The sequence below is a fragment of the Labrenzia sp. PO1 genome (assembly GCF_012273635.1).
Classification (GTDB): domain Bacteria; phylum Pseudomonadota; class Alphaproteobacteria; order Rhizobiales; family Stappiaceae; genus Roseibium; species Roseibium algicola.
Map to the genome: position 1 here is coordinate 280665 of NZ_JAAXCR010000001.1, position 113661 is coordinate 394325.

Annotated in this window: 109 protein-coding genes and 1 riboswitch (2 of these 110 running past the window's edge); of the genes, 67 read left to right on the forward strand and 42 right to left on the reverse strand. The window is 59.0% G+C overall.

Annotation, left to right across the window (positions count from 1 at the left end; all coding sequences use genetic code 11):
* The 4 genes from HCG46_RS01375 to HCG46_RS01390 all read left to right on the forward strand — a co-directional run.
* Positions 1-311, forward strand: partial view of a TAXI family TRAP transporter solute-binding subunit gene (locus HCG46_RS01375; RefSeq protein WP_168684227.1) — the end only. 664 nt of this gene lie to the left of the window's left edge; only the last 311 of its 975 coding nucleotides appear in the window; its start codon lies off the left edge, out of view; the stop codon is at positions 309-311.
* A gap of 186 nt (positions 312-497) precedes the next feature.
* Positions 498-986: a LysM peptidoglycan-binding domain-containing protein gene (locus HCG46_RS01380; RefSeq protein WP_077292519.1), complete on the forward strand. Its 489-nt coding sequence runs from the start codon at positions 498-500 to the stop codon at positions 984-986.
* A 244-nt stretch (positions 987-1230) separates the two neighbouring features.
* A complete protein-coding gene (locus HCG46_RS01385; protein ID WP_168684229.1) occupies positions 1231-2208 on the forward strand; it encodes an AAA family ATPase in 978 nt (325 codons plus the stop codon).
* Between the two features lie 5 nt (positions 2209-2213).
* Positions 2214-3098, forward strand: coding sequence for an SIR2 family protein (locus HCG46_RS01390; RefSeq protein WP_168684231.1), 885 nt, complete (start codon positions 2214-2216; stop codon positions 3096-3098).
* A gap of 99 nt (positions 3099-3197) precedes the next feature.
* Here HCG46_RS01390 and rpsD read toward each other — a convergent pair whose 3' ends face one another.
* Positions 3198-3815 carry a 30S ribosomal protein S4 gene (gene rpsD / locus HCG46_RS01395; RefSeq protein ID WP_023000837.1) on the reverse strand — a complete coding sequence of 206 codons (618 nt, stop codon included), beginning with the start codon at positions 3813-3815 and terminating at the stop codon, positions 3198-3200.
* Positions 3816-4306: 491 nt separating this feature from the next.
* On the opposite strand from rpsD, the gene HCG46_RS01400 reads away from it, so the two are divergent.
* The gene (locus HCG46_RS01400; RefSeq protein WP_023000836.1) at positions 4307-6103 is read left to right on the forward strand and encodes an EAL domain-containing protein; all 1797 of its coding nucleotides are present in this window, start codon (positions 4307-4309) and stop codon (positions 6101-6103) included.
* 183 nt (positions 6104-6286) lie between these two features.
* On the opposite strand, the gene murI is transcribed toward HCG46_RS01400, so the two are convergent.
* Complete coding sequence (gene murI / locus HCG46_RS01405) at positions 6287-7081, reverse strand: glutamate racemase (protein WP_152506181.1); 795 nt, start codon at positions 7079-7081, stop codon at positions 6287-6289.
* A 9-nt stretch (positions 7082-7090) separates the two neighbouring features.
* Positions 7091-7903, reverse strand: coding sequence for an RNA methyltransferase (locus HCG46_RS01410; protein ID WP_023000834.1), 813 nt, complete (start codon positions 7901-7903; stop codon positions 7091-7093).
* A 177-nt stretch (positions 7904-8080) separates the two neighbouring features.
* On the opposite strand from HCG46_RS01410, the gene HCG46_RS01415 reads away from it, so the two are divergent.
* The 3 genes from HCG46_RS01415 to HCG46_RS01425 all read left to right on the forward strand — a co-directional run bounded on the left by HCG46_RS01415 (position 8081) and on the right by HCG46_RS01425 (position 11780).
* Positions 8081-8527 carry a DUF2267 domain-containing protein gene (locus tag HCG46_RS01415; RefSeq protein ID WP_168684233.1) on the forward strand — a complete coding sequence of 149 codons (447 nt, stop codon included), beginning with the start codon at positions 8081-8083 and terminating at the stop codon, positions 8525-8527.
* Between the two features lie 264 nt (positions 8528-8791).
* Positions 8792-11017, forward strand: a complete 2226-nt coding sequence (locus tag HCG46_RS01420) for an NADP-dependent isocitrate dehydrogenase (protein WP_353621803.1) — start codon at positions 8792-8794, stop codon at positions 11015-11017.
* A 76-nt stretch (positions 11018-11093) separates the two neighbouring features.
* Positions 11094-11780 carry a hypothetical protein gene (locus HCG46_RS01425; protein WP_023000829.1) on the forward strand — a complete coding sequence of 229 codons (687 nt, stop codon included), beginning with the start codon at positions 11094-11096 and terminating at the stop codon, positions 11778-11780.
* Positions 11781-11966: 186 nt separating this feature from the next.
* Here the strand turns inward: HCG46_RS01425 and HCG46_RS01430 are convergent, their stop codons facing one another.
* Complete coding sequence (locus HCG46_RS01430) at positions 11967-12788, reverse strand: alpha/beta hydrolase (RefSeq protein ID WP_031269231.1); 822 nt, start codon at positions 12786-12788, stop codon at positions 11967-11969.
* 248 nt (positions 12789-13036) lie between these two features.
* Between HCG46_RS01430 and HCG46_RS01435 the strand changes: the two genes are divergently transcribed.
* Together HCG46_RS01435 and HCG46_RS01440 are read left to right on the forward strand one after the other, a co-directional pair.
* Positions 13037-13537, forward strand: a complete 501-nt coding sequence (locus HCG46_RS01435) for a MarR family transcriptional regulator (RefSeq protein ID WP_023000827.1) — start codon at positions 13037-13039, stop codon at positions 13535-13537.
* Positions 13534-14250: an HAD family hydrolase gene (locus HCG46_RS01440; RefSeq protein ID WP_168684237.1), complete on the forward strand. Its 717-nt coding sequence runs from the start codon at positions 13534-13536 to the stop codon at positions 14248-14250. Before HCG46_RS01435 ends, HCG46_RS01440 begins: the two co-directional genes overlap by 4 nt.
* A 6-nt stretch (positions 14251-14256) precedes the next feature.
* Here the strand turns inward: HCG46_RS01440 and HCG46_RS01445 are convergent, their stop codons facing one another.
* Positions 14257-15204, reverse strand: a complete 948-nt coding sequence (locus HCG46_RS01445; protein WP_023000825.1) for an AraC family transcriptional regulator — start codon at positions 15202-15204, stop codon at positions 14257-14259.
* 183 nt (positions 15205-15387) lie between these two features.
* Here HCG46_RS01445 and HCG46_RS01450 point away from each other — a divergent pair, with 183 nt between their 5' ends.
* Both HCG46_RS01450 and HCG46_RS01455 read left to right on the forward strand, forming a co-directional pair.
* Complete coding sequence (locus HCG46_RS01450; protein WP_023000824.1) at positions 15388-15759, forward strand: hypothetical protein; 372 nt, start codon at positions 15388-15390, stop codon at positions 15757-15759.
* Between the two features lie 182 nt (positions 15760-15941).
* Positions 15942-16427 (forward strand): YHS domain-containing (seleno)protein, encoded by a 486-nt coding sequence (locus HCG46_RS01455; RefSeq protein WP_075283922.1) that lies wholly within the window; start codon positions 15942-15944, stop codon positions 16425-16427.
* Between the two features lie 90 nt (positions 16428-16517).
* Here the strand turns inward: HCG46_RS01455 and HCG46_RS01460 are convergent, their stop codons facing one another.
* On the reverse strand, positions 16518-17195 hold the full coding sequence (locus tag HCG46_RS01460; RefSeq protein ID WP_023000822.1) for an energy-coupling factor ABC transporter permease: 678 nt from the start codon (positions 17193-17195) through the stop codon (positions 16518-16520).
* Between the two features lie 53 nt (positions 17196-17248).
* A riboswitch (cobalamin riboswitch) is annotated at positions 17249-17460 on the reverse strand.
* Between the two features lie 324 nt (positions 17461-17784).
* Between HCG46_RS01460 and HCG46_RS01465 the strand changes: the two genes are divergently transcribed.
* Positions 17785-18018, forward strand: a complete 234-nt coding sequence (locus HCG46_RS01465) for a hypothetical protein (RefSeq protein ID WP_023000821.1) — start codon at positions 17785-17787, stop codon at positions 18016-18018.
* 50 nt (positions 18019-18068) lie between these two features.
* Positions 18069-18593, forward strand: a complete 525-nt coding sequence (aroQ, locus tag HCG46_RS01470; protein WP_168684239.1) for a gamma subclass chorismate mutase AroQ — start codon at positions 18069-18071, stop codon at positions 18591-18593.
* A gap of 35 nt (positions 18594-18628) precedes the next feature.
* On the opposite strand, the gene HCG46_RS01475 is transcribed toward aroQ, so the two are convergent.
* Positions 18629-20731 (reverse strand): EAL domain-containing protein, encoded by a 2103-nt coding sequence (locus tag HCG46_RS01475; protein WP_168684241.1) that lies wholly within the window; start codon positions 20729-20731, stop codon positions 18629-18631.
* Between the two features lie 490 nt (positions 20732-21221).
* On the opposite strand from HCG46_RS01475, the gene HCG46_RS01480 reads away from it, so the two are divergent.
* Together HCG46_RS01480 and HCG46_RS01485 are read left to right on the forward strand one after the other, a co-directional pair.
* Positions 21222-21377: a hypothetical protein gene (locus tag HCG46_RS01480; RefSeq protein ID WP_168684243.1), complete on the forward strand. Its 156-nt coding sequence runs from the start codon at positions 21222-21224 to the stop codon at positions 21375-21377.
* 94 nt (positions 21378-21471) lie between these two features.
* Positions 21472-22272, forward strand: a complete 801-nt coding sequence (locus HCG46_RS01485) for a class I SAM-dependent methyltransferase (protein ID WP_168684245.1) — start codon at positions 21472-21474, stop codon at positions 22270-22272.
* Between the two features lie 9 nt (positions 22273-22281).
* Here HCG46_RS01485 and HCG46_RS01490 read toward each other — a convergent pair whose 3' ends face one another.
* Positions 22282-23703 (reverse strand): MFS transporter, encoded by a 1422-nt coding sequence (locus HCG46_RS01490; protein WP_168684247.1) that lies wholly within the window; start codon positions 23701-23703, stop codon positions 22282-22284.
* Positions 23704-23834: 131 nt separating this feature from the next.
* Between HCG46_RS01490 and HCG46_RS01495 the strand changes: the two genes are divergently transcribed.
* The 6 genes from HCG46_RS01495 to HCG46_RS01520 all read left to right on the forward strand — a co-directional run bounded on the left by HCG46_RS01495 (position 23835) and on the right by HCG46_RS01520 (position 28486).
* Entirely contained in the window at positions 23835-24275 is a 441-nt protein-coding gene (locus HCG46_RS01495; protein ID WP_055655131.1) for an Rrf2 family transcriptional regulator, read from the forward strand.
* A 223-nt stretch (positions 24276-24498) separates the two neighbouring features.
* Entirely contained in the window at positions 24499-25716 is a 1218-nt protein-coding gene (locus HCG46_RS01500; RefSeq protein ID WP_023000814.1) for an NADP-dependent isocitrate dehydrogenase, read from the forward strand.
* Between the two features lie 142 nt (positions 25717-25858).
* Positions 25859-26467: an ABC transporter ATP-binding protein gene (locus HCG46_RS01505; protein ID WP_168684249.1), complete on the forward strand. Its 609-nt coding sequence runs from the start codon at positions 25859-25861 to the stop codon at positions 26465-26467.
* Between the two features lie 78 nt (positions 26468-26545).
* A complete protein-coding gene (locus tag HCG46_RS01510; RefSeq protein ID WP_353621804.1) occupies positions 26546-27271 on the forward strand; it encodes an ABC transporter permease in 726 nt (241 codons plus the stop codon).
* Positions 27268-27900, forward strand: a complete 633-nt coding sequence (locus tag HCG46_RS01515; RefSeq protein WP_168684251.1) for a glutathione S-transferase family protein — start codon at positions 27268-27270, stop codon at positions 27898-27900. Before HCG46_RS01510 ends, HCG46_RS01515 begins: the two co-directional genes overlap by 4 nt.
* Positions 27901-28048: 148 nt before the next feature.
* The gene (locus HCG46_RS01520; protein WP_168684253.1) at positions 28049-28486 is read left to right on the forward strand and encodes a hypothetical protein; all 438 of its coding nucleotides are present in this window, start codon (positions 28049-28051) and stop codon (positions 28484-28486) included.
* Between the two features lie 17 nt (positions 28487-28503).
* Here the strand turns inward: HCG46_RS01520 and HCG46_RS01525 are convergent, their stop codons facing one another.
* A complete protein-coding gene (locus HCG46_RS01525; RefSeq protein ID WP_208993906.1) occupies positions 28504-29835 on the reverse strand; it encodes a cyclic nucleotide-gated ion channel in 1332 nt (443 codons plus the stop codon).
* A gap of 191 nt (positions 29836-30026) precedes the next feature.
* Between HCG46_RS01525 and HCG46_RS28495 the strand changes: the two genes are divergently transcribed.
* Positions 30027-30152, forward strand: coding sequence for a hypothetical protein (locus HCG46_RS28495; protein ID WP_023000808.1), 126 nt, complete (start codon positions 30027-30029; stop codon positions 30150-30152).
* 541 nt (positions 30153-30693) lie between these two features.
* Here the strand turns inward: HCG46_RS28495 and alaS are convergent.
* On the reverse strand, positions 30694-33351 hold the full coding sequence (gene alaS, locus HCG46_RS01530) for an alanine--tRNA ligase (protein WP_055655143.1): 2658 nt from the start codon (positions 33349-33351) through the stop codon (positions 30694-30696).
* 353 nt (positions 33352-33704) lie between these two features.
* Positions 33705-34775 carry a recombinase RecA gene (gene recA, locus HCG46_RS01535; protein WP_031269221.1) on the reverse strand — a complete coding sequence of 357 codons (1071 nt, stop codon included), beginning with the start codon at positions 34773-34775 and terminating at the stop codon, positions 33705-33707.
* Between the two features lie 339 nt (positions 34776-35114).
* Here recA and HCG46_RS01540 point away from each other — a divergent pair, with 339 nt between their 5' ends.
* Positions 35115-36038 carry a PfkB family carbohydrate kinase gene (locus tag HCG46_RS01540; protein WP_209009266.1) on the forward strand — a complete coding sequence of 308 codons (924 nt, stop codon included), beginning with the start codon at positions 35115-35117 and terminating at the stop codon, positions 36036-36038.
* A gap of 105 nt (positions 36039-36143) precedes the next feature.
* Positions 36144-37076, forward strand: coding sequence for a pseudouridine-5'-phosphate glycosidase (locus tag HCG46_RS01545; protein WP_055656658.1), 933 nt, complete (start codon positions 36144-36146; stop codon positions 37074-37076).
* 84 nt (positions 37077-37160) lie between these two features.
* Here HCG46_RS01545 and HCG46_RS01550 read toward each other — a convergent pair whose 3' ends face one another.
* Positions 37161-39587: a DUF3772 domain-containing protein gene (locus HCG46_RS01550; RefSeq protein WP_168684255.1), complete on the reverse strand. Its 2427-nt coding sequence runs from the start codon at positions 39585-39587 to the stop codon at positions 37161-37163.
* 349 nt (positions 39588-39936) lie between these two features.
* Here HCG46_RS01550 and HCG46_RS01555 point away from each other — a divergent pair, with 349 nt between their 5' ends.
* The 4 genes from HCG46_RS01555 to HCG46_RS01570 all read left to right on the forward strand — a co-directional run bounded on the left by HCG46_RS01555 (position 39937) and on the right by HCG46_RS01570 (position 44299).
* Complete coding sequence (locus HCG46_RS01555) at positions 39937-41142, forward strand: cell surface protein (RefSeq protein WP_168684257.1); 1206 nt, start codon at positions 39937-39939, stop codon at positions 41140-41142.
* 62 nt (positions 41143-41204) lie between these two features.
* Positions 41205-42131 carry a DUF6384 family protein gene (locus HCG46_RS01560; protein ID WP_023000799.1) on the forward strand — a complete coding sequence of 309 codons (927 nt, stop codon included), beginning with the start codon at positions 41205-41207 and terminating at the stop codon, positions 42129-42131.
* A 37-nt stretch (positions 42132-42168) separates the two neighbouring features.
* A complete protein-coding gene (locus HCG46_RS01565; RefSeq protein ID WP_023000798.1) occupies positions 42169-43635 on the forward strand; it encodes a hypothetical protein in 1467 nt (488 codons plus the stop codon).
* Between the two features lie 169 nt (positions 43636-43804).
* Complete coding sequence (locus tag HCG46_RS01570) at positions 43805-44299, forward strand: hypothetical protein (RefSeq protein WP_023000797.1); 495 nt, start codon at positions 43805-43807, stop codon at positions 44297-44299.
* A gap of 145 nt (positions 44300-44444) precedes the next feature.
* Here HCG46_RS01570 and HCG46_RS01575 read toward each other — a convergent pair whose 3' ends face one another.
* Complete coding sequence (locus HCG46_RS01575; protein WP_168684259.1) at positions 44445-44873, reverse strand: VOC family protein; 429 nt, start codon at positions 44871-44873, stop codon at positions 44445-44447.
* 140 nt (positions 44874-45013) lie between these two features.
* Between HCG46_RS01575 and HCG46_RS01580 the strand changes: the two genes are divergently transcribed.
* Positions 45014-45622: a TetR/AcrR family transcriptional regulator gene (locus HCG46_RS01580; protein WP_168684261.1), complete on the forward strand. Its 609-nt coding sequence runs from the start codon at positions 45014-45016 to the stop codon at positions 45620-45622.
* An 87-nt stretch (positions 45623-45709) separates the two neighbouring features.
* A complete protein-coding gene (locus tag HCG46_RS01585) occupies positions 45710-46105 on the forward strand; it encodes a VOC family protein (RefSeq protein WP_031269217.1) in 396 nt (131 codons plus the stop codon).
* Here the strand turns inward: HCG46_RS01585 and HCG46_RS01590 are convergent.
* The gene (locus HCG46_RS01590) at positions 46057-46719 is read right to left on the reverse strand and encodes a helix-turn-helix domain-containing protein (RefSeq protein ID WP_168684263.1); all 663 of its coding nucleotides are present in this window, start codon (positions 46717-46719) and stop codon (positions 46057-46059) included. The genes HCG46_RS01585 and HCG46_RS01590 overlap by 49 nt on opposite strands.
* A gap of 172 nt (positions 46720-46891) precedes the next feature.
* Here HCG46_RS01590 and HCG46_RS01595 point away from each other — a divergent pair, with 172 nt between their 5' ends.
* The 6 genes from HCG46_RS01595 to HCG46_RS01620 all read left to right on the forward strand — a co-directional run bounded on the left by HCG46_RS01595 (position 46892) and on the right by HCG46_RS01620 (position 53788).
* On the forward strand, positions 46892-47776 hold the full coding sequence (locus HCG46_RS01595) for a LysR family transcriptional regulator (RefSeq protein ID WP_031269215.1): 885 nt from the start codon (positions 46892-46894) through the stop codon (positions 47774-47776).
* A gap of 175 nt (positions 47777-47951) precedes the next feature.
* Entirely contained in the window at positions 47952-48380 is a 429-nt protein-coding gene (locus HCG46_RS01600; RefSeq protein ID WP_286185211.1) for a formate dehydrogenase subunit gamma, read from the forward strand.
* Positions 48377-49894 (forward strand): NADH-quinone oxidoreductase subunit NuoF, encoded by a 1518-nt coding sequence (locus tag HCG46_RS01605; protein ID WP_168684268.1) that lies wholly within the window; start codon positions 48377-48379, stop codon positions 49892-49894. Before HCG46_RS01600 ends, HCG46_RS01605 begins: the two co-directional genes overlap by 4 nt.
* A gap of 32 nt (positions 49895-49926) precedes the next feature.
* Entirely contained in the window at positions 49927-52770 is a 2844-nt protein-coding gene (gene fdhF, locus HCG46_RS01610) for a formate dehydrogenase subunit alpha (RefSeq protein ID WP_209009370.1), read from the forward strand.
* Positions 52771-52776: 6 nt separating this feature from the next.
* Positions 52777-53595: a formate dehydrogenase accessory sulfurtransferase FdhD gene (gene fdhD / locus HCG46_RS01615; RefSeq protein WP_168684270.1), complete on the forward strand. Its 819-nt coding sequence runs from the start codon at positions 52777-52779 to the stop codon at positions 53593-53595.
* On the forward strand, positions 53585-53788 hold the full coding sequence (locus HCG46_RS01620; RefSeq protein ID WP_075284757.1) for a formate dehydrogenase subunit delta: 204 nt from the start codon (positions 53585-53587) through the stop codon (positions 53786-53788). The genes fdhD and HCG46_RS01620 overlap by 11 nt, the downstream gene beginning before the upstream one ends.
* A 217-nt stretch (positions 53789-54005) precedes the next feature.
* Here the strand turns inward: HCG46_RS01620 and HCG46_RS01625 are convergent, their stop codons facing one another.
* From HCG46_RS01625 to HCG46_RS01655, 7 genes are all read right to left on the reverse strand, one after another.
* A complete protein-coding gene (locus HCG46_RS01625; RefSeq protein ID WP_168684272.1) occupies positions 54006-54683 on the reverse strand; it encodes a hypothetical protein in 678 nt (225 codons plus the stop codon).
* Positions 54680-56422, reverse strand: a complete 1743-nt coding sequence (locus tag HCG46_RS01630; protein WP_168684274.1) for an ABC transporter ATP-binding protein — start codon at positions 56420-56422, stop codon at positions 54680-54682. The genes HCG46_RS01625 and HCG46_RS01630 overlap by 4 nt, the downstream gene beginning before the upstream one ends.
* Before the next feature lie 139 nt (positions 56423-56561).
* A complete protein-coding gene (peaD, locus tag HCG46_RS01635) occupies positions 56562-57653 on the reverse strand; it encodes a quinohemoprotein amine dehydrogenase subunit beta (protein WP_168684277.1) in 1092 nt (363 codons plus the stop codon).
* A gap of 36 nt (positions 57654-57689) precedes the next feature.
* The gene (gene qhpC, locus HCG46_RS01640; protein WP_006932572.1) at positions 57690-58022 is read right to left on the reverse strand and encodes a quinohemoprotein amine dehydrogenase subunit gamma; all 333 of its coding nucleotides are present in this window, start codon (positions 58020-58022) and stop codon (positions 57690-57692) included.
* Positions 58019-59455: a quinohemoprotein amine dehydrogenase maturation protein gene (gene peaB / locus HCG46_RS01645; protein WP_023000783.1), complete on the reverse strand. Its 1437-nt coding sequence runs from the start codon at positions 59453-59455 to the stop codon at positions 58019-58021. Before peaB ends, qhpC begins: the two co-directional genes overlap by 4 nt.
* Before the next feature lie 17 nt (positions 59456-59472).
* Complete coding sequence (gene peaA / locus HCG46_RS01650) at positions 59473-61038, reverse strand: quinohemoprotein amine dehydrogenase subunit alpha (RefSeq protein WP_205838347.1); 1566 nt, start codon at positions 61036-61038, stop codon at positions 59473-59475.
* Positions 61035-62381, reverse strand: coding sequence for a lycopene cyclase family protein (locus HCG46_RS01655; RefSeq protein ID WP_209009268.1), 1347 nt, complete (start codon positions 62379-62381; stop codon positions 61035-61037). Before HCG46_RS01655 ends, peaA begins: the two co-directional genes overlap by 4 nt.
* A gap of 242 nt (positions 62382-62623) precedes the next feature.
* On the opposite strand from HCG46_RS01655, the gene HCG46_RS01660 reads away from it, so the two are divergent.
* Complete coding sequence (locus HCG46_RS01660) at positions 62624-63649, forward strand: AraC family transcriptional regulator (RefSeq protein ID WP_062488315.1); 1026 nt, start codon at positions 62624-62626, stop codon at positions 63647-63649.
* Between the two features lie 49 nt (positions 63650-63698).
* Here HCG46_RS01660 and HCG46_RS01665 read toward each other — a convergent pair whose 3' ends face one another.
* Together HCG46_RS01665 and HCG46_RS01670 are read right to left on the reverse strand one after the other, a co-directional pair.
* Positions 63699-64739, reverse strand: coding sequence for a glutathione S-transferase C-terminal domain-containing protein (locus tag HCG46_RS01665; protein WP_168684281.1), 1041 nt, complete (start codon positions 64737-64739; stop codon positions 63699-63701).
* A gap of 75 nt (positions 64740-64814) precedes the next feature.
* A complete protein-coding gene (locus HCG46_RS01670) occupies positions 64815-65381 on the reverse strand; it encodes a hemerythrin domain-containing protein (RefSeq protein WP_055655176.1) in 567 nt (188 codons plus the stop codon).
* A gap of 149 nt (positions 65382-65530) precedes the next feature.
* Here HCG46_RS01670 and HCG46_RS01675 point away from each other — a divergent pair, with 149 nt between their 5' ends.
* Positions 65531-66451, forward strand: a complete 921-nt coding sequence (locus tag HCG46_RS01675; protein WP_168684283.1) for a LysR family transcriptional regulator — start codon at positions 65531-65533, stop codon at positions 66449-66451.
* A gap of 40 nt (positions 66452-66491) precedes the next feature.
* On the opposite strand, the gene HCG46_RS01680 is transcribed toward HCG46_RS01675, so the two are convergent.
* From HCG46_RS01680 to HCG46_RS01710, 7 genes are all read right to left on the reverse strand, one after another.
* Positions 66492-67268 carry an SDR family oxidoreductase gene (locus HCG46_RS01680; RefSeq protein WP_168684285.1) on the reverse strand — a complete coding sequence of 259 codons (777 nt, stop codon included), beginning with the start codon at positions 67266-67268 and terminating at the stop codon, positions 66492-66494.
* Positions 67265-68251 carry a D-erythronate dehydrogenase gene (gene denD, locus HCG46_RS01685; protein ID WP_168684288.1) on the reverse strand — a complete coding sequence of 329 codons (987 nt, stop codon included), beginning with the start codon at positions 68249-68251 and terminating at the stop codon, positions 67265-67267. The genes HCG46_RS01680 and denD overlap by 4 nt, the downstream gene beginning before the upstream one ends.
* Positions 68252-68455: 204 nt before the next feature.
* The gene (locus tag HCG46_RS01690; protein ID WP_168684290.1) at positions 68456-69382 is read right to left on the reverse strand and encodes an SRPBCC family protein; all 927 of its coding nucleotides are present in this window, start codon (positions 69380-69382) and stop codon (positions 68456-68458) included.
* On the reverse strand, positions 69379-69720 hold the full coding sequence (locus HCG46_RS01695) for a metalloregulator ArsR/SmtB family transcription factor (RefSeq protein ID WP_023000773.1): 342 nt from the start codon (positions 69718-69720) through the stop codon (positions 69379-69381). The genes HCG46_RS01690 and HCG46_RS01695 overlap by 4 nt, the downstream gene beginning before the upstream one ends.
* 375 nt (positions 69721-70095) lie before the next feature.
* Entirely contained in the window at positions 70096-71847 is a 1752-nt protein-coding gene (locus HCG46_RS01700) for an ATP-binding protein (RefSeq protein ID WP_168684292.1), read from the reverse strand.
* 446 nt (positions 71848-72293) lie between these two features.
* Positions 72294-73064 carry a glutaredoxin gene (locus tag HCG46_RS01705; RefSeq protein WP_286185194.1) on the reverse strand — a complete coding sequence of 257 codons (771 nt, stop codon included), beginning with the start codon at positions 73062-73064 and terminating at the stop codon, positions 72294-72296.
* 148 nt (positions 73065-73212) lie between these two features.
* Positions 73213-74604 carry a PLP-dependent aminotransferase family protein gene (locus HCG46_RS01710; protein WP_168684294.1) on the reverse strand — a complete coding sequence of 464 codons (1392 nt, stop codon included), beginning with the start codon at positions 74602-74604 and terminating at the stop codon, positions 73213-73215.
* 260 nt (positions 74605-74864) lie between these two features.
* Between HCG46_RS01710 and HCG46_RS01715 the strand changes: the two genes are divergently transcribed.
* From HCG46_RS01715 to HCG46_RS01745, 7 genes are all read left to right on the forward strand, one after another.
* Positions 74865-75725, forward strand: a complete 861-nt coding sequence (locus HCG46_RS01715; RefSeq protein ID WP_168684297.1) for a DMT family transporter — start codon at positions 74865-74867, stop codon at positions 75723-75725.
* Between the two features lie 154 nt (positions 75726-75879).
* A complete protein-coding gene (gene lysM, locus HCG46_RS01720; protein WP_023000769.1) occupies positions 75880-76314 on the forward strand; it encodes a peptidoglycan-binding protein LysM in 435 nt (144 codons plus the stop codon).
* Between the two features lie 327 nt (positions 76315-76641).
* Positions 76642-77580: an ABC transporter permease gene (locus tag HCG46_RS01725; protein ID WP_168684300.1), complete on the forward strand. Its 939-nt coding sequence runs from the start codon at positions 76642-76644 to the stop codon at positions 77578-77580.
* Complete coding sequence (locus HCG46_RS01730; RefSeq protein WP_168684303.1) at positions 77581-78459, forward strand: ABC transporter permease; 879 nt, start codon at positions 77581-77583, stop codon at positions 78457-78459.
* Positions 78460-78464: 5 nt separating this feature from the next.
* On the forward strand, positions 78465-80006 hold the full coding sequence (locus tag HCG46_RS01735; RefSeq protein WP_209009270.1) for an ABC transporter substrate-binding protein: 1542 nt from the start codon (positions 78465-78467) through the stop codon (positions 80004-80006).
* A gap of 56 nt (positions 80007-80062) precedes the next feature.
* Complete coding sequence (locus tag HCG46_RS01740) at positions 80063-80674, forward strand: hypothetical protein (RefSeq protein WP_168684306.1); 612 nt, start codon at positions 80063-80065, stop codon at positions 80672-80674.
* A complete protein-coding gene (locus HCG46_RS01745) occupies positions 80671-81294 on the forward strand; it encodes a hypothetical protein (RefSeq protein WP_168684309.1) in 624 nt (207 codons plus the stop codon). The genes HCG46_RS01740 and HCG46_RS01745 overlap by 4 nt, the downstream gene beginning before the upstream one ends.
* Positions 81295-81751: 457 nt before the next feature.
* Here the strand turns inward: HCG46_RS01745 and gstA are convergent, their stop codons facing one another.
* The 4 genes from gstA to HCG46_RS01765 all read right to left on the reverse strand — a co-directional run bounded on the left by gstA (position 81752) and on the right by HCG46_RS01765 (position 85410).
* On the reverse strand, positions 81752-82357 hold the full coding sequence (gene gstA, locus HCG46_RS01750) for a glutathione transferase GstA (RefSeq protein WP_168684311.1): 606 nt from the start codon (positions 82355-82357) through the stop codon (positions 81752-81754).
* Positions 82354-82758, reverse strand: coding sequence for a hypothetical protein (locus HCG46_RS01755; RefSeq protein ID WP_168684314.1), 405 nt, complete (start codon positions 82756-82758; stop codon positions 82354-82356). Before HCG46_RS01755 ends, gstA begins: the two co-directional genes overlap by 4 nt.
* Before the next feature lie 87 nt (positions 82759-82845).
* Positions 82846-84066, reverse strand: a complete 1221-nt coding sequence (locus HCG46_RS01760) for an NAD(P)/FAD-dependent oxidoreductase (protein WP_168684317.1) — start codon at positions 84064-84066, stop codon at positions 82846-82848.
* Positions 84067-84327: 261 nt separating this feature from the next.
* Positions 84328-85410, reverse strand: a complete 1083-nt coding sequence (locus HCG46_RS01765) for a methyltransferase domain-containing protein (RefSeq protein WP_168684318.1) — start codon at positions 85408-85410, stop codon at positions 84328-84330.
* Between the two features lie 174 nt (positions 85411-85584).
* On the opposite strand from HCG46_RS01765, the gene HCG46_RS01770 reads away from it, so the two are divergent.
* Positions 85585-86562: a helix-turn-helix domain-containing protein gene (locus tag HCG46_RS01770; RefSeq protein WP_208992397.1), complete on the forward strand. Its 978-nt coding sequence runs from the start codon at positions 85585-85587 to the stop codon at positions 86560-86562.
* A gap of 74 nt (positions 86563-86636) precedes the next feature.
* Here the strand turns inward: HCG46_RS01770 and HCG46_RS01775 are convergent, their stop codons facing one another.
* Positions 86637-87023 carry a hypothetical protein gene (locus tag HCG46_RS01775; RefSeq protein ID WP_168684321.1) on the reverse strand — a complete coding sequence of 129 codons (387 nt, stop codon included), beginning with the start codon at positions 87021-87023 and terminating at the stop codon, positions 86637-86639.
* A gap of 124 nt (positions 87024-87147) precedes the next feature.
* Here HCG46_RS01775 and HCG46_RS01780 point away from each other — a divergent pair, with 124 nt between their 5' ends.
* Positions 87148-87630 (forward strand): hypothetical protein, encoded by a 483-nt coding sequence (locus HCG46_RS01780; protein WP_055655204.1) that lies wholly within the window; start codon positions 87148-87150, stop codon positions 87628-87630.
* Between the two features lie 16 nt (positions 87631-87646).
* Positions 87647-88948 carry a hypothetical protein gene (locus HCG46_RS01785; RefSeq protein ID WP_139314232.1) on the forward strand — a complete coding sequence of 434 codons (1302 nt, stop codon included), beginning with the start codon at positions 87647-87649 and terminating at the stop codon, positions 88946-88948.
* A gap of 44 nt (positions 88949-88992) precedes the next feature.
* Here HCG46_RS01785 and HCG46_RS01790 read toward each other — a convergent pair whose 3' ends face one another.
* Entirely contained in the window at positions 88993-89889 is an 897-nt protein-coding gene (locus tag HCG46_RS01790) for a LysR family transcriptional regulator (RefSeq protein WP_075283777.1), read from the reverse strand.
* Positions 89890-90000: 111 nt separating this feature from the next.
* Between HCG46_RS01790 and HCG46_RS01795 the strand changes: the two genes are divergently transcribed.
* The 3 genes from HCG46_RS01795 (at position 90001) to HCG46_RS01805 (ending at position 93188) form a co-directional block, all read left to right on the forward strand.
* Complete coding sequence (locus tag HCG46_RS01795) at positions 90001-91200, forward strand: MFS transporter (protein WP_209009272.1); 1200 nt, start codon at positions 90001-90003, stop codon at positions 91198-91200.
* A gap of 16 nt (positions 91201-91216) precedes the next feature.
* On the forward strand, positions 91217-92305 hold the full coding sequence (locus HCG46_RS01800; RefSeq protein WP_168684323.1) for an alpha/beta hydrolase: 1089 nt from the start codon (positions 91217-91219) through the stop codon (positions 92303-92305).
* 319 nt (positions 92306-92624) lie between these two features.
* A complete protein-coding gene (locus tag HCG46_RS01805; protein ID WP_209009274.1) occupies positions 92625-93188 on the forward strand; it encodes a hypothetical protein in 564 nt (187 codons plus the stop codon).
* Positions 93189-93230: 42 nt separating this feature from the next.
* Here the strand turns inward: HCG46_RS01805 and HCG46_RS01810 are convergent, their stop codons facing one another.
* Positions 93231-93800 carry a TetR/AcrR family transcriptional regulator gene (locus HCG46_RS01810; RefSeq protein WP_168684326.1) on the reverse strand — a complete coding sequence of 190 codons (570 nt, stop codon included), beginning with the start codon at positions 93798-93800 and terminating at the stop codon, positions 93231-93233.
* Between the two features lie 331 nt (positions 93801-94131).
* Here HCG46_RS01810 and HCG46_RS01815 point away from each other — a divergent pair, with 331 nt between their 5' ends.
* The 4 genes from HCG46_RS01815 (at position 94132) to HCG46_RS01830 (ending at position 97896) form a co-directional block, all read left to right on the forward strand.
* Positions 94132-95142, forward strand: coding sequence for an AraC family transcriptional regulator (locus HCG46_RS01815; RefSeq protein WP_152506129.1), 1011 nt, complete (start codon positions 94132-94134; stop codon positions 95140-95142).
* 291 nt (positions 95143-95433) lie between these two features.
* The gene (locus HCG46_RS01820; RefSeq protein ID WP_168684329.1) at positions 95434-96309 is read left to right on the forward strand and encodes a HAMP domain-containing sensor histidine kinase; all 876 of its coding nucleotides are present in this window, start codon (positions 95434-95436) and stop codon (positions 96307-96309) included.
* A 195-nt stretch (positions 96310-96504) separates the two neighbouring features.
* Positions 96505-97362, forward strand: coding sequence for a cysteine hydrolase (locus HCG46_RS01825; protein ID WP_023000749.1), 858 nt, complete (start codon positions 96505-96507; stop codon positions 97360-97362).
* 54 nt (positions 97363-97416) lie between these two features.
* Positions 97417-97896: a YHS domain-containing (seleno)protein gene (locus HCG46_RS01830; protein ID WP_168684331.1), complete on the forward strand. Its 480-nt coding sequence runs from the start codon at positions 97417-97419 to the stop codon at positions 97894-97896.
* A 69-nt stretch (positions 97897-97965) separates the two neighbouring features.
* Here HCG46_RS01830 and HCG46_RS01835 read toward each other — a convergent pair whose 3' ends face one another.
* Both HCG46_RS01835 and HCG46_RS01840 read right to left on the reverse strand, forming a co-directional pair.
* A complete protein-coding gene (locus HCG46_RS01835; protein WP_075283783.1) occupies positions 97966-98769 on the reverse strand; it encodes an SDR family NAD(P)-dependent oxidoreductase in 804 nt (267 codons plus the stop codon).
* Positions 98766-100295: an AMP-binding protein gene (locus HCG46_RS01840; protein WP_168684333.1), complete on the reverse strand. Its 1530-nt coding sequence runs from the start codon at positions 100293-100295 to the stop codon at positions 98766-98768. The genes HCG46_RS01835 and HCG46_RS01840 overlap by 4 nt, the downstream gene beginning before the upstream one ends.
* Positions 100296-100660: 365 nt before the next feature.
* On the opposite strand from HCG46_RS01840, the gene HCG46_RS01845 reads away from it, so the two are divergent.
* Both HCG46_RS01845 and HCG46_RS01850 read left to right on the forward strand, forming a co-directional pair.
* Positions 100661-101206 carry a helix-turn-helix transcriptional regulator gene (locus HCG46_RS01845; RefSeq protein ID WP_023000745.1) on the forward strand — a complete coding sequence of 182 codons (546 nt, stop codon included), beginning with the start codon at positions 100661-100663 and terminating at the stop codon, positions 101204-101206.
* 36 nt (positions 101207-101242) lie between these two features.
* Positions 101243-102283 (forward strand): PLP-dependent cysteine synthase family protein, encoded by a 1041-nt coding sequence (locus tag HCG46_RS01850; protein WP_168684335.1) that lies wholly within the window; start codon positions 101243-101245, stop codon positions 102281-102283.
* A gap of 60 nt (positions 102284-102343) precedes the next feature.
* Here the strand turns inward: HCG46_RS01850 and HCG46_RS01855 are convergent, their stop codons facing one another.
* A complete protein-coding gene (locus tag HCG46_RS01855) occupies positions 102344-103840 on the reverse strand; it encodes a sensor domain-containing diguanylate cyclase (RefSeq protein WP_168684349.1) in 1497 nt (498 codons plus the stop codon).
* A gap of 227 nt (positions 103841-104067) precedes the next feature.
* On the opposite strand from HCG46_RS01855, the gene HCG46_RS01860 reads away from it, so the two are divergent.
* On the forward strand, positions 104068-104769 hold the full coding sequence (locus tag HCG46_RS01860; protein WP_168684352.1) for a DUF1287 domain-containing protein: 702 nt from the start codon (positions 104068-104070) through the stop codon (positions 104767-104769).
* A 33-nt stretch (positions 104770-104802) separates the two neighbouring features.
* Here the strand turns inward: HCG46_RS01860 and HCG46_RS01865 are convergent, their stop codons facing one another.
* The gene (locus HCG46_RS01865) at positions 104803-105528 is read right to left on the reverse strand and encodes a serine protease (RefSeq protein WP_168684354.1); all 726 of its coding nucleotides are present in this window, start codon (positions 105526-105528) and stop codon (positions 104803-104805) included.
* A 113-nt stretch (positions 105529-105641) separates the two neighbouring features.
* The gene (locus tag HCG46_RS01870; protein WP_168684356.1) at positions 105642-106589 is read right to left on the reverse strand and encodes a LysR family transcriptional regulator; all 948 of its coding nucleotides are present in this window, start codon (positions 106587-106589) and stop codon (positions 105642-105644) included.
* A 113-nt stretch (positions 106590-106702) separates the two neighbouring features.
* Here HCG46_RS01870 and HCG46_RS01875 point away from each other — a divergent pair, with 113 nt between their 5' ends.
* The 8 genes from HCG46_RS01875 to HCG46_RS01910 all read left to right on the forward strand — a co-directional run.
* The gene (locus HCG46_RS01875) at positions 106703-107863 is read left to right on the forward strand and encodes an acyl-CoA dehydrogenase family protein (protein ID WP_168684358.1); all 1161 of its coding nucleotides are present in this window, start codon (positions 106703-106705) and stop codon (positions 107861-107863) included.
* The gene (locus tag HCG46_RS01880) at positions 107863-108960 is read left to right on the forward strand and encodes a CaiB/BaiF CoA-transferase family protein (RefSeq protein ID WP_168684360.1); all 1098 of its coding nucleotides are present in this window, start codon (positions 107863-107865) and stop codon (positions 108958-108960) included. The genes HCG46_RS01875 and HCG46_RS01880 overlap by 1 nt, the downstream gene beginning before the upstream one ends.
* Before the next feature lie 2 nt (positions 108961-108962).
* Positions 108963-109799 (forward strand): MaoC family dehydratase N-terminal domain-containing protein, encoded by an 837-nt coding sequence (locus HCG46_RS01885; protein ID WP_168684362.1) that lies wholly within the window; start codon positions 108963-108965, stop codon positions 109797-109799.
* The gene (locus HCG46_RS01890; RefSeq protein ID WP_168684364.1) at positions 109793-110593 is read left to right on the forward strand and encodes a CoA ester lyase; all 801 of its coding nucleotides are present in this window, start codon (positions 109793-109795) and stop codon (positions 110591-110593) included. Before HCG46_RS01885 ends, HCG46_RS01890 begins: the two co-directional genes overlap by 7 nt.
* On the forward strand, positions 110590-111300 hold the full coding sequence (locus HCG46_RS01895) for an alpha/beta fold hydrolase (protein WP_205838348.1): 711 nt from the start codon (positions 110590-110592) through the stop codon (positions 111298-111300). The genes HCG46_RS01890 and HCG46_RS01895 overlap by 4 nt, the downstream gene beginning before the upstream one ends.
* Positions 111301-111381: 81 nt before the next feature.
* Entirely contained in the window at positions 111382-111993 is a 612-nt protein-coding gene (locus HCG46_RS01900) for a CDP-alcohol phosphatidyltransferase family protein (protein WP_168684366.1), read from the forward strand.
* Complete coding sequence (locus HCG46_RS01905) at positions 111990-112916, forward strand: phosphatidate cytidylyltransferase (RefSeq protein WP_023000733.1); 927 nt, start codon at positions 111990-111992, stop codon at positions 112914-112916. The genes HCG46_RS01900 and HCG46_RS01905 overlap by 4 nt, the downstream gene beginning before the upstream one ends.
* A gap of 277 nt (positions 112917-113193) precedes the next feature.
* Positions 113194-113661, forward strand: partial view of a lysophospholipid acyltransferase family protein gene (locus tag HCG46_RS01910; RefSeq protein ID WP_023000732.1) — the 5' portion only. The gene runs 162 nt beyond the window's last position; only the first 468 of its 630 coding nucleotides appear in the window; it begins with the start codon at positions 113194-113196; its stop codon lies beyond the right edge, outside the window.

Genomic DNA, 113661 nt, shown 5'->3' on the forward strand with positions numbered 1-113661 from the left:
GTGAAGAAGTGGACAAGTTCCTCGGCAAGTTCCGCCAGCGGGCTGAAATTCCGGCAGGTCTCTACGAGAACCAGGTGAATGACGGTCCGGTCATGTCCAACGACACGGCTGTCGGGATCGGTGTGCGTGCGGACCTTGACGAAGAACTCGTCTACCGGATCACCAAGGCCTTCTGGGAAAACCTTGGCAGCATCACAACCGATGCCCCCTGGGCCAAGGCCTTGTCGCCAGACTATGCCGCACAGACACTCGGCACGGCCACGTTCCACCCGGGGGCTGCCCGTTACTACAAGGAAATCGGGGTTCAATAACCGGCGTTGGCCCTGACCGACGAAAAGCGGCCCGGCAAATCCACCAAGACCGGGGGTCTCCAGCCGTGAGCGCAGACCCCCGGTAAAGTTGCATCTATCGGTTTTCCGCCAAAACGTTGTACCTTTATCGAAGTCGGCTGGGGGCAGCGGAAGATACCTGAGACTTTTTACGCGGAAGGTATTGATATGACTGTAACTCTGGATATTCAGCAACCACAGCCGTTTGATCTGGTGGGATCAAGAATACTGATCGCGGGCAATGCGACCGCATTCGAAGGAACCTTGAGCATTCGGGTTTCCGAAGGACACGACGAATATGCCTCCTTCACCCAGGTAGGCTCACTCGGCCTCAAGCAGTTTCAGGGATTTATCGATATCCCGGACACCAACCAGTTTCAGCTCAATCGCCTGTTCCTGACCCTGGCTGACGACACCGGCAACGAAAATGGCCCGTCCGTCGTCATCCCTGTCCTGTTCGGCCCCAGGATCCTGGCGGGATACGGTGGCTGGCAGCCCTACACGGTGAAGTCGGGTGACACCCTGACCAAGATCGCGCAAGACCAGTATGGCACCGGCGACTATCAGCCGATCTTCGATGCCAACCAGCACATCCTGAGCAGTCCAAACGTTATTTTCCCGGGTCAGGTTCTTCGAATACCGCGCAACGACATCTGACGCCCGGATATCAGAAACAATCGCTTCAATTGAAGTACACACAACCGGTCTTTACCGTTAAGTCGTTTTCAGTCGAAATGGGTGACAAATCGAACAAAAAAATTAATTTGCGTGGGCGAAAATTAATGATCACACAAACAAACTACCCTATTGTACAGTAAGCAGGCTAAGGTAAGAATATAATTTCCTGTAAAAGATAAATATAGAAAACCATAGCTTTTCACTTCGACTACCGGAGAAAAAAATGAAGTCTATCGTATTTTTCAACAACAAAGGCGGAGTGGGAAAGACAACACTATTATGCAATGTAGCCGCTTTTCTTTCCCAGGAAATGGGGAAAAAGATTTGTATTGTGGACTGTGACCCACAGTGCAATGCCTCACAATATTTGTTTCATGACAATTACTTAGAACCATCTCTTAATGACACATCAAAAAACATAGAATCGCTTTTTGTTGGTCTTATGGCGGGTGAAGGTCACACAAAAACTGTTCCTATTATGAGATCTGCATCTTTTAGCGTTGATGTGGTCTGTGGAAGTCCTGGCCTTTCTATGGCAGAAGATTTTCTGGCTGAAGAATGGGCCAGTTTAAACACGCTACGCGGACTTTCCAGTACACTAGTTTTTCGAAAAATGCTGGAAACTCTCACTAACTACGATTATGTCTTATTCGACGTAAGCCCTTCACTTGGCGCAATAAATAGAACAGTTTTGCTGAGCTGCGATTACTTTGTAAGCCCTATGTCTATTGATATTTTCTCGCTAAAAGCGTTCGAGAATATAAGTAAATGGATGAGTAAATGGCGAGCTCATTGGGAGTATTCGGTAAACAGCCCGTTACTCGACCAGAACAATCCCCAGGTAAAAACCGCAAAATCTGCAAAAGGCGCCAGTTTCATTGGATACGTATCTCAACAGTATACTGCAAAACGAGATGCAAGCGGCGAAAGACGACCGGTAAAATCATTCGATGAAATACTAAAACAGATCGACGACCAGATAAATATTCACTTTACCGGAGATCTACGCCCGCCATTACCTTTTGAAATTGGAAAAATACCAAATCTTCACAGCCTTGCCCCAATGTCACAATCACGTCGCAAACCAATTTTTTCGCTGACAGGTAGCGATGGGGTTGTCGGAGCTCATTTTGCAAAAGTGAAGGAAGCTCGAGAGATTTTTAAAGAAGTTTCCATTGGCATTTCATCAAGGGTTTCGTAGATTCGATGCTTACAGACGAATGGCCGCCCCAATTAGTGCGAGATATTGCTCGCCGAAGAGTTGTACTAGTCATTGGTTCGGGAGTTTCTCGGCATGCCACTGGTGTCGATGGATTTACGAAGCCCCCAATATGGAAAACGTTTCTCAAGGAGGCTGCTGAGAAAATCGGGCGCGGACCAGATACAGAACATATTTTCAAAGCAATTAGTGATGGCGACTTACTTCACGCGTGTGAATGGCTAAAAGCCCGTTTTGATGAAGATTGGGCAGCATATTTGCGATCCCAATTCGTGGATCCCAAATACTCTCCCGGCGCGCTACATGAATTGATTGCTCTGTTAGATGCCCGAGTAGTTTTCTCATTAAATTTCGACGATATTTACGAAAATAAATCAAGAGAAATAAATGAGACCTCTCAATTCGTTAAAAACTATAACGATGTTGACGTCTGTGAATTTCTGAGAGGAAATGCAAGATATATCATTAAAGTTCATGGCAATTTATCCTCTCCTGCGACATTGATTTTCACACAAGAAGAGTATTCAAAGGCAAGAATTAGCCACAGCTTGTTTTATTCAGCCTTCGATGCAGCACTTATGACACATACTTTTCTATTTATTGGCTGCGGTTACGGCGATCCGGATGTCAATCTGCTTTTAGAAAATCAAGCCTTTAGCTCGACACCTGGATCAGTTAATCCGCATTATTTCTTAACGTCTTCAGATTTGCCCAACGATTTGAAACAATCCTTGCGAAAAAATAGAAATCTAAAAACCCTAACCTACAAAAAAATCGATGAAAACCATTCTGGCCTAGTAGACGCGATGAATACCCTACTCAGCCTCGTGGGCGACGCTCGTACTGCATTGACAGAAGACAACAACTGGTAGACCTCTGTTTATCCCATAGCGACACGCACCCGATCGATTTTTCCAAAAGAAAAGGCCCGCCAGAGGCGGGCCTTTCCGTCAAACCGTATTCGGCGCTGATTAGCGCGAATAGAACTCGACCACCAGGTTCGGTTCCATCTGTACCGGGTACGGTACGTCAGAGAAGCCCGGAACGCGGGAGTAGGTCGCGGTCATCTTGTTGTGGTCGACGTCGATATAATCCGGAACATCACGCTCTGCGGACTGGGTTGCTTCCAGAACCAGGGCGAGCTGCTTGGACTTTTCACGAACTTCGATCACGTCACCCGGACGGATCTGGTAGCTCGAGATGTTGACGCGCTTGCCGTTCACCTTCACGTGGCCGTGGTTGATGAACTGACGTGCTGCGAAAACGGTCGGGACGAACTTCGCACGGTAGACTATGGCGTCCAGACGGCGCTCCAGCAGGCCGATCAGGTTTTCGGAAGTGTCACCCTTCATACGGGACGCTTCAGCATAAACCTTGCGGAACTGCTTTTCGGAAATGTTGCCGTAGTAGCCTTTCAGCTTCTGCTTTGCGCGGAGCTGAACACCGAAGTCGGACAGCTTGCCCTTGCGGCGCTGGCCGTGCTGACCCGGGCCGTATTCACGCTTGTTGGCCGGGCTCTTCGGACGACCCCAGATGTTTTCGCCCATCCGGCGGTCAATTTTGTACTTAACGCTATGGCGCTTCGACATCGCGGTTTCCTTTGAATTCGCGTTGTTATTTAAAAGGAAACGCGCCCTCCTTTATCGTCACAACCCGTCTTGCGACGGAAAGGTCAGATCGACAGGGACCCGGCTAGACGGCGCCGGCCGGATGCCCACGGGTGCGTAGATCCGGAAGACATTGTCTGCCGGACCGCGCGGAGATACAGGCAGAGCCTTGAAATGTCAATCCGTGCACCCGGTCCGCTTCGGAAAAGACCCGCCGAACCCGGCCAATTCTGCTTATTTTGTCGGACAAGCAGGCATATTTAACGGTTCAGATGGAATTCATTGCCATAATTTATGACGTAGCGTCCACAAAATGGGGAAAACAATGCATACATTTAGAGATTTTTAATTGCAGCTTTTCACTATGCAATCGCCGTTGCAACCATAGCGAATAATATCAGTGCAACGGACTGTTCCGAGACCCCATCAAACAACGGAAGCTTATCGGCCGGACCTCGGCAATAGGATCTAGAATGTCAGCGAATCGTCAACCAGTTCTTCAGACAGTTCCGGAAGCGCCCGGCTTGCTCTGTCGTACGCCGAAGGACACGCTGGCGAAACTGGATTATGCCCTTCAGCCGGTCGTCGATATCGGCACCGGTGTTGTTTACGGCTATGAGGCCCAGATCCGGAACTGCGATCTTGTCGGTGCGCAATCTCCTGACGAACTGATCGATTTTGCCCACGCCGAAGGATATCTGCCCCAGTTGGAGGCCCATCTTCTGGCAAAGGCGATGAACCGCTTCGGCAGGTTGAAGATCGCCCAGGGCACCAAACTCTATTTCAAGCTGGATGGACGCGACCTCGGCCAGGACAACGATCCGCGCATGCGGCTGGCAGGACTTGTGGCGGAAGCCGGCTTGCAGGTGAACCAGATCTGTCTGGAATTTTCCGAGCGGCACCAGCAGACCTTCACCGACGTTACCCACCACGCCGTCAACGATCTGCGCCAGTTGGGCTTCCTGATCGCGCTTGACGACTTCGGCCGAGGCTCTTCCGAGCTGCGTCTGCTGCACGACATGTCGCCCGACTACGTCAAGATCGACCGTTTCTTCCTGAACGGCATCGATTGCGACGCCAGGCGCAAGCTGTTTGTCACCACGGTGGCCAACCTGGCGCACGTGCTGGGCGCAAGGGTGATTGCCGAAGGTGTTGAAACGGAGAGCGAGTTCAAGGCCTGCCGGGAAGCCGGCTGCGACCTGATCCAGGGCTACTTCGTCGCCAAGCCGTTCCAGGAAGCTTCTTCCGCCAAGCTCTTTTATGACCATGTGCGCGCGCCGGGTGTCGGCCGCAAGCGCCGGGAGGAGCTGGACCGGATCCGCAACGAGCTGATCAAGGTACCGACCATCCAGTCGAACGCTTCCATGAACGACCTGCTCGACATGGTGGTCCATAACCAGGAGGCCAGTGTGGTTCCGGTAGTGGATGCCAACAACGAGCCGCGCGGCCTGATCCACGAACGCGACCTGAAAGCCTATCTTTACGCAGGCGCACCGGACGACGACGATGCCAAGGCAGCCCTCGATTTCCCGCTGCGCTCTTTTGTGCGCGCCTGCCCGATCGCCGACATTGATTCCAATGCGGACATGCTGCTGGTGACCTTTGCCTCCTCTATCAATTCGGATGGCATCATCATCACCGAGAACTTCCGCTATGCCGGTTTCCTGTCTGCCACGTCTCTTCTGAAGATCATTCACGAAAAGCGTCTTCAGGAAGCGCAGGACCAGAACCCGCTGACCCGCCTGCCCGGCAATGGGGCCATTTCCAGGTTCATCGCCGAAAGCGGGCGCAAGGGCACGTACGACCGGCATATGTGTTATTTCGACTTCGATAACTTCAAGCCGTTCAACGACACCTATGGCTATCGCCAGGGTGACCGGGCGATCATTCTGTTCAGCGAACTGCTGCAGCGTCATATTTCAGGATCAGGCACGTTTTACGGCCATATCGGCGGCGACGATTTCTTCGCCGGTTTCCAGAATGTCGACCAGACCGATGTTGCTGCGCGCATGCTGGCGCTGAAACGTGCATTCCGCCTGGATGTCGAAAGCTTCTATGAACCCGAGCACCGGGAACGCGGCTTCATCGAAGCCCAGGACCGCTTCGGCACGACGCGGCAGTTCCCGCTGCTGCAGTGTTCCATATCGATCCTCAGCCTGCCCAAGGGCCTGACGCTGCATCCCGATACGCTCAACCACGAGATCATGGAACTGAAGCGCGCAGCCAAGCGCTCCGACGACGGCCTGGCCGTCAAATGCCTGGCTGCGTGAGGCCAAGCCACACTTCTACACTTCTCAGGGAACACGTTGCACGTCCTCACCTGACCGGCGGGACACGGCTCTGAGCGCACCTCTCATAGGAGGGCACGTTCGGGATGATGCCTTGTGCTGCTGTGTGGCTCGATCCGGGCGACCGATGGCCAGGGAAAAAGGCCCGTGCGACTACGCTGCCAATCAGTCCAGTACCAGGCCAAACCCGGCCAGCAGCCGTGACACCCCCGCATCCTTCGTGCCCGAGGTGAAGATCGCCCGATCTGGCAGATGGCGGGAAGGTTCACTTGCAGCCCCCTCCCCCAGAACTCGGACCAACTGGCGGGCGATGGCTTCCGCCGGATCCAGCCAGTCGACCGGCCAGGGAGCAATCCTGCGGAAACGGTTGGCAAGAAACGGATAGTGGGTGCAGGCCAGCACGACGATGTCGGTCCGCTTGCCGTCCTGTTCCAGGAAACAGTCAGAGATTTCCGGCAGAAGGTCTGCGTCGGAGACGGTGTCGCCACGCAGATGTTTTTCGGCCAGTTCCGCCAGCTTGTCCGATCCGACAAGCCGGACATGGCACTGGCTGGCAAAACTCTCGATCAGGCTTCGTGTATAGGTTCTGCGCACCGTGCCCGGCGTTGCCAGAACCGAGATCAGCCCGGAGGAGGTGCGCTCCGCCGCCGGCTTGATTGCCGGAACAGTGCCGACAAAAGGCACGTCTGGATGTCTCTCTCGCAAGGCGTCCCCTGCGAGCGTGAAGGCTGTATTGCAGGCAATCACCACCGCCTTGGGGCCGTGTTCGGCAATCAGATCGTCAAAAAGGGATACGATCCGTTCTTTCAATTCCGCTTCCGGCCAGCGGCCGATGGGAAAGGCCGCATCGTCGGCGACATAAAGGAGCGGCTCATAAGGCAGCAGATATCGCGCTTCGCGCAGCACCGTGAGCCCGCCAAGACCTGAATCGAAAAAGAGTACCGGCCCCGAACCCTGCAAGATCTGCCTCTATTCTTCGCTGCCTGAACCTGATCTGTCCTTGCGCGGTCGCGTTTCCCGTTTTTCCAGCGAGGCCACGACACCGCGCAGCGCGCGCACTTCCTGGTCGGTCAACTCCGCCTTCTGGAAGATGTTGCGCAGCGTGCGCACCATATGCGGCCGCCGCTCCGGCGGACGGAAGAAGGTAGCCTTGTCGAGTGCCCCTTCCAGGTGCTCGAAGAAGCGCAGCACTTCGTCCTTCTTCGCCGGTGGATGCACTTCTTCCGACAGGATAAAGGGCAATGCGCCGGACGTCGCGGTCTTGCGCCATTCATAGGCACACACCAGCACTGCCTGCGCAATGTTCAGCGAGGCAAAATCCGGATCTACAGGCAGCGTGACGATCTCGTCGGCGAGAGCCACTTCCTCGTTGTTGAGACCCCAGCGCTCTCGGCCGAACAGATAACCGGTCGCGGCACCCTGTTCTCCAAGTTCGACGGATTTTTTGGCAGCTTCATCCGGCCCCCGCACAGGCTTGGGCACTTCGCGCGAGCGGGCCGTGGTGGCGAAGACAAATTGCAGATCGGCAATAGCCGCCTCGACACTGTCGAAAACCTGCACCTTGTCGATAACGTGATCCGCCCGGCTTGCCGCAGCTCTTGCCTTTTCACTCGGCCAGCCGTCGCGCGGATTGACGATCCGCAGATCCACCAGACCAAAATTCGCCATCGCCCTTGCCGCCGTGCCGATGTTCTCGCCAAGCTGCGGCTCGCAAAGGATCACTGCCGGCGGCTTGGCGGTCACGGCGCGGGCTTCGTCTCTGATGTGTGCATTCTTGCTCATGAAGCGGGGATTTAGCGGAAGGAACGCCCGATGAAAAGACTTAAAGGAAAGCCCACAGCTCCACAGAATTGTGCATTCGGACGCCAATCGCCCCTCTTGCAAAGGTTCGTGCGAAAACCTCCCGCTTTTCGGCGGAAAGGATGTAAAACCAAAAAGGCACAACGAGAGTGAACATGAATGCCCATGCCGCAAACCTATTTCCGCGCATCGGTGGAGTTTGATGCCTTCATCCATGATGTTCGTGACACCTGCATGCTGCAGACCCATCATCAGGCCTATCACACGCTGCGCGCCGTGCTGCATACCTTCCGCGACCATCTGACGACGGAACAGGCCCTTGCTTTCGCCAATATTCTTCCGGCCGTGACCCGGGCGATCTTCGTCGAGGACTGGCATCCGTCCGGCCTGTTGCCACCTGCCTTCCCAGACCGGGAAACACTGATCCGCGAAGTCAAGTCGGTCCGCAGGCATCACAACCTGGCACCGGACAGCGCAATCGAAGATATCGCGGCGGCCCTGCGCCGGTCTTCAATCGACGAGCGGGAGCTCGATCGGGTGCTGACAGGCTTCCCCGAAGGCGCCGCCGCGTTCTGGCGGCCTGAACACGTCTCTGCCCGGGAATGAAACACGCATCTGCCTAAACCATCCAGAGGACGAGAAAGACCCGATCATACAGATCTTTATACATGCCCCTTGATGTGAACCGGTCAGCTTTCAGCGTCCTCACAATGGACTTTTCCAATCCGTTTGCTAGAACTCCCCTCAAGTTGCCGCCCTACTCCTTCCGAAGGGCTTTCAATTGATTGCGTACAATTGTATACGCAATTCGAAATTCATCGGAGGGCCACCTGAGCGCCCTCCCCGTCCACAGTTCGAACGCTAGGAAATGTGACTGTCATGGCCGACATTATCTACACCAAGGTCGACGAAGCACCGGAACTGGCCAGCGCCTCGTTCCTGCCGATCATCCGCTCCTTCACCAAGGCAGCCGGTTTGACCGTCGGTACCAAGGATATCTCCCTCGCAGGCCGTATCCTGGCGAACTTCCCCGAGTATCTGACGGACGCACAGAAACAGTCCGACGATCTTGCGGTCCTCGGCGATATGGTCAAGCAGCCGGACGCCAATGTCATCAAGCTGCCGAACATCTCGGCATCGCAGCCCCAGCTCAACGCCGCCATCAAGGAACTCCAGGCCCAGGGTTACAAGCTGCCTGAGTATCCGTCCGAGCCGAAGACGGATGAGGAAAAGACCGTCAAGGCCAAGTATGACGCGATCAAGGGTTCTGCCGTGAACCCGGTGCTGCGCGAAGGCAACTCCGACCGCCGCGCGCCGAAAGCAGTCAAGGAATACGCCAAGAAGAACCCGCACCGCATGGGTGAATGGCTGCCGTCTTCCAAGACCCACGTCGCCACCATGGGTGAAAACGACTTCTTCTCCAACGAAAAGTCGGTGACCGTTTCTGCCGGATCCGCAGGCAAGGCCAAGATCGAATTCGTCGGCAAGGACGGAACCGCAACGGTTCTCAAGGGCGACTTTGCCCTGGACGAAGGCGACGTCGTCGACGGCACCTACATGAGCGCCAAGGCGCTGTTCGCGTTCCTGGAAAAGGAAATCCAGGACGCCAAGGACATGGGTATCCTGTTCTCGCTGCACATGAAGGCAACCATGATGAAGGTCTCCGACCCGATCATCTTCGGTTACTGTGTGCGGGCGTTCCTGAAGGACGTCTTCGACAAGCACGCCGCAACCTTTGCCGAGCTCGGCGTCAATCCGGACCTCGGCATCGGTGATCTGGAAGCCAAGGTCGCCACGCTGCCGGCCGACAAGGCCGCCGAGATCAATTCCGACATCAAGGCTGCTCTCGACAACGGCCCGGCCATGTACATGGTGAACTCCGACAAGGGCATCACCAACCTGCATGTCTCTTCCGACGTCATCATCGACGCCTCCATGCCGGCCCTGATCCGCGCAGGTGGCAAGGGCTGGGGTCCGGACGGCAAGGAAGGCGACGCCAAGTGCGTGATCCCGGACAGCTCCTATGCCGGCGTCTACTCCGCCGTGATCGACTTCTGCCGCGAAAACGGCGCGCTCGATCCGGCCAAGATGGGCACCGTGCCGAACGTCGGACTGATGGCCCAGAAGGCCGAGGAATACGGCTCGCATCCGCAGACCTTCAAGGCTCCGGCTGACGGCACCATCCGCATCGTCGACGCTGCCGGCAACACCCTGATCGAACATGCCGTCGAAGAAGGCGACATCTGGCGCGCTTGCCGCACCAAGGACGCCCCGATCCGCGACTGGGTCAAGCTCGGCGTCACCCGCGCTCGCCTGTCCGGCATGCCGGGCGTCTTCTGGCTGGACAAGACCCGCGCTCATGACGCGGAACTGATCAAGAAGGTGGAAGCCTATCTGCCGGAACACGACACTTCCGGTCTCGACCTGCAGATCATGGCTCCGTCCGATGCGGCGAAATATTCCACCGAGCGTATCGCCCGCGGCGAAGACACGATCTCCATCACCGGCAACGTGCTGCGTGACTACCTGACCGACCTATACCCGATCCTGGAAGTCGGCACCTCGGCAAAGATGCTGTCCATCGTTCCGCTGATGAACGGTGGCGGTCTTTTCGAAACCGGCGCAGGCGGTTCCGCTCCCAAGCACGTTCAGCAGCTGATGGAAGAGAACTACCTGCGCTGGGACAGCCTGGGCGAGTTCTGTGCCCTCGGTGCATCGCTGGAACACCTGGCCAACGTCAAGGGCAACGACAAGGCACAGGTTCTGGCGGACGCGCTTGACAAGGCCGTCGAGAAGCTGCTCGACAATGACAAGTCCCCGTCCCGCAAGGTCGGTGGCCTGGACAACCGCGGCAGCCACTTCTACGTCGCGCTTTACTGGGCACAAGCACTGGCAGCACAGGACAAGGACGCCGAGCTGAAGGCGCATTTCGCACCGATCGCCGAAGCGCTCTCTGCCAAGGAAGATGCGATTGTTGCCGAGCTCAACGGCGTTCAGGGTTCACCCGCCGACACTGGTGGCTACTACCATGCCCCGCAGGAAAAGGTGAACGCCGTCATGCGTCCGAGCGCAACGCTCAACGCCATTATCGGTTGATTTGCAAATACACCCTTGGGTAGAAGTAGGGCGGCTCCGGCCGCCCTCTTTTTTTGCGCCAGGGAGCTCATTTCAAATGGTCCTTCAAAACGAGAACCATCAGCCGGTTGTCCGGAATGGAGCCGGGGAAGAGTTCACCCTCTTCTCGGCAACAAACGACCCTCAATCAGCCAAATGGTGGCCGGACACGAGTTTTCTGGTGCATGCGCTCAGCGATGGCGATTTTTCGACCCTGCGCGGTGCCATACAGCTCATGGATGATGAGCACGAACCAGTCTTTCTGACCGGGCCCGGCAGCGTCACGAACGAACTTTATGCCCGCCTGGAACACCTCGGCTACATGAGGACAACGGAAAAGCCCCTGCCCGAAGACATGCAGGGGCACCTGATCGAGCGCGGGCTGACCGACTACGGCAAGGAACATATCGCCGACTTTGTAATTGCCCAGCGCATCCAGATGGAAGAGCTGGATGGCAACAGGGAAACGCTGGAAGACTTCTGCACGAAATTCGACAATCTGCGGGAGCATCACACGGGTTTCCCGCTCGAGGCGCTGCACACGTTCCGGATGTTCTTTTCTGATCCACGCTACGATTTCGATCTGGACCAGTCTTCGAACTATCTTTTCCGCCTCTACAAGATGTTCGGCATTGTGGAGATCTCCGACGAAGGTGTCGCACGCGCAAGCCGTTTCGGCTCCATGAATGTGCCGTTTCTCTTCGATCTGCTTCTGAACGAGCGTGGGGCAACAGTCAGACACTAGCCCCGAAAAGCGTTATTGCCTGGGTGTAGGTGATCCCCGGGGCTCATGACGATCGGTTGCTTTAGTTGACCTTCCCGAGCCGCAGATCCGGGTCCGGTTATTTGTTGCGCTTCGTGCGGGGAGACGATTTGAGGCTGGCAACGAAAAAGGGCGGCTCACCGAGCCGCCCGTTTTTTCCGACACCGCTTATCCGCGAATGAATGCCAGAACGTCGTTGTTGAACTCCTCGGCCTGCAATTGTGCAAGACCGTGGCCACCGCCTTCATAGATCTTCAAGGTGGCATCGTCGACGATTTCCGCCGCCCGGTGGGCAGAAGCCTTGATGGGCACGATCTGGTCGTCGTCGCCATGCACGATCAGCGTCGGCACCTTGATGGCCTTCAGGTCACCGGTGTAGTCGACTTCCGAGAACTCTCGGATACAGTCGTACTGACCCTTGATGCCACCGGCCATGCCCTGCAGCCAGAAGCTTTCCTGCAGACCCTGATTGGTGTCGACCCCATCGCGGTTGAAACCATAGAATGGCACCGTCAGATCCCTGAAGAACTGCGACCGGTTGTAGGCGGTCCCCTGGCGGATACCGTCGAACACTTCCATCGGCGTGCCGTCCGGATTGTCTGCCGTTTTCAGCATCAGCGGCGGCACAGCACCGACGAGAACGACTTTGGCGACCCGGTCATTGCCATGCCGGCCGACATAATGGGCAACCTCGCCACCACCGGTGGAATGACCGATCAGGATCACGTTCTTCAAATCCAGATGCTCGATCAGTTCGGCAAGATCGTCCGCGTAGCGGTCCATGTTGTTGCCGTCCCATGGCTGACTGGAGCGGCCGTGGCCGCGGCGGTCATGGGCAATCACCCGAAAACCGTTCTGGCCGAAAAACAGCATTTGCGCGTCCCAGGCATCAGCCGACAGCGGCCAGCCGTGGGAGAAGACGATCGGCTGCCCCTGCCCCCAGTCCTTGTAGAAAAGCTCTGCGCCATCGGATGTCGTGAAAGTCGTCATTTTCAGATTCTCCTGTTCAAGCAGTTGTTTTGCGGCACCGAACTTCGGTGCCATCACCAGACCGAGCCCAAGGACACCGCCGCCAATCAGCGCCTGGCGACGGTTGACCTGCGGCCCAACGATCTTGTTTCCCATCGGACGATCTCCATTTAACTCGTGCACGATTTAATCGTGTGCGATGTATATGTATCGGCAAGTTCGCTCTGTCAACGCTTGCCAAGAAAAAAAATGCTGCTTAGGAACGTTTCATGTCAGAACGCACTGAAAACAAAGGCGCCTCGAAGCCCTTGAAGAACACCGGCCCGGACGCCTTGGGCGGAGATCTCGACGATTTTCTCTGTTTTGCCGTCTATGAGGCCAATCTGGCCTTCAATCACCTTTACCGGTCTTTGCTGGAAGAGCTCGGCCTCACCTATCCGCAGTATCTGGTGATGACCCTGCTTTGGCGCAGAAACGAGAGAACGGTCAAGGATATCGGCGACGCGCTCAGCCTGGAATACAACACGCTGACACCGATGATTAAGCGCCTTGAAGCAATGGAGCTTGTCTCCCGCGTCCGCGATCTGGAAGACCAGCGCGTCGTCAATGTCTGCCTGACAGCCAAGGGTAACGCGCTTCGGGAAAAGGCGGCTGCCGTGCCGCAATGTGTTGCCGAGGCATCCGGTCTTTCGGAACAGGCTTTCGAGGATTTGAAATCCGCACTCGACACATTGCGGTCCAACCTGAAATCCACGGGAGACCGGACTTGAACAACCTCACAGGCAACATCACCGCCATCCTGTTTGACAAGGACGGCACCCTGCTGGATTTCGACGCGACATGGGCACCGGCCTATCGCGAAACCTCGCTCCATGCAGCCAGAGGCGACCGCGCCCTGGCCGACAGGCTCCTGGAACAGACCGGCATGGATCTGGTGACCGGAAAATCCGCGGCCGGGTCTCTGCTTGCAGCCGGCAACTCTGCGGAAATTGCGGCTGCCTGGATTGCCTGCGGTGCTGATTTTCAGGAAGGCCCGCTGACCACAGACCTCGACCGGGTGTTCATCGGCTGCATGCATGATGCTGCGCCCCTTACTGGCATTCCGGAAGCTGTGGAGACCTTGAGCGGAACCGGGTTCACTTTGGGTGTTGCCAGCAGCGACAGCGAAGCGGCCATAAGGGCCTTTCTCGCCGGCACCGGGCTTGCGCCCCGTTTTGCCTTCGTCACGGGTTACGACACGGGTTTTGGCCCGAAGCCGGAACCGGGCATGGTTCGCGGCTTTGCCGAGGCAACAGGTCTTGCAGTGGACCGGATCGCCGTTGTCGGTGACAACACGCATGATCTGGAAATGGCCCGTTCGGCGGGCGCCGGACTTTGTATCGGTGTCCTGACGGGCACAAGCGCGCGCCACGACCTGGAAACCCTGGCGGATGCCGTTCTGGAGAGCGTTGCCGATCTGCCGGCTTATCTGGCCGCCAACTGATTCAAATCAGGCCGGCACCGCCGCGCCTTGCCGTCGCACCTGTCCGGGCGTCTGGTTGAATTGACGCTTGAAGGCCCGGTTAAACGCGGCTTCCGAGCTGTAGCCGATGTTTTCGGCAATATCGATCAGGGGCAGATCCGTCTCCCGAATGTCGCGCCGTGCCCGTTCCATGCGCCAGTGGGTGACATAGGCCAGCGGCGTCATGCCGACGAGGTTCGTAAACCTGTCCGCAAAAACCGTCCGGGACATGCCGGCTTCCCGGGCAAGGCTCTCCACCGTCCAGGGCTTTTCCGGCGCCAGATGGATCTTGGACATGCTGCGCCCGAGCTTCGGGTTGAGCACCGCCGCCAGGCATCCGGCCCTGTCCCCCTCCCTGTCGACGAACGTTCGCACCACCTGGATGAAGATGATCTCCGTCAACCGGTGGATGATCGCCTCGGACCCCGGCTGCCCGGCGCGCACCTCGCTGGCAACAAAACGCATCACTGCTTCCAGCCAGAAGGCGTTCATCGTCTGTGTGTTGGGCAGATGAATGACCGATGGCAAGGCATCGAGCAGCGGATGGACCGAGCCTTCCTCGAATTCGAAATGGCCACAGAACAGTTTGCAGGCCAGTTCCTCGTCCGGCCCCCCGTAATAGAGCGCACCTTCCCCCGTATAACCGGATTGCCGCACGACCTCGTCCACTTCGGCGGCGGGACGGCCCGGTTCATCGCTCAGGATATGAGCGGCCCCGTGCGGAATGACGGCCAGGTCACCGGTCGCAAGGCGGATCGGCTTGTCAACACCGTCTACCGCGAGCCAGCAGCCACCACGCATTGCCATGTGAAACCTCGCGACATTGCCGAATGCCGGCACCCGCACAGCCCAGGGCGGCGAAAAACAGGTATGGAAATAGACGGATCCCCGTAGCTTCAAGGCATCCAGGATCTGGGTCAGGGCGTCATGTTTCATGAAAGGCCGGTTCCGGTTGAAGTCTCATTCCCGCATTTTTGCCTCAACACCGCAAAGCGCAAGGCTCCCGGACGATCGGTCAATTTTCAGGGACTTTCGTGCATGGATAGAACCGAAGTCGACCAACATCTTTGGGCTCGTGGGCAATCCGCCCGCAGGAAACCAACCTGGAGCACCTGAAAGATGTCTGTTCGCTTCGTCACCAAGACCATGCACGCCTATCTCGATTATCCCGTCGCGATCGGCCTTATTGCCCTGCCCGTATTCCTTGATCTCGGCCAATCCAACCCGATCGCCTTCTGGCTATCCTTCCTGACAGGCTTTGCGGCCCTGGCCCTGACGATCCTGACGGATCACCAGACCGGCATCATCCGCATTCTGCCGTATTCGGTCCATCTGGCGGTCGATTTTGCCGTCGGCATCGTGTTCCTGGCAGCTCCCTTCGCACTTGGCTTTACCGGCCTCGACTTCGCCTATTACCTGGTCAACGCTATTGCCGTCCTGACAGTGGTCAGCCTTGCCAAACCGCAGGAAACGGTTGCGCAGGCCGCTTGACAGCCCCCGTCCACGCACAATGACACCGGCCCTCACGCCGGTGTCTTTTTTTGAACTGCAATCCGGACGATCTGCAAATCCTCGGGAACTTGCGAACATGGAGACGCCTGAGCTTCGGACGCAAGGTAGAGGCACCGGAGCAAATCCGGCCTTCAACCTTCATACCCTTTCAGGAGTAGAACATGTCCTTGATGAAATCCGCCATTGCCGCAACGCTGCTGTCTCTTGCCGCTCTCTCTGCCCCGGCAATGGCCGCGGACGAATACAACACCTCCAGTGGCCTGACGGCCGCCGGCAGCCCGCTCGGTCTTCATGGTGTCGATCCCGTGGCCTTTGTCAGCCTGGGCAACCGGATTGACGGAACCGCGCAATATACGGCCGTCCACGACGGTGTTGCCTATTACTTCGCATCCCAGGAAGCCATGGATGCCTTCACCGCGCATCCGGATCAGTACCTGCCGCAAAACGGCGGCTTCTGCACCTTCGGTGTTTCAGTCGGCAAGAAGTTCGACGGCGATCCGCAGTTCGCAGCTGTTGTGGACGGCAAGCTTTATCTGTTCCTGAACGAGGCCATCTTCCGCGAGTTCCAGAAAGACCAGTCCGGCACGATCACCAAGGCGGAAGCCAACTGGAAGAAGATCCGCTCTACCGAGGCAACGAAGCTCTGATTGTTCGTTGTCAAGGCGTGGGAACGACAAACAAAAAGGGCGGCCCCAGGGCCGCCCTTCGTGACTTGATTTCGGCAAAAGCCCGAAGACTTAAGCCGCGTTGTGCAGCCGATTTTCGAAAGCAAGGTTCCGGGTCAGCGGCGCCAGGGTCTTGGCAGCGGCCAGAACAGCCAGGTCAGCCAGCGGCTCGCCCAGGATCACCAGCATGTAGGCAAAGCCGAAGGAACCGACGGAAGCCATGTTCTCGGCACCGAAGCCCTGGCCGTAGAATGCCCAGAAAGCAACCCAGCCAACGATACCGGCCTGGAACGTGGTGGAAAGAGCCAGTGCCTGAACGTAGGAAACGTCAACATAGGCGGTCTTTTCCGGAATGATGCGGTTTGCCAGCATGCTGACAGCCCACAGCGGCACAAGCAGCGTGGTGACGTTGATGCCGTACTGCGGCAGGTCGAAAGGAGCAACCAGCGTCCCCTGGAGCAGAAGGCCTGCAGCAAGACCGATTGCTGCCGGACCAGCGCCGAACATCAGGAACAGGGTGGAGCCCAGGATAAAGTGAACTTCGGAAACACCAACCGGGTAATGCGGCAGGATTTCGAAGAAGCAGAATACGGCAACCGTCGTGATGACGGAGCGGACGGCAAGGCTGAGAACGCCGCTTTTGCGGATCGTGTCGAGAGCCATTTTGCCCAGAAGGCCGAAGGAAGCAGCCGCGGTGCCGTAGCTGAGTACGATTTTGGCACCGTCGACGATGCCCGGTTCGATATGCATGTCATTTCTCCTTTGCGCACCCTCCGTGCGCGAGCAGATGGTGTGAACCGGCCCCGATGGGACCGCTGGATGGCAGGTTTCCTGGCTCGCGAGTCTCTGCGCTGCCCGCCTTCCCGGATCGCTCCAGTGGCTTGAAGGGCTTTGCTCGTCGCATACAGTTGCGGGGGCAGCCACGGTATTGGTCCCTGTTGGGTACGCCTCACCGTGTTCCCATTTCATCCGCCCTTACGCTTGTTCGGGCGAAACCATCGCATCGTCTAGATTTGCAAGGATTGGCGATATTCTGCAAGCGAATTTTCGCCATATTCGGTCTGAATGCGACATTGCACCGAAATTTTGCCGCCTGAAGACCGCCACCGAAATCAGCCGGGTCAGCATCACCGACAAGCTTCAGATCTCAAAATACTTCTTCAGGGAATTGCGTCAGCCACCTGAAAAACATGACATTTGAAGAATCCAATCAAAGATGAAAATCAAAACCATTATTTATTAAATTTTTCTGTATTTAGGGTAATTGTGATTTTTACTTGCGGAAACCCTAACGAAAGATAACCTCACTCGCATACAAAGCACATCATGAGAGTTTGCAATGCCCTTTACCAAATTGGGAACGCTTATCGCTGGTGTCGTCTTTTTCCTTGGCTGCATTCAGCTGGCACTTCTGGCCGGCGTTACTCTTGGTGCAGTCACTGAACCAAGACCGGGTTTTTTCCTTGGCAATCTGACACGCGAACAGGCGCTCGACAGCGGACTATTGAAGATCATGGCCGCCGTCGCATTCGGCGTGATCACCGAGATCAGCCGCTCGGTTGAAAAGAAGTAGACTACAACCAAAGACTTGCCGCAGGCGGTGACCTGTGAAAGTCTTCGGCCATGTTGAAATCGATTCCCCTGACCGCTTTTGCGGTATCTCTCCTTGCTGCCACCGTCACTCCTGGCTGGGCGGCACCTGACAAGCTGTTCGGCGCCATCAACGAACGTCTGTCGTTCATGCAGTCGGTTGCAGCCTGGAAAGCGGATAACGACAAACCTGTCGAGGATCTGCCGAGGGAAAAGGTGGTGCTGGATGCTGCCCGCGAAAAGGCAGTCGAAAACGGCCTGTCGGCTGACAATGTCACCTTGTTTTTCCAGGCGCAGATAGATGCGGCCAAGGACATTCAAACCTGCTGGATCGAACGCTGGGAGAGCGGCGAAGCTCGTCCGCAGAACGTACCCGACCTGATCAAGGATGTCCGTCCGGAGCTGTTGCGCCTCGGCAACGAGATCCTGACGCTACTCGCAGAAAGCCCCGTCGAATCCTCTGACCAGCAGGCCTTCACGGAGGCGCTGACCGTGGAATGCCTGTCCGACGGTTCAAAGAGCGCTCTGTTTGAAGGTCTGGTCGACGTACACGACTAGACACATACGGCCATCAGGACATCCCTTATCGGAGTTCAGGAGGCTGCCTGCCTCCAGGGCTCGGCCGCATTCGCCTCTTCTTCCCGCTTCATGACCATTCGCGAGAACTCGCCGAACGGCACCGCCGGGCTCCACAAGTAGCCCTGGCCGAGAGTCCCGCCCCACAGATTGATGTAATCCATCTGCAACTGGGTCTCGACCCCTTCGGAAACTGTGTTGAGATTGAGCTGCCTCGCCAGCATCAGGATCAGCTCGACGATGGTCCGGCGATCCTCGCAATTGGCAATGTCCATGATGAAGGACCGGTCGATCTTCAGCGTGTCGAACGGCATGCTCGCGAGACTGTGCAGCGAGGAATAGCCGGTGCCGAAGTCGTCGATTGCAAATTTGACGCCTTCTTTCTTGATCGGCAGGATCTGATCCAGAAGGTTCTGCGAATAGTCGACAAGGCTCGATTCCGTCACTTCCAGTTCCAGCTTCTCCGTCGAGAACCCGCTCTCGCCAATGATCCCGAGCATTCTGCCGGTAAATCCCTTTGCCTGCAGCTGCGCGGGCGCAACGTTCACGGCGACAGATACATCGACATTCTGCCGGTGCAGGGATTTCATGTCGGAGAGCGCGGATGCCAGCACGAATTCTCCGATCGGAACGATCAGACCGCATTCTTCTGCCACGGGAATGAACTTGTAGGGCGGTACGGATCCGAGTTCGGCATCGTTCCAGCGCAGCAGCGCTTCTGAACCGACAATCTTGCCGGACGAAATGTCGACCTTCGGCTGGTAATGAACGGATAGCGTGCGGTCTCTCAGCGCGCTTTGCAGCCTGTGCCGGATCTGTTCGCGCTCGGTCATCCGTTCGCGAATGATATCGTTGTAGGCGATCGACTGAGCCCTGCCGGCACCCTTTGCTTCATACATGGCCATGTTGGCGTTTCGCAGAACTTCCTCGGCCGTTGTACCGTGCTCCGGGTATCTCGCGATCCCCGCGCTGACGGTCAGCGAAAGGGAAAGCCGGCCAATTCTGTAGGCCCCACCCAGCCGCTCGACCATCGTTCTGGACAACTTGGCAAGCGTCTGCAGATCATCGACGCCGGGTAAAAGTACGACGAATTCGTCGCCTGAAAACCGGGCAACGCAGGGGGGTTTTGACGTCAGTGGCTTGGCCAGCTCGTCGACCAGGACGGCCAACCGGTTGCCGACCAGCCGCAACAGCTTGTCGCCTACGGCATGTCCGTGCATGTCGTTGATCAGTTTGAAGCGGTCCAGTCCGATGTAAAGAACGCTGCCCGTTTCCTTGGGTCGCAGATCGATTAGCGTCATCGCGACATTGTCCAGCTTGGCCCTGTTGGGCAAACCGGTAATGCGATCGGTGTAGGCGAGTTCCTCGATCCGCAGAATATTCTCGCGCAGCTTGACCATCATTCCGCGGAACGCGGTTTGCAGGTCACCCACCTCGCCCGGTGCATCAGTTTCCAGATTGCAGTCGAGGTAACCGGCTGCAGCCTCATTGGCTGCCTGCGTCACGCGGCTGACACCTGCCGTTGCCCGGTACATCAGCGCAGCAATCACCGGAACGAAGGCAAGAAGAAGAACCGCCAGGATCAACACCACCTGAACAATCTTTTCCCTCAGAACGCCCGCAAGCTCGTGCTTCGAAATGCGCACCAGCACGGACCCCACCACTTCCCCACTGCGGGAAACCGGCAGGATGTATTCGATCATGTCGGCGGTTTCCGAATACTGAGCCTTGCCCGACTGCGCGACATTCAGGGCGCCTTCGTTGAACTGCACGGCGCTCGAGGGTTCTGCGGAGGTAAAATCGCTGGCGAACTCCTGACCGAAGCGGCTATAGGCCTTGGCTGCGATAATGTATTTGTCACCCGCAATCGCATTCAAAAGCCGCTCGACTTCACCATAGTTCTTGTTGGCGATTTCGCGCGCCGCGATATTGGTGACAAACAGCGCCTTGTCGTGAGCAGTCCGAGCAAGGCGTTCCTCGATCTTGTCCGTCTGGGTCAGATAATCGATGCCGATCAGAACCAGCGAAAAAGCCAGCAATCCGAACACGCCATAAAGCGTTGCCCGCACAAAGACGCGCTTGAACAGCGCGTTTCCTCTTGATCGAACGGTTTCGAGCACGAAACAAGCCCTTTCGGTCCATTGCGTTGCCCGGGTCGAACTGCGACCCGATACCAGCAGTGTTTCGGCAGCCGCCTCAACAAATTCTGAACCTGAAAGAGGAAACACGGCCCTATTCAGGAACTATTGAACCTACGAGCATCTATTTCTTTCACACCGGCCAAATTGCTCGTCAAAATTTCCTAGGCACTACTGAATTCACGAGAAACACTGTCCGCGTAGAATTACCAAGCCGGACCGGCATCTACGGAAGATTTGAATCGATCACACTCTCAACTTGGCCCGATTTCTGCACCGAAAGGTGCGATTTTCAACCAACACCCCAAATCGACGCGCGTCTGAGTAGCTTCCGAACATACTGTTCTTGGCGTTGTCGGTTCGTGGGCAATTTTCGTGGTTTGTTGTCGAGCAAGGCAACTATAAATAGTTTTTACTTTACCGGGACCGGATTCGGCATATTGGCACGGGAGCAGTGCAGGCGCGGCCCTACGTGGACACCCGGATTGCAGAAGCCCAGCTGCCGCGCGGTGAACCTGGTGCGGCCTTCAATCGCCTGATCGAAGTGCGCCAGTTCGCCCGCAGTTCTGGATCTGACCTGCAGCTCTCGAATGTCCTGCCCCATCTGAGCGGTTTTCTCGCGGTTTAGGTCCGGCGCTAGATAGATTGCCGTTGTCCAAATTCACTTTCAAAGGCACTATTTTCGTATCTGGAATATCAGTCCTGGGCGGGAGGCCAAGGACATGTCCGGCAATGCGAAACACGATTCCTGGAGTGCAGGTCGCAGTTACGATCACTACATGGGCAGATGGAGCCGATTGATCGCAAGAGAGTTCGTGTCCTGGCTCAACGCGCCTGCTGATGCAGACTGGGCGGACATAGGGTGCGGCACCGGAGCCTTGACCGAAACCATACTCGATATGGCCAAGCCAAATTCGGTTGTCGGTCTCGATCTTTCGGAAGGCTTCGTGATGCATGCGCGGGAAGCGATCACCGACGAGAGAGCCCGCTTTGAAGTCGGGTCTGCACAGGACCTGCCGCTTCCCGACAACTCCGTTGACGTATCAACGTCCGCGCTCGCGCTCAACTTCGTTCCGGACAAGCTGCAGGCGCTGGCCGAGTTGCGTCGCATTACCCGCCCTGGCGGAACAATATCCTTCTATGTCTGGGACTACCCGGGAGGTGGCATGGGCTTCATTGACGCCTTCTGGAAAGCAGCCGCTTCAATCGACCCCGCAGCCGAAGAACTTGATGAGGCGCTTCGGTTTCCCTTTTGCACTCCGGACGGGCTCCGCCAACTTTGCACTGAAGCCCGGTTGCCGGGTGCCAGTGTTCACACCCTTGAAGTCGACACCGTGTTTCCCGGGTTTGAGGAATTCTGGCATCCCTTCACGCTCGGCGCCGGGCCCGCACCCGGCTATTGCATGAACCTGCCACGGGAAAAACGGGATGAGCTGAAAGCAAAGCTCCAGGGTCAACTCGATACCGGCGGAGAAATCCGCTTGCCCGCACGCGCCTTTGCTGTCCGCTACCAGCAGCCGTGACCACGCAGTTCATCCAGAGCGGAATTTACAGGCAAGACCAACGGCAAGCACAGCAAGCGCGAAACACGAACTCGCCGGATAGAGCAACGCTGCAGCCGCAGCATCCCGGTACAGAGCCTCACTACGACCAGCCGCCAGAACCTGGAAGAAGATCTGGCCCTGCACCGCGATGCCAAGCGCCATGCCGATCTGCTGGAAGACCTGGAGAACGCCGGACCCCGCTCCGGCATCCGGTCCGGAAACCCGCGACAACACGAGCTGGAACAATGCTGGAATCATCGTTCCGGTACCAAGACCGACAATCAGGAATGGCACCACCAGCAGGCTTGCCGATAGTCCATCGGAAACAAGCAGGCGCACCGCCACCAGACCGCAGAAGACCGCCAGCATGGCAAGGCTGATCCTTGCCGCCTGAAAGCGGGCTCCGAAGCGGCCTGTCATCGCGGATGCAAGGATGACACCAACAGGATGCGGCGCCAGGATGAGCCCGGCTGTCATGGGCGATAATCCAAGGCCCGCCTGCAGGAAGAGCGCCATCATGAAGAACATGCCTGCAAGACCGGAAAAGAACAGCGCGACAAACGCGACGCCCGCAACAAAAACGCGGTCTCCAGTAAGAAGCACCGGCAGAAGCTGCGCCTGGCCGAGGCGCGCCTTCTGAACCTGCAGCCGGTAGAACAGGACAGCCAGAACTGCGCTTAGCCCCATCAAGGCAAAACACCAGACCGGCCAGCCGAATTGCCTGCCTTCCACAAGCGGAAACACCAGCGACAGCACCGCAAGGGCAAAAAGAAACGTTCCGGACCAGTCCGGCATCACCCGGCTCTCGTTTTCGATATGTGGCAGAAAGCGAAGAGCACCGGCAAGGGAGACCACCCCGACAGGCAGATTGATCAGGAAGATCGGCCGCCAGCCCAGCCCGAAGATATCGGCCGCCACAATTGCCCCGCCCACCAGCGGCCCCGCCACGGCCCCAAGTGCGCTGATGGAGCCGAACAGGCCGATGGCCTTGCCTTTTTCCTCTGCCGGAAAGATCACGTGAACAATGGCAAGTACCTGCGGCACCATCATCGCAGCGCAAAGCCCCTGCAGGGCACGGGCGGTAATCAGGGTGCTTATATCGGGGGCCAGGCCGCATGCCAGGGAACTGGCGGTAAACCCGGCGACACCCCAGCGGAAGACCCGACCCCTGCCGACCACGTCTCCAAACCGGCCGAAAGGCAGCAAACCGGCGGCAAAGGCCAGCACATAGACAACCAGAACCCATTCCAACTGGGTGTCCGTGGCACCAAGTCCTTGGCGGATGGACGGCAGCGCCAGATTGACGACCGACACATCGAGAATATTCATGAACATGGCGAGGTAGAGCGCGGCGAGCGCCGCCCAGCGATTGCGCCTCTCCCTGGTCGCACCGTCAAACAAAAGGGACATTCAGAACTCCTGGCAAGGCGTGAACTCGATTTTGTTACTTATAAAGTTACATATTCACACACGTCAATCTCATGTGCCTTGAATTGTCACGTAATCGAATCCGGCATAAGGTTTTCCAAACGGAGATTTCCATGCGAACCGACAGCCGATTGCCGCGCGTGCTTCACGTGCTCCTGCATCTGGACCAGACAGAAGACCCGGTGACGTCCGACCAGATCGGGAAGATGCTCAACACCAACCCTTCCCTGGTCCGGCGCACCATGGCGGGGCTGCGGGAAGCGGGTTTCGTCGGGGCCACCAAGGGTCATGGCGGCGGTTGGGTGCTGGCCAAGAGCCTGGACAGCATCTCGCTGGCCGAGGTCTATGCCGCCCTTGGCTCACCACAGCTTTTTGCCGTCGGTCAATCCGCCGACGCCCCCACCTGCCTTCTGGAACAGGCGGCCAACCGGGCAACTTCAGCCGCTCTGGAGGCGGCACGCGAAACATTTCAGGAGAAGCTTGGGCAGGTCACGGTGGCCGATCTGGTACGGCCGCATGCGCAGGAAATCCGGGAGCATCAGGAAAAACTTTAGGTCCGAATTTTAGCCGCAAACCTTGGGCAATCTTCGGAACACCTGTGAAGACCTCCATTCAAGAACCTTCTTCGAGGCATGGTCCGGAGCAAACTGAACAGCCCCCTTGCCTCGCGGCGCAACATTGTATACAAGCGCACACAATAGAAATCAGGTACAACTCGCACCATTCAGATTTCCGTTTCACCTTCCCATTTTCCAGACCCGCGAGGCAATGCGTCCCATGGCAAAGATCAAAGTCGACAATCCGGTCGTCGAGCTCGACGGCGACGAGATGACCCGGATCATCTGGGCCTTTATCAAGGACAAGCTGATCCACCCCTATCTCGACATCGACCTGCTCTACTTCGATCTGTCGATCCAGAAACGCGACGAGACCGACGACCAGATCACGGTCGATGCGGCCAACGCCATCAAGGAACATGGCGTCGGCGTCAAATGCGCCACCATCACACCGGATGAAGCGCGGGTTGAGGAATTCGGCCTGAAGCGTATGTACCGTTCGCCCAACGGCACGATCCGCAACATCCTTGGCGGCGTTATCTTCCGTGAGCCGATCATCATGCAGAACGTGCCGCGCCTCGTGCCGGGCTGGACCCAGCCGATCATCGTCGGCCGCCATGCCTTTGGCGACCAGTATCGCGCCACCGACTTCCGCTTCCCCGGCAAGGGCAAGCTGACAATCACCTTCACCGGCGAAGACGGCCAGGTGATCGAACACGAAGTCTATGACGCACCGTCCGCCGGCGTCGCGATGGCGATGTACAATCTCGACGACTCGATCCGCGATTTTGCCCGCGCTTCGCTGAACTACGCGCTCAACAGGAAGGTGCCCTGCTACCTCTCCACCAAGAACACGATCCTGAAAGCCTATGATGGCCGCTTCAAGGACCTGTTCCAGGAGATCTACGAAGCCGAATTCAAGGACCAGTACGCCGAAGCCGGCATCTGGTACGAACACCGGCTGATCGACGACATGGTCGCCTCCGCTCTGAAATGGTCGGGCGGATACGTCTGGGCCTGCAAGAACTACGACGGTGACGTCCAGTCCGACACGGTTGCCCAGGGGTTCGGCTCGCTCGGCCTGATGACGTCCGTCCTGATGACACCGGACGGCAAGACCGTGGAAGCGGAAGCCGCCCACGGCACGGTCACACGCCACTATCGCCAGCACCAGAAGGGCGAGAGCACCTCGACCAACTCCATCGCCTCGATCTTCGCCTGGACCCGCGGGCTCGCGCACAGGGCCAAGCTCGACAACAATCAGGAGCTTGCCCGTTTCGCCCAGACGCTGGAAAAGGTCTGTATCGACACGGTGGAAGCCGGCCACATGACGAAGGACCTTGCCCTGCTCGTCGGCCCGGATCAGGCCTGGCTCACCACCACCGGCTTCCTGGACAAGATCGACGAGAACCTGGCCAAGGCCATGGCCGCACACTAAGGCATTGCCTGTGAAGGCCGAAGGAGCAACACCGCGGACATTGTCCGCGGTGTTTTGCTTTTCGGCCCAACAACAACCTGCCGATTGTCCCTCTTCCCGGCCCGCGCTAGGCTCACCTGGCCGGTAGCCAGAGGAGAGCACGGTGTTGACGATCCGCGAATTGAAGACGCCTCTGATCGGCCCCCTGAACCTTGCCTTGCAGGCGGGTGAAGCCGTTGCGATTTCAGGACCCTCCGGCGCAGGCAAATCCCTGTTTCTCAGAGCAATTGCCGATCTCGATGAAAGCGCCGGCCATGTTGCCCTGGATGGCACGGAGCGCGAATCCATACCGGCTCCTGAATGGCGCCGAAAGGTGGCTTACGTGCCTGCCGAAAGCGGCTGGTGGGCGGACCGAGTTCAGGATCATTTTGCCGAAACTTCCGACCTTCCCAACCTGCTGCACCAGGTTGGTCTTGCCGATGCGCTTGCCTGGGAGGTCTCCCGGCTTTCCACCGGTGAGCGCCAACGCCTTGCCCTTGTGCGCGCTCTCCAGACAGCACCGCAGGTTCTTCTCCTGGATGAACCCACCTCCGCGTTGGACCCGCCTTCCGTTGACCTGGTCGAAACTCTCCTGAAACACCAGCTTGCTGCCAATCGCGCTCTTCTGATCGTCACGCACGACCCCGGCCAGCCCGAACGGCTCGGGGCACGACGGCTTGTCATGGAAAAAGGCCAGCTGACGGTAGGTGCTGGCCAGGGAGCGCCCGCGTGACCGGTTATCTCGCCCTCACCTATTGGGACCTCGTGGCTGCCTCGGTGTTCCTGCTATTGAACGCGGTTTTTTTCGATCGTGCTTGATCTCGGCCTCACCCGCACGCTCATCATCTCGGCCTTGAGAATGAGCGTGCAGCTGATCCTGGTTGGGCTTGTCCTCAAGGCAATCTTCTTTGCCGGATCCCTGTTGTGGACATTGCTGGCTGCTGCCGTGATGCTGGCTTTTGCAGGGCGCGAAATCTGGGCGCGGCAAGACCGTCGCCTGGCTGGCCTCTGGGGCCCGGGGCTGGGCGTTGCCGTCATGCTGGTCGCAGGCACCCTCGTCACGATCTACGCCCTGGCAGGGCTCATCCGCCCCGATCCGGTCTGGATGCCGCAATATGCACTGCCGCTTTTCGGCATGGTGCTCGGCAACACCATGACCGGGGTCAGCCTCGGCCTTGATACGCTTCACACGTCGCTTGCCCGCGGGCGGCGCGATGTGGAAGCCCAGTTGCTGCTGGGCCGCACCCGCTGGGAAGCGACACGCCCCTTCTCCCGTCAGGCACTGCGGTCAGGTTTCACGCCGATCATCAACGCCATGGCGGCAACAGGCGTCGTGTCATTGCCCGGAATGATGACAGGGCAGATCCTGTCCGGGGTCGATCCGCGCGAAGCAGTCAAATACCAGCTCATGATCATGTTTCTGCTTGGCGGTGCTACCGGCCTCGGTGTCCTTGGCGCTACCTTCGCCAGTGTGTGGCGCCTGACCGACAACCGTGACAGGCTGCGTCTCGACCGTTTGAACGGAGGGTCTCGATGATTGAACTTTATGGCGCGGACTATTCGGTCTATGTGCGCTCGGCCCGAATGGCACTTATCGAAAAGGGGATCGCCTACGAGCTAGTCCCGATCGATGTGTTTACTCCGGGCGGACCGCCGGAAAGCTATCTTGAGCTGCAGCCTTTCGGCAAGATCCCCACACTGAAGCATGGCGACTTCACCCTGTTCGAAACAGCGGCCATCCTGCGCTACATCGACGAAGCCTTCGACGGCCCTCCGCTTCAGCCAGCCTCTCCGCAACCGCGGGCGCGCATGGCTCAGCTTCTCTCCATCCTCGACAATTACGCCTACAAGACCCTCGTCTGGGACATCTTCGTCGAACGGGTGTCAAAGCCCTCTGGCGGCGCCCCCGCGGATGAAGTCAAGATCGCCTCGGCGCTCGGCCGGGCAAGAACGATCGTTAAAACACTGGAAGCGCTTGTGACGGAAGGTTCGTTCCTGATGGGGGATCAGCTCACCCTCGCCGACTGCCATGCCGTCCCGATGCTTGCTCTCTTCGAGCTGTCAGAAGAAGGCCGGCTGCTGCTGCGTTCGGCGCCGAAGCTGTCTTCATGGCTACAGATGTTCAAGGAACGCGACAGTTTCAGAAAAACCGGATTGTCTGGTTGAGCGCGATTACGCGTCAGGCCTTTATCTTTTCCGCAGGTCAGATCCATTGCAAACATGTTAGTCTTTTGCCGTTCCACGACGCCCGTTGTTCCATTTATCTTCAGGCGGGCGCAACATTGAATCATTTTATGAAGAAGGGGATTTTTTGATGAAGTTTCAAAAGCTTGTAATTGTTTTCTTGAGCAGCCTTTTGCTGATGTGTGCCGGTTTGGCAGCATCGGCACAGACCGTCCACGAGCCCTCCCGCGGCACTGCCGAGCGCAAGGACATACTCGATGCAATGCGTCCGATGATGGAGGCAAGGGTGGGACCGCCGGTCGAGTTCGTGGTCAACTGGATGCGTTCAGGCCATGGCTGGGCTTTCGTCCAGGTCTCGCCGCAGCGCCCAGGTGGTGGCGCCATTGACCTGTCCCGCACGACTTTCGCCTCGCAGGCGGACTATATGGATGGCCTCGTCACCTTCGCCTTGCTGCGTTACCAGTTCAACCGATGGAACCTGGTCGACTTTGTCGTCGGCCCGACAGATGTCTTCTGGCAGGGCGATCCGCTCTACGCCCAGGTACCCCGCGGCCTGACACCCTACTGAACGCCTTTCTGACTGGCCTACTTTGCCGGATCCTTCTGCGTTCCGGCAACTTCCTCCATCATGTCATCTTCAGAGTCGGCTTCGTCCTTGGAATCGTCCCCCTGGAAAAGCTCCGGCTCCTGGTCAGTGTTCTCTGAAGATGCAAACACGCCCGACTGCTGAAGTTCCTCTTCCGCCAGCTCGCCCAGCACGCGTTTTCCGGCCGCCACACGGTCGCGCGCTTCATCCATGATCTTCTTGGCCAGCCCTTCATCCCTGTCCATCAGGTGTTTGAGGGCTTCCGCCTCCAGCACCAGAAGCTGGCAATCCTTGTAAGCGACCACCTTCGCGGTTCTGGGTGTCTGATTGATCAGTGCCAATTCGCCAAAGAAACTGCCTTCTCCGAGATAGACCGTGTCGTGCTGCAGCCGGATTTCGACTTCTCCGTCGGCGATGAAATACATCTTGTCCGCAACATCGCCCTGCTCGGCAATCGTGCCGCCCTTGCGCACGCGAAGCGACTGCAGCAGCTTCGCAACTTCGGCAATCTCCGTCGCCTTCAGGTCTTCGAACAGGGGTACGCGTGCCACCATCGACCAGGTGACGACAAAATCCCGGCTATGGATTTCCCGGGCAAAGGCCGAAGCAATGATGCCGACCGGCAAGGCTATCAGCCCGTAGCCCATCAGCATGACGATACCCCCAACCGTCTTGCCGAGATTGGTGACCGGCACGACATCGCCATAACCGACGGTCGTCACAGTGGTAATCGCCCAATAGATGCCGTGCAGAATGCTGCGGAACTTTTCCGGCTGGTCGTCATGCTCGATCAGATACATCAAGGTGGCAGCCATCAGGATGACACCGCAGATGATCATGCTCGATCCGAGCAGCGCCCTACGCTCGTTGCCGACGGCGGAAATCAACGAACGCAACGCCGGTGAATACCGGGCCAGCTTCAGGAAGCGCAGCAGCCTCAGGATGACGACCATCGTGACCGCCTGATTGGGCAGGAAAACCACGAACAACAGCGGCAGGGCCCCGATCAGATCGATGATCGCGTCCGGCTGCATCGCATAGCGCAGCCTGGAAAACACCGGCCCGTAACGGCGCAGCGGCGGATGGAGATCGGCCACGTAAAGACGCATGACGTATTCGGCCAGAAAGACAAGTCCGCTGCCCAACTGGATCAGACGCAGATGCGTGCTCAGGATGTCGCGGATTTCCGGCACGGTTTCCAGCACCGCAAGCGCGATGTTGATCAGAATGAGGACGATCAGGAAATTCCGCAGCACGCGCGCGCCGATGCGGCGTTTGCCCGTGTCCTCAAGCACCTCATAGAGCGCCCGTTTGAATTCGTGGCCGGACACCGAGCCCCCCGTTTCTGATTTTGCTCGCGTTTTCATGAATAGCCGAAAGACAGGCTACGACAAAGCTCTCCACGCGGACAGCCCTCACCATGCCGCACGAAGCTGTGCATAGGGGTGAGCGGAACGTGATTGGGCAATTTTGTCGCAGGCCCCATCTCCATGGATAGCCAACCGAACGGAAGGAGGACACCATGACCATAGACACCGACAAGGTTCGCGCCGCAGAAACCACGCCTCACCACATCGTGCTGAAAATGTTGCTGGTCTCGACGTTCTTCGCAGCCGCCGCCCTGGCAGTGACTGCTTTGCTGAACTGAACCAACCGGCAGGCCGCCGGAGGCAGACCTGACCAGGTCACCTCAAACGACGCCCCATCCATCGTCATCCCGGCCAAGCACAGCGCGAGCCGGGACCGGAGAACGACAAGCCTTGCAGGAATGAAAGAGGCCATGCCGAGAGCAATAGGGCTTCCCGATCCCGGATCTTCGCTTCACTGCGTTCGGGATGACCAAGGAGGGGTTTGTTTGAACTCGGTAGCGAGGAAGAGACCTGATGCCTTCAGGCGAGCGGGAAAGCCAGTAAGGCCGCCTTCCCCACAAAACAACCAATGTCCCCTCCGTCGTCATCCCGGCCAAGCGAAGCGCGAGCCGGGACCGGGGAGCGACAAACCTTGCAGGACCTCAAGAGGCCATGCCGAGAGCAATAGGGCTCCCCGATCCCGGATCTTCGTTTCACTGCGTCCGGGATGACCAAGGAGGGATATGCGTAATTTCACCCGGGAAGTGACCGAGCGCCTTAAACGAGCTAGGGCGGCCCTGAAGGGACCGCCCTTTTCAATTTTGATTGCCTGTAGAACCGTCAGAGCCCCGTGAGGTGTGCCTCGATTGCGGCAACGGCTGCGTCGGCCTTGGACCCATCCGGTCCACCGGCCTGCGCCATATCAGGTCGACCGCCACCACCGCGGCCACCGAGCGCTTCCGACCCGATCCGCACCAGATCCACGGCGCTGACCTTGTCGGTCAGATCCTGCGTGACGGCAGTCACGATGGCGGCCTTGTCGTCTTCGGCAACGCTGATCAGAACGACCACGCCGGACCCGAGCTGGGTCTTGGCCTCGTCGGCCATGCCTTTCAGATCCTTCGGGTTGATCCCCTCGACGATACGCGCCATCAGCTTGAACGCGCCGGCGTCCTTCACCGGCGTGCCGCCTTCCGCGCCACCGCCCATGGCAAGCTTCTTCTTGGCATCCGCCAGTTCGCGCTCCAGCTTCTTGCGATCTTCAACCAGCTGGGCCACGCGAGCCGGAACATCATCGGCGCTGATCTTCAGCAGGCTGGCCAGTTCGCGCATGCGCTTGTCCTGGGCATCCAGATATTCACGGGCTTCTGCGCCGGTCAGCGCCTCGATCCGGCGAACACCGGCAGCAACCGCACCTTCGGAAACCAGTGTCACCAGACCGATATCGCCGGTACGCTTCACATGTGTTCCGCCGCACAGTTCAAGCGAATAAGGCTTGCCCTGCTTGGGGCCATGGAGAGCGGTCCCCATGGAAACGACGCGAACCTCATCACCATATTTTTCGCCGAACAGAGCCATGGCGCCAGCTTCAATTGCGTCGTCGACCGCCATCAGGCGGGTATCGACGGGCGCGTTCTGCAGCACGATCTCGTTGGCGAAGCTCTCGACCGTTGCCAGTTCCTCATCGCTCACCGGCTTGGGATGCGAGAAGTCGAACCGCAGGCGCTCCGGCGTTACCAGCGAGCCCTTCTGAGCGACGTGATTGCCAAGGACCTCGCGCAAGGCCTCATGCACAAGGTGCGTCGCCGAGTGGTTGGAACGGATCGACTTGCGGCGGGAATGGTCGACCTTCAGCTCCAGGGCAAGGCCCGGAACCAGCTCGCCTTCTTCCACGGTGACCGAATGAACGAAGAGCCCTTCGGCCTTCTTCTGCGTATTGGTCACGGCAACCTTGACGCCATTGGCCAGCATCCAGCCGGTGTCGCCCACCTGGCCGCCGCTTTCGCCGTAAAACGGCGTCTGGTTGAGAACCACGAAACCGCTTTCACCTGCGGAAAGTTTGGCAACTTCCTTGTCGTCAGCAGCAAGACCGGCAACGACGCCTTCGGCCGTCTCGGTCTCATAGCCGAGGAAGTCCGTGGCACCGTGCTTTTCCTTCAGTGCGAACCAGACTGCTTCCGTCGCAGCGCTGCCTGACCCAGACCAGGCCGCACGGGCTTCCGCTTTCTGGCGCTCCATTGCAGCATCGAAGCCATCCGTATCAACGGAAATGTCGCGCGTTCTGAGCGCGTCCTGGGTCAGATCCAGCGGGAAGCCGTAGGTATCATAGAGCTTGAACGCGGTTTCCCCATCCAGACGCCCCCCAGCCTCAAGGCCTTCGGTTGCGGTGTCGAGCAGGCCGAGGCCACGCTCCAGCGTCTTGCGGAAACGCGTTTCTTCCAGCTTCAGCGTTTCGGTGATCAGATCTTCAGCGCGGCTTAGCTCCGGATAGGCACGGCCCATTTCACGCACCAGCGCCGGAACCAGCTTGTGCATCAGCGGTTCGCTCGCCCCAAGAAGATGGGCGTGGCGCATGCCGCGGCGCATGATCCGGCGCAATACATAACCGCGGCCTTCGTTGGACGGTAGTACGCCATCGGCAATCAGGAAGCTCGTGGACCGCAGATGGTCGGCAATCACGCGGTGGCTGCCGGTGGCGTCGCCTTCTGCTTCCACACCCGTGGCGTTGACGGACGCCGCAATCAGCGCCTTGAAGAGGTCGATGTCGTAGTTGTTGTGAACGCCCTGCATGACAGCGGCGATACGCTCGATGCCCATGCCGGTGTCGATGGACGGACGCGGCAGGTCGAGACGCTTTTCCGGCGTCTGTTCGTACTGCATGAAGACGAGGTTCCAGATCTCGATGAACCGGTCGCCATCTTCTTCCGCAGAGCCCGGAGGGCCGCCCCAGATGTGGTCGCCATGGTCGTAGAAGATTTCAGAACAGGGGCCGCACGGGCCGGTATCGCCCATGGACCAGAAATTGTCTGACGTCGCGATGCGGATGATCCGGTCTTCGCTGAGACCTGCGATCTTCTTCCAAAGATCGAACGCCTGATCGTCTTCGGCAAAGACTGTTACCAGCAGCTTGTCCTTCGGCAGGCCGAATTCCTTGTTGACGAGGTTCCAGGCCAGTTCGATCGCCTGGTCCTTGAAATAGTCACCAAAGGAGAAGTTACCCAGCATCTCGAAGAAGGTGTGGTGGCGCGCAGTGTAACCGACATTATCCAGGTCGTTGTGCTTGCCGCCGGCGCGAACGCATTTCTGCGCCGTGACCGCACGGGAATAGTCGCGCTTTTCCAGGCCGGTGAACACGTTCTTGAACTGGTTCATGCCCGCGTTCGCAAACATCAGCGTCGGATCGTTACGCGGCACCAGCGGCCCGGACTCGACCACTTCGTGGCCGTTTGTCTTGAAATAGTCCAGAAAGGCAGAGCGGATTTCATTTACGCCGGTCATTCGGATCTCGCATCGGTCACAGCCCCGCATATGAGGGCCTGTTGAAAATCTTGAAGGCGCTGGATCTGGGTCGCCGATCCCCGCCGGAACAGCCTTTTAACTTTCACCTCCAACCCTGTCCAGCGGTTGCACGGGCCCGACCTAACGGAAAGCTGCCGGGAAACAGGCGATTTCCGGAATGAAGGCTGCCCGCACGCGCAGGACAATCGCTCCGACAGGGTCTGACCTCTTCCAATTTCGCTCCGTTGCGGGTCCCGAAAAGCAAAAGGCCCCCTTCCGGAGTGCGGAAGGAGGCCCTTGGAAGACCGGACAAACGTCCGGAGCTCTTGCAGAAGGAGACCGGAAACTGAGGATCAGTCCTCTGCTTCCTCCGATGCAGCGTCCGGATCAATGATCGCATCGGCGATCAGGCCGGCGTTCTGGCGGATCGCCAGTTCGATTTCATCGGCAATTTCCGGATTGTCCTTCAGAAACTGCTTTGCGTTTTCCCGGCCCTGGCCAAGACGCTGGCTGTTGTAGGAGAACCAGGCACCTGACTTTTCAACGATGTTGCCTTTGACACCAAGGTCGATCAGCTCACCCGTCTTGGACACGCCCTCACCATAGACGATGTCGAATTCCACCTGACGGAAAGGAGGCGCAAGCTTGTTCTTGACGACTTTCACGCGGGTCTGGTTGCCGACCACTTCGTCCCGGTCCTTGATCGCACCGATACGGCGGATATCCAGACGGACGGAGGCATAGAACTTGAGCGCGTTACCGCCGGTCGTGGTTTCCGGAGAACCAAACATCACGCCGATCTTCATGCGGATCTGGTTGATGAAGATCACCATGCACTTCGACTTGGAAATCGACGCGGTCAGTTTGCGCAGCGCCTGGCTCATCAAACGGGCCTGCATGCCCGGCAGGCTGTCGCCCATCTCGCCTTCGAGTTCTGCCTTCGGCGTCAGAGCGGCGACCGAGTCGATGACCAGAACATCAATGGCGCCGGAGCGCACCAGCGTGTCGGCAATTTCCAGCGCCTGTTCACCGGCGTCCGGCTGGGAGATCAGCAGATTGTCGATATCGACGCCAAGCTTGCGCGCATAGATCGGATCCAGCGCGTGCTCCGCATCGACAAAGGCGCAGATACCACCGGTCTTCTGGGCTTCGGCAACCGCATGCAGGGCAAGCGTGGTTTTACCCGAAGACTCCGGTCCGTAGATCTCGACGATACGGCCGCGCGGCAGACCGCCGATCCCGAGCGCGATATCAAGTCCGAGCGACCCGGTCGAGACGGCTTGCACCTCAACCACCTGGCCCTGGCCCATCTTCATGATGGAGCCTTTGCCGAAGGCGCGTTCGATTTGGCTGAGCGCTGCGTCCAGCGCTTTTGTCTTATCCATCTGGCTGCTTTCTACGAGACGAAGTGTACTTTGCGACATGGCTTACGCTCCTTATTCCACGATGGACGCGCCGTTTCAATGAGAGCCTTTGTACACATTTTGTTCTCATTTGACAAGTCGGCAAAACCGATTGGTATTAAAATGAAAATGGCTGTTTGTTTCCAATATGTTCTCACTTATCGATTTTAGAACTTACCTAGCGTAATCTATTGATCGGAACATCCCGTGATTCCGCGATCGGGCAGAATCACCGTCGCTTGCCTGCCGCCAGTTGCCGCCCCCCGCTTAATCTGCTAGCCCGCCCCTTCAACGGTTGCCCGCACCGGCGCATCGAACGCTTCTGTTCTGATCCCGGCTTTTCATGAGACAGTCCAGAACGTGACTTCAGCCATCTCCTCCCCCGTCATCGCAATCGGTGCGATCCATTACGATACGATCGCCCATGCCAGCGAGCCGATCCGCCCCGAGACCTCGACCCCATCGAGGCTGAACGCAAAGCCGGGCGGCGTTGCCACGAACATTGCCCGTGCGCTGGTTCGGCTCGGGGTTGGAACACGCCTCGTGGGAGCGGTTGGAGAAGACGGCGCTGCCGACATGCTTTCCCGCCAGCTCAGCCAGGAAGGGCTCGAGCTGCATGTGAAGGCCCGGAAAGGTTTCGCAACGGGCCAGTACCTTGCGTTACATAATCCGGCAGGCGATCTAGCGGCCGCCTGCGTTGACGACCGTGTTCTGTCCGAAGCCCCCGAGGATCTCTTCGACGGTATCGTTGCGGATCTTGCAGCAAATGCGACGGACGATACGATCTGGTTTCTGGATGCCAACCTGCCCGCTGCAATGCTGGTCCGGCTGACGGGGCGTGCCTTGCCCGGGCGTCTTGTTGCCAATGCCGTTTCAGATGCCAAGGCAGTCCGGCTGCGTGGGGTTCTCGGCAAACTGGATTGCCTGATGCTGAACCGCGGCGAAGCGGTCACGCTTACCGGGCTTTCCCGCGGCACGTCTTCCGAAGATCTGGCGGTGGCCTTGTCGCAGACCGGTCTCAAGAGTTTTGTCCTGACCAGCGCAGCATCTGATGTGCTGGTGCTCGAAAGCGGGAAACTTCACCGGTTCGCACCGCTTCAAACAGATATCGTCGATGTCACCGGAGCAGGCGATGCATTAAGCGCCGGAACGGTCGCGGCGCTCGCCAGAGGCTATGGCCTGAAGCAAGCAGTCCCTATAGGCCTTGCAGCTGCAGCCCTGACCCTGCGCAGCACCGGCGCCCTCGCGGAAGAGCTCTCCTGGGACGCCCTCGCCAACTTTTGACCATATGGACAAATTCCAATCTTGGCGCTGCTCCGCCTTGCGCCTATAAGACCCGCAGAATTGACCCGGCCCGAGCTGCCGGACGAAAACAGAAAGGCACACGCCGTGACCACTCCGACAACGCCCTCCGCCATCAGGGATCTGATCGTTTACAGCGATGAAGTGCGCGAGGCACTTGCGAACGGCAAGCCGGTCGTTGCGCTGGAATCGACCATCATCACTCATGGCATGCCTTTTCCGAAGAACGTTGAGACCGCCCGTGAGGTGGAAGCCGATATTCGCGCGGAAGGCGCCGTTCCGGCCACCATCGCGCTGATGGACGGCAAGATCATGGTGGGCCTTTCCGATGAGGATCTCGACCGCCTGGCACAGGCCAAGGACGTGATGAAGTGTTCACGTGCCGACCTGACCTTCGCACTTTCCACCGGATGCTACGGCGCGACAACCGTCGCCGCCACGATGATGGCGGCGCATGCCGCTGGTCTGAAGGTCTTTGCCACGGGCGGCATCGGCGGCGTTCACAAGGGTGCGGAAGAAAGCTTCGACATTTCCGCCGACCTCGATGAGCTTGGCCGCACGCCGGTCTGTGTAGTGTCCGCCGGTGCCAAGGCATTGCTCGACATTCCCAAGACCCTCGAAGTTCTGGAAACCAAGGGCGTTCCCGTCATTGCTTTCGGCACGGAAGAACTGCCGGCATTCTGGTCGCGGGCCAGTGGTCTCAAGGCCCCCTACTCCCTGAATTCGGCCGCCGAAATCGGTTCGCTCCTGAAGATGCGGTCCCGTTTTCCCGATCATGGCGGTGTCCTGATCGCCAACCCGGTACCGGAAGCCGACCAGATCCCGCGGGATGAAATGACCGGCTACATCGATGCAGCTATTGCGGATGCCACTGCGAAGGGTGTTCGCGGCAAGGACGTGACCCCGTTCGTTCTCGGCGCCATCCTGGAGTTGACCGGCGGCCGCAGCCTCGACACCAACATCGCGCTGGTGCGTAACAATGCCCGCCTGGCCGCGCGTATTGCCGCTGAACTGGTCTGACGGCACATTTACGCGAGAAACCAACTGGACCCAAAAAATTAGCCGGGCTTTCACTTCAAACGGATTGAAAGCCCGGCCGACTTGTCAGGACGGTTTGTCTTCCACCGGTTGAGGCACTTCCGGCGCCTGACGGCGCTCAAGTGCCGCCGCCAACCGGTCGATATCCTTGAAATGCAGGTCCCGCTGCGGGAACGGTATCTCGATACCCGCCTTGCCAAGCTCGTTGTAGACCGTGAAGTAAAGGTCCGACTTGGTAATCATCACATTGCCGATGTCTTTCAGGAAACATCTCAGTTCGAAATTCAGAGAGCTGTCGCCCAGCCCGATGAAAAGAACCTGCGGCGTCGGATAACGCGCGATCGTGCTGTGCCCGCGTGCTGCATCGAACAGGATCGATTTCACCTTTTCAAGATCACTGCCATAGGCAACGCCAACCGGCAGGATAAGCCGGCCCGACTTGCTGGTCAGCGTCATGTTCTTGACCGTGCCGGCAATCAGCTCCGAATTCGGAATGATGACGTCATGGCGGTCGAAGGTTTCGATGCGCGTTGAACGGACAGAGATCTTGCGGACATATCCGGATTGCCCGGATACTTCTATCCAGTCCCCTTCCTTGATCGGCCGTTCGATGAGCAGGATGATGCCGGAAACGAAGTTGGAAACGATGGTCTGAAGACCAAAACCGATACCGACCGAAAGGGCACCGGCCACGACCGCAAGACTGGACAGGTTCAATCCGGCGGTGGAAATCGCAATCAAAGCCGCCAGCGTGAGCCCGACATAGCCTGTGCCGGTGACGACGGCGTTCTGCGCACCGCTGTCCATCCGCGTCTGCGGCAGTACGGTCGCCTTCAGCAGGTTCTGCAGCCAGCGCGTCACGACAACGCCAATGCCGAAAATGGCAACCAGGACGATGAAGGAGTCCAGCGAAAGGTGAATGTCGCCCAGTTGCACGCCGTTCGTGAGCAGATACCAGACCTCGACGATATCCGTTCCGCGTGCGCCCCAGGTCATGGCGATCAGGGGCGCGAAAATCAGTGTCAGAACACAGATCAACCCAAAGGCAACGAGGACCGGAGCAGGTTCGTCTTCCCGCTTGCCGATAGCCGTTTTCACGACAACGAGCACGAGATGGTAAAGCATGAAGCCGAAACCGAGCTCCGCAACCGTCATGATTACCGGCAGGATCGCCACCCGGGCAAGCTGGACATAACCCACCAGCGTCACGCAGACGGCAAGAACGGCGGATGTCTTCATGAGCAGCGACAAGAACAGCAGAAAGCCGGATTCCTGGGGCTTTACTGATGCCTCCTCGGGTTCTTCCGCTGTCTGCTCGCTCTCCACCGCATTGCTTTCAACGGACTTGTTGGATCTGATGACGCTGGCCAGAGACCAAAGCAGTACCGCCGCCATCGCAATGGGGGGAGCCGAAAGCACCGAAATCGCTGCCGTACCGAAGGCGTTATCGAGTTCGAATGCCTCGACCGCCACTTCAAGGGCCATGAAGACGCCCAGCCCCTGGCAGAGACGCAACCCGAGTTTTGCTTCCCGGTCCCCCAGCTCCAGGAGACGCCAGCGATCCTGTCCGGGGGCAAAAATCGTGTGCCCCAGCCAGTTCGCTATGATCATCACGAGAGCCATTACCGGCACAGCGATAACCGCCGTGCGAACCGAGTTCGGATAGATATCGAGAATGGGAAAGATGGAGACCAGGGCGACGGCACCAATGGTCGGAAGCACGATAAAGCTGGCATTGTAGAGCACCGCCAGCATCAACGCCTTTGCACCGGTGGCCGGCTTTTCGCAATAGAGCTTCAGAGCACGCGAAATCGGATGCTGCAGAACCGTCAGGAACAATATCCCGAAAATTGCCAGACCGAGGGAAAGCGGCACTGTCTCATGCAGTTTCTTCGAGACGCTCGGACGGGCCAACTCGTTCTGCACACCACGTTCGAACCGCTTTATGAATTCCCCGATCTCCTGAAAGCCCGCGGCCCAGGTCGACGGCGCAAGCGGCGAAGGATACCTGTCCAACAGTGTCGAAAATTGCCGCGCACGAAGCTGCCTGTCGACCTGGCGAATGTAGAAGATAGCCTGATTGTTGATTTCGCCGGCCACACGGACCGGTGCATTTGCGGCCGCCAGCGCATTGGTAAGCTCAAGACGTCTTGCAGCAACTTCTTCAGCTTCCTTCTGCCCGTCTGCAGGCGGTGCACCGAGGCTGTTCAGCTGGGCTTCCAGGGCGCTCGCCCGAATGTTCCCGCGATCTATGATCTCCGCGCTGGCGTCCCGAACCTCAACGAGCTGAGACCGGAGCTGATCGAGGGTCTTGGGAGAAATGCTTCTTTCTTCCAGCGCCGTTGCCGCCCGGCTGAACAATTCGGCCGACCGCGCTAGGGGCTCCGGCGGAACCTGCCCGGCTTCCTGGGCAAACAGCGTTCCGGCCGGCATGCCGCCGGCAAAAGTGATGGATAAGGCAAGAACCAGCAGGATACACTTGAGAAACTTCATGAAGACGCCATCACTTTTGGGACAAGGCCCGGTTCCGGTCCGCAGACTGACCACGTTGCCTAGGAAGCCAGGTGGGCTTCAAGGCATATGCATCCATCCGCGGTCCGATTCGAACAATCAGCTTATTTGCGAATTTCGGCAGATCTTTCACCATGGAAACACATTTGTCGCAAAACGGGCCTAAGGAAAGCCTCTGGCAGGTTTCAAGGCTGCCCGGCTTTGGCCCGAAATGCGTGCCAAGCCGTTGACAGAGCGGCGTAAGCCTGCCCTAACATGCGAAATTATGACGTTAACAGGACGTTGCGGCAAAATACCTGAAAACAAGCCGCGTCCTTCAAGGAGGTCAGACATGACAGACGCGGCAACCCCTGAAACCCCACAGACTGCAACGGCTCCGGCAGGAAGCATTTCCCCGCTTCAGTACCTCGACCGTGCGCTGTCGACCCTCCGCGACATCGGCATCACGCCGGAAAGCGAGCAGGATGCTCCGATCAACGCCCTTCTGGAACAGATCACCGATCTTTCTCCCGACAAGGTGCTGATCATCACCCGGACCCTGGCCCAGGCTTCCAATTTCAACGAGGTTGTTCGCTCGCAGGTTCAGCAGATGGATATCGGCGAACGCTACGAGCAGATCACCGAGGCGTTCAATTCCATCCGCGATGACGCGAAGGCACTGGTCGATCAGCTTGCCGACGGCAAGATCTCCTTCACCGAGAACCTGTCCAACAAGTGGCGCGACTTCCGCCGCGGGACCATTTCCGATCGTTTCGATGATATCCGGGGTACCTACAAGGACGTTGCAAAGGCAACCAAGGACCAGATCGAGCGGGAACAGACCATTCTGGAAGCCTATCGCGATTTCCGCGGTGCCCTGAAACAGGCGGAAGTCACCGCGCTGGAACTGCTGAATATCGCAAACGGCAAACTGGACGCTGCCAAGGGTGCCCTTGAAGTTGCCTCCGGCGAAGTCGAAGCATACACCGGTGACGACCCGGCGCAGAAGGCTCGCCTTGAACTGGCACGCGACGAGAAGCTGCGTGAAATGCAGGACGAGGAAAAGCGGTATCAGATCGCCAAGGACCTCTCCGACAACCTGACGATCGGCTACAACACGTCAGAGGTCATCATGGCGCGTCTGGTCCAGACGACCAACGCCAAGGAGCGCGTATACGCCCAGTCGGTCAGTTTCTTCTCCACCAACGAATCCGTTCTCACCGCACTCAACGCCTCGTTCACCGGCCTCCAGGGCCTGCACGAAAGCACCGAGACGCTGAACGCCATGAAGGACGGCATCAACAAGAGCCTGGAAACGCTGGCGGACATCGGCGACGAAGTGCAGAAAAAGGCGCTCGAAGCCGGCTATGGACCGACCGTTGCCGCAGCCTCGGTGAAAAAGCTTGTCGACTCCGTCGTCAATTTCCAGGTGCAGTCGCGCGAAATCATCGACGAAATGCGCGAGATGTCGACCAAGAATTCCGAGGAAATCCGCAACGCCGTGGAAGACGGCAAGCGGCGGCTTGCCAAGCTGACCGCCCAGGGCAAGGCCCTTTGATCTGACGATAATCCGGCAGGCCGGACCCTCCGGCCCGCCCTATTTCAAGAAGACATGCATTCATGGCAAGCAAATCCGACGCCCCGCTTGACGATCTGATGATGGCGATGGACGTGGTCGACACGCTGCGTCATGAAGAAGGTCAGGTGGCCCGCGAGCTGAAGACCGATGAACGCGATGCCGCCATGGTCGAGCGGCTGCGTCAGGTCTATGCGTCCCAGGGCATCGATGTTCCGGACCATATCCTGAAGGCGGGTGTCGAGGACCTGAAGCGCGACCGCTTCGTCTATTCTCCACCTTCCGCAGGCTTCCAGCGCACGCTGGCGATGATCTACATCTCGCGCAGCACCTGGTCAAAATGGCTGGCGGCGGTCGTTGCTGTCGTCATCGTTTGCATTGCGGCCTGGTACTTCATCGTCAAGCTGCCGGCACAACGTGCGGAAGCGGACCTGCTGGCAAGGCTTCAGGCCCTGCCCGCGACCTATACCGAATTGGTCGGGCGGATCGATTCCCTGACCGAAAATACCGAAATCGAAGCCAACGCCGCACGTCTGGCCACCGACGGCAACCTTGCCCTTTCGGACGGCAACAACGAGGCAGCCTTCAAGGCGGAGGCCGACTTGCGCGATCTTGCCGGACGGTTGCAGGAAGTGTTCGAGGTCCGGATCATTTCCCGCGAAGGCGTGCCGACCGGCGTTTCCCGCATTCCCGAATCCAATCCAGACACCGAGAACTACTACATCGTGGTCGAAGCCGTGGACGCGGACGGCAAGATCCTGGAACGCAGGATCGTGTCGGAGGAAAGCAGCGAGGCCGAACTCGTCGACAAATGGGGCCAGCGCGTTTCGGAAACCATCTACAACGCCGTTCGCCGCGACAAGATGGAAGACGGCATCGTGCAAAAAGGTGTCCTGGGGCAGAAGCGGCGCGGAGAGCTGGATATCAAATGGCGCAGCGGCGTTCAGGACGGAGCAATTACGAAATGGTAGCGGTTAGGATTGCACCGCCTCACCGGGAGGCACCGGCATGCTGACGGGACGCCAGACCCTGGGCACCATCGAGCAGTCACTTGCCGATTTGCGCCGTGAAGAAGCCGAGCTGAGCAAGCGGATCGAGCGTTCGACCCGCGCCCTGACGGACCTGCAGGAACGCCAGAGCGAAGCCTACCGGGACCTTGCCCGGTTCCGACTGGATACCGACAGTGCCGGCGCACTCAACACACGCCTCGACAGCGCCGCACGGGAAGCCCGCAAGCTTCTGGACAAGCGCAATGCGGACTACAAGGTCCTGACCGACCAGTTGCGTCAGTGCGAAAGCGACCGCAGCCAGTTGCAGAAGAAGCGCGTCGAGCTCGATAGCGCCCGTGATGCCGCCGAAAACCAGATGGACGAGTTGATGGAGGCTGTCGACGGCCGTCTGGAAGGCGATGCCGGTTATCAGGCACAGCGCGAGAAGACAGAAGCCGCTCTTGCGACTGCGGAGGCAGCCGCCTCCAAGGCGGCTACATCCGAAAAGGACCGAAAGGAAAAAGGCAAGGCCTATGAGGCCGATCCGCTGTTCATGTATCTGTGGCAACGCGGTTTCGGAACACCGGCGTACGCGCACCGCGGTCTTGTGCGCTCGCTCGACCGATGGGTGGCCGGCCTTGTCGGTTTCAACGACGCCCGCGCCAATTTTGCGATGCTGACCAGCATTCCGGACCGCATGGCGCGCCATGCGGAGCGCTGTGCCGAAATCGCACTGGAAGAACAGGACAAGCTCGCGGAGTTCAGCCGCAATGCAATGACCGACGCTGCCGGAACGGATCTTGTCGGCACCATCGAAACCCTGAGCGCGGACATCGACCGTATCGACGGAGAACTCGACAATCTGGACAGGCGGATCGAAACGCTGTCCTCGGCCCTCGCCGAATTTTCCAGCGGGGAAGACACCGACTTCCAGAAGGCGGAGGAACATCTGTCCGTTTCTCTGCAGGCGGATGACCTCAAGGATTTGTGGCGCGCCGCGCTCGACACTCCCTCGCCCGAGGACGAGAAAATCGTTCAGCGGATCGAGGATCTGAAGGAGCGCATCGACCAGGTTACACGCGAGATCCGTCAGGACAGGGAACTGCAACGCGATATTGGTCGACGCCGCGCGGAACTTGCAGACGTCATCAAGCGTTTCCGTTCCAGCGGCTATGGCAGCTGGGAGTCCACCTTCTCTGACGAGAAACTGACGACCGTCCTGTTGGGCGAGTTGGTCAAGGGTGCGATTACCGGTGCCGAATACTGGGCCCGCGCGGAGCGTTCGCACAAACGCCGCAAACCGAAGGGACGCCAGGTCGCGTTCCCCAACGGTTCGGGTCTTCCCAAGTCCATGGGAGGCTTCGGTGGCGGCTTTGGCGGAAGTTCCGGCAAACGGTCCGGCAGCAGTGGCGGCTTCGGCGGTGGTGGTTTCAAAGGCGGTGGAAGTTTTGGTGGTGGCGGTTTCAAGACAGGCGATACATTCTGACCTTCACCGATTGAAATCCCTGCCCCCGTGAGGCCACAAGGCTTCGTTAGGAGTGTTATGTCAGTTTACTGGCAGAAGATGGTGGCGGTCACATGCAGTTTTCTTGTGCTTTGTGAAGACGTGTTCTAGACCGGCTCTTAAGTTGACCATTTTAACCTTGGGACTGCCCATGCGACGTATCGTTTTATCCGCTTTTTGCGCTCTTGCTCTTGCCGCCTGCCAGTCCGGGTCCTCTCAGCGCCCCACACAGCCGGATCAGCCAAGGCTGGACGTGCCGGCCGGCGCGCAATCGGTAAATATCGCAGCCGATCCGGCAAGCGTGCGGTCCGCACTGGTCTCCAGTGCCCAGGAACGCGGCACCGTCGTACTGCAGGACCAGCCGAACATGGTGGTTCTGGAACGGCCGATGACCGGCGCGAACCCAGCGCTCGATTCCGAATTCGGCCCGTCCGACAACGGCCAGCGCGTGATCCGCATCCGGGTTCGCTTCACCGGAACGCCTTGCCAGACGCTGGCTGTTCAGGATCTTGCCGTGATCAACAACGTGCGCACGGCACTTGAGCAGAGCTTCGTTCTGCCGGGCAACCCGAACACGATGCAGAGCCTTCAAGGTCTGAAGTCGCGCGCCGAACAGGGTAGCTCCTGTCCGCCGGTTTCCTCCTGACGCATCAACAGTCAGTCTTGAAAATGACGAGGCGTGGCCGGGTTTCCGGCCACGCCTCTTTCATGCCGGCCTACTCCGAAGCGGATCACAGCAGTGGGAGACTTCCCTCACTCCGGACGCATTCACCGGCATGACTGTCGACGCGTCAGGCAGGCACAGCTTCAGCGGCGAACTGCTTCAGGAACTCTTCGCTGGGCGGGATCGGCTTGATCACGTCGATCAGCACTCCGTTCGGATCACACGTGATGAAATGGCGCTGGCCAAAGGCCTCGTCCCGCAGCACCTGCAGAATGGGCAACCTGTTCGCCTGGGCGGCCTCATAAACCGCATCGACATCCTCGACCTCAAAATTGATCAGAAGCCCTCCTGCGCCCCGGCCACGACCGGCTTCCGGAATGGTTTCGTGATTCTGGTCGAGGATCGCGAGATTGACGCTTTCGTCCTCCTCCGACTGCAGGTGCACGTACCAGTCAGCTTCAAACATCGGCTTGAAGCGGAAATGTTCCGAATAGAACCGGGCAGTCTCCGCGACCTTGTCGGTCATGAGGACCGGATAATACTGGGTGCATTTCATCGTTTTTCTCCTGTTCCTCGCCAATTTCGGATGTGGATTGCCTGTTCCATCCGGCCTCCGGCTGTTTCCGAGACTTTCCAATCGCAACAAAAAGACATACAGTCTGTATGTATTTTTCAACTAACATACAGGCTGCATGTATGCAAGGCAAAAACTCCGAGAAGTCAGGTGAACGCCGTACACAGGCGGAAAGGCGCGCGGAAACGCGCAAGGCCCTGCTGGATGCGGCAAGGGCGCTGATCGTTGAAAAAGGCTATGCGGAAACCGGAACACCTGAGATCGTCAAGGTGGCTGATGTCACCCGCGGCGCGCTCTATCATCACTTCGCTGACAAGGCTGACCTGATGCGGGCGCTGGTCCACCAGGAATCGGAAGCGATTGCGGCGGAGATCAACAGCCAGACGAACACGGGCCAGACACCGCTCGATGCCTTCATGTCCGGCGCCAGCGCCTATTTCTCGGCCATGTCCGTTGCGGGCCGCGCAAGGATCATGCTGCTGGAAGGACCGACGGTGCTCGGCCTGTCGGAAATGGCGGAGATCGATCGCCAGACCGGCGGTGCCACGCTACTGGAAGGCCTGCGGCATGCAGCCAATCACGGTACACTGAAAGATATTCCCCTGGAGCCTTTGGCGGACCTGCTCTCTTCCGCGTTCGACCGCGCGGCGCTGGCAATTGCAAATGGCGGCGACAGGAAAGCGTATGAAGCGGCGACCCGCAAGCTATTGGCCGGCATCCTGACAGACTGACAATCGGCTCTGATGTCGTGATCCTTCAAGACGGCCTTGCACCAACCTTCTATGGCTGGCGCCAAACCAACCGACCGGGAGACCCAAGTGATTCTGAGATACACCATCCTCTACGTCGAGAATGTCGCCGCCGCTCTCGACTTCTACGAGAAGGCCTTCGGACTGGAACGTCTGTTTCTTCATGAATCCGGAGACTACGGCGAACTCGCAACGGGCGAGACAAAGCTCGCGTTCTCATCCAAAGCACTGATGAACCAGCTCGGAAAGACACCGGGCACCCCCGAACCGAAGTCACCTGTGTTCGAACTGGCGTTCGAGACGGATGACGTTGCAGCCTCCCTTGCCCGTGCAGTCGCCGCCGGTGCAAACAAGTTGCAGGATGCACGCGAGGAACCCTGGGGGCAGATCACATCCTATGTGAGCGATCCTTTCGGCTACCTCGTGGAGATCTGCTCGCCGATCCAGTTGCCCAGTGCTGGTTGAGACAACAGCGACAGGCTATCGGGGTCCCGGCGCAATTGCGCCGGTGACCGTCCGAACCAGCGCCGCAGGTCGCGCGTCATATGGGCCTGATCGCTGAAGCCGCACACAGCGGCGATCTCCACCAGCGGCACTTCCGTCGCCAGCAGTCCTGCAGCCCTGCGCGCTCGCGCGAGCAAGCGCCAGTATTCCGGTGGTGGCAGGCCTTGCTCCCGAAACCGCCTCTGCAACGTTCTCACCGACACGCCCGCCTGTTTCGATGCCCGCTCGACGGTCGACTGTGGCAACGTCAGGGCAACGATCACGTCATCCAGGTCATTGGTCTCGTCAAGTGCGTTTCCGAGGATGTCTTCCACTCGTTCGCAGTCGCGTTCAATGGCCTGAAGAACCTCGTCCTCAACGACGCCACCCGGGCGCAACCGGAACCCCGTGATATGCGTCCCGGCCGCGAGTTCGGCGATGCGCGGCTGGAAATCGAGGTCCGTCAGCAGAACCTTTTCCCGCTTGCCCTGCTCACGCACCACCAGCACATCCCGGCAACCATCCGGAAAGATCAGCGCATTTTCCGCTGTGTCGATCCGGTGATGCCATTTTTCAAATCTGACCGTGCCACTCATGGCCAACCTTTAGCAGGTGGCGGCAGCGCAAGCGAGATTGTTCAACCTGGCGTGGGCAGCTGCAAGTATATATCGATCGAAAATTCTGATTGAAAACGCCACTTTCAATTCTCCTGATCAAATGTCATGAAGCATGGACCTACCCATTACTGACCGGTTCGGAGCCTTTGTGATGATCGAAAAACTGGAGATGTTTCTCGCCGTGGCCCGGGAAGAACATTTCGGCCGTGCGGCCGAAAGCCTCGGCATCGCCCAGCCGACACTCTCGACCGGCATCAAGCAGCTTGAGGATCAGCTTGGTGTTCAGCTGTTTTTCAGAGGCTCCCGGTTCGGCGGTCTGACACCGGAAGGCCAGCGTGCCCTGGTCTGGGCTCGTCAGATCGTGGGGGATGCCCGCCAGTTGCGCGAGGAGATGCGGTTCTCCCGCGACGGCCTGACGGGACAGTTGCGCATAGCCGTCATCCCGACCGCCCTCACCTGGGCAGCCAAACTGACGACATGGTTCGGTAACAAGCACCCGAACGTGCGTTTCACCATCTTGTCGCGAAATTCGATGGAAATCCTGTCGATGCTGGAGAACCTCGATATCGATGCCGGCATTTCCTACCTCGACAACGAACCGACCGGCAGGGTCAGCACCGAACCGCTCTACAATGAAAGCTATATGCTGGTATGCAATGAAGCTTCGTCCTTCGCGGGCAGAAAGTCAGTCAAATGGAAGGAGCTGGCCGAGGAACGGATCTGCCTTCTGACGCCCGACATGCAGAACCGGCGGATCATCAACCGTCATTTCGGTGAAGCCGGAATCATGCCGGAAGCCCGGATCGAGTCCAATTCCACGGTCGTGCTGGTGGCAAATGTGCTGGACGGTGGCTGGATAACCGTCCTGCCAGCGGATCTCGCAGAATTTCTGACAGCCGGAAAACCCTTGAAGACGATCCCTCTTGTCGGCGTTCATACCGGTCACACTGTCGGCCTCGTGGCCCCCTATCGCGAACCGCACACCCCGGTTTTGCGGGCTCTTCTGTCCGAAGCAAGGCGTATTTCCGAGGTCTGACCGGAAGTTAGCCGAAACGGTCAAATGATGTTCGATCATGATTTCCAATCGATCAACGGAAAATCATTATTGATATCAAATCAAACTTAATGGTGTGATGCGCCTCGAAATATACGGGAGGACGCGCATGCCGTATGCGACGGGAGAACCCACGGCCGAACAGATCTCGGCCGTGATGGAAGATTTTATTACCTTGGAAGGTCCACTTCTGCCCATGCTGCACGGCTTGCAGGCGGAGTTCGGCTATGTGCCCCAGGCAGCGGTCGAGCTGATTGCAGAGGCGCTCAATCTGTCCAAGGCGGAAGTTCACGGCGTCATCTCCTTCTACCATGATTTCCGCAAGGCCCCCGCCGGGCGCCACATCGTCAAGATCTGCCGGGCAGAGGCCTGCCAGGCCGTCGGCGGCGAAGCCCTTGGCGAGGCGGTTCTGGCGAAGCTCGGCCTGGACTGGCACGGCACAACCCGCAACGGTGCCGTCACTCTCGAACCTGTCTACTGCCTCGGCCTGTGTGCCTGCGCCCCTGCCGCGATGGTCGACGGCAAGGTCATCGGCCGTGTCACCGAAGATCGCATGACGCGTATCCTCCAGGAGGCCGGAGCATGAAGATCTTCGTTCCCCTCGACAGCGCTGCCAAGGCACTGGGTGCCGATGAAGTTGCCGCAGCAATTCAGATCGAAGCCGGCAACCGTGGTCTCGATGTCACCGTGGTGCGCAATGGCAGCCGTGGCATGGTCTGGCTTGAACCGCTTGTCGAAATCGAAATCGACGGCACCCGCAAGGCTTTTGGCGCCGTCACAGCCGAAGACGTTCCTTCTCTTCTGGATGGCACGCTGGAAAGTCTCGGCACGGTGGAAGACATCCCCTTTTTCGCCCGCCAGACCCGGCTGACCTTTGCCCGTTGCGGACTGATCGATCCGCTCAGCCTCGCCGAATACGAAGCCCATGGCGGACTTGTCGGCCTGAAACGCGCTCTTGCTCTCAGTGAAGAAGAGATCGTTGCGGAAGTCACCAACTCCGGCCTGCGCGGCCGTGGTGGCGCAGGGTTTCCCACGGGCATCAAGTGGGACACCGTCCGCAAGGCAGTTTCGGCACGCAAATACATTGTCTGCAATGCGGACGAAGGTGACAGCGGCACCTTCGCCGACCGCATGCTCATGGAAGGCGATCCCTTCACGCTGATCGAAGGCATGATCATCGCGGGCCTTGCCACAGGGGCTACAAAGGGCTTCGTCTATATTCGCTCCGAGTATCCGGACGCCATCGCAGTCATGGAAGCCGCTGTCAGGATCGGTCTCAAGGCCGGCCTGCTCGGCACGAACGTGCTCGGATCCGGCAAGGCTTTCGACCTGGAAATTCGCACTGGTGCAGGCGCATACGTGTGCGGTGAGGAAACGTCCCTCCTCAACAGCCTGGAAGGCAAGCGCGGCATCGTGCGGGCCAAACCGCCGCTGCCGGCGCTTGAAGGCCTCTTCGGCAAGCCGACCGTCGTCAACAACGTGCTCTCGCTGGCAACTGTTCCGGTCATTATGGAAAAAGGCGCGGAGTTCTATGCCGGGTTCGGCCTCGGCCGCTCCAAGGGCACCATGCCGATCCAGATCGCAGGCAATGTCCGCCACGGCGGTCTTTTCGAGACCGCTTTCGGCATGCCTCTGGGTGAGCTGATCAACGATATTGCCGGTGGCACCGCCAGTGGCCGGCCGGTCAAGGCTGTCCAGGTTGGGGGCCCCCTCGGGGCGTATATGCCCGTCTCCAAGTTCAACACGCCGTTCGGTTATGAAGAATTCGACGGCCAGGGTGGCCTCATCGGACATGCCGGCATTGTCGTCTTCGATGACAGGGCGGACATGCTGAAGATGGCCCGCTTCGCCATGGAATTCTGCGCTGTGGAAAGTTGTGGCAAATGCACACCGTGCCGGATCGGCGCCGTGCGCGGTGTCGAGACAATCGACCGGATCGATGCTGGCGATGCAGGGGCTGTCCACCTCCTGACGGATCTCTGCGACACGATGAAAGACGGCTCGCTCTGCGCGCTCGGTGGGTTCACGCCCTATCCGGTCATGAGCGCCCTTACCCACTTCCCTGAAGATTTTGCCCGCCAGAAGGAGGCCGCCGAATGACGGATCTCGCCAACATCCATGACGATCGCGACATGGGCACTCCGGCAAAGGAAGGCGCTCCGGTCACGCTGACCATCGATGGCTTCGAGGTCACGGTGCCGGAAGGCACCTCGGTGATGCGCGCGGCCTCTGAAATCGGTCTTCAGGTTCCCAAGCTTTGCGCCACGGACAGCATTGACGCCTTCGGTTCCTGCCGCCTCTGCGTGGTCGAAATCGAGGGCCGGCGCGGCACACCCGCCTCCTGCACCACACCGGTTGCGCCGGGCATGGTCGTTCACACCCAGTCCTCCAGGGTCAAGCAGATCCGCAAGGGCGTGATGGAGCTCTACATCTCCGACCATCCGCTGGACTGCCTGACTTGCGCTGCCAATGGCGATTGCGAGCTGCAGGACATGGCCGGCATGGTCGGTCTGCGTGATGTCCGTTACGAGCCGGGCCGCAACCACTTCGAACAGCGTACCTCTGTTGGGCCGAACCCGGAGTATATCCCGAAGGACGTTTCCAACCCCTATTTCGCTTATGACCCGGCCAAATGCATCGTCTGCTCGCGTTGTGTGCGGGCCTGTGAAGAGGTTCAGGGCACCTTTGCCCTGACCATCGAAGGCCGTGGTTTTGAAAGCCGTGTTTCGCCGGGGGCGGCGTTCGACGATTTCCTGTCTTCCGACTGCGTGTCCTGTGGCGCCTGCGTGCAGGCCTGCCCAACCGGCACGCTTCAGGAAAAATCCGTCATCGAACTGGGAACGCCGGAACGTTCCGTCGTCACTACTTGCGCCTATTGCGGAGTCGGCTGTTCGTTCAAGGCTGAACTCAACGGCGACGAACTGGTGCGCATGGTGCCTTACAAGCACGGCAAGGCCAATCGCGGCCATTCCTGCGTCAAGGGCCGCTTCGCCTATGGCTATGCGACCCACAAGGACCGGATCCTCAACCCGATGATCCGCGATAGCATCGATCAACCCTGGCAGGAAGTTTCCTGGGACGAGGCCCTCAGCTTCGCCGCCAACCGCCTGCGCGGCCTGCAGGAAAAGCACGGCCGCAAGTCCATCGGCGTGATCACCTCCAGCCGCTGCACCAACGAGGAAACCTTCCTGGTGCAGAAGCTGACCCGGGCGGTCTTCGGCAACAACAACACCGACACCTGTGCCCGTGTCTGCCACTCGCCGACCGGCTACGGCCTCGGCCAGACCTTTGGGACCTCTGCAGGGACGCAGGATTTCGATTCCGTCGAACATACCGACGTCGTCATCGTGATTGGCGCCAACCCGACCGACGGTCACCCGGTCTTTGCCTCCCGCCTGAAGAAGCGTCTGCGCGCCGGTGCCAAGCTGATCGTTATCGACCCGCGCCGCATCAATCTGGTGAAATCGGCTCACATCGAGGCGTCCCACCATCTGCAGCTGCGCCCCGGCACAAACGTTGCCGTGGTAACCGCCCTCGCCCATGTCATCGTTACCGAAGGTCTTTTCGACGAAGACTATATTCGCGATCGTTGCGACTGGGACGAGTTCCTGACCTATGCCGACTTCGTTCGCGATCCGCGCCACAGCCCGGAAACCAGCGAAGGCCTGACCGGCGTTCCGGCGGAAGAACTGCGCAAGGCGGCTCGCCTGTTCGCGACCGGCGGCAATGGCGCGATCTACTACGGCCTCGGCGTGACGGAACACAGCCAGGGTTCGACCACGGTCATGGGCATCGCCAACCTTGCAATGCTCACGGGCAATGTCGGGCGAAAGGGTGTCGGCGTGAACCCGCTGCGCGGCCAGAACAACGTCCAGGGCTCCTGCGACATGGGCTCCTTCCCGCATGAACTTCCGGGTTACCGCCATGTGAAGAACGAGGACGTCCGCGCGATCTTCCAGGACATCTGGGGCGTGGAGATCGATGCCGAGCCGGGCTTGCGCATCCCCAACATGCTGGATGCCGCTGTCGATGGCAGTTTCAAGGGGCTCTATTGCCAGGGCGAGGACATTCTCCAATCGGACCCCGACACCAAGCATGTGGCGGCCGGCCTTGCAGCCATGGAATGCGTCATTGTTCACGACCTCTTCCTGAACGAGACCGCCAACTACGCCCATGTCTTCCTGCCCGGTTCCACGTTCCTGGAAAAGGACGGTACCTTTACCAACGCCGAACGCCGCATCAACCGCGTGCGCAAGGTGATGGCGCCGCGCAACGGCTATTCCGACTGGGAGATCACCCAGATGCTCGCCAACGCCATGGGTGCCGGATGGACCTATAGCCATCCGTCCGAAATCATGGCTGAAATCGCTGCAACCACGCCCTCCTTCGCCGGCGTGACCTACGATCTGCTGGAGGAAAAAGGGTCGGTGCAATGGCCCTGCAACGAAGCCTCGCCGGATGGCACGCCGCTCATGCATGTCGATGGTTTCGTGCGCGGCAAGGGCCGGTTCATTGTCACCGAATATGTGGCGACGGACGAGAAATCCGGGCCGCGCTTCCCGCTGCTTCTGACCACCGGCCGTATCCTGTCCCAGTACAATGTCGGTGCTCAGACCCGGCGAACCGACAACGTTATCTGGCACGATCAGGATCTTCTGGAAATCCACCCGCATGACGCGGAAAACCGCGGACTGAAGGAAGGCGACTGGGTGAAGCTGGCATCGCGTTCCGGAGAAACCACCTTGCGGGCCCATCTCACCGACAGGGTCAGCCCCGGCGTCGTCTACACCACCTTCCACCATCCGGACACCCAGGCGAATGTCATCACGACCGACTTCTCCGACTGGGCCACAAATTGTCCGGAATACAAGGTGACGGCGGTTCAGGTCAGCCTGTCCAACGGACCGACCAACTGGCAGGAAGACTATGCCGCCCAGGCAGCTATGTCCCGGCGGATCCTGCCGGCTGCGGAGTAACTGGTGATGGATCGTCCGCTCTCCCGCTCCATGCCCGGCCGTGCCGTCCACGCGGACGGCCAGGTGGCGGTCGCGAGAAGCCTGCCGGAGGAAAGCCCTGTTGCGCTCGTCTTTGATGGCACCACGCAGGCGGTGATGATGGCAACGCCTGGCGATATTGCCGACTTCGCCGTCGGTTTTGCCCTGAGCGAAGGCATCATCAGCTCGATCACCGAAATCGAAGCCTTCGAGGAGGTCTCTCATGACCGCGGCATAGAGGCTCGACTTTGGTTACGCGCAGACCGCTCGAAACGGCTTCTTGCCCGCCGCCGAGCCATGGCCGGTCCGGTTGGTTGCGGCTTGTGTGGCATCGAAAGTCTGGATCAGGCTCTGCGGCCTTTGCCGACGGTCGACGCAACAACAGTCCTGTCCCGCCTGGATGTGGCCAGAGCGACCGATGCGCTCAGCCGGCTGCAGCCGCTTCGGGACCAGACGCGCGCCACCCACGCCGCCGGTTTCCTCCAACCGGGCAAGGGCGTGGTCGTGGCGCGCGAGGACGTTGGCCGCCACAATGCGCTCGACAAGCTGATCGGCGCCCTTGCCCAAGCCGGGACCGACCCCGCAACCGGCGCTTTCGTCCTCACCAGCAGGCTGTCGGTGGAACTGGTGCAGAAATGCGCCTTTGCCGGTTGCCCGGCCCTGATTGCCGCCTCGGCCCCGACGTCGACCGCACTCCGCCTCGCCGACGAGGCCGGCATAACGGTCGCCGCATTTTCAAGGGACGGCGGGTTTGATCTTTACGCGCATCCAGAGCGCGTCTTATCCGGAGTTGCAGATGTCGCCTGAAAAGATGGTCTATATGGCCAACCAGATCGCCACCTTCTTCAAGACCCAGCCAGGCATTGACCAGGCGGAGAAGGTCGCGAACCATCTGAAGGACTTCTGGGAGCCGCGCATGCGCGACCAGTTGAGAGCCCATGTGGAAGCCGGCGGTGCCGGTCTCGACTCGGTCGTCCTGGAAAGCGTGCGCAGGCTCTGACGGGAGGGTTTCCCTCTTCTTTGCCACGATACTGAAATTCGGAAAATCTGCCGCTGCGAATATGCGGCCCATCCTTCGAGACGGACCTGACGGTCCTCCTCAGGATGAGGTCGAAAGGGAGATTTCGGCCTCGCAACAAATACAACCTCATCCTGAGGAAGCGTGAAGCGCTGTCTCGAAGGATGGGCCACAAACTCCGGCCTCTTTTCAAATAAGACTACCCGCCGGCAGATACCCCGGCCGCTCCGCTGCCCGCAAGCGCCCCATCCCCGCGCCGTTCCCGCCCCCAGTAACGGACAAAGGTCTCCAGCCCGACCAGGTCATTCCTTTCAGACCCCTGAACCGATCTCGCCAGCAATCCGGCGAGATGCGCTGCCGCCGCGCTGGCGCCGCGAATATCCTCGCGCCCGGCAGCCATTGGACAGGCACCGAAGGTGGCCTGCGGCAGATCCAACTTTGACAGCTCCGCAGGGCCACAGCGGGCATCGCCCTGAACGGACAGAACGCCGTCATACGCAGCCGGATAGGCGTTCCCACCGCGCGCCGGAGCAGAACCGACAATCAGACTACCCGCCTGCTGTAGCCGGGCCAATGCCACCGACATCTCGATGGAAGATCGCGCCATGCCGAAGGCACACAGGACAATGTCGGGTGGATCTTCGGCAAGCCAGCTCAAGGCAGCGCAGATGGCGTCAAGCGTGGTCGAAAGCTGCCCCGGAAACACAACGGCGTTGAGAAGCAAAACATCTTCCGCATGAGTGCACACGGTCTGCGCCATCGCCTCCGCATGCCCTGAGGCAAGTTCAGCGGCATCCGGCCTGCAGAACCATTCCTGTCCCACCAGGCCCGGCCAGTCCCCCGGCAAGGCGCCGTCTATCAGCCCGACCCTGATCAAACCCCGACCTCTCTTGCTTGCAGCACCAGCTCACTGTCAAAGGTCCCATACCGTTCCGCGTCCCCATGCGTGACGACAAGGCGGGTACGATCACCAAATCGGGTGTCAATCCGGGTCATGATCCGTGACACCCGGTCCGCATCAACCTCCGAAAGGCTTTCATCGAGGATCAGCACCTGGAACGGCTGCAACAGGGCACGGGCAAGACACAGCCGCTGACGTTCTCCGCCGGAAAGGTCCAGCCCTCCCTCGCCAAGAGCCGTTTCAAGTCCCTTGCCAGAAAACCGGTCCTCCAGCTCCACGAATTGCAGAACGGCATGCATGTCTTCCTCGGCTGCCTCAGAAGACCCGAGACAGAGATTGTCCGCCACCGTTCCGGAAAAGACATGCCCCTTTTGCGGCACGAGGGCGACAACCGTGCGGAGATCTTGAAGAGAGAGATGACGTAAGTCCGTACCATCCAGAAGGATCGTTCCTGCCTTCGGGTCGTCATGGCGTTGAAGCAGCGACAGAAGCGACGTCTTGCCGACGCCGGACGGACCGCACAGCCGGATTTTCTGTCCTTTTGGGACGACGAGGCTAACATTCTCAAACAGCGGCACGCCGCCATCCGGTGCATAGGCAACACCTGCCAGCACCAATTCTCCACCACCGGCAGTCAGTGGCACAGGTGATACCGGGTCCTGGACATCCGGTACGGCACTCATGATCCGGTCGAGCCGGTCGAGCGCCGCCTTCATGCGCGCCTGCCCGTGCCAGAGGGAAATGAGCGACTGCATCGGCCCGATCAGGAAGGCGAGATAGGCAGTAAAGGCGATCAGGGACCCGAGCGGCATGGTACCGTCGATCACCGCGAGCCCGCCAACCAGAAAAACCGCACCACGCAGGATCGCCGTCAGCACCATCGGCACCGCCCGTGTCACCTCGTTCCACATCTGCGCAGACATCAATGCTGCGACAAGGCCCTGTTGCCGTGTTTCGATCCGTTTTGCCGCAGCTCCGGTCGCATTCAGCGCCCGCAGTGCGGAAAGCCCGGTAATCGTCTCCGCAAGCCCGGATGCGAGCACACCGCGCGCTTGCCGTACCTCAGTTGCCTTCGCTTGGGTGACGGGTCGTGCACGGGCGAAAAACAACAGTTCGACCGGTGCCAGTGCCAGTGCAAGAAGAGCCAGCTTGGGCGCCAGCACAAACAACATGACCAGGCCGCCCACCAGTCTCAGAAGGCTGCCACCGCCGTTCACCAGCACGCCAAACGTGAATTGCTGTACTTCCCCGGCATCGCCATCAAGGCGGCTCATGAGTTCGCCGATGGATTGTTTGGCCTGCCAGCGGGGCGACTGGGCAAGGATCCTGTCGACGGCCGAACGGCGCAGGTCCTTCAGCAGCCTTGCCGAAAACCTCAGGTGCAGCAAGGAATTCAGTGCGCCCAGCGCCAGTGCTGCCAGGCCAACCCCAAAAAGGATGGCCACAAAAACCACAAGCGCGTGCTTGTCGCCGGCCATCAGGCCCCGGTCGATGACAAGCTTGGTCAGGTAAGGCGGCACAAGCGCCGCACCTGCCGCCACAAGGGATAACAGGAACAGCATTGCCAGCGGCCAGCGGTATGGCGCGACCAGCGGCACCAGCCACGCCGCCTCACGGGTGCCGAAGACCCGGTTGAACACCCCACGCAGCACCGAAGGCCGGGACGACTTGGTCCCGGCCCGGTCTGCTCCGCTCAAGGAAACTGCCTGTTTCATCCGTGTTCCTTGTTTGCAACCTCCCCCATTGTCGTCCCCGCGAAATCGAGGACCCGGTAATCACCGGCAATAAGATTGGAGCACTTTAGTTGCCACCGGGAATACTAGGTCCCGATGGCCTGGTAGGTTCGGTACTCCCCTAGCTTCCGGTGCTGATCACCTGCATCGTACCGGCGGCCATGTCGCCGCCCGAAGGCAGGAGGATTTCGCCGATACGTTCCAGGGTTTCCGCATCGTAGACGCCAATGTCGTCATTGGTGCCGCCGACATAGATCTCCTTGCCGTCGGACGAGATGTTCACACAGTAATAGGTGTGTGGCAGGTCGACCCGCTTGATCAGCTCTTTCTTCTCGACATCATGCTTGGAAAGCTGGGTGTAGACACCGTAAAGCTTGCTCTTGTCGTTGGGGTCACGCACGGCGGAGAACATGATCACTTCCAGGCTGGCGAAATCCTGGATATCGCTTTCCCCAGTCGTCAGGTCGACCGACTGGTACCCCCAGACGAAATCGGCAATCTCGCTCATCGACTCGTCGGTGAACTTGGCGGCCGAATAAAGCAGCATGAACTCGTCTGCCTGTGTACCGATAGGCCAGAAGGCAAGGACGTCCGGCGGAGAATAGGTCGGCCGGTCCCAGGTGGCATTCTTGATCTTGATGGAGATTTCGCCGGTCTTCGGGTCAATCGCATAGATCTCGTGCCCGGCGGCATAGAGCATGCCATCACGCCCGGTTGCCATCACCGTCATGCGGCGCGGGCTCGGGAACGTGCGGGCCGGTTTGGCGTCAAGACCGGCTGCTGTTTCATAGACCGCGATTTCCGGTTCAAGAACCTCGTATCGGTCGGCAAGCAGCCGAACCGGATTGCGCACCGTGTAGACCTCCTTGCCATCCTTGGAGACGGCCAGCGAGGCAATCGACTTGCGCCGGATGTCGCTTTCTGACTGATGCGCGGAAAACACCGTCTCGCAGGTGGAAAGGTCAATACCGAACACATCCTCCCAGCGATTGCCGAGGATATAGGCGATCTTGTTGTCCGGCGAGACAACGATGACACCGGGGATCAGGTTGAAGTCGAGCTTGCAGTCGGTCTCTATCGTCCGTGCCTTGGCGTCGATCACGTAAAGCCGGTCGGGCTTTGCGGCCGTGACAATCAGATCCTTGGCGAGGGCCGGCAGAGCGGTAAGGCTCAAGGCCAGGGCTGCGCTTACCGCAGCAATAAGGTTTCGCATCGGGTTTCTCCGAATATCTTGAAGGGCGTCTGCCGGTCAGGTTTCGCTGTCGGACGGGAAAACCGTTCCGAGCGAGCGCCAGTCCTTTCCGGCATTGTCGGCATCGGCGTTCCAGTCCCGATAGGAATTGATCGTGTCCGGCACCTGGGCCGGCCACCAGCAAGGGTCCGAGCAGCCGTAAAGATCGGCCTCCATCGGTTGGCACAGGGCGGCGACACCGCCGAACGGGTCGACTTCCCAGCCGGGATCGAGGGTCGATGTGCAGCCCACGACCACGGTCTGCATGGCCCGCACTTCGTCCATCTTGTCGGTTTCGACCGCAGTGACGACGCGGTCGGCTTTCTGGTTCAGGGGTTTCAAGTGTCTCATTTGCCGAATGCCCTCCGAGGCATGATGTGATCCGAAAAGAATGCCGGAGCGCCGGCGATCAACTCGCCATAGACGCCGATGCCGAAATCCACCCAGTCGCGCATGAGGTCGCAATAGTGGTAGGTCGGCTTCATCGGATCGGAGAAATGGGCGTAACTCTCGTGGTAACAGCCACCCGCGCAGATGTTGCGGATGCGGCAGGTGGAGCAGCCCTTGTCGGTGCGGTCCGCCCGGTCCTCGATGAAACGGGCAAGCTTCTGCTTTTCAATTCCGCCGTCGACCGTGCCATAGGTCTCCATGTCGGACCCGGTGAACCGATGGCAGAGATTGAGACCGCCCTCATGATCAACCGCCAGCATGCCGAGCCCTGCCCCGCAAGGCAGTGCCTTTGACCGGCCTTCGTAAAGGTCGTTCATGAGCTGGTGCATGTTCGAAAAGCCGATGTTGCGGCCAAGAAGCGCTTCATCCCGGTAGTGCCGTCCAAGACGTTTCATCTCGTCGAACACTGTCTGAAGCTCGTCGCCGGTCAGGTTGAACGGCGCGATGGGACCGGAGGTCACCGGCGAGAAGCCGACTTCATGAAAGCCGATTTCGTTTTTCAGGTGATCCCAGATCTCGTAGACGGCAGTCACGCCATGGGTCAGCGTCACTCGCCCGCCGACCGGGCGGGAGGTGTAGCGTTCCAGCAGCATCCTGGTCTTGGAGGCAACGACGTTGTAGGTGCCCTTGCCGCCGACGGTCTTGCGGTTCTTGTCGTGAAGCGCCTTCGGCCCGTCCATCGAAACGGTCAGACCGAACCGGTGGGCATTGAGCCAGTCGACGATCTCCTCGGTCAGAAGCGTCGCGTTAGTCGTCAGGGTAAAGTCGACACGCTTGCCGAGATTGCCGAAGCGGTCTTCCGCATAGGCAACGACTTCCTTGATCAGGGCCAGGTTGCTGAGCGGTTCGCCGCCGAAGAAGACAACATTGTAGCTGTCCCGGTCGGGGCTTTCCGCCAGCAATAGCTCGATCGAGCGCTTCGCCGTTTCGAACGCCATGCGCCGGCCCTTGGACGGCGTATCCAGATCCTCCTTGTAGCAATAGGTGCAGGAAAGATTGCAGCCCGTGTTGACGTTGAGAACGATCGTCGTCAGCGGGAAGTTCTGGATGTGGATAGGCGGCCGTTCCGCCCGGGGCGGGCGGCCGTCGGTGATAATGTCGAGATCGAGAAACGAACGGATCCGCTCTGTCACCTCGAGCGGATCGACCCGGCCGCTGAACCGTTCCCGGACATCGGCTTCGGAAACCCTGGTCCGGTCTCTGAAGAGGTCGATCACGTCATTGTCGAGCCGGTCGATCTCGAACAGAGATGTCGTCGGCACGTGGAAGAGCAGATGGCGTCCGTCCACTTCGACCCGGTGCGCATTCTGCGGCTGAAAAAAGAGATATCCCATGATTACAAACTCCTGTTTCAGCGGATCGGGGGATCGTTCCAGCGCTGCACCGTGACGATGAGCTGACCTTCGCCGGTCGCCTCGCCGCTGGTTGCCAGCACCTTCAGATTGCCCGCATTGTTGGTGGAGAACGGACGCTCGGTATTCGGACCTGCAACGCCAGGCATGAAGATGCCGAGCGTTTCATCCATCACACCTGCATATTCCGTATCTTTCAGGTGCTCGGCCTCTTCGTTGAAAGGCGCAACCGACCAGGATGCCGGCACGGAGCCGATGCGGATATCGTCGTCGGTCCCCGGCTGACCGTCCGGACCATTCCAGTAACCGACCGCATCGAAGCGGGCGGGAACCTTGCCGGCAGACCCGCCACCGCCGCCGACACGGGCAACGGCAAAGGCCGGCTCCACCTTGAGGCTGTCGACATGGCTATAGACCGCCAGCGCCTCATCCGTAGTGGCGTCTCCGGACGCAACCGTGATCAGGCCATCGGTATCCGCCGCGGGAGAGACTTCAATTGCGGATCCATAGGCGTTGGCAGCGCCGCCGGTGGCTTCAAGCGCACCGCTGAGGGCAACATCGCCAAGCCCTGTGCCGACGATCTGGACCGTAGCGCTGCTGCCGGCCGGAACCGTGGACGGAACGACGCCGACGATCGCAGGAGCACCGCCAGCCCTGGCCGCCCTGAACGCACCACCGAGGCTGTCTTCGGCATGCAGGAACTGGCGGCCGCTCAGGCTGCTGCCGTCTTCGGAGATCGCCAGGATCTGCCGGTACTTCGTTCCGCCGATGTCCAGGTTGGCGCGCCATTCGTAGCCGGTATAGACGTTCAGCTTGCCCTCAAGGGTCAACTCCTCGCCGCCGACGGTCATCAGCGTACCGGAAACCGTATAGGGCTGGCTGTCACCGGAAACCTCAAGCGTGCCGTAGGCCTCGCCCTTCTCCGGCAGGCTGGTTGCGAACACCCAACTTCCAGCGGCCTCAGGCTTCTGTGCCTCGAGCCACGTGTTCCAGGCGTCGGACTCGAGCGGATAGCGCTCGGCCAATAGCGGCACCACTTCCTCGCGGGCCAGTTTCAGCCATTCACGATCACGCCCGAGCGCCTGATATTCCAGTGTTGGCCATTGACCGACATGGAAATCGATATGGAGCGCCCATTCCTCCTGGGAGCGCCGCTGAAGCTTGAAACGAGCGGCTGAATGGCAACGGGAGCACATTTCGCCGAGCGGGGCCTCGACCTCTTCCATATGTGCAGGTTCACGTTCCAGAACGTAACGCAGCCCTTCGGTCTCGCTGGGGGCAAGACCTTGCGTGTCCGACAGGTAGTGCACCAGCTCGCTCTGCACGGCAGGCTCTATTTCCATGCCATGGAAGAGACGCATGCGCACGATGGTCATCAACCAGCCTTCGGGCGTCTTTCGCTGACCGCTGATGCGGCTGAGCGCACCGTTGTCGTCGGCCATGTGACAGCCGCTGCAATTTTCTTCCAGAAGCGTGGCACCGTCCTGCGCCCCCGCCGGAAGAGGCATCAGAAGCATGAGCCCGGCAAGGCCGGCCAGATGCCCCTTTCGCATTCGTTTGATCATGCTGTTTCCCTCGTTTTGGTCTGCTGTTGTTTTGTGCGGCTCAGCGAGCCATGCAGTAGTCCGCGACTCTCAAGCCAGCCGAAGGCGGCCTTGAGCGCGGGAGACGGTGCGCCTGGCGGCGGCTGCGCCAAGGCGGAAGACGGAAAGAAAGGCTTCAGGTCGCCCACCGGAATGCCCGCGACATAAGCAACGCCGCCGGGATCCTGCGGCGTCACCAGCACGTCGCGCTCGACCAGGCGGTTACTTTCGACGACAACGCGCTTGTGCAGGCTGGTTTCGAACACAGTCGGATGGGACGGTTCGTCATCCGGCCATGAGACCCGTTCCGCCCAGAAAGGATTGCCGGAAAGGCCTGTTTCCAACCGGTAGAAATCGCGCCCTGTTCGCGCCTGACGCCAGAAGGTTTCCACGACGCGGTCCCGGTAGAACCGGGTGGCAAGACGGCTTCCTTTCTCCACGTTCTCAAGAATGGTCAGCACGCTCGGCACCGCAGAAAGCGCGGACGACAGGGCCCAGAACAGGCCGTGACCGGACAAGGGATCGATAGCAACCGCGGCATCGCCAACCGGGATGACCGGCAGCTTCAACCGGGGAGCTGCCAGAACAAGACCGGCCGAGCGGGCAATCAATGGATCCTGGAAGACGAGGTCAGAGAAGCGGCCAGCAAGTTGGTCCTGGGAAAGGAAACGGGCCATTCGGTCCCGCAAGGCTGCTTGTCCGGCTCCAGCGAGATCATCCGCGCCAACGGAAATCTGCAGCCAGCGGCCAAAACCCGGATCTTCCGCCACCCAGAGCCAGCCTTCAGGGGAGGCCTCCACATGGGTGCCGGCGGCGCCTGCAGCTTGCGTGGCCAGTCCTGCAATTGCCAGGGTCTGTGGTCCCTTGAGGCGCTGGGCGGTAGAAGTCTGCCGTCCGCGTGCGTCGATCAACAGGCGTGCGCGAACCTCCTCACCAGTCGTAAGCTTCAACACGACGCCCTGCTGTTCGTCGGATTTCAGGATCCGGCCAAGGCGCGCCTGCCGGGTCTGTGCGCCTGCCTCAATGGCTGCACGCCTCAAGGCCTCGTCGAAGACATGGCGTCGAACCAGCCGCTCGCCATTGGCCGTTCCGGTGAGGCCAGCCCATGTCACGTGTCGGGGTAAGGGGTCGCTGGCAGCACCCAGCGTGTTGCCAAGTCCCTTGGCAATAAGAAGCTGCGCCACCCGCTCCCCGAGGCCTTCCAGCCTGGGCCGGCAGGTTGCCGGGTCGATCAGGAGCACGCTGAGCCCGGCACAGGCCAGCTCACGCGCTGTGAATGCACCGGCGGGTCCACCGCCGGCCACTGCCACATCGATGCAGGTCACCAAATCTGTTCCCTCGTCCGGACGCCCAAGTTTTCAAGGTGCTGAACCGGATCTCTCTGTACCTGCCATTAGAGAGAGGGCTTTTTCGTACTTCTCGACAATTTCGGCCAATCTTTGCCGGCCTATTGAAATCCCGAACTGGTCAATTGCAACAACTCCGGAACTCTGCTGTAGTTGAAGCTTCCACTTGCCGTTTACTGCGGCAGGTGGGCCAAGCGGGACTTTCGGGAGAGGCGGGGGTCATGCCAACAGGTGCCACGATCATCGCAGGCGCCTTGAGCGGTCTGCAGTCAATGCTGATCGACAAGGGGCTGGAGCCGGCAGCTCTGGGACGCCAGAGCGGCGTGCCTGTCGACGCGTGGCAGGACGCACACTTCGAAATCCCGCTTTATGCGTTTGTCGAGATCTACGAGCACGGCGCCGCCATGCTTGGCCAACCCGGCATCGGCTGGCAATCTGGCCCCAGGCTCAACCTTCACGACCTCGGCGAACTGGGCGAAGCCCTTCTGACTGCGTCCACCGTCGGTTCTGCGTTGCGCACGTTCGAACGCTTCATCAAATTCATCCAGAGCGAGACGGATCTGCAGCTGACCGTCGAAGACGGCGTTGCCACCCTCACCTATCGTATCCTCAATCCGGATATCTGGCCGCGCAGGCAGGATGCGGAATTCACACTTTCCGTCCTGACAGAGCTCATCCGGCGTGGTGCCGGACCCAACTGGCAACCGGACCTCATCTGCTTCGAACACACGGCGGCGCGCCCGCTGTCGATCTGGGCCGAAACCGCGGGCAGCTTCTGCCTGTTCGACTGTGAAACGAACGCGCTCAGTTTTCCAGAAAAGGTCCTGTCCGCCTCAATGCCACGCGACAGTGGCGGTGGCCATCGCAACGCCCTTGCCAGCTTGAGCGAGGCACTAGCCAACAAGGCCCGCACCAAGTCTTTGACCGCACGCACACGCACAGCCATCTACGAAGGGCTCGGCGCCGGGACGTCCGACCAGGAAGCCGTTGCCCGGCGCCTTGGCTTGTCGCGCCGCAGTCTGCACAGGCACCTGGGTGAGGAAGGCTTGCGCTTTTCCACGCTTCTGGACGACTGCCGCTACCGCATAGCCCGCCATGCCCTTGTCGACACCAGCCATTCCCTGGCGCAGATCGCTTTCGAACTGGACTATTCCGACCAGACCGCTTTCGAGCGGGCGTTCAAGCGCAAGACCGGCATGACTCCGAAGCAGTATCGGCAAAGCTACGGCCGAACGCCTGCGCGCTAGCTGACGCCTGAAAGACAGACCAACGACACGTATCTCGCCTCCACGCCACTTACCGCGCCCCTGCAAGTTCGGGATGCGAATAGGCCTGCGGGTAAGGCATTGGCCGGAACGGCCCTAGCGGCACGACGTTGTTCCAGGAGCGCCCGAAATACCCCTGCCTGCAATGGACCAGCGAAGAACTGTCGGCAACACCCGGCAAGGCATGCACCCGGCACAGCCAGTGCCAGAGATTGGGATAGTCCAGGATCCGCGCGCCGTTCAACTTCATGCGCACAAAATAGACCGGGTCGTGCCGATAAAGCGTCGGAAACAGCCTCAGGTCGGCTTCCGTAAAGCTCTCCCCGGTAAGAAACGGTCCACCATTCGCTTCCAGCCTGTCTTCCAGATCTGCCAGCATGGTGAAGTAACTTTCGTATGCTGCCGCATAGACGCTCTGGTCGGAAGAAAAGCCGGCCTTGTAGGCGCCATTGTTTATACGTGTGTAGATTGCCTCGTTCAGGGCATCGATCTCCGACTGCAAATCCACATCGTTCGGATAAAGGTCAGGCCTTTTTTCCTGAACTATCGTACTGCCCAGCGCCCCGGCATGCGCGCTGAGCATGCGGATGATCTCGGCGCTTTCGTTGTTGACGATGCGCTGTTGCTTCTTGTCGTAAAGAACCGGGACGGATCGTTCATCAGATCCTTCGGCGCGGTAAATCTGTTGCACCAGGCGCAGCCCCTCGCCCGTCGCCGTTTCCTCAGTGCATTCCGGCAAGGGCGCCCCCGTCAGGCTCGCAATCCGACCGGGGTTGAATTCCCAAAGGTTCTCCCCTGCCGGATCGTCTTTTTCAGTCCGGCCCGGAAAGGCGACATCCATGGAAACACCGGACTGAAGCCAGAGGATGTTTCGGGCAAGGGTTACACGGTGACACCAGGGGCAATTGAGCGCGACAAAGAGATGATATCTCCCGGGTTCGGCCGGGAAATCCGCATCGCCGATAGCAGACCGAAAGCCGCTCACGCCGCGCACGAACTCTCCTTGCGCACGTCGGCCGGCCGCATCAGACTGGTTTTCTTCCTTGGACAAATCGGCATTCGGCTTGGGCATCGTCTTCCTCCGGGGCTGTCAGTCTAGAACCAACTAGCGGCCGGGAGCAAAACCGCACCCGGCCGCTTGTTGCTGTTATCCGCGCAGGCGATGGTGAAGAATGATCGGCACTGCCAGTTCCTCTTCATCACTCAGGTGGCGCGCCAGCAGGCTTTCAATCGTCCCGGTTACCGGCTGCAGCTTGCCGGCTTCCTCGCGGGCCTGCGCTTCGTCCAGCTGGACCAGCTTGATGGCGCGATTGGCGGTTCGCGAGAGCTGGAACAGCATCGCGTCCAGCGCCTCGTGGTCCTTCTCCAGGATCTCCAGTCCCTTCTCGAAACGCGGGTCGGCCTCACAGAGTTCCGGAAAGTAGCTCTTGTCTTCCCAGGTGTGGTGGCCATGGAGATTGCGTACCAGCAGATCGCCGTAACGAGAGAGCCTTGCAGCAAAATCGTCCGGGTCTCTCAGCTTCTCCAGATAGGCTTCCGTTTCGAGCCGAACCAGTTCCGCCAACTGCCGGAACATCACATGTGCCCCCAGCCAGTTGCTGGTTTTCTCCTTGAAACCGGGATGTGCCTCCCAGGTATCGCGCGGATACGCATCCAGCAGAATGCGCATGTCCGCGGGCATTTCCGTGGTGCGAATTTCAATATCTGCGTTCATGACGTTTCCAATCTGATTGTTGGCGGGCCGGATCAGAAGGCACCTGGCGTGAAACGGTCCGGCACTTCAGGTCTTGCCACAGATAGGAAGTTGCAATTTTCATAACCAGATATCAAAATCAGAGATCAACGTTCTGATTTGGAGAACACTTGGGACAGATAGAAGACCTGCGCCTGTTCGTTCAGGTGGTTGCCAGTGGCAGCATCTCGAAAGCCGCTGGAGAACTCGGCATTGCCAAGTCGGCCGTCAGCCGTCGCCTGTCCCTCCTGGAAGATCGCTATGGGACCCGTCTCGTCGACCGCTCGCCCGGCCATTGGGACCTGACCGAGCCCGGGCGCGAACTCTTTCAACGCGCGAGCCGCGTCGTCAGCGATGTCGACGACATCGAGGACGATTTCCTGAGCAGCGGAACAGCCCCTTCCGGACCCTTGTCGATTTCCATACCCAGAGATTTCGGCCACGGTTTCCTCAATGCGGCGCTGATCGATTTCCAGGCTCGCCACGCGGATATCCAGCTGACCGTGGATTTCGATGACCGGCTGGTCGATCTGGCCAGAGAGAACTACGACTTTGCGATCCGTATCACCCAAACGCGGCCCGAAGATGCCATCACGCTGAAACTGGGCACCGTGGAGCATTGCCTTTTTGCCAGCCCCGACTACTTGCGCCAGCACCCTGCGCCGCAATCGATCGAAGATCTGCAGCAGCACCGGCTTCTTCATTTCGGCTGGGCAAGGCGGACCGTTTGGGAGTTCCAAACGCAAAAAGGAAAGCGCCAGCAACTTGAGTTTCAGCCCGCACTCAATTCCAACAGTGGCGCGTTCCTGCTGGATGCAACCATCCTAGGGCATGGCATCAGCCGGCTGCCGGATTTCATCGTGACGGGCGCACTGGCAGCCGGACAGCTGGTGCCCCTGCTACCGGACATCGCTGTGCCGGCATGGGGCATCTATCTGCTCCACGCCCGCGAACGTCGTCTCAACCGTCGCATGCGCCTGTTTGCGGAGGAGATCCGGGCAGCTTGTCTTTCCGGCCTTGGCAACGAGCCGCAAGTCCCTGCCCCGGACTGAAACCCTTCCGCACTGAACCCCATGCAACCCGAAGTCTAGATCAGCCACGCCCCACGAACGGCATACCGGTTGCCATCACCGTCAACGTCAGCACATTGGCATCCAGCGGCAGGCTGGCCATGTAGGTGACGGCATTGGCGACGTGAGCCGGATCAATGGTCGGCTCGGAAGCGGTTTCGCCATTTGCCTGCAGGACACCACCGCTCATCTTGGCCGTCATGTCACTGGCCGCGTTGCCGATGTCGATCTGGCCACAGGCAATATCGAAGGGACGCCCATCCAGTGCGGCCGATTTCGTCAGGCCGGTAATGGCATGTTTGGTCGAGGTGTAGGGAGCCGAATTCGGTCTTGGCGTCGTGGCCGAAATCGAACCGTTGTTGATGATGCGCCCGCCTCTTGGTTCCTGCGCCTTCATCATCCGGAAGGCCTGCTGGGTGCAAAGGAAGGCACCAGTCAGGTTTGCAGCCACGACAACGCTCCATTCCTCGAAAGAAATATCTTCCAGTGGAACGGACGAATTCGAGATCCCTGCGTTGTTGACCAGGAGATCGAGCCTGCCGAAAGTCTTCGAGATCTCGTCAAAGAGCACCTTCACAGATGCCGGGTCACCGACATCCGCGGCAATCCAAGAGACTTCATTGCCGCTGTTGCGGGAGAGTTCTGTCGCAGTCTTTTCCAGGACATCCTTGCGGCGGCCAGTGATCAGAACCCGCCAGCCGGCGCGGCTCAAACCAGCGGCAACTGCCTTGCCTACCCCCGTGCCGCCACCGGTCACAAGCGCGATCCTTCCCTTCACGTCAAATCCGTCTGCGGTCATGGATTTCTGCCTTCCAGTTCATCTTCGATATGTATGCGGATGATGTCGTCAAAGCTGGTTTCAGCCTGAAACCCGAGGTCCAGAGCCCTCCTGGCATCGAAATTTCTCGGCCAGCCGTCAACAATCTGAACGATGGTTTCGTCCGGCTCCCGGCGGATCAGGCTCACGACCTTTTCCCCGGCAACCCGTCGCAGAGCCTCGATCTGCTCCCCGACGGTGGCGGAAAGCCCCGGCAGCGTAACGGTGCGACGGGGGCCCAAGCGGCCCGTGTCGAGTTTCGCCGCATGAACGAAAAAGCCGACAGCAGCACGCGGGCTTGCAAACCAGTGGCGCACGTTTTCATCTACCGGCAGAACGGCCTCCTGCCCGGCAAGAGGCTCGCGCATGATATTGGAAAAGAAGCCGGAGGCCGCCTTGTTTGGCCTGCCCGGGCGAATGCAGATGGTTGGCAGGCGCAGGCCTATGCCGTCAAAAAAACCCTTGCGGGAATAGTCGGCCAGCAGAAGCTCGGTGATCGCCTTTTGCGTGCCGTAGCTTGTCAGCGGCGTTGTAAAGAATTCATCGCCGATCTTTTCGGGAAACGGCTGACCGAACACTGCAATCGACGATGCGAAAATCACCTTCGGAAAATACGGCTCCCGTGCGCCTTCGATCCGGATCGCCTCAAACAATTCGCGGCTGCCGTCGAGATTGACCGCATAGCCCTTTTCAAACTCCTGCTCCGCTTCGCCGGAGACGATGGCTGCCAGGTGAAAGATGACATCGGGGCGCGAAGCGACCAGCGTCCGGGCGGCTCCTGCCTTCGAAAGATCCACGGTGACTGCCTCGGCAATACCGGGCAGCGCCGCTGGTGCGGTTGGCGAAACGGCATCGGCCAGCGTCAGCCGGGACACTTCAAAACCAAGAACCTCCGGCTGCGCAGCCAGCTTTTCAACCAACTTGCGGCCAACCATACCGGCAGCGCCGATGACGAGAACATGCATGGAGGGTCTCCGCGGAACTTGATGGCAGGAACGTTCCACAGGAGACTTGCGGAGATTGGACGGAAGGGCAAGGCGGATTAAGCGGAAAGGTGTTCTCCCGGCCGAAACACAACCTGAAAGACTTTACATTCGGCCAGTGAGCGGCCCGCAATAAAAGTGATCCCCTCGAGCCGCTTGCGCAGATCAGGGGGACAACTCGGTGGCTCAACCCGCCTTGATGAAGTTTTCCAATTTGCCCAAAGTCTGCTGTCCAAGTTCCACAGCACCAAAGCCCTTGGCTTCCTGGAATTCCGCAGCAGTGCTGAAGACCATGCCGAGCGAGACCTTCGTTGCGCCGTCTTCTTCTTCGAACGAGGCCCAGGCGTCGGCATGCTTCGGGCCATTCTCGCCCCAGAGCAGCGTATAGCTGAGCCGTTCGTTTGGCCGGACGTCCGTATAGAGATGGTGGTTCGGAAAAACCGTACCGTCAGGTGCGATCATGTCGAACACCCACTCGCCGCCTGCGCGCAGATCAATCCGGGTGGTGCGGCAGGAAAAGCCGTCCGGCCCCCACCATTGCGGCAGGGTTTCGGGGTTCATCCAGGCACCCCAGACAACGGATCGTGGTGCACGGATCACCCGCTGCAAGATCATCGTGCGCTCGGCAGCGCCTGCCAGATTGTCCAGGCCCGCATTGAAGCCGTCCCGATATCCGCCTTCCATATTCGCGGCCAGCGAAGAAAGCTGCACGGTTACGGACAAGCGGCTGCTTTCACCCAGATCCGCGATCGACGCCGTAACCAGCGCGACGGACTGAGTTTCTCCTTCGCACGAGATCACCTCGTAATTCACGCTGCGCAGAGGTGGCTGAAGGTCCAGCCAACCGCATTCGCAGCGCATATCCGGCTGACCATCCACCTTGCAGAGCGAAATTTCGCGTCCGCCCACCCTGGTGTCGGCTTCGAGAAATTCCACGGTAACGGCGGGTGACGGTGCCGCCCAGACAGCCCTTGCCGCCGGAGCGGTCCAGGCCTGCCAGAGGGTTTCGGCAGGGGCGGCCATGTCGCGCTCGAAGAAAAGCGTCGCAAATCCGTTTCTTCCCTCGCCAGCCGCGTTGGAGGCAGTGTTGTTCAGAACCACGCTCTGCGTCATTCTCCGTTCTCCTTCATCACGTTCATTACAAACGCATCCAACCTGTCGAGGCGGGCCTCCCAGATGGCGCGCTGTTCATCGATCCATGTCCGCACCGGCTCCATGGCCTCCGGAACGATGGCGCAGGTGCGTATGCGTCCATCCTTGGCGGTGGTGATGAAACCTGCCTCCTCCAGCACGGAAAGGTGCCTCATGACCGTCGGCAGCTTCAGCCCGGTCGGCTCCGCAAGGTCCGTCACCCGCGCCGGGCCACTTGCGAGCCTTGTCAACATCGCGCGGCGCGTCGGGTCGGACAGCGCGTGGAACAACAGGGAGAGATCAGGATCATGCTTAGCCATATTACTAAGTATTTCGAACTGACCGAAAAGCGCAAGAGAAAACTTTGCCGTTTGGCTAAGTTTTATCGTGTGACGCTCTGAATACTGAGAAAAAAATTTAGCAATTTCAGTCAGTTGGAACTGAGTCTCGGAACGGCCTGTCAGAGCCAGAATGACAAGAGGTGCGCCCAGCTCCCCTCAACAGACGTATTTTTTGCCTGCTATCCCTGCAGCACGAACATCCGAAACGGCATCCATAAGCCCATACAGTTCATCATCAGAATTTCGGTCTATGAAATAAAGATTTCATCTTCCGTAATTTACATAAATAAAATAATTAATATAATATTACAAAAAATAACTACCAATAAAAACACTTATGAAACGTAAAAAAAATTAAGTTTCTAGAAGTTCTCGAAGGTCACTTGCCACCTCGATTGCACTCGATAACTTAAGCAAACATGACGAACTCAGACCATAATCACCATGAACAATTGACTTCATAGCCTTAAAAAGATCTTTCCCCTTTACTGAACCAGCATAAAGATAGTCAAGTTCCATTCTAACAGCTTCATTCGAAGGTGTACCGGACCCTCCTTTATAAAATTTTTCGTTTTTATTTATTTGCGATCGCTTCGCTTTAAAAGAACTAGGGTTATTCGCGAGATTCCAAGCCTTTGACATTATGTCTTCGGCATCATCTTCAGTAAGGCCATAGCAATCAATTAGATGCTCTCTGGTACACAGATATCCTTCGAGGTCAGACGGGCCAGTAATCCATAATTCACAACCGCTACCATGGTATTTGGTACGTAATTTGTTTTTCTCGGTTTCAATCATGAAATCACCATCACGATGAACTACAAGCTTTTGTATACCAAGCATGGATTTCAGAGCCTTAGCACCATCGGCCGTGGGTAAATTTTCAACTCCAAATACTGGCCATATCGCTGTCTTCTTGCCATACTCAGGCCATTGATCTAAAATAGACTGAAGTAAAGGCGTGTTTTTATCTTCAGTGATTATAAGTATAGATTTATCAAGAAGCCCCCACCCCATCTGCTCTCGAATAATACGCTCATTCTGAGCGACTCCACCATCAGTAAGCCAAGCAAGCTTTACTTTAGGAGACGCTGTTCTAATAATATGCGGGCTATGCGTCGTTAGAATAACTTGTGTAGAAAATTCAATAGCAGCTTCTTCAATCGCACGAATTAGTTTCTCTTGCCTATCCGGATGAAGGTGAGCATCTGGCTCATCGATCAAAAGAATGCTCGGCTTAAACAAAACAAGGTAGGCAAAAATCTGAAAAACTTGAAGGACTCCTGTCCCAGCAAGCTCTAATGGTGACCAATAATCGTCTTCCATTTTTTCTGTATTAATTAGCGCTTCAATATAAAAATTATCGCCTTCATTAAAATTGATTTTCAAACGAGATTTCCCGAGTACTTTTGAAACCCATTCTTCCAGCGTTTCTACATCATTCGGGTCATTAGTTTTTATGAGAAGTAAAATATTTCTCAAAACACTATTGGCATCTCCACTAGCAGCACTTCTGAAGACAGGCTGCCTACTTTTTTTCTCTTCGCTTGATGGAATACCCGCTAATCCTGGGATATACGCGGAAAATGGATGGTCGCGTGCTGATAATTCTTCATATAATTTCCTAGGTAGTCGGTTTCTGGATCTCAAATCGATTTGAATTGCATCATTTCGGCCGCGTTTGATAGGAATAACTCCAGTATTATCGTCGTCATCCTGTGCTTCTAAAGTGACGAATACTGATATATCCTCTTGATTCCCACGTCCTTCTCTTAACTCTTTATTATGTCCCACTATCTTCGCATCAGGCGTGGGGAAATAGTCAAGCGATTGAACTGCTACGCTGCGCGCTTGATTATTTTGTATTTTAGGATCAGCAACACATCTGCAGGCCCAATGCAAAGCTTGCAAAAACGAAGACTTCCCAGAGCTATTTTGTCCAACAAGTATAGTAACATCAGACAGTTCCACTCGCGCAGATTTTATTGCCTTAAAATTTTCAACAGTCACAGCGCTTAACCTCACACAGCCCTCCCAAAATTGAGTAATTTGCTCTTTTGACTTAACGACTTTGTTTAATAATTCGGCACTAACTACTTTAATCAATTATCTTCGAATTTTAGGAATTTTCAATGTCCTAGCTTTTTTTTGCACCAAAAGCTTCTTCATCGACAGATACACTCACGCGTCTCGTTGCCATCGAGCCTCACGAAACCAGTCTTCAATTACGAAACGCTGAAGTTGTTGCCTCAGCAACAACCACGTTCCGACGCAGTGCCCAAAGGTTAATTACAGATGCATCCAAGCCGTCCAGCACCCTCCACCAAAGATAAAAACCACCTTTTCGGGCTGACTGAAGTCGTAATGCAGAGCTGGTCTGGCTTACCAGCGACCTCGCACCGCTTCTTTTCAACGCGACCCCGCAATGCTTCCATGTGCTTGCGATAACTGCCGTCGACCATGACACCACAGAACAGATCAATCCCGTCCAGTCTCTGTTGACCCAAATTGGCGTGCGCCCGCTTCCCCTCAGCGGACGCATTTTTTGCCTGTTATCCCTGCAGCACGAACATCCGGAACGGCATCCACAACCCCATGGCCGTCATCATCAGGCTTTCGGTCAATGAAACAAAGCCGAGCGGAACGGAAGAACTGCCGCCGACGCAGGCGCATTTCAGTTCCCGTTTCTCCAGATAAACCGCCTTGAATATGCTGATAGCGCCGATCAGGCCAATAAAGAAGGAAACCGGCGCCGACAGCCAGACCAATGCACCGGCCGTCATCAGGATACCGGCGAAGGCTTCGGCATAGGGATAGAGCCTGTAATAGGGAACCCAGCGCCGCGCCAGCAGGTCGTAGTTGAGAAACATCGTGGAAAAACTCTCCACGTCCTGCAGCTTCTGGATTGCGAGGATTGTCATGGAAAGCGACACGAACCATTCCAAGGCCCGCAAGCTGAGCAGGGTTCCATATTGATGCCAGGAGAGGCCAAGCGCCAGAAGCAGGGCCACTGAAAAGATGGCGATCACGGGCCGATAGGTCGTGTCGCTACGCTCTTCCTCTGGCGGATCAAGTTTGAAATAGACGCGCAAGGAGTCATAGCCCCCGATCCGCTTGTTGCCGACGAAGGTTTGTGGGGTCGTCTCGACGCCGTGTTTTTCCATGAAGGCGTCTGTCTCCTCACGGGTGGTGAGGTGATGATCTTCAACCTCGAAGCCCTGCCGTTCCAGAAGGTCCTTCGATTTCAGGCCATAGGGACAGATGTCGCCGGGCATGACCATTCGGTAAAGCCTGGCGGTCTTTTGCTCGTCAGTGCCGTTCATCGGAAAAGCTCCTCAGTCAAACGGGATCCGACCGGGAAACGACCACTCACTTCGACATGATATTGATTGCGCGAGCATGCCTGTTCCGCACCGGCCGGCTGAAGTTTTCTGACAGGCAAACGCGGCGAGCCACGGATGGTTGCGAGGCTCAGCCTCCACCTGGCTTCATCGCGCTTTCCAGCACGTCATAAACCTGGCGTTCGCCCATCTGGCTGACATTGAACCTCAGGAACCCGGTCATCGTCTGCGAAACACTGAAGACGTTGCCGGGGGCGAGCACGACGTTCCGGCGCAGCGCCGAGCGGGCAATGGCGGCTGCATCCCGGCCGTCCGGCAGACTGCACCAGAGGTAAAAGCCACCCTTGGGGCTGAGCCAGGGCGTTATACCGAGCCGCTCCAGCCTGTCGGCAACCTCACGCCGCTTCTTCGCAAGGCGCACCCGCAAGGCTTCCATGTGCTTGCGATAACTGCCGTCGCTCAGGACGCCATAGACAAGATCGCTCGCAACCGGTCCCGGGCCACCGAAATTGGTGGCCACTTGCAGGTCAACAAGAGCCTCGATCCAGTCCGTTCGAGCGGCAATGTAACCGCAGCGCACGGAGGCAGACAGGGTCTTGGAAAAGCTGCCGATGCGGATGACACGCTCCAGTCCATCGAGAACGGCAAGGCTCGGCAGGGGTTCTGGCGCAAAGCTGCCGAAAATATCGTCTTCTATCACCACCAGGCCGTGGGCTGTCACAAGGTTCAGGACCTTGTGCGCAACCTGGGGCGAGATCGTCGCGCCGGTGGGATTGTGAAGGCCGGAATTGGTGATGTAGAGCTTGGGCTTGTGCCGGGTCAGCGCTTCTTCGAACAGCTCGGTATCCGGTCCGCTGCGCGTGAACGGTACACCGGCAACCTCCACCCTGTGCGCCTTCAACAGCGCCTGAAAGTTGAAGTAACACGGGTCATCGACCAGAACCGTGTCGCCCGGCCGCAAAAAGAAGCGGCAAATGAGGTCGATGGCCTGTGTTCCCGATGGCGTGAGCAGCACCTGGCCCGGGTTCACCTCAAGGCCTTCCTCCGAGAACTGCCGGGCAAGCAGGTGGCGCAGGTTCAAAGCACCCCGTGTTTCGCCATAGTCGAACAAGTGGCCACCGCCGGTACGCGCCAGCGCTCGCAAGCCACGCTGCATGGCCTCGCTTGGCATCCAGTCCGCCGGCAGCCAGCCACAGCCGGGTTTCAGTACATCCGGCCCGGCATCGAGCGACTGGCGCGACACCCAGAACGGGTCGATTTCCCGGTCAAGCTGCGGTCCGACGTCGGCGACCGAGAACGGACGGGCGGCATCGGCAACATAAAAGCCGGAGCCTCGACGGGCATAAATGATGCCCTCTGCCGCCAGCCTGTCGTATGCGGTCACGACTGTTGACGGCGACACCCGCATGGTCGCGGCAAATCCGCGGATGGACGGCAACTTTTCACCCGGTTGCAGCAAACGGCTGGCGATCTTCCGCTTGACGGCTTCCATTACCGTGGCCGTCCGTGTGTCCTGTTCCATAAGTTTGTCCGCTGAAGTGTATGGCAAGTGTGTACAGTACAGTTTTGCAAAATTGTATTGCACTGTCTCTGTCCTGACCAGCCCCTGCGGATTATTCCTGCCTCTGCAACGTGTCGTCATGGACGTTCAGGAAGGGGCTACGTTCAGCAAGCCTCGCTTTGTCTGCTGGCCTCTCGGTTTCGCAAGAGAGCAGGATGGATGCCGCAGCCTCCCTGACACGCGTGTGAACCTTGAAAAACAAGACAGCAGAAAGACCAAACATGCAGGCATCGATGGCAGGATGGGGCAGCGGGCTCCTGGGCGTTCTCATTTTCAGCGGCTCCCTGCCGGCAACTCGGGTTGCGCTCAGTGGTTTCAACCCGATGTTCCTGACGTCCGCCCGTGCCGTTGTTGCGGCACTCCTTGGCATTGCCTTGCTGCTACTGTTGCGGCAGGCCCCGCCGGATCGGCGCGACGTGATCTCGTTGCTGATTGTTGCAGCCGGTGTCGTCGTCGGCTTTCCGCTGCTGACGGCACTTGCCCTGCAACATGTCACTGCGGCCCATTCGATTGTCTTCATTGGCCTTCTGCCCCTGGCAACCGCCCTGTTCGGCATGTTGCGCGGGATGGAGCGCCCAAAGCCCCTGTTCTGGGTATTCTCCTGTACAGGCAGTGCGGCTGTTGGCGCCTATGCGCTGTCACAAAGTGCGGACCTTTCACTCAAGGGCGATCTCCTGATGCTGGCGGCGGTCATTGTCTGCGGCTTCGGTTATGCAGAAGGTGGCGCCCTCTCCCGCCGTCTTGGTGGCTGGCAGGTCATTTCCTGGGCGCTTGCCCTTTCGCTTCCCGTCATGGGTACGCTTGCACTGCTGACATGGCCGGACAGTTTGACAGGCATCGAAATGCCCGCCTGGGTCGGGCTCGGCTACGTCTCGATATTCTCGATGCTTGTGGGCTTCATCTTCTGGTACCGGGGCCTCGCCATCGGCGGCATTGCAGGTGTTGGCCAGTTGCAACTGCTGCAGCCCTTCTTCGGGCTGATGCTTGCCAGCCTGCTGCTGCATGAACCGGTGTCTTCAACCATGCTCCTCGTCACCACCCTGGTGGTGGGCTGCGTTGCCGGTGCCAAGCGCTTCGCCTGAAGCCTCTTCTTTCCGGCCCGCCGCACACGTCTTGCCCAACCCGAATTCGCTTCCGCCCCCCGGAGAATTTTGCAATATGGTTCCGTATCGTGAAATTGCCTCCGCTGGGGCGTACCGGCGGATTTCGGCTGAATTGACTTAAAGGAAAAATGACATGGGTTTCTTTGATTTCGTGAAGGATGCGGGAAAGAAGCTGTTCGGCGATGACGAAGCGCCGGAAGCAAGCGCTGGAGCCATCGAAAAGGAAGTTGCCGACCTCGGTCTCGATGGCGACGTCAAGGTTGAAGTCAGCGGCGACACCGTCAAGATCGCAGGCGCCGCCCCCACCCAGGAAGCCCGTGAAAAGCTGATCCTTGCCGTCGGCAACGTGCTTGGCATTTCCAAGGTCGAGGAAGAAATCACCGTCGAGAGCAGCGAACCGGAAGCCAAGTTCCACACGGTGGTCAAGGGCGATACGCTCTGGAAGGTTGCCGAGGCAGCCTATGGCAACGGCGCAAAGTACCAGGCGATCTTTGAAGCCAACAAGCCGATGCTGTCCGATCCGGACAAGATCTATCCGGGTCAGGTGCTGCGCATCCCCGCTCTCTAAGACCGAATTTCCGCAAGCCACGGCGTCCCCGTGGCTTGCCTCCTTTTCCGGCCGTTACCCGTTGCGCTCCATGTCCGCCCGCAGGGTCGGCACCGCTCAGAACCTCTCTCCAGGTATATTTTCCGAGACGCCCGGTCGCCATACGTCTGGGGCAATCTTGCAGCTGCGCCCTCGACTTTTCCGCTTTTCAAATTGCAGTGCAAAACTGCCGAATAGAAATCTGAGTATTTTTTTCAAGTTTTTTACAAACCAGCCTCGACACCACCCGTAAAATTATGATTATAAAGCTCAAGTTTTCTCATTCAGTGGATTTGGGGCGGTTTTCGGATGGTGCGCCGGCTGAGCCACAGGCTTGTCCAATCGGTAATACTGCTGTTCCTGGTGTCCGTTGCCGGCTTCGCCCTGTTGCGCCTGTTGCCGGGGGATTTTGCTGAAGTACTGCTGTTGTCCCAGATGGACGGCACCTTGCCGGATGCGGCTGCGGTCGAGCGATTTTCAGCCGAAAACGGCTTTGACGATCCCCTGCCCGTTCAATACCTGCGCTGGCTTGGCAATGTGCTGACGGGGGATCTCGGCACTTCCTTCGTTACCGGAGAAAGCGTTTCCGCCGATATCCTGCTGCGGATACGCCAGTCACTGATCCTGGCACTGCTGTCGATCGGCCTTGCCCTTGTCCTTGCAGTGCCGATCGGCTGTTTTTGTGCCTACCACGCCGGAGGCCTTGCAGATCGTCTATTGGCGGCGGCAAGCGTTGCCGGCCTGTCCATTCCCAATTTCTGGTACGCGCTGCTGCTGGCGCTTCTGTTCTCGCTTACGCTCGGCTGGCTGCCGAGCTCGGGCCACGGCACGATTGCACATGCGGTGCTGCCGACGCTGGTCATCGCGACCACCATGACCGGCGTGATTGCGCGCTTCGTGCGGGCCAGGCTCTTGGACGAGTTCCACCATGCCTACATCCGCACGGCCAAGGCCAAGGGCCTCAGCCAGACTCGGATCCTGCTGCATCACGCCCTGCCCAACATCCTGCCTTCGCTCCTGACCCTGACCGGGCTGCAATTTGCCCGCGCCTTTGACGGCATGATCATCGTGGAAACGATCTTCGCCTGGCCGGGCATCGGCAGCCTGCTGGTCGCTTCGCTGCTGAACCGTGACTACCCGCTGATACAGATCTGCTTCCTGGTGATCGCCTGCGGCTACATCATCATCAATCTCCTGGTCGATTACCTGGTGACGCTGGCAGACCCGCGCGTGCAGGAGGCGATCTGAATGGCTAGATCCCGACGCCTGTTTCAGACAAGACCTGATGCACAGAGCCGAGAAACGCGTGCAGGACTGCTGGCCCTTCTCATACTTCTGATCGTGCTGGCACCGCTCGCAGCGCCCTACCCGCCGGACCAGATAGACATCCTGAACCGTCTTGCGCCTCCGGGCTGGCAGCATTTTCTGGGCACCGACCAGATGGGCCGTGACGTCTTTTCCCGCCTCCTTTACGCCGGCCGCCTCACAACCGGCTCGGCCCTGCTGGTGGTGCTGGCGTCCGCGCTCACAGGCACGCTGCTCGGCTGCATCGCCGGCTATCTCGGCGGCTGGCCGGATCAGCTTCTGATGCGCTTTTGCGAGGGACTTTCTGTCCTGCCAGCACTGGCGATTGCCATGATCATTGCCGGTGTCATGGGTCTTGGCCTTGCCGTCGTGCTTCTGGCGCTCACTGCCGTGCACTGGACCGAATATGCCCGGCTGGTGCGCAACATGATCCTGGTGGAACGGGCCAAACTTTATGTGCAGGCGGCTGAAGCGCTCGGTTCGTCGCGCAAACGCATTGTCCATCGCCATCTTCTGCCGAACATTACGGCGCCTCTCCTGACCATGGCCGCCTATTCGCTCTCCTGGGTCATCCTCGCCTTTGCCGGGCTCAGCTTCCTTGGCCTTGGCGTGGAACCTGGAACAGCCGAATGGGGCCGGATGATCGCCGATGCGCGCAACCACATGCGCAGCCATCCGCATCTCGTCCTCGCCCCGGGCCTGACGATCACCGCGTTCGTCATGCTGGTGAACCTGCTGGGCGACGGCATCGGCGACCGGATGCGCGCCCGCCACACCAACCTTTTGACTCTTCGAAAAACAATTCTCAAACCAAGGAGCTGATCCTCATGATCTCCCGCAGAACCCTGGGCCGTCTTGCCGTTTCCGTGGCAACGGCCGCCATGCTGAGCCTGCCGCACATGCCGGCGCAGGCCGAAGGCAGTTCAACACTGACCGTTGCCACAATGTGGGAAGCCCTGCCGCTATCGATGAAACCGCGCCGCAGCCGGTTCTTCAACGAAAGCGAGATACTGGACACTCTGGTAAAACTCGATTTCGACATGAAACTTGTGCCCGGTCTTGCCACGTCCTGGGAACGCGTTTCCCCCAATGTCTGGCGCTTCCAGCTGCGTGACGGCGTCACCTTCCATGACGGCAGCGCTTTCGACGCGGAGGCCGCAAAGTTCTCGCTGGAGCGAGTGATCGCGTTGCTGCCCTATGCATCCGACCTGCTCAACATCAAGGAAATCCGCGCCGTTTCCGGCCTCGAACTGGAAATCGAGACCAACGAACCTTTCACTGCCCTGCCAAACCAGCTGACCGACGCCATCACCGTCATCTACGGCAAGGCCTCGTTCGACGAGAACGGCGAGTTCGTGAAGCCTGTCGGCACCGGTCCCTGGGTGTTCAAGGAGTACCAGAAGCAGGACCGCACCACCGTTGTACGCAACGATGACTACTGGGGCGAAGCACCCAAGCTGGAAGAAATCGTCTACCGCTACATACCGGACCACAATGCCCGCGCGCTGGCGCTGGAAACCGGCGAGGTCGACTTCGTCGTCCACCTGTTGCCTTCCGATGTGGAACGCATGAAGGCCGACGAGAAATTCGAAGTCTATGCAGAGCCGAGCGCCGGTCTTTATTACGGCGCATTCAATGCCGGCGAAAACAGCGTGCTGCATGATCCGAAGGTTCGCCAGGCAGTCAACCTGATGGTTGACCGGGAAATCCTGGTCAAAGGGGCGCTCGACGGCGTCGGCAAGCCGGCCTGGACTTTCTTCCCGCCGGAATTCCCGTGGGCCGCACCAGAGCTTTCAGCCTATTCCTTCAACCCGGAAAAAGCAGCCGGGCTTCTGACCGAGGCCGGTTACGAGAAAGACGGCACCACCTGGCAGAAGGACGGCGAGCCTTTGAGCCTGCGTATCCTCAGCTATTCCAGCCGCGCCGAAATGGCCACGATCAGCGAGACAATGGCCGCGCTTCTGCAGCAGCAGGGCATTTCCACGAAGCTGGAAATGTACACCTGGGAAGGCATGCTCGATCTCGTCAAGCAGAGCGACTATGATGTTTCCGTCGTCTTCTGGACCCCGGAAATGACCGGTCATCCGGATCTGCACCTGAAGTCGCAGTTCCATTCCAAGGCGGGCCTCAACTACCAGAACTGGGCGAACCCGGAATTCGACGCGCTTGTCGACAAGGGCCGCACGCTGGATGAAGGTCCGGAAGCTCTGGAAACCTACGCCAAGGCGCAGGAAATCCTGCAGACCGACGCACCGATCATCCCGTTGGTTCACAAGATCTATGTAGCTGCCTCTAGCGAGAACGTCAGTGGCTACAAGGTCCATCCTTCCGGCTTCTTCTACAATTTCAAGGCCGTCAGCAAACAGTAACTGCGCCTGACCTTTGCCCGGACGGTAATCCGTCCGGGCCTTTCCGGGAGACCCGAATGGCATCCTGCCTTTTTCTGAAACCGATCAAGGGCGCCGGCAACGACCTGCCCGATGTTGGCGATTATGTGCCCGACATCGACGTGATCGGCCATTACGACCTCGAAATTGCCGACCTGTCGCGCTATCCCGCACTCTGCCTGCCGGCTCATCTCGACCAGCGATTTTTCGGCAGCCTGACAGCGAAGATCGAACAGTTTCTGGATGCTGGCGGCACGCTGGTATTCAACGGCCATGTTGCCTGGCCAATGCTGCCCGAATTCCAGCCTTTCGTTCCCCTGAACCGCTTCTCGCTGGAAGACCTGCAAATCCACCGGTTGACCGACCACCCGGTGTTCGAAGGCGTTTCAACCGAGGAATTGACCTATCGGCGGGGCGTTGCCGGCTTCTACGCCCGCGGTTTCAACCCGCCGCCGGAAGGTGCTGTTAGCCTCCACGGTGTCGGTCCGGACCGCCTGCCCTGCGACTGGGTCTATGAGCGCCCGTCCGGCGGTCGCATCTTCATGCATGCCGGTAATGATCTTTGGATGTACGTCGGCTCCAACGACACAACGGCGCGCATTGCCCCGCAGCTCTGCGCCTGGGCCAGCGGAAAAGGACCCCAGCAATGACCACGCTCGCAGTGCTCGACGCCGGCACCTACTACCATCATCGCACCATTTACGAGCCACGCTACCGCGACTTTTTCGACGAGATCATCTACACGCGCGACCTGCCGGAAGCAGATCTGTCCGGCGTCGACACCCTGCTTGTTTCCTGCCGCACCGACCCTTCGGTGCTGCGCCCCCGGCGCGAACAGATCGCCGACTTTCTGGCAAGCGGCAAGACCGTTGTCGCCATGGGCTCCACCGGACATCCGGACTGGTTGCCCAATGTGAACTGGACGGACACACCGACCAATTTCTGGTGGTGGAAGGAAGGCGGCGAGATCGGCCTGAAGTTGGCAACACCCGACCATCCCCTCTTCAACCAGCTCTCCCTGGCCGACGTCACCTGGCACTATCATGGTTATTTCCAGGTGCCAGACGGGGCGCAGTCGCTGGTCGATGTCGGAGATCTCGGCTCGATCTTCTACGAGGACACGGTTTCCACCCCCGGCCGCCTGCTGATCACGTCCCTCGACCCGATGTACCATCACGGCAGCTACTTCATGCCGGCGACAACCCGGTTTCTGGACGGGTTCCTGCCGTATCTGAAAGGGACTACCGCAGAGCTTGCGAAAACGACATAGGCCTCCTGCGCGCAGCCCGTTCCGCTGCGTTCCCGATGCGCTTCAAGTGAAGCGGCATTGTCAGAATTCGTCATGATTGTTCAGAATTGGTAGGTGGAACCAGCCAGACGATCCCCGGTATTTTCGAATATGTTGAGCGGCACACGCCTGTGTCGACGAAGTACATCAGGAACACACCGAGGAGTGGCGGCAGAGAAATTGGTTTCCGGCAATACCCAAGTCGCAGCTGGAAAAGACCATTCTCGTCCCCCCCACACGCAGATCCTGCGCTTAGACCGCCTCTCTTTTCCTGACGCTCTGACGATGGCGCTTGTGTCCCACGCCGCTCTGGCCGGCGACGCACTGCCAACTGGCGGTGCGTTCGCTGCCGGCACGGGCCGTTCGTGGATCTCCCACCTCGTCACAGGGTAAGCCCCGGGTCCGCACCACCCTGTCTCGTCAGCAGATACGGCCAGCCCTAGTCTGCCAAACCTTCGCGCGCCAGGGCATCGCGGACAGCCTGCCGCCCTGCAACGTCATCGGAATGTCGTTGCAGGGCTGGCCAGTCCGCAATCGAAAGCTTCTGATCGTCAAGCCAACGGCAAACGGTAAACAGATAGGCGTCGGACAGCGAAAAGGCTGGGCCCGTCAGGTACCTGTGCTGTTGGAGATGTCGCTCAATCACATTCAGCCGCAGCGACAAGTGCGCGCGGCCTGGGGACAGAAATGCCTCCGGCGTCTTCGGGCGAAACAGCGGGCTGAAGCTTTTGTGAACCTCGGTTGCAATGTAATTCAGCCATTCCAGGGCTCTCAGGCGCTCCAGTGCAGCGTCCGGCAACAGGCGGGCCTCGGGACGGATCATGTCGATATATTGCAGGATCACGGGGACTTCGGTCAGAAGTTGGCCCTCCTTCAGTTCGAGTGCCGGAACGTACCCTTTGGGGTTGATCTGGCGAAAGTCGTCCCCTTCTTCAGTCCGTCGTGATTTGTAGTCGACTTTTATCAATCGAAATTCCAGACCGGCCTCACGCAGAGCGATATGCGGTGCCAGCGAGCAGGCTCCCGGCATGAAATAGAGTTTCATTCCGACAGCCCTCCAGACCCCATGTCAGGAATGCCATCCAGCAGGACGAGCGCAAGGTCATAAGCCCGTCCGTTCGCTTCCTCCATCCTGTGTCCCGAGCCATGCAGGTCAGCAGCCAGAAACTGATCACCGGGAGATAGCAGCCGCGTGTCTCCATCGCTCGTTTCAATGCGAACCAAGCCACCGAGAACGGTTCCAAGAACAGGTGCAGGCGCGCAATGCCATTCGTCCTTGTAGCCGGAGGGGTGATGCATCATGAGAACGCCGGTTGCATCCATGGTTTCGGTGACACTGTAGCCCTTTGGCGAAGGCGGCGTAAAATCACCCTCCGAAAGCGTCCAGAACTCATCCGAAAAATGGGAGTCGCCGTTTGCGCATGCGCAGATTTTGACGAATTTCATTCTCTTGGTTCCTGTTCGAAACGTGTTGCACCCGAGGCAGCCCGGGTTACCGACATGCTGGGCTTGCACCGGCCCCGGGCGGCTACATCAAGCGGTTGCGTTTGCAGGGACGGACCGTCCATTGTCGGCATGAACCTTCCGCGCTCCGTGGTCGTCAGAAGGCACGCCACGCGTCGTATCAGCGGCGATCCCGGCGGCAATCCTGTTGGCTGCGATCCCGGCGGCATCAAAGTAACCAGTGAAAATCGGCTTGAACCCGGTGAACCAGAGACCGGAATTTTCCGGATCACGCTCGCCCATCGGGTAGTGCGGCACCCCATTGGTGTCGAGCACGCCGAGATGTCCCAGCAGCGGCTCCAGCCCCGTGCGATAGCCCGTTGCCGCGATGACAACGTCGGGTGCGCAGCTTGAGCCATCCGTGAGGATGACGTTGTCACCCTCGAAGCGGTCAACACCGGGAACCACCCGGAACCGCCCGGCCTTCAAGGCGGCCACAAATCCGTCATCGATCGCAAAGGTGACACCGTCCCGCAAAAGCCGGGTTCCGCCCCCTTCTGGATGGGTGGACAGCCCGTATCGGCGAAGATTGCCAAGAAAAACCCGCTCGGTCAGCCGAAAGGCCGGATCCAGGACCCAGGCCGGAAGGGCCGCGAAAACCCGGGCCAGTCGGTGCAGCGGAAACCCGAAGATGCGCTGCGGTACGACTGCAGGCCCATATCGGACAGATACGATGACCTCTGCCGAGCGGTGCCGCGCGAGATGGTTGAGCGCATCCGTGCCCGAATTCCCGGCGCCAACGACCAGAACGCGCTTGCCGTCGAAGCGGGACACATCACCGAGGTTCGCCGTGTGCAGCAACTCGCCCGAAAACTGGTCGCGCCCTGGCCAGTCCGGAATGTGCGCAATGTTTTCGCGGCCCGTCGCGATTACCAGATTGTCTGCCTGATAGTCACCGGTCGCGGTAGAGACGTGCCACCCGTCTGGCGTACGGGCGACACTGGTTACCTTGCCACTGTATCGGACATGTGTGTCCAGTCCCGCTACATAGGCTTCAAGAAATTCCACTACGGTGTCACGCTTCAGAAAGACGCCGTCGGTCTTGGGCGCCTTCTGGCCGGGCAGGCCGGCAAACTTGCGGTGTATGTTGAGCCGAAGCGCCGGATGCCGCGCCCGCCAGGGTTCAGCAACCCGGCCCCGTGCTTCCAGCACGGTGACAGGCAGGCCACGATCGGAAAGAGAGCGTGCCACGGCAAGACCCGAAAGTCCTGCTCCGATGACAAGCGTGTTGCTGTGTTGTTGGGACTTCATAATCAGTCCTTTCGGTGTCTTCTCAGCAAATGCTGAGGAAATTCAGGGTCACGCAGATGTGCGTATTGTTCGAGGCCCAAATCCTGCAGGAGATGGTCCGAAAGCCGCGAGAGGTCTCCGAAATTCCGGCGAAAGCGTCGTTGTTCACGCGCTTCTCTGATCCGTTGCCAAAGGCTCTTCACGCGACTTGAGACAGTCCTGTGCACTCCGTCGACGAACGGCAATATCATCGTCATGTCATGAATCCTTGTCGGTGCCCGGTCAGATCCGGGCTGTGAAATACGCGTTGATGGGATCGTGCGGCAGCCGGTGGGTTTCGACCGATGCGAAGCCGGTTTCGGCGAGGTACTCTTCGGCCGTCTCCACTCCCCACATCGCCCCCAGACCCGGACCACCCTGGCCGATGGAGACGGGTGTGCAGTGCATGCTCGAGATCGTGTACAAGAGCGGCGCGAAGGGATTTGCGATGTTCTTTTCAAGATCGCGCGACCCACCGATATCCTGCATAAAGAAGACGCCGCCCGGCCGCATTGACTGCCGCACGAGCCGCAGAAACGCCTTGGGATCCGCCTGGTCGTGAACCGCATCGAAGGCGGTCACCAGATCGAACCGGCCCAACTCGTTTGCGGCCGACAGATCACGCGCTTCGAAGTGCAGGTTCTCCAGACCCTTGGTTCTGGCTTCAGCGGCCGTCTCTGCGAAAGCGTCCTCGCAAAGATCGAAACCGTGAAAGCGACTGTTTGGATAAACGCTCGCCAGCGCCATCATCGCCAGACCTCGGCCGCAGCCGAAATCGGCCACGTCGATGCCGTCCTCCAACCGTTGGATCAGGCCCGGGACCACCGGCAGGATAGCGCTCACAAGGTTGGCGACGACCAACTGCGCACTGTCCTCGGCCATCACCTCGTGAAAGCGATCAAAATGGTGGTAACAAAGGCCCTCGCCACTGCGGAACCGCTCCAGTAGTTCGTTTTCGATGGACGCCGCGATGCTGATGAACTGGGTCGTGACGGCCATGTTGTCCGGGCTGGCGCTACGGGTCAGAAACGCGGCATGCTCCGGAGGCAACGTGTAGCTTCTCGCCCGCGGGTCATAGTCGACGACACCCGCCGTCACCATCACGCCGAGCCATTCACGCAGGTAGCGTTCGTTGACAGCGGCCTTCTGCGAAAGCACCTGCGAATTGAGGCCGGGGTTGGCCCCAAGCGCATCGAACAGTCCTGCGCGGTGCCCGAGAGAGGTCATGATCGCGAGTGCCGCTTCGTTCAGCGTACCGACAAAGCGTTCGGCGAAGGCTTCGGCTTTCGCTTCGTTGAATGCAAGATTTGGGTTCTGGTAGGTCATCCGAAGCTCCTGAAGTGGTAATGTGCAGCACGATCTGCCGCTGTCCTGACCATGGAGATGGACCAAATCCGCCAAGCGCGTTAGAAGTGAAAAAGAATGAAACGGTGATAATCAGACTAAAGTTGAGGGGTTTTGTGCAATATGAGCTTGAACACGACCGTTATAGGAACACGCTTGACCGGAACGTCCGTGCTGTTCTCGATCCTTGACGTGCTGGCCTCCGTGGGTCGCGATTGGGAAATGTTGCACGGCTTGCCTGCGCAATCGCCGGTGTTTCAGGTCAGCCTCAGAACCCTCGATGGCGCACCTTATTGGGACGTGAACGGGCGCAAGATCACACCTGACGGGATGCTGACCGAAGCGCCGGAACCCGACTTGATTATCGTGTCCGATTTGCACCTCGACCCAAATGGCCACCTGCCGGAAGAGTTTAACCCGGTCGCGGACTGGCTCAGTGAAGCCTACGCACGCGGCGCGATTGTCACCTCCGTCTGCTCTGGCTCAATCCTTCTGGGTGCAGCAGGAGTGTTGGACGGCAAGGAAGCGACGACGCATTGGGGCTATGCGGATATGCTTGGACGTAACTTCCCGAAGGTGAAGGTTTGCCGTGAACGCATTCTCGTCGCGGCGGGGGATGGTCACCAGGTGGTCACCGCAGGTGGTGCCTCGGCGTGGGCTGATCTCATGTTGTATCTGATCGGACGGTTCGCCGGAACAGAAGAAGCCCGCAGGATCGCGAAGATCTATTTGATCGATCCACATGACCAGGGCCAACTGACATACGCATCCCTTGCCTCCGGGCGACAACATGATGACCAGCTGATTGCAGAGGCGCAGGTCTGGGCCGCACGAAATTACCACAGATCAAGTCCCGTAACCGCCATGGCGGTAATGGCCCAAATGACCGAGCGAGGGTTTCTGCGTCGCTTCAGGAAGGCGACCGGACAGGCGCCAGCCGACTATGTGCAGACTTTGCGTGTCGAGGAAGCCAAACAGCTGCTGGAGACGACGGCGATGTCGATCGAGGAAATCTCAGCCGAGATCGGATATACCGAACCCTCGAGTTTCCGATCGGCATTCCGAAAGCGCGTCGGGACCTCGGCGTCTGCTTATCGAAAGAAATGGCAAGCGTTGGTTCCGGTTTCATCCTGAGTTTGGTCCCCATCCCTTACGAGCTGGGCCACCAGGTTTGCATCGCCGTCTCTGCTGTTCCAGGCAACTGCCGTTCATGCGCTTCGCTGCACGTGGCGAAATAGGCAAAGCAGTCTTTCGCTGCGAAGGACACCAACGGTCTGTCTGGCTCGGGAACCGGTCGACAGGCGGCCTGCGGCAGCAGGCAGGCGGAGGGGTTGAACGACAGCTAGCCGTTCGGCCACCGGCTGAAACAGCGCGACGACACCGGCTTTCTGATCAGCATCCGGGTTGCCGTCTTGCTGACCGTCAAGATTGGCGGCTTCGCTTGACAAATCATCAAATATTGACGTTACGGAAGTTATCGAATAAGTTGTAGATATAAGATTTATATCGTTTTTAAATATGGAGTTCGAGATGACGTGGAATATGCACACGTTTTTTGCAGTACTCTTTACCGCGACGATCGCCTTCACGACCATGTCTACGGTTCCGGTTGGAGCCTGCAACCCGAGATATCAGCGCTGTTAGAACAGCTGGTCTGGAGCCTTGTCCGTTTCAAAGGTTCGGCACGTTCAAGGCTTTCTCGAACTGGTGAGGTAAGGCGTGTCGTTCTGGTCGGGAAAAAAAGAGTCGCTCAATCAAAGCCTGGTGGAGATCACCTTCAGAGCGGTGCTCTCCGGCCTTGTGATAGTTTTTTTCGCGCAATTCCTGATCGCCAGGGTCGACAACCAAATCGAAGTCGCGTCGAAACGCGATGCGCTGAACACCTTCAGGAACAGCCATTTATCCAAGCTGACCACGCGGTTTTCAGACGCTTTTCTGGCCCTTGATTGTACGCGAAGCGTTAGCACCCTTTCGACGAATACATGCAAAAGCGATATCGCGACCTTCCTGACGGAGTTGAATACGATTTTCCTGGAACTAAAGGCGATCTACCCGACTTCCGGGTTCCCGAAATTGGTCGAGCTGCAAGACCAGGCAGAACTGATGTACTCAACACCGTCGCAAGTGACCCAGCAGAACATAGACGGCTTCGCAGCCACCTTTGGAGCATCGCTGCACGAGATGGCGCAGAACTTCAGATAAGAAAGGATGCCTGATCATGAAATGTATGTTTCACAGCTTGCTTTTTATCTGCTCAATTTCTGTCGCATGCGCTCAGGACCCGACCGGCGATATCCCCGAAGGAGCACGCTGGGTCGTTGGCGGCACATTCGCGCTGTCCAAAATTGGCGACAACGAGCTCAGAGGCAGCAAGAGTTATTCGGGCGCAGAAAAGGAGGCAAACAGACTTGCGACTTTCCTGCCCGGAATGACGATCATGTTCAATCTGGAAAGAAGCACAGTACCGGGACGATCAGAGTACCTTGAGGGTACGACACACTACGGGATCCCCGTAGCGGTTCTGGCCCGCGACATATCGGCAAACGACTTTGGAAACCGCGACACGACAGATGTGGTCACGCATCAATCCTATACGGGGTGCCGGGATCTTGCCTGTACCTTGGAGGCTGAAGTCGGCATTGGCTATTCCTTCAAGATTGAAGAAGAAGACGATGAAAGGCTTGTTCTGTACAACCCGCAATCGGAACTGCGGATCATACACACTCTGGACGCTTTCGATCAGAATGAAGCGCGGGGATATTCCACACGCGTCAAGGACCGAGTGCACCCGCGCCTGAAGGTTCACGACGGATATGCTTCAGAGATTTCAACCGGTTGCGGGCTGACACGGCCGGTTCAACCGCTGATCAAGGTACCGAAAGATCAATACGATACTCTGCCTCTGACCTGGGACGTCAACAGCCTGAACTGGTCGTTGAAAGCGCTGGAGCTGTTTGATGTCGGCAAGGTCGAGTTGAACGCGGAAGGTACGCACTACGTTGGACGGCTGAATTCCGAGCTAGGGGTCGGCACCGAGTCCGATGAGGGTCCCGTGGCGCTTGACTTCACGGTCTTCGCCTATCGCGATTCCGAATGGACAAATCCGGACTTCTACAAATTTGGCGGGTTGGCGCAGACCGTTACCTGCCGCAAACGCAACCCGATCGCCGGTCAACCACTGCCGCGCTACGTCAAGAACGCCTTTCTCTATTTCGACATTCAGGAAGGCGAGCAACCCCAGGACTTTCCGCTGGACCCTGTCCAGTTGCCTGACCAGTTCAAGGACAACAAGGAACTACAGGACGAATTGCGAACCTATCTGCCCCGCGCCTTTTTCTACAGCGTGAACAACGCAAGGCAGTACAAAGAGCTGTTTGAATACATCGTGGAGGACACAAACATCGCCTTTCCGTCGGCAGTTGCCAACGTGATTGCGCGGCTGAACGCCACCTGCGGACCTCAGAGCCGTGCTGAATGCGCAGATATCGTGGATCGTGTCGGCGCTTTGAGAAACGACTAGCAAGACATACCGCCGCAAGATTTTCACCTGGATCGTTCAGAAGGTCACGGCAATCGATGCCGAAGTGCATCTAGAACCAGTTTGAAGACGGGAAGGTTCTGTCGCCGGGTCGGGTAGTAGAGAAAGTAACCGTCGAAATACGGAGACCAGTCGTCGAGAAGCAATCTCAGATCACCAGACTCAACGTGTGGATCTGCAAGACTGTTCGGAACAAAGGCGACCCCCAAGCCATTTAGCACGGCGTCCATCATGGCGTAGGAATTGTTGAAGGTGAGTTGGCCGTCAACACGAACATTCACTTCCTGCCCCTCCTTCTCGAACTCCCAGGCATAAAGTCCGCCACGTGTTTCGTGCCGCATGTTGATGCAGTCATGATCGAGCAGATCACGCGGATGTTCCGGGCTTTTCCGCGACGCCAGATAAGCGGGAGAAGCCACGGCGACCATGCGCCAGTCAGGGCCGATGCGCGCGGCAATCATGTCTCTCTCCACACTTTCGCCCAAGCGCACTCCAGCATCAAAACCGTCCTCCACGATATTGCGAAAACCACTATCCAGACTGAACTCGATCCTGATGTCGGGATGGTGGTGAAGGAACGGCTTCAGCTTTGGCCAGACGACCGTTTGAAACGCGTGATCAGAAAGCGTCAGCCGGATTGATCCGGACGGCTTTTCACGCAAGGCCAGCAGTGCTGCAACTTCGTCCTCGATCTCTTCCAGTCGCGGCGCGACGGTTGCCAGCAGACGTTCGCCGGCGGGTGTGGTCGCTACATTGCGCGTCGTGCGGTTCAAGAGGCGCAGACCCAGGTTGGTCTCCAACCGCTTGATGGTGTGGCTCAATGTCGATTGCGCCACGCCAATCCTTGCGGCGGCGTTGGTAAAGCTCCGCTCTTCCGCAACGATGCGGAACCACATCAGATCATTGAAATCGGTTTTTGACATGGCGGCATCATTAATCGACCTGATCGATTAGTCCATGCCGTTTGTGACAGCTAATCACATAGACCGTTCGTCTCTATCTTCCCGGCAATACAAGAGACCGGAGAACCTAAATTGAGCGATGCGAGTGTCACCACGTCCCAAAGCCAGCCTCTTGCAGCCTGGGGTGCGGTCCTGTCCATGGCGCTTTGTGTCGCCATGCTGATCGCGTCGGAATTCATGCCGGTCAGCCTCCTGACCCTGATGGCGGAAGGACTGGGCTCGAGTGAAGGCCAGACGGGTCAGGCGATTTCGATTAGCGGATTATTCGCCGTTGGTGCGAGCTTGCTGATCACGACCACCGCGGGCCGCTTGAACCGCAAATGGGTGATGGTCGCATTGACCGGGCTGATGTTGATATCGCTGGTGATGGTTGCAATGGCACAGAGCTTTGCTGCGCTGATGTTCGCCCGCGCCCTTTTGGGTATCTGCATCGGTGGTTTCTGGGCCCTGGCAACTGCTGTCGTCATGCGGCTGGTTCCCGAAGCAGACGTTCCGCGTGCACTTTCGCTGATGTATGGAGGACAGGCAATCGCCGCGGCCTTCGCAGCCCCGCTTGGCAGCTACCTGGGAGATATCATCGGCTGGCGTAACGTCTTCTGGTCGCTGACACCCGCCGTCGCAATCAACCTGATCTGGCAACTGGTAGCGCTTCCTTCATTGCCTGCGCGCCGCAGTCGGAGTTTTGGAGCCCTGGTCGCGGTGTTGCGCCGCCGCTATTTCCTACGCGGCATCTTAGCGGCGATGCTGTCCTGGGGCGCAGCCTTCACCATGTTCACCTACCTGCGCCCGTACCTGGAACAGGTAACGCGGGTCGATGTGACCGCTTTGTCGATCCTTCTTCTGTTGCTGGGGGGCGCGGGCTTCGTCGGAACCTGGGCGGCGGGTCGTTTCATCGCGGGTAACGTGGCACGGCAATTGAAGTACCCGGCACTTATCATGGGCACCGTTACATTTGGCCTCCTGTTCACGGGAGGCTCGTCACTTCTGACCGGATTTCTGCTCTTCGTCTGGGGCGCGATGAACACCGCCATGTCTGTCATCTTCATGACCTGGATGGCGCAGAACGTCGATGACGCCCCGGAAGAAGGCGGCAGCCTGATGGTAGCCTCGATCCAGGCCTCGATCCTGCTGGGCGCAGTCGTCGGTGGGGCGTTGCTGGACAGCTGGTCTATCACCGCAACCTTCGCCGGCAGCGTCATCCTGTCCGTCGCTGCCGTCGCCGTGATTGGCAACGGTCATCTCCTGCTCAAGCCCCAATCGGAAAAGCAATGAACCAACCGGAGAAAAAATGACCGACAAATCCAATGAACTGACCACCGGCACGACGCTCGGTCGTCGTGCCATGCTGAAGATGACTGGCGCGGGTGTCGCCGCCATCGGCATGGCTTCAGCAATCAACATTTCAATAGCAAGGGCACAGACCATGACAGAAGTTTGGGACAAGACCTTCCCGCAAAGCGACCGTGTCGATCATGAAAAGGTTCGCTTTACCAACCGATACGGCATCACCCTGACCGGTGATCTCTATTTACCCAAGGACCGTGCAAAGAGCGGCCTGCCAGCCCTGGCCATCAGCGGCCCGTTTGGCGCCGTCAAGGAGCAGTCCTCAGGCCTCTACGCTCAGACCATGGCCGAGCGTGGCTTCGTAACCTTGGCCTTCGATCCTTCTTACACCGGTGAGAGCGGCGGCGAACCGCGCAACGTCGCCTCGCCCGACATCAATACCGAAGATTTCATGGCAGCGGTCGATTACCTTGGCCTGCATGGTTCAGTGGACCGCGAGCGGATCGGTGTTATTGGCATCTGTGGCTGGGGCGGCATGGCTCTGAATGCCGTCGCGGCTGACAAGCGTGTCAAGGCAGTCGCGGCCAGCACCATGTATGACATGACCCGTGTCATGTCCAAGGGCTACAATGACAGCGTGACCGCTGAACAGCGTGCGGCAACGCTGGAACAGCTGAGCCGCCAGCGTTGGGAAGATGCAGAAAACGGTGTCCCGGCAATGCAGCCGGCATACAACGAGCTACATGGTGGCGAGGCGCAGTTCATGGTCGATTACCACGACTATTACATGACATCGCGCGGCTACCATGAACGTGCGGTCAATTCCGGTAACTCCTGGACAATCACGACGCCGCTGTCCTTCATGAACATGCCGATCCTCAACTATATCGCAGAGATCGCGCCGCGTCCGGTCCTGTTTATCCACGGCGAGAATGCCCATTCGCGCTATTTCAGCGAAACCGCCTATGAAGCAGCAGCCGAACCGAAGGAGCTGCTGATCGTTCCTGGAGCTAACCACACGGATCTCTACGACAAGGTGGATGTAATTCCCTTTGACCGGATCGAGACCTTTTTTGAACAGGCACTCGCCTGATAGAGGGTCAGCCTCGCCACGGAATATCCGGGCGGGGCAGATCTTTGCCTTGTGCTAACACTCATCATCATCGCTGGTTCAGGTTTTCAAGCTCTAACAGGTCCTTTTTTGCTCATGACTTGCAGGTCAACTCCGGGCCGGTATTGCCGCTGCCTCCAGCACCGACAAATGTCAGCTACGCCATGACCGAACCCGTAAGCAGGCAACCCGCTCCCGGGTCTTTTCAGCATCGCCCCTCGTCATACGCGTACCGCCCCTGTACCCTACCCTCCGTCCTCTAATCGGGATGATCCGGTAACGCCCACCACGGGAGGCGGTCGTGATTCAGCTTGCTTCGGTTTTTGCAAAGCCGCTTTTGGGGAAACTTGGTGTCAGTGATGAGGCCAGGGAGCGGTTTGTGGCGTTACAGAAGGCCGTGACAGGGGATACGGGCACGGCCTGGATTCCGCTGTCCCGACCTTCCGCAACACTCGATTTTTCCACGCACCGGCAGATGGCGTCCGACCTCCACAACACCGGTGAAATCGGCCCGGAAAAGGAACCTGTCACCTGGAAGGAGTTCGTCTGGACGTCGGACCAGACAATCAAGGACTGTGTCCTGCACAAGATCTCCTGGCGGTTCTACGAGAACGGGCTGATTTGCCTGGAGGTTTGTGGCAGCAAGGATGCGGTGGGGCTGGATGGCAGTGACCTGATCGGCCACCGGCTGGAGCTGCGCGACGACACCGGTTTTCTGATCGGCATCTGGGCCGCTGCCTTCCTGATCGTCAAGGACACCGAGCGGCGCAGTTTCCAGACGTCGACCGAGGATGACCACAAGCTGTTGAAACTGCATTTCGGCAAGCTGGCCGAACAGCAGACCGGCATCGCTTTCCGCATCTGATACCGCCAGAAACTCGACCGGTCTGTCCCGCCAAACGCTTCCTCAGGCGGGGATCAGCGTTTCGGCGATGGCCCTTGCGGTTCTGGAGGCGGCCGGCATGCCGCGCACCTGTGCGGTGGCGATGGCGCCTTCCTTCAAAAGGGCAAGCTGTTCGGCAAGGGCTGCCGGGTCTTCGGCGCCGGCCTGACGACACAGAGGCTCAAGGTAATCGACGATCCGCTGTTTGTGCTCGGCCGCCGTGCGGTGGATCGGGTGCTGGCGGTCGCCGAATTCGCTCGCCGCGTTGATGAAGGCGCAGCCGTTGAAGCCGAGCCCCTTGAAGGCACGGCCGTTGAACCAGTCCTCCAGCGCGTCGAACATGGCCAGAAGCCGTTCTCGCGGCCGCGGCGAGGCTTTTTCCATTTCGCCCATCAGCCAGTTGCGGAACTGCTCGTCCCGGCGGTTGAGCGCGGCCAGGATAAGCTCCTCCTTCGAGCGGAAGTGCTTGTAGAGCGTCATCTTGGCCACCCCCGCCTCGGCGAGGATCTTGTCTATTCCGGTCGCATTGAACCCGCGGGTGTAGAACAGCCTGAGCGCTGTATCCACGAGCTCGTCTCGGCGTGATTGCACCATCATCTCCATATACAGACAGGTTTGTCTACTTTACTATCCTGTTCGCCCCCTTCTCGTCCATCCTCACACGAGGGTATCACGGCTTATTGACATATATACAGACCTGTCTGTATAAATTCCTCAACGTCACGTTTTCGATCAGGAAGGCGGTAGTCATGTCCGGAATTCAGATTGCGGTTCACATTCATGCAGACACCGGCGTTTGTTCCGGGAAACGGTCTAACTGGTACTACGTGGCTCTTGCCAGCTGGTCTGTATCCGGTGCGCGCTCTGAACTGGCGCAAGCTCACTCCCCTTTCCCGACGTACCGTGCAGCAAGAGGGGGCTGACGATGGCCAGTGTCATTGCCGCCTTTGCGCACACCATGGCCGCTACCGCAGGACTGACCATGACCAGCGACGGCAAGCTGGTCGCAGCAGATGGAACCGTGCGCCATGAGGTGCGCACCGAGGATGGGCGGATACCGGACACAGCCCACTTCGAGCTGCTCGACTGGATACGCAGCTGGTATCCGGATGAAACAGGTCTGGTATTTGCCTATGCGCAGAATATCAAACCGGACGATCTCGGCGTTCTGGGCCTTGCCATCAAAACCGCGCCCACTCTTCGCACAACACTGCAATTGATCGAGCGCTACTTCCGGCTGGTGACCGACACCGCGGTATATTGCCTGGAGGAAGATGGACCACTTGCCGTCTTCTCCATTGCAGGGCAGACCTCCCCTCAGCCGATCCTGCATCTTCGTAACGAATGCGCCCTTGCAGGTTTTGCTCATAATCTGGCGTCTCAAGTCGGTCCGCGCCTGAAAATTGAGGCCATCACCTTTCGCCATCCCTGCCGGGGCGATGCAGAGCGCTACGCGGCGTTTTTCGGCTGTCCGGTCCGCTTCGGTGAAGCGCAAGACGCAATTATAATGACCCAGCCGATGCTGGACCTGCCGAACCGGCTTGGAGATCAAGGCGTCTGCACCTTCTTGACCGATCACCTGGAGACGGAAATCGACGCCCTGCCTGCCGGCAGCGCGTTGACGCGCGATCTTCTGAACCGCCTGACGAAAACGCTCAGCAGCGGCGTACCTTCCGCGGCTGCCGTCGCGCGTGATCTCGGCATGAGCGAGCGCACCCTCTATCGCCGCCTGGCGGAGGAAGGGCTGACCTACCGCGACATGCTGCGCGAGGCACAGACGAAGCTGGCTCGGGAGCTGCTGGCAGGCAGCAGCTGTTCCATTGCCGAAATTGCCTTCCTCACAGGCTTCTCCGAACAGAGCACCTTCACCCGCGCGTTCAAGCGCTGGGTCGGCCAGCCACCGGCGCAATTCCGGCAACACAGCGCAACCGTCTGAGAACACACCCGCCCGACGCACAGGCTCACGGCAACGGTCGCGGCCAGATCTGGCAAAACCCGAAACATTCGCAATTCTCGGAAGAGCCCGGCCAAACATGGCCGGGCTCAACCTGTTTTGCTGCCTTCTGGCGGGTCAGAACTGGCTTGGCAGATAGGGCCAAAACAGTGGCAGACCCGGCCGATACCAAGAAGGCGCTCCCGGCGTATTCAAAGGTCATCGAACGACGGAGCGGTCATCACCGGGCACTTTCCCGCAGCGCTCCAGGGCTTTTGAGACAAGGAGCGCCACATGATTATCGAACAGATCACGGCCCGCAGTCCGGCCAGGCATAACCATGCACCTTCGACGTTTCCGGCAGCGTTGACGCATTCGGACAACCTGACCGACAGCAACGCGTATGGCCGGACGCTTTCCATCGTCGCCCACGACCTGCGCGGTCCCCTTGCCAACCTCTCGCTGTTGATCGAGCACATTGCCCAATGCGCAACCTGGGAAGGTCAGCCCGCCATTGCGGATAACGCCGCAAAGGCCGACCGTATCCTCCAGCACCTGACCGGCAGTCTCAGCGCCCTGGTCAAGCGCGGCAAGGAGGGACGGGATCCGCTCTCCTGTGTGATGCGGCCAGTTGATCTGGCCGAGGTTCTGGCGCTGGCGGTCGCCGTCAACCAACCGCTGGCTCGCCGCCATGCGGTCAGTCTGGAAATTGCGTCCCTATCCCCCTGTCTGATCTGCGGCGATGCGGAGCTGTTGTTCGAGGCCTTCGACAATCTCATCTGCAATGCGGTGCGCCACAGCCCGGACGACGGCACCGTTCTTTGCGCTATCACCCGGGAAGATGACGGTAATGTCTCCGTGCGTATCAGCGACCAGGGCCAGGGCTTCACCGCTGCCGATCTTGCCCGGGCCTTCCGTCCCTTCACCCAGCTTTCCGCAAAGGCCGCCCTATCCGGGCCGTCCTCGGGACTTGGCCTCTGGATCGCCCGGCTGATCGCCGAACGCCATGGCGGCAAGATTGCGGCTCGGAACGGAGGCGGAAGCAGCGGTAGAGGCGCGGTTCTAACCGTGCGCCTGCCGACCTTACCGGCAAATGATGCGAAACCGGCTTCAGTCCGCCGGAAGGTTCCAGAGCGTGCCAGCAAGGCACCGGACCACGCAACTATCTGACCTCAGCTTTCTGGCACCGGCATGCCGGTGCCGCCCCCATGGAACGTGGCCAAGCCAGACGCCGACCCGGCCCTGCGCCGGGAACGGGAGAGCCGTGCCTTCAGGCACCCGGTGATCGGCCGCGAACCTGACAGCGTTTCAAGTTGATGCGCTGCCCATCGCAACCCTGTCCAACACAAGCAATGGAGACTTCATATGGACAACGAACATGACAAGACCTGCGCCTGCTGCGTAACACCGGAAACGGTTGATCACGCCCGCCGCCGCCTGCTTGCCGGGGCAGCCGGTGCGGCAACCGTGGGTGCCGTCGCCATGGCCACCGGTTCCGCCACCGCCGCAACAGAAGAAGCCCGTGCGCTCTATGCCGATCCGGAAAAACCGGGCCTGCCGCAGATCGACATGGAAATCGAAGCCGGCCGCACCGCGCTTGTCGTCACCGATCCGCAGATCGACTTCCTGTCCGAAGACGGCGTCACCTGGGGTGTCGTTGGCGAAAGCGTCACCGAGCAAGGCACCGTCGACAACATCGAACGCCTGTTCAAGGCGGCCAAGGCTGCCGCGATGCCGGTGTTCATCTCGCCCCACTACTATTATCCGCACGACCACAAGTGGCAGTTCGAAGGCACCTTGGAAAAGACCATGCATTCCATCGGCATGTTCGATCGCCCGGGCCCGCTCTCCCTGGAGAATTTCGAAGGGTCCGGCGCCGACTGGATGCCGCAGTACAAGAAATACATCGAGGACGGCGAAACCGTCATCTGCTCACCGCACAAGGTCTACAGCCCGGCGCAGAACGATCTGAACCTGCAGCTGCGCAAGCGCGGGATCGACAAGGTGATCCTGGCCGGCATGTCCGCAAACCTGTGCACGCAGGCCCATCTCTACGAGCTTCTGGAACTCGGCTTCGAAGTGGCCGTGGTTCGCGATGCGACCGCAGGCGCCAAGGTGCCCGAGGGCGACGGCTACCTCGCCGCCATCATCAATTTCCGCATGGTCGCCAACGGCGTCTGGTGGACCGACGACGCAGTCGAACGCATCGCCCGTTCCGCCTGACCACCAGCACTCTCCTCAAAACCGACTAACCCAACCCAAGACTGGATCAAACCAATGAAACTCAAATTCGCCCTTCCGGCCCTGGCCGCAGCCCTTGTTCTGTCCACCGCCGCCCTTGCTGCGGACGAATACAACTTTGCCAACGGCCTCACCCTCAACGGCAATCCGCTCGGCATGCACGGCATCGACCCTGTTTCCATGTTCGCAGGCGCGACCCCGGGCCTTGGCGATGCGGTCCACACCTCAAGCCATGATGGTGTCGACTATTATTTCGCCACGGCCGAAACCAAGGAGCAGTTCGACGCTGCTCCGGAAAGCTTCCTGCCGCAGTTCGGCGGCTTTTGCGCCTTCGGCATCTATGTCGGCAAGAAACTCGATGGCGACGTCCGTTTTGCCGATATCGTCGACGGCAAGCTCTATCTCTTCGTCAACGCCGTCATCTTCGACAAGTATCTGGAGCAGAAGGACGAGGTTCTCGCCGGTGCTTACGCCAAATGGCCGGAGATCCGCGAGACAGCCATTGGCGATCTCTGATCACCCATGAAGCCAAACAGGGACGAGCCCCGACCGGGGGCTCGTCTGCCGTTTTGGTGGTCGACAGCCCTACTGAGCTGTCCAGCCACCGTCGACGGGGATTGTCACGCCCGTCACGTTGTGCGCCACCGGGCTGCACAGCCAAAGCGCCAGCGCACCGATTTCAGACGGGTCGGACGTGCGGTGGGAAGGCTGTTTTTCCGCCAGAAGATCTGCAACGCCCTTGTCGCGATCGCCGCCATGAAGGGCGGCGCGGGCTGCCACCTGCGGCTCGATGATTGCGGTTTCCGTCCAGCCGGGCGCGATACAATTGACCGTCACCCCACCCGAGGCTCTGGAACCACTTGCCGCATATTCCAGCGCGGCCACCTTGCTCATCCCGACGACACCGAATTTCGAAGCCACGTAAGGCGCCTTGTTGACCGAAGCGACCAGCCCGTGCACCGAAGCAATGTTGATGACACGGCCAAAGCCGCGTTCGGCCATCGCCGGCAGGGCAAGACGCATCGTATGGTAGACGCCTGACAGATTGACGCCGATGATGGCATCCCATGTGGCAGCATCCGCCTCGGCAAAGCTGACAGTCTTCTGGATACCTGCATTGTTGACCAGGATATCCGGGCCGCCCCAGGCGGCAACGTCCGCCATCATCGTCTCGACAGCCGCCACGTCGCGCATGTCCGCGGCAAAGAACCGGGCGTCCGGTGCCCCGGCAGCCTTGATCTCTGCCACAGCCGCTTGCGCCTCTTCCGGGTTCGCCAGACCGTGGACGGCAACGCGTGCCCCTGCCCCCGCCAGTGCCTTGGCAATCGCCAGGCCGATCCCCTGAACGGACCCTGTGACGAGAGCTGTTTTTCCGGTGAGATCTGTCATGCCGTTTCCTCCGCTTCGAGCTGTTGTCTCAGGTCCGTTTTCAGGATCTTGCCGTAGTTGTTCTTCGGCAGGGCAGCCGGGAAATGATAGTGTTTCGGCCGCTTGAACCGGGCGATCCGGTCCAGACAGAGCTTGTCGAGCTCAGCCTCGCTCACGTTCTGGCCCGGGTGACAGGCAACAAAGGCGACAACGATCTCTCCCCACTCCTGGTCCTGCCGGCCAACGACTGCCACCTCGTGCACAGCCGGGTGTGTCAGCAGCACCTCTTCGACCTCGCGCGGGTAGATATTGGAGCCACCGGAAATGATGACGTCCTTGGACCGGTCCTGCAGCGTGACGTAGCCGTCCTCATCCATCCGGCCAACGTCTCCGGTCCACAGCCAGCTGTCACGGATGGTCTGGGCTGTTGCCTCCTCGTTTCGCCAGTAGCCCTTCATCACCGTATCTCCGTGCACGGCAATTTCCCCGACTTCGCCGCGGGGCAGCTCCCGGCCTTCGCCGTCGACGATCGCAACCCGCACGACAGACTGGGCCGTGCCGACGGAATTCAGCCTCTCGCGCCAACGTGGATGGGTGCGGTCACAAACTTCGGCGCGCGGCAGTGCGGTGATGCCCATCGGGCATTCGCCCTGACCGTAGATCTGCACGAACCGTGCGCCCATCACTTCAACCGCTTCCAGAATGTCCGCCTCATACATTGGCCCGCCGGCATAGACGATGGTCCGCAGCCCCCGGCCAGTGCCCCCCGAAGCCTTGGCGACATCCACCAGGCGGCGAACCATGGTGGGCGCGGCAAACATGGAGATGGAGCCGATCACAGGCGCGGTCTGCAGGATTTCGGCAGCATCAAACCCGCCGCTGACCGGCACGACGTGACGCGCCCCTTTCATCACGTGCATGAAATTGTAGAGCCCGGCACCATGGCTCATCGGCGCGGCATAGAGGATCGCATCCTGCGGCTTGACGTCATCGACATCGACAAAGTAGCTCAGCGCCATCGAAGCAAGATTGCCGCAAGTCAGCATCACGCCCTTGGGCCTGCCGGTGGTGCCGGACGTATAGAAAAGCCAGGCTAGATCTGCAGGATCCAGAGGTTCCGGCGTGGTGTGCGGTGCTGCCCGGCACAGGGCGCCGAATTCAGGGCTATCGAGCGAGACAAGACCCACACCCTCCGGCAGATATGGCGCCAGAAGTTCGGCGGTCTTTTTGTCGGCGAACACAAATTCTGCACCGGAATTTTCCACCATCCAGGCGGCTTCCTTTTCGTGCAGTTTGGCGTTTATCGGCACGGCTGCGCCGCCACGCCACCAGATGCCGTAAAGCGCTTCCAGATAGCGCGTAGAATTTGCGGCAAACAGTGCGACCCTGTCTCCCTTGCCGATGCCGTAGCCGGCAAGCGCAGCGCTTATGGCCCCGGCACTACGAGCAAACTCCAGATAGTTTGCCTTGCGCTCGGTCCCCTGCAGCAGCGCCGGGCTCTGCGGGTTTCTCGCCGCGCTCCGGTATAACCATTCTGCCGGATTCATCCTGTTCTTCTCCCCCCGATACGCCGTCTGGTGCAGTGCGACCGCGTTGGTCCGCCATCCCGCTTTTCTCATCCTGAGGAAGCGCCGAGCGCTGTCTCGCAGGACGGGCGGCATATTGCGGACAAGCAGCCCATCCTTCGAGACGCGAGCAAGGCTCGCTCCTCAGGACAAGAATGACCGATCGGGCATGCCCTCCTCCGGACACACCCCAGCCAGTCTCCTCCCGGCACCTCCCTCGTCCCTTCGGCTCGCTGGTTCTTCCGGACCAGATGTGGTTTCCAGAAAAACGACCGTGCGGAACAGCTATCTGATACTCTTCAGACCCTTAGAGCGAAAATTCCGTCAAAACACGTAACGGGGAGCCCATGGACGACTTCGCAGCGCTTGCTTTCGACAATGCGCCCGTCGGCCTGGCCTTGACGGAAGAGCGGCAGATCCGACGCTGCAATGCGCGTCTTGCCGATATGTTCGGCTTTGAACCGGAGGAACTTTCCGGGGCCTCGCTGTCTGTCCTTTATCCCTCTTCGGAAGAGTTTCTCCGCATCGGCAAGATCGGACTGGAACGGATGAAAGGCAGTGGTCGCTACCGGGACGAACGCATCATGCGCCGCAAATCCGGGGATCTGTTCTGGTGCCGCGTGCGTGGCCAGTCTCTCAACCTTGAAGCCCCGTTCGCACGGGCGGTCTGGAGCTTTGCCGACATTTCCGAAGACCGGCCACTGGCTGAAATGAGCCTGCGTGAACGCCAGGTGGCCAAACTGCTGGCCGAAGGAAATACAACCAAGGAAATCGCCCGCCTGCTCGGGCTGTCACCGCGCACGGTCGAGGTCCACCGGGCCCGGCTGATGAAGAAATTCAGCGCCCGCAACAGCCTGGAACTCATCGCCCATATTGCGGGCATTCCGCTTTAGCGCCACTCTTGGGCAACAACTGCCGGGAGAACTGCGATGGACAAATGGGTGCGGGATGCTGTCGCCAGGATTAACGCGGATGCACATCGGTCCGCCGACACGCATCTGTTCAAGCTGCATGGCCTCAGTTGCGCCGATGTCGATATCTATCTGAAGGATGAAAGCACCCACCCGACCGGCAGCCTGAAGCACCGTCTCGCCCGGTCGCTGTTTCTTTATGCGCTGTGCAACGGCAGGATCCGCGAAGGCACACCGGTGATCGAAGCCTCGTCGGGCAGCACGGCCGTTTCGGAAGCCTACTTTGCGCAAATGATCGGCGTTCCATTCATTGCCGTGGTGCCGCAAAGCACCGCCCACAGCAAGATCGAGCAAATCCGGCTCTACGGCGGTGAACCGCATTTCGTCGGATCAGCGCCCGAGATGCACGGCGCGGCGGTGGACCTTGCCGAACAGCTCGGCGGGCATTTCATGGACCAGTTCACCTATGCGGAGCGGGCAACCGACTGGCGCGGGAACAACAACATTGCCGAAAGCATCTTCAACCAGATGGAATTCGAGCCGCATCCTGTGCCGAAGATGCTGGTGATGAGCGCCGGCACGGGTGGCACATCCGCAACGCTTGGCCGGTTTATCCGCTACCGGGGCTACGACACCGGCCTGACCGTGGTCGATCCGGAAAACTCGGTCTTTTATGATGCCTATCGTACCGGGAACCACGCTCTCACCGAAAACTGCTCAAGTCGGATCGAAGGCATTGGCCGGCCAAAGGTGGAACACTCGTTTCTGCCGGACGTCATCGACGACATGATCAAGGTGCCCGATGCCGCAAGCATTGCAACGATCCTGTGGCTGGAGAAACTGATCGGCCGCAAGGCGGGCGCTTCCACCGGCACAAATCTGTGGGGCGCGCTGCAAATCGCCGGCCGGATGATCGACGAAGGCGAGACAGGCTCGATCGTCACGCTGATGTGCGACAGCGGTCAGCGCTATCTCGATACCTACTACAATCCGGACTGGGTCACGGCGAAGTTCGGCGATATCTCGCCCTACGAAGAGGAACTGGCACGCTGGGTCTAGACAAGGAGCAGGCCTGAGCGAGAAGGCAGGCCAAAGGAATGTCGTTCACTTTCACCGCAGCTAGCTCGCCACCCGCATCCTGTAGGCTTCATACGTCAGGACGTTTGCCCCGCTCTTCTTGGCTTCATACATGGCCTGGTCCGCGTGGGTGATCAACGATTTGGCATCATCTGCATCATCGGGATAGAACGACACCCCGATGCTGATGCTGATGTTGATATCCTTGCCCTTGATTTCCATCGGCCGCGAGACCTCCCGGTAAATGCGGGTGGCACAGGCCAGAACATCCTTCTCTTCCGCATAATCGCCGATGATCACGGCAAACTCATCCCCGCCGATCCGGGTCACGACATCCCCTTCGCGCGTGCAGCGCTTGATGGTGGAGGCAACGGCCTGGAGCAGCGCGTCACCCACCGGATGCCCGTGGCTGTCGTTGACCGGCTTGAAGGTATCAAGGTCCAGCATCATCAGCGCAAACTTGCGGTTATCCCGGTCTGCTATGGCTACGTTTTCCGCAAGGCTCTGGCTGAAATGTGCCCGGTTCGAAAGGCCTGTCAGATGATCGGTCATCGCTAGCCGCCTGACAGCTTCTTCCGTCTTCTTCAGACGGGTAATGTCCGAATGGGTGCCGGACATGCGCAAAGGCTTGCCGTCTTTCGTCCATTCGACCACACGTCCCCTGTCGAGAACCCAGACCCACCTGCCCTCCTTGTGGCGCATGCGAATTTCGTTGTCGTAGGCTTCCCTTGCTCCGGAAAACACCTCTGCCAGCTTCTGCTCAGATTTTTCCACATCGTCCGGATGGGTCAGCCGGTACCAGGTCTGTCGGCTGAGCGGCTGCAACTCGGCCAGCGAATAGCCGAGAATTTCAGCCCAGCGTTCGTTGTAGACCACCTCCCCGGTCTGAACGTTGCATTCCCAGGTCCCGACGTTGGTGCCGAAGATGATCTCTCGCAAACGCTGCTCCGAGGATCGCAACCGCTTGTGCGCGGTGTGTCTTTCAAGCAGCAGAAAACTGACGACGACAAGCGACAGACCAAGCGTGCCGACCAGGCCCAGCATCCACTGGTTCCGGGCGTTATAGGCAGAGGAAAGTTCCGCGCTCTTGCTGTCGACCATTTCCTCCAGGCGGTTCTTGTAGTGCCACAGTTCTTGTTCCCGCTGCCGGTCGTCGGAAATATCGTGCACCACGGAAAGCAAAGCCTTCCTGCCGTCGTAGTCCACCGGAGTTGAATGAACTTCCACGCTTCGAACGGAGCCATCTGCCAGCTTGTGGCGGAAGATGAAAAAATTTCGGTGTTCAGCCTTGGCAAGTTGACGTTCGGCTTCAACCTGCTCGGCCGTCAGCTGATTGATGTTCTGAATGGACATGCGGCGCAGCGTATCCCGGTCGAACCCGTAGAAGTCTGCCGCGGCATTGTTGGCATCAAGAATGCTTCCGGTATCCGGATCGATCAGCATCATGGTTGCGCTGTGACGCAGAAAGAACTGATCATAGGACAGGGATGCCTGCTCGGCCTGGGCAGGCGTCGCCAGCCAGGACAAAAAGACAATCATTGCCGTTTTCAGTAGTATTTCCCCAAATTTCGTCAACATTTACCGCCTTTTGCTGCAGTAAAGACTCATCAGATTAAATTTTCGAGAACAAAAAGCGTGCAATTGACCGACTTCCGCAACGACACGCGTATTGGTTTACCCAACGGGAAAATCGGTCAAATGTCGCCTCGCCCCATTCCGGTCCCACTCCGCCAGTATTCCGGCTTCAGATTTATGGGAGCTCTCACATGAAGCGGCGTACATTCCTGTTCGGAACCGGACTTCTGGCAGCAGGAGGCGCCTACGCGGCACACACCCTCCCCGCTTATCGACTGCAAACCGGGTTGCAGCTCGTCAGCAAGGCACTTGCCGGACCGTCCACGCCGCCCACTGAAGCAACGGCAAACAGTTTTGCTTTGCCCAATCCGTGGGCGGGACAGCTGATTGAGGCGGCAGAAAGCCAGATCGGCGTTACGGTGGTCTACGATCCGGCCTATGTCTCGCTCCCGTTTCCCAATGGCGACCTGCCGCGCGAACGCGGTGTATGCACCGATGTGGTCGTCAGAGCCTACCGCGACGCCTTCGGCTACGATCTTCAGTCGGCCGTTAATGCGGACATGAAGTCGGACTTTTCGTCCTATCCAAAGATCTGGGGTCTCAAACGCCCGGACAGGAACATCGACCACCGGCGGGTGCCAAACCTGCAGACCTTCTTCAGACGAAAAGGCGCAGCTCTTCCGGTCACTGCAAACGCCAAAGACTATCAGCCCGGCGACGTCGTTTCCCAGATGCTGCCTGGAAACCTGCCGCACATGGCGATTGTCAGTCACCGTGCCTCCGCAGACAGCGAACGACCAATGGTGGTCCACAACATTGGTGCTGGAACGCAGCTGGAAGACCGGCTGTTCGATTTCGAAATCACCGGCCACTACAGGTTCAAACCCGCCTGACGCTCCAGGGCTGAAGTTTGCCTTTGACGGGGGTCACCCCTCAGTAAGCGTCATCAGAATGTCCGCATACCAGGCGCAATTGAGGCCTAGCGCCTCATCCAGCACGAGATCGCGCGTTCCGACATCGAGGCGGGCGGAGTGAACGCCAAGCAGTTTCCACGGCAGTTCGCTTGCGGTGCCTGCCGTATTGCGCATGACCACCGGAGCCCCACTTGTGCCGCGATGCGTGCGGGCATCGGTCAGGAAATAGCCCATGCCTTGAAACCGGAAGCCGAAGGAGGAAGCCACGACCGCGTGGCGGACCACCGGCATGTGATGGAGCGTGTCATGAAACCCGAGCGGAAAACCGACAACCAGAATGGATGATCCGATCTCGACATGCTCTTGCGGGTCACTCAGGTGCTCCGGCCCGAAGGCCCGATAGACGATATTTTCAGGTAGCGCCGCCCGGTCAATCTCGATCACGGCAACGTCGATATCGCCTGCGGTATCCTCTCCCTGGCGCCAGAGGCTTTTGCCATCCCGGAAAAGCGGGATCGAAAAAGCGATGGAGTCGGCCAGGTTTTCAGGGTCGTTGTGGAGTTCTATTTCGATACGGGAGGGATGATGCCCGCTTGCCTCATCCACCATGACATGCCGGCTGGTCACGAGAAACAGGCGCTCATCACGCGCAAAGAAAAAGCTGCTGGCGTTTGTGAGATAGGTCTGGTCATCAAAGGTGGAAATACGGGGCGAGGTCAGCAGGACAGCGTCGATCATCGTCAATCGGTTCTCCAGAAATAGCGGGAAGCCTTGCACACATGGACAGGCTGCTTGCTCAGCCAGCATAGGGCAGTATCGGGAAAACGACAGAGCTCCGGGTTTTGTTCCCGTCAGGAGACAGTCTCGGTGCCGGAAACCTGCGGTGGCCGGGAAGCGGCCCAGGCCCCCTTGTCGCGCAAATCCAGAATAACCTCGCGCAGCAAAGCGTGCACCGCTTCCAGCGCCCGCGTCACGGGTCGTCCACCCGGCGACATCAGATGAGCCCCGCGCCACAGCCCCGGCGCGGCAATCCGGCTGACACAAAGGGAACCTGCCGCCACCTCCTCCGTCACCGCGTAAAGCGGCAGGATCGACGGGCCAAACCCGGCTGCCACCAGGCGCTTGATATTGTTGAAGGAGTCGATTTCCATCGCGATTTCTGGTGCGAAGCCCAGCGCCTGGAACGTCCGGTCTATCAGCACCCGCAAGCCGTGCGCTCCGCTCGGCAGCACCATTGGCACGTTGTCGAGTGCCTCCATGTTCATTTCCAGCGGACGTTCGGCATCGGCGGGCCACAGAACCACAAGCTCTTCTTCAAGCAATAATTCAGACCGGATACGTGCATCCTTGGAACGGCTGTAAAGCACGGCAAGATCGATCTTGCCTTCGCTCAGCCAATCGCCAACAAAACCGCTCATGGCCTCGGTAATATTGAGCGTGATCCGCGGAAAGCGCTCACGCGCCGCCAGGATCAACGGCAGAGACACCATGGCACTGATCGTGCCCGGCAGGCCGATCCGCACGATGCCGGACGGATCGGTTTCCAGATTGCGGATATCGTCTTCCGTGCGCGCCAGATCCTCGAGAATTGCCCGCGCCCTTTGCAGCAGCAGCTCTCCCGCCTCCGTGGGCGTGACACCGGAGCGACTGCGCGTCAGCAGCCTGGTGCCAAGCTGCTCCTCCATGTTCTTCAGGTGCAGCGACAGGGCTGGCTGCGCCACATGCAGGCTTTCGGCAGCCCGCGTAAGCGAACCCTGCGCAACGATTTCCAGAAAATAGCGGAGTTGGCGGATGTCCATGGCAACAAGTTAGCATATAAAATTTATATCATACCCATCCAAAACATATATTTGTTCAATAGAAGTTCAGCGGCTTAACTGCGGTCAACGAACACGCCAGACGAAAAGCCCACATGACAAGCCAACATGATAGCTACCAGGACATTCGCGACGGCATCCGCGCGCTATGTGCCCAGTTTCCCGCCGAATACCACCGCAAGATCGATGAGGCTCGCTCCTATCCGGAAGAATTTGTCGACGCCCTGACACGCGAAGGCTGGATGGCCGCACTTATCCCGGAGGACTACGGCGGATCCGGCCTCGGGCTCACCGAAGCTTCGGTCATCATGGAAGAAATCAACCGTGCAGGCGGCAATTCCGGCGCTTGTCACGGCCAGATGTACAACATGAACACGCTTGTGCGGCATGGCTCGGAAGAACAGCGGCTGAAATATCTGCCGAAGATCGCAAGCGGCGAATTGCGGTTGCAATCCATGGGCGTGACCGAGCCGACGACGGGCACGGACACCACCAGGATCAAGACCACCGCCGTGAAGAAGGGCGACCGCTACGTCGTCAACGGCCAGAAGGTCTGGATCAGCCGTGTGCAGCATTCCGACTTGATGATCCTCCTGGCGCGCACAACGCCGCTTGCCGACGTGCAGAAGAAATCGGAAGGCCTTTCGATCTTCCTGGTCGATATCAGGCAAGCCATGAAATCAGGCATGGAGGTTCGCCCGATCCTGAACATGGTCAACCACGAGACCAACGAACTCTTCTTCGACAATCTGGAAATCCCGGAAGAAAATCTCATCGGCGAGGAAGGAAAAGGCTTCAAATATATCCTTACCGGCCTCAACGCCGAACGCACGTTGATTGCCGCCGAATGTATTGGCGATGGCTACTGGTTCACCGACAAGGTGACCGACTATGTGCGAGAACGGGAAGTCTTCGGCCGTCCCATAGGCCAGAACCAGGGCGTCCAGTTTCCCATAGCCGAAGCCTATATCGAGATCGAGGCGGCCAACCTGATGCGCTACAAGGCCTGTAGCCTGTTTGATGCCGGCGCTCCCTGCGGCGCGGAGGCAAACATGGCCAAATACCTGGCCGCAAAGGCAAGCTGGGAAGCGGCAAATGCCTGCATCCAGTTCCATGGCGGCTTCGGTTTTGCCTGCGAATATGACGTCGAGCGCAAGTTCCGCGAGACGCGGCTCTACCAGGTAGCACCAATCTCCACCAACCTCATCCTGTCCTATATTGCCGAGCATGTGCTTGGCCTGCCGAGGTCGTTCTGATGGTGTTGCCGCTGGAAGGATTGAACGTCGTCGCCATCGAACAGGCGGTGGCCGCCCCCTACGCCACGTCCCGGCTTGCAGATGCCGGAGCGACAGTCACCAAGGTCGAACGGCCCGAAGGTGATTTTGCCCGGGGGTATGACGACGTTGCCAAGGGCCAGTCGAGTTACTTTGTCTGGCTGAACCGGGGCAAGGACAGCATCACGCTGGATCTTGGTTCCGACACGGGCAAGGAAAAGCTGGCGCAGCTGATCGCAGACGCCGATATCCTGATCCAGAACCTCAAGCCTGGCGCCCTGGCCCGCCTTGGTTTTGATCCGGACAGGTTGGTGGTGGATTATCCGCGCCTTATTACCTGCTCCATCAGCGGTTTCGGCGAAACCGGGCCGATGGCCGACCGCAAGGCCTATGATTTGCTGATCCAGGCTGAAACCGGTCTTTGTTCGATCACCGGCGGGCCGAACGAACCCGCGCGTGTCGGCATTTCCCTTGTCGACATCGCCACCGGGGCAACGGCCTATACCGCCATTCTGGAAGCCCTGATCCAGCGCGGGATCACCGGCAAGGGCGCGCAGATCTCGGTTTCCATGTTCGATGTTCTGGCCGACTGGCTGACCGTCCCCCTTCTCAACCATGAAGGCGGCAAAAGCCCCCAGCGGGTCGGCCTCGCCCATCCTTCGATTGCGCCCTATGGCGTCTTCCAGCCAAAGGAAGGTCCGGCAATTCTGATCGCCATTCAAAGCGACCGGGAATGGAGGACCCTTTGCAGCGACTTCATCGAAAAACCCGAACTCGGCGCCGATCCAAGGTTCGCAACAAACGTCGCGCGGGTGAACAATCGCAGGGAAACGGATGCCGCTGTTGGCGAAGCCTTTGCGAAATTTGATGCCGAAACGGCCATCAGGTTGCTGACGGAGGCTAATATCGCATTGGCCTCGGTCAACGATATGGAAGGCCTGTCGACCCATCCGCACCTGAGGCGTATCACTGTCGACAGCCCGAATGGCCCGATCTCCTTCCCCGCCCCTGCGGCCATCTTTTCGGGCGAACCGCGCAGCTACGGCCCGATCCCGGCCCTCAAGCCCCTGGAGGCGTGATCATGGACCTCGACATCGACCACCTGCGCAGCTGGATAGGGCGCGAAGACAGCGCCTCGGAGGTCTTGAGCCCCACACTGGTTCGCCAGTTCAACGCGACCTTTGACCGGACATCAGGTGAAGCTCCAGGTGATGTCGCGCCGCTGCTGATCCATTTCTGTCTTGCTCAGCCGGCCATTCAGACAGCCGGTCTGGGGCCGGACGGTCATGCAGCCCGTGGCGGCTTCCTGCCGCCCGTGCCCCTGCCCCGGCGCATGTGGGCAGGCGGCGAGTTTACCTTCCAGGGTGACATCCGGATTGGCGAAGAGGTCCGGCGGGTGTCAACCGTCAGGGATGTGGTCCTGAAACAGGGCCGCACCGGGCCACTCTGTTTCGTCACGGTCAATCATGAAGTCACTTCTGACGACCAACCTGTCTTGAGCGAGCGTCAGGACATCGTCTACCGGGAGGCACAGAACGTTGCGGGCATGAAGACAACCCCGGCGCCTGCGACGGCTGGAGACCACGTCATGCAGATCACGCCATCGGCCGCCTACCTCTTTCGTTATTCGGCCATGACCTTCAACGGGCACCGCATCCACTACGACAAGGACTATGTCCGCGACGTGGAAGGCTATCCAGGGCTCATTGTTCACGGTCCCTTGCAGGCAACACTGCTTTGCCAATTCGCTGCGGATCTCAAGGAAAGAGCACCGAAAACATTCCGGTTTCGAAGTCTGTCGACCATATTCGACACGGCGGACTTCACGGTGAACGCGCAAACGGAGGGAGAAACCATGAAGCTCTGGACCGCGCAGCTTGGCGGCCCGGTTGCCATGGAGGCGACAGCGGCATGGTAACGGCAGTCAGGACACCTCTGTTCGTGCCGGCAAATAGGCCCGACCGGTTCCCCAAGGCAGCCGCAACCGAAGCCGACGCGATCATCCTGGATCTGGAAGACGCGGTCCCCGCATCGGAGAAAGAGGCCGCCCGCACCAATCTGACAACCGGCTTCACCGAAAAGCCGGTCATCGTGCGCATAAACGCCGTTGGGACTTCGTGGCACCTGGAGGATGTCGTTGCTCTTCGCAAGCTGGCACCGGATGCCGTCATGCTGCCGAAGGCGGAGGCTCCCGGAGAGATTGCCACGCTCCACACTGCCCTGGGAGACTCGGTCCCGGTTATCGCGCTCATTGAAAGTGCCAAGGGGCTTGCCAATGCCAGGAGCATTGCAAGCACCGATGGGGTGGTTCGACTGGCTTTCGGGTCCATCGACTATTGCGCCGATCTAGGCTGCGCGCATTTGAAAGACGTGCTCTTGCCCGTTCGCTCCGAACTGGTTCTGGCGTCCCGGCTTGCCGGCATCGCGGCCCCGATCGACGGCGTCACTGCACAGCTCGACAACCCTGCGCAGACATTTGAAGACGCCTGCCATGCACGCGATCTCGGTATGGCCGGCAAACTCTGCATTCACCCAAGACAGCTTGCCGAGATCAAACGCGCCTTCGCCCCGAGCCTCGACGAAATCGAGTGGGCCAGGCGTGTTCTCGCCTCGGGTGATGGCGCAGCCAATGTCGATGGCGCAATGGTCGACGAGCCGGTCCGCATCCGTGCCCGGACAATCCTCGCCTCCACGCAGGAGGCCGATGCATGAGCCTGCCGCAGATCGTCCTGATCCCGGGGCTCCTGAACGATGCGGATCTCTGGCGGGATCAGATCACCGGTCTCGCCGACATCTCTCGCCCCCGGGTTGCCGACATAACACGCGGTAGTTCGCTGGGGGCTCTGGCGGAAATGGTTCTGGCCACCAGCGAGGACCGCTTTGCACTGGCCGGGTTTTCGCTCGGCGGTATCGTCGCTCAGGAAATCCTGCGCCGCGCGCCGGAACGCGTGACCCATCTCGCCCTCCTCGACACCACCATGCTGCCTGACACGCCGGAACGCGCCGCAGAGCGCGAAGAGCTGATTGCCCAGGCGTCGAAAACTGGCCATTTCCACGGCTTCGGCAGAAAACTCGCCCAGTCCTATCTTGCCCCGGAAAACCGGGACAATGCCGGCATGATAAATCGGGTTCGTGCCATGACGCAGCGCCTTGGTCCAGACGTCTTCATTCGCCAGACCCGCATTGCTCGCCCCGACAGCCGAGCGTCGCTCACCGGCATTATCTGCCCGACACTGGTGCTGTGTGGCAATCATGATCAGTTGACGCCGCCGGAGCTTCATCGGTCCATGGCCAACCTGATCCCGTCAGCGGACCTTGTCGTCCTGGAACACAGTGGCCACCTGACACCGCTGGAAGAGCCGGAAAATGTTACTGATCACCTGAAACGCCTGCTCCAGCGCGACCCTGTCAGGAAGTGACAGCAGGCAATTGAAATTCTAGCGTGCACCGGGTGCTCTATACCTATATCTTTCCCGAAAATTAGTCGGGAAAGTTTTTGAATGCCAACGATTTACCAGCTGAAGTCCCGTTTTCAGGACCTGCTTCGCCCCGTGTGCAGATCGCTTGCCGCAAACGGGGTGACAGCCAATCAGGTAACCCTGGCCGCGCTTGGCCTGTCGATTGGCGAAGGCCTGCTGCTCTGGATCTTTCCCGGCGCTTTCCTGCCCTTGATCCTGTTGCCGCTGGTTCTGTTCATCCGCATGGGCCTCAATGCGATCGACGGCATGCTGGCGCGGGAACACGACCAGAAATCCGATCTTGGCGCGGTGCTCAACGAACTGGGTGATGTGCTGTCAGACGCTGCGCTCTACCTGCCCTTCGCACTCCTGCCTTTTGTCGATGGGCCGATTGTCGTCGGATTGGTCATGCTTGCCATCATCGGCGAAATGACCGGCGTGATCGCAGTCCAGATCGGTGCAAGTCGCCGGTATGACGGCCCCTTCGGCAAGAGCGACCGGGCAGCCCTGTTCGGTCTTTGCGGGCTCCTGATGGCCTTTGGCCTGACCGCGCCTCTCCTATATCAGATCCTTTTCGGTGCCGGGCTGGTGCTGTCCGCGGTCACCATCTTCAACCGCGCCAGGGCGGCAATCAGGGAGAAACAATCCGCATGAACCTCCTGACCATCCATTGGGCCCTGATCGGCATCTGGGCCGTGCTGTGCGTTGCCAGCGCCATCGTGTTCGTGATTTCGAAACGCTCCGCCAAGAACATGAGCGAACTGGTTCAGCGCACCGTCAGCTGGTGGGTGATGGTGGCAATCTTCACCGTCTCCTTCCTGGTCAGCAACACGGTCTCGATCATTGTATTCGCCCTCATCAGCTTCCTGGCGCTGAAAGAGTATTTCTCGATGATCCCCACCCGCCGGGCTGACAGGCGGGTGCTGTTCTGGGCGTATCTGTCGATCCCCGTGCAGTACTTCTGGGTCTACGACAGCTACTATGGCATGTTCGCGGTGTTCATCCCGGTCTACATGTTCCTGTTCCTGCCCTTCGTCAGCCTGCTGACCCAGCAGACCGAGGGCTTCCTGCGCGCTGTCGGCACCCTCAACTGGGGGCTAATGCTATGCGTCTTCTCCATCAGCCACGCAGCTTTCCTCCTGATCCTGCCGGCGACCGAGGCCAACAGCACCGGCGGTCCAGGCCTGCTGCTGTTCCTCCTGTTCCTGACCCAGTTCAACGACGTCGCCCAATATACCTGGGGCAAACTGTTTGGCCGTCACAAGATCATTCCGGGCGTCAGTCCCAACAAGACGTGGGAAGGCTTTCTTGGCGGCGTTGCAACCACTTTCGTTCTGTCCCTTCTGACCGCACCGCTGGTCACGCCCTTTGACATGATCCACGCCGCTGCCGCCGGCCTGCTGATCCCGGTCGCGGGGTTCGTTGGTGATGTCACCGTCTCGGCCCTGAAGCGGGATCTCGGCGTCAAGGACACCGGCAGTCTTATTCCCGGTCATGGTGGCATCCTCGACAGGATCGACAGCCTGACCTACACCGCGCCGCTGTTCTTCCACTTTACCCGCTATTTCTATTACTGAAGGGGGATGTCAGGATGACCGCTCCCACTCTGCGCACGCAGTCGGCAGGCTTCTCTTTCTCTCTTCTCCAAGCCCACGCGCCTCTCCTCTCGTCATCCCGGCCAAGCGCAGCGCGAGCCGGGATCGGGGAGCCTTTCAATCGGCTGAAAGGTTCAGCCACTTATCTTGCGCCTGGGTTCCCCGGCCCCGGATCTCCGCTTCGCTACGTCCGGGGTGACCGAGGAGAGGACGACCCTGGAACAAGCGCTCGACCGTCAGCATTCAGGAACCTCCATTGATGCTCCAGAAGATCTTCTACATTTTCGTCAAGATCGCGGTCCTGTTCCTGCTCGGGCTGAACGTGCGTCGCAAGGAACTGCTGCCGGCCAACGGTCCGGCGATCATTGTTGCCAACCACAACAGCCATCTGGATACGATGGTGCTGATGGCCTTGATGCCCCTGTCGAAGCTGAAGGACATCAAGCCGGTTGCGGCGGCAGATTATTTCTTCTCGTCACCTCTCAAGGCCTGGCTGTCGGAACATGTCCTCGGCATTATCCCAGTGGAGCGTGGCCGGAAAGAGAAGAATGTCGACCCGCTGGAAGGCTGCTACGAGGTTCTGCGTCAGGGCAAGGTTCTGATCCTGTTTCCCGAAGGTTCGCGCGGCGAACCGGAACAGATGACGGATCTCAAGAAAGGCGTATCCTTTCTTGCCGAACGGTTCCCGGAAGCACCGGTCGTGCCCGTCTTCACCCACGGCCTCGGC

Excerpts from the sequence above, each read along its gene's own strand:
- HCG46_RS01380 (WP_077292519.1), top strand. The coding sequence starts at position 498 with ATGACTGTAACTCTGGATATTCAGCAACCACAGCCGTTTGATCTGGTG.
- HCG46_RS01385 (WP_168684229.1), top strand. The coding sequence starts at position 1,231 with ATGAAGTCTATCGTATTTTTCAACAACAAAGGCGGAGTGGGAAAGACA.
- HCG46_RS01390 (WP_168684231.1), top strand. The coding sequence starts at position 2,214 with ATGCTTACAGACGAATGGCCGCCCCAATTAGTGCGAGATATTGCTCGC.
- rpsD (WP_023000837.1), bottom strand. The coding sequence starts at position 3,815 with ATGTCGAAGCGCCATAGCGTTAAGTACAAAATTGACCGCCGGATGGGC.
- HCG46_RS01400 (WP_023000836.1), top strand. The coding sequence starts at position 4,307 with ATGTCAGCGAATCGTCAACCAGTTCTTCAGACAGTTCCGGAAGCGCCC.
- HCG46_RS01410 (WP_023000834.1), bottom strand. The coding sequence starts at position 7,903 with ATGAGCAAGAATGCACACATCAGAGACGAAGCCCGCGCCGTGACCGCC.
- HCG46_RS01415 (WP_168684233.1), top strand. The coding sequence starts at position 8,081 with ATGCCCATGCCGCAAACCTATTTCCGCGCATCGGTGGAGTTTGATGCC.
- HCG46_RS01425 (WP_023000829.1), top strand. The coding sequence starts at position 11,094 with ATGGTCCTTCAAAACGAGAACCATCAGCCGGTTGTCCGGAATGGAGCC.
- HCG46_RS01430 (WP_031269231.1), bottom strand. The coding sequence starts at position 12,788 with ATGACGACTTTCACGACATCCGATGGCGCAGAGCTTTTCTACAAGGAC.
- HCG46_RS01435 (WP_023000827.1), top strand. The coding sequence starts at position 13,037 with ATGTCAGAACGCACTGAAAACAAAGGCGCCTCGAAGCCCTTGAAGAAC.
- HCG46_RS01445 (WP_023000825.1), bottom strand. The coding sequence starts at position 15,204 with ATGAAACATGACGCCCTGACCCAGATCCTGGATGCCTTGAAGCTACGG.
- HCG46_RS01450 (WP_023000824.1), top strand. The coding sequence starts at position 15,388 with ATGTCTGTTCGCTTCGTCACCAAGACCATGCACGCCTATCTCGATTAT.
- HCG46_RS01455 (WP_075283922.1), top strand. The coding sequence starts at position 15,942 with ATGTCCTTGATGAAATCCGCCATTGCCGCAACGCTGCTGTCTCTTGCC.
- HCG46_RS01460 (WP_023000822.1), bottom strand. The coding sequence starts at position 17,195 with ATGCATATCGAACCGGGCATCGTCGACGGTGCCAAAATCGTACTCAGC.
- HCG46_RS01465 (WP_023000821.1), top strand. The coding sequence starts at position 17,785 with ATGCCCTTTACCAAATTGGGAACGCTTATCGCTGGTGTCGTCTTTTTC.
- aroQ (WP_168684239.1), top strand. The coding sequence starts at position 18,069 with ATGTTGAAATCGATTCCCCTGACCGCTTTTGCGGTATCTCTCCTTGCT.
- HCG46_RS01485 (WP_168684245.1), top strand. The coding sequence starts at position 21,472 with ATGTCCGGCAATGCGAAACACGATTCCTGGAGTGCAGGTCGCAGTTAC.
- HCG46_RS01490 (WP_168684247.1), bottom strand. The coding sequence starts at position 23,703 with ATGTCCCTTTTGTTTGACGGTGCGACCAGGGAGAGGCGCAATCGCTGG.
- HCG46_RS01495 (WP_055655131.1), top strand. The coding sequence starts at position 23,835 with ATGCGAACCGACAGCCGATTGCCGCGCGTGCTTCACGTGCTCCTGCAT.
- HCG46_RS01500 (WP_023000814.1), top strand. The coding sequence starts at position 24,499 with ATGGCAAAGATCAAAGTCGACAATCCGGTCGTCGAGCTCGACGGCGAC.
- HCG46_RS01515 (WP_168684251.1), top strand. The coding sequence starts at position 27,268 with ATGATTGAACTTTATGGCGCGGACTATTCGGTCTATGTGCGCTCGGCC.
- HCG46_RS01520 (WP_168684253.1), top strand. The coding sequence starts at position 28,049 with ATGAAGTTTCAAAAGCTTGTAATTGTTTTCTTGAGCAGCCTTTTGCTG.
- HCG46_RS28495 (WP_023000808.1), top strand. The coding sequence starts at position 30,027 with ATGACCATAGACACCGACAAGGTTCGCGCCGCAGAAACCACGCCTCAC.
- alaS (WP_055655143.1), bottom strand. The coding sequence starts at position 33,351 with ATGACCGGCGTAAATGAAATCCGCTCTGCCTTTCTGGACTATTTCAAG.
- recA (WP_031269221.1), bottom strand. The coding sequence starts at position 34,775 with ATGTCGCAAAGTACACTTCGTCTCGTAGAAAGCAGCCAGATGGATAAG.
- HCG46_RS01550 (WP_168684255.1), bottom strand. The coding sequence starts at position 39,587 with ATGAAGTTTCTCAAGTGTATCCTGCTGGTTCTTGCCTTATCCATCACT.
- HCG46_RS01555 (WP_168684257.1), top strand. The coding sequence starts at position 39,937 with ATGACAGACGCGGCAACCCCTGAAACCCCACAGACTGCAACGGCTCCG.
- HCG46_RS01560 (WP_023000799.1), top strand. The coding sequence starts at position 41,205 with ATGGCAAGCAAATCCGACGCCCCGCTTGACGATCTGATGATGGCGATG.
- HCG46_RS01565 (WP_023000798.1), top strand. The coding sequence starts at position 42,169 with ATGCTGACGGGACGCCAGACCCTGGGCACCATCGAGCAGTCACTTGCC.
- HCG46_RS01570 (WP_023000797.1), top strand. The coding sequence starts at position 43,805 with ATGCGACGTATCGTTTTATCCGCTTTTTGCGCTCTTGCTCTTGCCGCC.
- HCG46_RS01575 (WP_168684259.1), bottom strand. The coding sequence starts at position 44,873 with ATGAAATGCACCCAGTATTATCCGGTCCTCATGACCGACAAGGTCGCG.
- HCG46_RS01580 (WP_168684261.1), top strand. The coding sequence starts at position 45,014 with ATGCAAGGCAAAAACTCCGAGAAGTCAGGTGAACGCCGTACACAGGCG.
- HCG46_RS01590 (WP_168684263.1), bottom strand. The coding sequence starts at position 46,719 with ATGAGTGGCACGGTCAGATTTGAAAAATGGCATCACCGGATCGACACA.
- HCG46_RS01595 (WP_031269215.1), top strand. The coding sequence starts at position 46,892 with ATGATCGAAAAACTGGAGATGTTTCTCGCCGTGGCCCGGGAAGAACAT.
- HCG46_RS01600 (WP_286185211.1), top strand. The coding sequence starts at position 47,952 with ATGGAAGATTTTATTACCTTGGAAGGTCCACTTCTGCCCATGCTGCAC.
- HCG46_RS01605 (WP_168684268.1), top strand. The coding sequence starts at position 48,377 with ATGAAGATCTTCGTTCCCCTCGACAGCGCTGCCAAGGCACTGGGTGCC.
- fdhF (WP_209009370.1), top strand. The coding sequence starts at position 49,927 with ATGGGCACTCCGGCAAAGGAAGGCGCTCCGGTCACGCTGACCATCGAT.
- fdhD (WP_168684270.1), top strand. The coding sequence starts at position 52,777 with ATGGATCGTCCGCTCTCCCGCTCCATGCCCGGCCGTGCCGTCCACGCG.
- HCG46_RS01620 (WP_075284757.1), top strand. The coding sequence starts at position 53,585 with ATGTCGCCTGAAAAGATGGTCTATATGGCCAACCAGATCGCCACCTTC.
- HCG46_RS01630 (WP_168684274.1), bottom strand. The coding sequence starts at position 56,422 with ATGAAACAGGCAGTTTCCTTGAGCGGAGCAGACCGGGCCGGGACCAAG.
- peaD (WP_168684277.1), bottom strand. The coding sequence starts at position 57,653 with ATGCGAAACCTTATTGCTGCGGTAAGCGCAGCCCTGGCCTTGAGCCTT.
- qhpC (WP_006932572.1), bottom strand. The coding sequence starts at position 58,022 with ATGAGACACTTGAAACCCCTGAACCAGAAAGCCGACCGCGTCGTCACT.
- peaB (WP_023000783.1), bottom strand. The coding sequence starts at position 59,455 with ATGGGATATCTCTTTTTTCAGCCGCAGAATGCGCACCGGGTCGAAGTG.
- peaA (WP_205838347.1), bottom strand. The coding sequence starts at position 61,038 with ATGATCAAACGAATGCGAAAGGGGCATCTGGCCGGCCTTGCCGGGCTC.
- HCG46_RS01660 (WP_062488315.1), top strand. The coding sequence starts at position 62,624 with ATGCCAACAGGTGCCACGATCATCGCAGGCGCCTTGAGCGGTCTGCAG.
- HCG46_RS01665 (WP_168684281.1), bottom strand. The coding sequence starts at position 64,739 with ATGCCCAAGCCGAATGCCGATTTGTCCAAGGAAGAAAACCAGTCTGAT.
- HCG46_RS01670 (WP_055655176.1), bottom strand. The coding sequence starts at position 65,381 with ATGAACGCAGATATTGAAATTCGCACCACGGAAATGCCCGCGGACATG.
- HCG46_RS01680 (WP_168684285.1), bottom strand. The coding sequence starts at position 67,268 with ATGACCGCAGACGGATTTGACGTGAAGGGAAGGATCGCGCTTGTGACC.
- denD (WP_168684288.1), bottom strand. The coding sequence starts at position 68,251 with ATGCATGTTCTCGTCATCGGCGCTGCCGGTATGGTTGGCCGCAAGTTG.
- HCG46_RS01690 (WP_168684290.1), bottom strand. The coding sequence starts at position 69,382 with ATGACGCAGAGCGTGGTTCTGAACAACACTGCCTCCAACGCGGCTGGC.
- HCG46_RS01695 (WP_023000773.1), bottom strand. The coding sequence starts at position 69,720 with ATGGCTAAGCATGATCCTGATCTCTCCCTGTTGTTCCACGCGCTGTCC.
- HCG46_RS01705 (WP_286185194.1), bottom strand. The coding sequence starts at position 73,064 with ATGAACGGCACTGACGAGCAAAAGACCGCCAGGCTTTACCGAATGGTC.
- HCG46_RS01710 (WP_168684294.1), bottom strand. The coding sequence starts at position 74,604 with ATGGAACAGGACACACGGACGGCCACGGTAATGGAAGCCGTCAAGCGG.
- HCG46_RS01715 (WP_168684297.1), top strand. The coding sequence starts at position 74,865 with ATGCAGGCATCGATGGCAGGATGGGGCAGCGGGCTCCTGGGCGTTCTC.
- lysM (WP_023000769.1), top strand. The coding sequence starts at position 75,880 with ATGGGTTTCTTTGATTTCGTGAAGGATGCGGGAAAGAAGCTGTTCGGC.
- HCG46_RS01725 (WP_168684300.1), top strand. The coding sequence starts at position 76,642 with ATGGTGCGCCGGCTGAGCCACAGGCTTGTCCAATCGGTAATACTGCTG.
- HCG46_RS01730 (WP_168684303.1), top strand. The coding sequence starts at position 77,581 with ATGGCTAGATCCCGACGCCTGTTTCAGACAAGACCTGATGCACAGAGC.
- HCG46_RS01735 (WP_209009270.1), top strand. The coding sequence starts at position 78,465 with ATGATCTCCCGCAGAACCCTGGGCCGTCTTGCCGTTTCCGTGGCAACG.
- HCG46_RS01740 (WP_168684306.1), top strand. The coding sequence starts at position 80,063 with ATGGCATCCTGCCTTTTTCTGAAACCGATCAAGGGCGCCGGCAACGAC.
- HCG46_RS01745 (WP_168684309.1), top strand. The coding sequence starts at position 80,671 with ATGACCACGCTCGCAGTGCTCGACGCCGGCACCTACTACCATCATCGC.
- gstA (WP_168684311.1), bottom strand. The coding sequence starts at position 82,357 with ATGAAACTCTATTTCATGCCGGGAGCCTGCTCGCTGGCACCGCATATC.
- HCG46_RS01755 (WP_168684314.1), bottom strand. The coding sequence starts at position 82,758 with ATGAAATTCGTCAAAATCTGCGCATGCGCAAACGGCGACTCCCATTTT.
- HCG46_RS01760 (WP_168684317.1), bottom strand. The coding sequence starts at position 84,066 with ATGAAGTCCCAACAACACAGCAACACGCTTGTCATCGGAGCAGGACTT.
- HCG46_RS01765 (WP_168684318.1), bottom strand. The coding sequence starts at position 85,410 with ATGACCTACCAGAACCCAAATCTTGCATTCAACGAAGCGAAAGCCGAA.
- HCG46_RS01775 (WP_168684321.1), bottom strand. The coding sequence starts at position 87,023 with ATGGTCGTGAAGGCGATCGTCGCGGTAAAGAGTACTGCAAAAAACGTG.
- HCG46_RS01785 (WP_139314232.1), top strand. The coding sequence starts at position 87,647 with ATGAAATGTATGTTTCACAGCTTGCTTTTTATCTGCTCAATTTCTGTC.
- HCG46_RS01790 (WP_075283777.1), bottom strand. The coding sequence starts at position 89,889 with ATGTCAAAAACCGATTTCAATGATCTGATGTGGTTCCGCATCGTTGCG.
- HCG46_RS01800 (WP_168684323.1), top strand. The coding sequence starts at position 91,217 with ATGACCGACAAATCCAATGAACTGACCACCGGCACGACGCTCGGTCGT.
- HCG46_RS01810 (WP_168684326.1), bottom strand. The coding sequence starts at position 93,800 with ATGGTGCAATCACGCCGAGACGAGCTCGTGGATACAGCGCTCAGGCTG.
- HCG46_RS01815 (WP_152506129.1), top strand. The coding sequence starts at position 94,132 with ATGGCCAGTGTCATTGCCGCCTTTGCGCACACCATGGCCGCTACCGCA.
- HCG46_RS01820 (WP_168684329.1), top strand. The coding sequence starts at position 95,434 with ATGATTATCGAACAGATCACGGCCCGCAGTCCGGCCAGGCATAACCAT.
- HCG46_RS01825 (WP_023000749.1), top strand. The coding sequence starts at position 96,505 with ATGGACAACGAACATGACAAGACCTGCGCCTGCTGCGTAACACCGGAA.
- HCG46_RS01830 (WP_168684331.1), top strand. The coding sequence starts at position 97,417 with ATGAAACTCAAATTCGCCCTTCCGGCCCTGGCCGCAGCCCTTGTTCTG.
- HCG46_RS01835 (WP_075283783.1), bottom strand. The coding sequence starts at position 98,769 with ATGACAGATCTCACCGGAAAAACAGCTCTCGTCACAGGGTCCGTTCAG.
- HCG46_RS01840 (WP_168684333.1), bottom strand. The coding sequence starts at position 100,295 with ATGAATCCGGCAGAATGGTTATACCGGAGCGCGGCGAGAAACCCGCAG.
- HCG46_RS01845 (WP_023000745.1), top strand. The coding sequence starts at position 100,661 with ATGGACGACTTCGCAGCGCTTGCTTTCGACAATGCGCCCGTCGGCCTG.
- HCG46_RS01850 (WP_168684335.1), top strand. The coding sequence starts at position 101,243 with ATGGACAAATGGGTGCGGGATGCTGTCGCCAGGATTAACGCGGATGCA.
- HCG46_RS01855 (WP_168684349.1), bottom strand. The coding sequence starts at position 103,840 with ATGATTGTCTTTTTGTCCTGGCTGGCGACGCCTGCCCAGGCCGAGCAG.
- HCG46_RS01860 (WP_168684352.1), top strand. The coding sequence starts at position 104,068 with ATGAAGCGGCGTACATTCCTGTTCGGAACCGGACTTCTGGCAGCAGGA.
- HCG46_RS01865 (WP_168684354.1), bottom strand. The coding sequence starts at position 105,528 with ATGATCGACGCTGTCCTGCTGACCTCGCCCCGTATTTCCACCTTTGAT.
- HCG46_RS01870 (WP_168684356.1), bottom strand. The coding sequence starts at position 106,589 with ATGGACATCCGCCAACTCCGCTATTTTCTGGAAATCGTTGCGCAGGGT.
- HCG46_RS01875 (WP_168684358.1), top strand. The coding sequence starts at position 106,703 with ATGACAAGCCAACATGATAGCTACCAGGACATTCGCGACGGCATCCGC.
- HCG46_RS01880 (WP_168684360.1), top strand. The coding sequence starts at position 107,863 with ATGGTGTTGCCGCTGGAAGGATTGAACGTCGTCGCCATCGAACAGGCG.
- HCG46_RS01885 (WP_168684362.1), top strand. The coding sequence starts at position 108,963 with ATGGACCTCGACATCGACCACCTGCGCAGCTGGATAGGGCGCGAAGAC.
- HCG46_RS01890 (WP_168684364.1), top strand. The coding sequence starts at position 109,793 with ATGGTAACGGCAGTCAGGACACCTCTGTTCGTGCCGGCAAATAGGCCC.
- HCG46_RS01895 (WP_205838348.1), top strand. The coding sequence starts at position 110,590 with ATGAGCCTGCCGCAGATCGTCCTGATCCCGGGGCTCCTGAACGATGCG.
- HCG46_RS01900 (WP_168684366.1), top strand. The coding sequence starts at position 111,382 with ATGCCAACGATTTACCAGCTGAAGTCCCGTTTTCAGGACCTGCTTCGC.
- HCG46_RS01905 (WP_023000733.1), top strand. The coding sequence starts at position 111,990 with ATGAACCTCCTGACCATCCATTGGGCCCTGATCGGCATCTGGGCCGTG.